Annotated in this window: 110 protein-coding genes and 1 tRNA gene (2 of these 111 running past the window's edge); 90 read left to right on the top strand and 21 right to left on the bottom strand. The window is 27.8% G+C overall.

Going from position 1 to position 115,343, the window contains the following annotated elements:
• The 16 genes from ACZJV1_RS12730 to ACZJV1_RS12655 all read left to right on the top strand — a co-directional run.
• Window positions 1-118: the 3' end of a YgeY family selenium metabolism-linked hydrolase gene (locus ACZJV1_RS12730; RefSeq protein WP_411168271.1), read on the top strand. It extends 1,199 nt beyond the left edge of the window; the window shows 118 of its 1,317 coding nt (coding positions 1,200-1,317); the start codon falls outside the window, past its left edge; its stop codon occupies window positions 116-118.
• A gap of 66 nt (window positions 119-184) precedes the next feature.
• Complete coding sequence (gene ygeW / locus ACZJV1_RS12725) at window positions 185-1,378, top strand: knotted carbamoyltransferase YgeW (protein WP_411168270.1); 1,194 nt, start codon at window positions 185-187, stop codon at window positions 1,376-1,378.
• Window positions 1,379-1,501: 123 nt separating this feature from the next.
• Complete coding sequence (arcC, locus tag ACZJV1_RS12720) at window positions 1,502-2,434, top strand: carbamate kinase (protein ID WP_463650363.1); 933 nt, start codon at window positions 1,502-1,504, stop codon at window positions 2,432-2,434.
• A gap of 15 nt (window positions 2,435-2,449) precedes the next feature.
• The gene (gene dpaL, locus ACZJV1_RS12715) at window positions 2,450-3,664 is read left to right on the top strand and encodes a diaminopropionate ammonia-lyase (RefSeq protein WP_463650362.1); all 1,215 of its coding nucleotides are present in this window, start codon (window positions 2,450-2,452) and stop codon (window positions 3,662-3,664) included.
• A gap of 270 nt (window positions 3,665-3,934) precedes the next feature.
• Window positions 3,935-6,280 carry an ABC transporter ATP-binding protein/permease gene (locus ACZJV1_RS12710; protein WP_463650361.1) on the top strand — a complete coding sequence of 782 codons (2,346 nt, stop codon included), beginning with the start codon at window positions 3,935-3,937 and terminating at the stop codon, window positions 6,278-6,280.
• Between the two features lie 98 nt (window positions 6,281-6,378).
• The gene (locus ACZJV1_RS12705) at window positions 6,379-7,053 is read left to right on the top strand and encodes a response regulator transcription factor (RefSeq protein ID WP_463650360.1); all 675 of its coding nucleotides are present in this window, start codon (window positions 6,379-6,381) and stop codon (window positions 7,051-7,053) included.
• Entirely contained in the window at window positions 7,050-8,111 is a 1,062-nt protein-coding gene (locus ACZJV1_RS12700; protein ID WP_463650359.1) for a HAMP domain-containing sensor histidine kinase, read from the top strand. Before ACZJV1_RS12705 ends, ACZJV1_RS12700 begins: the two co-directional genes overlap by 4 nt.
• A gap of 129 nt (window positions 8,112-8,240) precedes the next feature.
• Window positions 8,241-9,086, top strand: a complete 846-nt coding sequence (locus ACZJV1_RS12695) for a MurR/RpiR family transcriptional regulator (protein WP_463650358.1) — start codon at window positions 8,241-8,243, stop codon at window positions 9,084-9,086.
• A 305-nt stretch (window positions 9,087-9,391) separates the two neighbouring features.
• Window positions 9,392-10,846 (top strand): hypothetical protein, encoded by a 1,455-nt coding sequence (locus tag ACZJV1_RS12690; RefSeq protein ID WP_463650357.1) that lies wholly within the window; start codon window positions 9,392-9,394, stop codon window positions 10,844-10,846.
• A 22-nt stretch (window positions 10,847-10,868) separates the two neighbouring features.
• Window positions 10,869-12,800 (top strand): leucine-rich repeat domain-containing protein, encoded by a 1,932-nt coding sequence (locus ACZJV1_RS12685; protein ID WP_463650356.1) that lies wholly within the window; start codon window positions 10,869-10,871, stop codon window positions 12,798-12,800.
• Window positions 12,801-12,957: 157 nt separating this feature from the next.
• The gene (locus tag ACZJV1_RS12680) at window positions 12,958-13,674 is read left to right on the top strand and encodes a hypothetical protein (protein WP_463650355.1); all 717 of its coding nucleotides are present in this window, start codon (window positions 12,958-12,960) and stop codon (window positions 13,672-13,674) included.
• Window positions 13,664-15,214 (top strand): DUF4127 family protein, encoded by a 1,551-nt coding sequence (locus tag ACZJV1_RS12675; protein ID WP_463650354.1) that lies wholly within the window; start codon window positions 13,664-13,666, stop codon window positions 15,212-15,214. Before ACZJV1_RS12680 ends, ACZJV1_RS12675 begins: the two co-directional genes overlap by 11 nt.
• 1 nt (window position 15,215) lies before the next feature.
• Window positions 15,216-16,574 carry an FAD-dependent oxidoreductase gene (locus ACZJV1_RS12670; protein WP_463650353.1) on the top strand — a complete coding sequence of 453 codons (1,359 nt, stop codon included), beginning with the start codon at window positions 15,216-15,218 and terminating at the stop codon, window positions 16,572-16,574.
• 157 nt (window positions 16,575-16,731) lie between these two features.
• A complete protein-coding gene (locus ACZJV1_RS12665; RefSeq protein WP_463650352.1) occupies window positions 16,732-18,033 on the top strand; it encodes a transporter in 1,302 nt (433 codons plus the stop codon).
• Window positions 18,034-18,119: 86 nt separating this feature from the next.
• Window positions 18,120-20,270, top strand: a complete 2,151-nt coding sequence (locus tag ACZJV1_RS12660; protein WP_463650351.1) for a hydantoinase/oxoprolinase family protein — start codon at window positions 18,120-18,122, stop codon at window positions 20,268-20,270.
• 11 nt (window positions 20,271-20,281) lie between these two features.
• On the top strand, window positions 20,282-20,926 hold the full coding sequence (locus ACZJV1_RS12655) for a hypothetical protein (RefSeq protein ID WP_463650350.1): 645 nt from the start codon (window positions 20,282-20,284) through the stop codon (window positions 20,924-20,926).
• Between the two features lie 232 nt (window positions 20,927-21,158).
• Here ACZJV1_RS12655 and ltaE read toward each other — a convergent pair whose 3' ends face one another.
• Window positions 21,159-22,199 (bottom strand): low-specificity L-threonine aldolase, encoded by a 1,041-nt coding sequence (gene ltaE, locus ACZJV1_RS12650; protein ID WP_463650349.1) that lies wholly within the window; start codon window positions 22,197-22,199, stop codon window positions 21,159-21,161.
• Window positions 22,200-22,328: 129 nt separating this feature from the next.
• Here ltaE and ACZJV1_RS12645 point away from each other — a divergent pair, with 129 nt between their 5' ends.
• The 5 genes from ACZJV1_RS12645 to ACZJV1_RS12625 all read left to right on the top strand — a co-directional run bounded on the left by ACZJV1_RS12645 (window position 22,329) and on the right by ACZJV1_RS12625 (window position 25,753).
• Entirely contained in the window at window positions 22,329-23,228 is a 900-nt protein-coding gene (locus ACZJV1_RS12645) for a hypothetical protein (protein WP_463650348.1), read from the top strand.
• A 205-nt stretch (window positions 23,229-23,433) separates the two neighbouring features.
• The gene (locus tag ACZJV1_RS12640; RefSeq protein WP_463650347.1) at window positions 23,434-24,207 is read left to right on the top strand and encodes a histidinol-phosphatase; all 774 of its coding nucleotides are present in this window, start codon (window positions 23,434-23,436) and stop codon (window positions 24,205-24,207) included.
• Window positions 24,208-24,302: 95 nt separating this feature from the next.
• Window positions 24,303-24,938, top strand: coding sequence for a hypothetical protein (locus ACZJV1_RS12635; protein WP_411168252.1), 636 nt, complete (start codon window positions 24,303-24,305; stop codon window positions 24,936-24,938).
• A gap of 12 nt (window positions 24,939-24,950) precedes the next feature.
• On the top strand, window positions 24,951-25,502 hold the full coding sequence (locus ACZJV1_RS12630; RefSeq protein WP_463650346.1) for a hemerythrin domain-containing protein: 552 nt from the start codon (window positions 24,951-24,953) through the stop codon (window positions 25,500-25,502).
• A 68-nt stretch (window positions 25,503-25,570) separates the two neighbouring features.
• On the top strand, window positions 25,571-25,753 hold the full coding sequence (locus tag ACZJV1_RS12625) for a DUF1858 domain-containing protein (RefSeq protein WP_322412590.1): 183 nt from the start codon (window positions 25,571-25,573) through the stop codon (window positions 25,751-25,753).
• Window positions 25,754-25,825: 72 nt separating this feature from the next.
• On the opposite strand, the gene ACZJV1_RS12620 is transcribed toward ACZJV1_RS12625, so the two are convergent.
• Window positions 25,826-26,416, bottom strand: coding sequence for a DNA-3-methyladenine glycosylase I (locus tag ACZJV1_RS12620; RefSeq protein WP_463650345.1), 591 nt, complete (start codon window positions 26,414-26,416; stop codon window positions 25,826-25,828).
• Between the two features lie 264 nt (window positions 26,417-26,680).
• Between ACZJV1_RS12620 and ACZJV1_RS12615 the strand changes: the two genes are divergently transcribed.
• Window positions 26,681-28,360 (top strand): 2-oxoacid:acceptor oxidoreductase subunit alpha, encoded by a 1,680-nt coding sequence (locus ACZJV1_RS12615; protein ID WP_460289345.1) that lies wholly within the window; start codon window positions 26,681-26,683, stop codon window positions 28,358-28,360.
• The gene (locus ACZJV1_RS12610) at window positions 28,360-29,229 is read left to right on the top strand and encodes a 2-oxoacid:ferredoxin oxidoreductase subunit beta (RefSeq protein ID WP_460289344.1); all 870 of its coding nucleotides are present in this window, start codon (window positions 28,360-28,362) and stop codon (window positions 29,227-29,229) included. Before ACZJV1_RS12615 ends, ACZJV1_RS12610 begins: the two co-directional genes overlap by 1 nt.
• Window positions 29,230-29,303: 74 nt before the next feature.
• Here the strand turns inward: ACZJV1_RS12610 and mnmH are convergent, their stop codons facing one another.
• On the bottom strand, window positions 29,304-30,410 hold the full coding sequence (gene mnmH, locus ACZJV1_RS12605; RefSeq protein WP_463650344.1) for a tRNA 2-selenouridine(34) synthase MnmH: 1,107 nt from the start codon (window positions 30,408-30,410) through the stop codon (window positions 29,304-29,306).
• Window positions 30,411-30,630: 220 nt separating this feature from the next.
• Here mnmH and ACZJV1_RS12600 point away from each other — a divergent pair, with 220 nt between their 5' ends.
• The 4 genes from ACZJV1_RS12600 to pepT all read left to right on the top strand — a co-directional run bounded on the left by ACZJV1_RS12600 (window position 30,631) and on the right by pepT (window position 33,841).
• Window positions 30,631-31,557: a DUF5692 family protein gene (locus tag ACZJV1_RS12600; protein WP_463650343.1), complete on the top strand. Its 927-nt coding sequence runs from the start codon at window positions 30,631-30,633 to the stop codon at window positions 31,555-31,557.
• A gap of 228 nt (window positions 31,558-31,785) precedes the next feature.
• Window positions 31,786-32,106, top strand: a complete 321-nt coding sequence (locus tag ACZJV1_RS12595; protein ID WP_411168246.1) for a rhodanese-like domain-containing protein — start codon at window positions 31,786-31,788, stop codon at window positions 32,104-32,106.
• 40 nt (window positions 32,107-32,146) lie between these two features.
• Window positions 32,147-32,299: a hypothetical protein gene (locus ACZJV1_RS12590; protein ID WP_463652179.1), complete on the top strand. Its 153-nt coding sequence runs from the start codon at window positions 32,147-32,149 to the stop codon at window positions 32,297-32,299.
• A gap of 309 nt (window positions 32,300-32,608) precedes the next feature.
• On the top strand, window positions 32,609-33,841 hold the full coding sequence (pepT, locus tag ACZJV1_RS12585) for a peptidase T (protein ID WP_463650342.1): 1,233 nt from the start codon (window positions 32,609-32,611) through the stop codon (window positions 33,839-33,841).
• A 63-nt stretch (window positions 33,842-33,904) separates the two neighbouring features.
• On the opposite strand, the gene ACZJV1_RS12580 is transcribed toward pepT, so the two are convergent.
• Window positions 33,905-35,371, bottom strand: coding sequence for a flotillin family protein (locus ACZJV1_RS12580; protein WP_463650341.1), 1,467 nt, complete (start codon window positions 35,369-35,371; stop codon window positions 33,905-33,907).
• Window positions 35,372-35,764: 393 nt separating this feature from the next.
• Between ACZJV1_RS12580 and ACZJV1_RS12575 the strand changes: the two genes are divergently transcribed.
• From ACZJV1_RS12575 to ACZJV1_RS12520, 12 genes are all read left to right on the top strand, one after another.
• Complete coding sequence (locus ACZJV1_RS12575; protein ID WP_463650340.1) at window positions 35,765-35,941, top strand: hypothetical protein; 177 nt, start codon at window positions 35,765-35,767, stop codon at window positions 35,939-35,941.
• A gap of 33 nt (window positions 35,942-35,974) precedes the next feature.
• A complete protein-coding gene (locus ACZJV1_RS12570; RefSeq protein ID WP_463650339.1) occupies window positions 35,975-37,060 on the top strand; it encodes a sensor histidine kinase in 1,086 nt (361 codons plus the stop codon).
• A gap of 19 nt (window positions 37,061-37,079) precedes the next feature.
• Complete coding sequence (locus tag ACZJV1_RS12565) at window positions 37,080-37,715, top strand: response regulator transcription factor (RefSeq protein WP_463650338.1); 636 nt, start codon at window positions 37,080-37,082, stop codon at window positions 37,713-37,715.
• Window positions 37,716-38,056: 341 nt separating this feature from the next.
• Window positions 38,057-38,992 carry an ABC transporter ATP-binding protein gene (locus tag ACZJV1_RS12560; protein WP_463650337.1) on the top strand — a complete coding sequence of 312 codons (936 nt, stop codon included), beginning with the start codon at window positions 38,057-38,059 and terminating at the stop codon, window positions 38,990-38,992.
• 11 nt (window positions 38,993-39,003) lie between these two features.
• Window positions 39,004-40,167, top strand: a complete 1,164-nt coding sequence (locus ACZJV1_RS12555; RefSeq protein WP_463650336.1) for an ABC transporter permease — start codon at window positions 39,004-39,006, stop codon at window positions 40,165-40,167.
• On the top strand, window positions 40,142-41,287 hold the full coding sequence (locus ACZJV1_RS12550) for an ABC transporter permease (RefSeq protein ID WP_463650335.1): 1,146 nt from the start codon (window positions 40,142-40,144) through the stop codon (window positions 41,285-41,287). The genes ACZJV1_RS12555 and ACZJV1_RS12550 overlap by 26 nt, the downstream gene beginning before the upstream one ends.
• Before the next feature lie 171 nt (window positions 41,288-41,458).
• Window positions 41,459-41,737: a hypothetical protein gene (locus ACZJV1_RS12545; protein WP_411168237.1), complete on the top strand. Its 279-nt coding sequence runs from the start codon at window positions 41,459-41,461 to the stop codon at window positions 41,735-41,737.
• A 31-nt stretch (window positions 41,738-41,768) separates the two neighbouring features.
• Window positions 41,769-41,942, top strand: a complete 174-nt coding sequence (locus ACZJV1_RS12540; protein ID WP_411168236.1) for a hypothetical protein — start codon at window positions 41,769-41,771, stop codon at window positions 41,940-41,942.
• A 16-nt stretch (window positions 41,943-41,958) separates the two neighbouring features.
• Window positions 41,959-42,477: a GNAT family N-acetyltransferase gene (locus ACZJV1_RS12535; protein ID WP_463650334.1), complete on the top strand. Its 519-nt coding sequence runs from the start codon at window positions 41,959-41,961 to the stop codon at window positions 42,475-42,477.
• Window positions 42,478-42,548: 71 nt separating this feature from the next.
• The gene (gene lepB / locus ACZJV1_RS12530) at window positions 42,549-43,145 is read left to right on the top strand and encodes a signal peptidase I (RefSeq protein ID WP_463650333.1); all 597 of its coding nucleotides are present in this window, start codon (window positions 42,549-42,551) and stop codon (window positions 43,143-43,145) included.
• 222 nt (window positions 43,146-43,367) lie between these two features.
• Window positions 43,368-44,159 carry a lipid II flippase Amj family protein gene (locus tag ACZJV1_RS12525; RefSeq protein ID WP_463650332.1) on the top strand — a complete coding sequence of 264 codons (792 nt, stop codon included), beginning with the start codon at window positions 43,368-43,370 and terminating at the stop codon, window positions 44,157-44,159.
• A gap of 16 nt (window positions 44,160-44,175) precedes the next feature.
• On the top strand, window positions 44,176-44,376 hold the full coding sequence (locus tag ACZJV1_RS12520) for a hypothetical protein (protein WP_411168232.1): 201 nt from the start codon (window positions 44,176-44,178) through the stop codon (window positions 44,374-44,376).
• Window positions 44,377-44,555: 179 nt separating this feature from the next.
• On the opposite strand, the gene ACZJV1_RS12515 is transcribed toward ACZJV1_RS12520, so the two are convergent.
• A complete protein-coding gene (locus tag ACZJV1_RS12515; RefSeq protein WP_463650331.1) occupies window positions 44,556-45,488 on the bottom strand; it encodes a TraB/GumN family protein in 933 nt (310 codons plus the stop codon).
• A 495-nt stretch (window positions 45,489-45,983) separates the two neighbouring features.
• Between ACZJV1_RS12515 and ACZJV1_RS12510 the strand changes: the two genes are divergently transcribed.
• The 7 genes from ACZJV1_RS12510 to ACZJV1_RS12480 all read left to right on the top strand — a co-directional run bounded on the left by ACZJV1_RS12510 (window position 45,984) and on the right by ACZJV1_RS12480 (window position 53,805).
• Window positions 45,984-46,361, top strand: coding sequence for a VOC family protein (locus ACZJV1_RS12510; protein ID WP_411168230.1), 378 nt, complete (start codon window positions 45,984-45,986; stop codon window positions 46,359-46,361).
• A 144-nt stretch (window positions 46,362-46,505) separates the two neighbouring features.
• Window positions 46,506-46,991 (top strand): cupin domain-containing protein, encoded by a 486-nt coding sequence (locus ACZJV1_RS12505; protein ID WP_411168229.1) that lies wholly within the window; start codon window positions 46,506-46,508, stop codon window positions 46,989-46,991.
• Window positions 46,992-47,223: 232 nt separating this feature from the next.
• Complete coding sequence (locus ACZJV1_RS12500) at window positions 47,224-47,724, top strand: hypothetical protein (RefSeq protein WP_411168228.1); 501 nt, start codon at window positions 47,224-47,226, stop codon at window positions 47,722-47,724.
• Between the two features lie 116 nt (window positions 47,725-47,840).
• On the top strand, window positions 47,841-48,758 hold the full coding sequence (locus tag ACZJV1_RS12495) for a M15 family metallopeptidase (RefSeq protein WP_463650330.1): 918 nt from the start codon (window positions 47,841-47,843) through the stop codon (window positions 48,756-48,758).
• Between the two features lie 222 nt (window positions 48,759-48,980).
• Window positions 48,981-51,101, top strand: coding sequence for an anaerobic ribonucleoside-triphosphate reductase (gene nrdD, locus ACZJV1_RS12490; RefSeq protein ID WP_463650329.1), 2,121 nt, complete (start codon window positions 48,981-48,983; stop codon window positions 51,099-51,101).
• A 101-nt stretch (window positions 51,102-51,202) separates the two neighbouring features.
• A complete protein-coding gene (gene nrdG, locus ACZJV1_RS12485) occupies window positions 51,203-51,703 on the top strand; it encodes an anaerobic ribonucleoside-triphosphate reductase activating protein (RefSeq protein WP_463650328.1) in 501 nt (166 codons plus the stop codon).
• Between the two features lie 374 nt (window positions 51,704-52,077).
• On the top strand, window positions 52,078-53,805 hold the full coding sequence (locus ACZJV1_RS12480) for a methyl-accepting chemotaxis protein (protein WP_460289322.1): 1,728 nt from the start codon (window positions 52,078-52,080) through the stop codon (window positions 53,803-53,805).
• 53 nt (window positions 53,806-53,858) lie between these two features.
• Here ACZJV1_RS12480 and ACZJV1_RS12475 read toward each other — a convergent pair whose 3' ends face one another.
• From ACZJV1_RS12475 to speD, 3 genes are all read right to left on the bottom strand, one after another.
• Window positions 53,859-55,001 (bottom strand): DUF4139 domain-containing protein, encoded by a 1,143-nt coding sequence (locus ACZJV1_RS12475; RefSeq protein WP_411168223.1) that lies wholly within the window; start codon window positions 54,999-55,001, stop codon window positions 53,859-53,861.
• Between the two features lie 133 nt (window positions 55,002-55,134).
• Complete coding sequence (speE, locus tag ACZJV1_RS12470) at window positions 55,135-55,980, bottom strand: polyamine aminopropyltransferase (RefSeq protein WP_411170709.1); 846 nt, start codon at window positions 55,978-55,980, stop codon at window positions 55,135-55,137.
• Window positions 55,981-55,989: 9 nt separating this feature from the next.
• Window positions 55,990-56,409 carry an adenosylmethionine decarboxylase gene (gene speD / locus ACZJV1_RS12465; protein WP_411168222.1) on the bottom strand — a complete coding sequence of 140 codons (420 nt, stop codon included), beginning with the start codon at window positions 56,407-56,409 and terminating at the stop codon, window positions 55,990-55,992.
• 427 nt (window positions 56,410-56,836) lie between these two features.
• Between speD and ACZJV1_RS12460 the strand changes: the two genes are divergently transcribed.
• Both ACZJV1_RS12460 and ACZJV1_RS12455 read left to right on the top strand, forming a co-directional pair.
• On the top strand, window positions 56,837-63,556 hold the full coding sequence (locus ACZJV1_RS12460; protein WP_463650327.1) for an alpha-amylase family glycosyl hydrolase: 6,720 nt from the start codon (window positions 56,837-56,839) through the stop codon (window positions 63,554-63,556).
• Window positions 63,557-64,185: 629 nt separating this feature from the next.
• Window positions 64,186-69,285 (top strand): Ig-like domain-containing protein, encoded by a 5,100-nt coding sequence (locus tag ACZJV1_RS12455; protein ID WP_463650326.1) that lies wholly within the window; start codon window positions 64,186-64,188, stop codon window positions 69,283-69,285.
• 36 nt (window positions 69,286-69,321) lie between these two features.
• On the opposite strand, the gene ytaF is transcribed toward ACZJV1_RS12455, so the two are convergent.
• Entirely contained in the window at window positions 69,322-69,945 is a 624-nt protein-coding gene (gene ytaF, locus ACZJV1_RS12450; RefSeq protein ID WP_463650325.1) for a sporulation membrane protein YtaF, read from the bottom strand.
• Between the two features lie 177 nt (window positions 69,946-70,122).
• On the opposite strand from ytaF, the gene ACZJV1_RS12445 reads away from it, so the two are divergent.
• Window positions 70,123-70,395 (top strand): DUF1292 domain-containing protein, encoded by a 273-nt coding sequence (locus ACZJV1_RS12445; RefSeq protein WP_411168218.1) that lies wholly within the window; start codon window positions 70,123-70,125, stop codon window positions 70,393-70,395.
• Window positions 70,396-70,411: 16 nt separating this feature from the next.
• Window positions 70,412-70,810 carry a hypothetical protein gene (locus ACZJV1_RS12440; RefSeq protein WP_411168217.1) on the top strand — a complete coding sequence of 133 codons (399 nt, stop codon included), beginning with the start codon at window positions 70,412-70,414 and terminating at the stop codon, window positions 70,808-70,810.
• Between the two features lie 431 nt (window positions 70,811-71,241).
• Here the strand turns inward: ACZJV1_RS12440 and ACZJV1_RS12435 are convergent, their stop codons facing one another.
• Window positions 71,242-71,442, bottom strand: a complete 201-nt coding sequence (locus tag ACZJV1_RS12435; RefSeq protein WP_411168216.1) for a hypothetical protein — start codon at window positions 71,440-71,442, stop codon at window positions 71,242-71,244.
• Window positions 71,443-71,742: 300 nt separating this feature from the next.
• On the opposite strand from ACZJV1_RS12435, the gene ACZJV1_RS12430 reads away from it, so the two are divergent.
• The 6 genes from ACZJV1_RS12430 to ACZJV1_RS12405 all read left to right on the top strand — a co-directional run bounded on the left by ACZJV1_RS12430 (window position 71,743) and on the right by ACZJV1_RS12405 (window position 77,516).
• Complete coding sequence (locus ACZJV1_RS12430) at window positions 71,743-71,934, top strand: DUF896 domain-containing protein (RefSeq protein ID WP_291651300.1); 192 nt, start codon at window positions 71,743-71,745, stop codon at window positions 71,932-71,934.
• Between the two features lie 16 nt (window positions 71,935-71,950).
• The gene (gene hprK / locus ACZJV1_RS12425) at window positions 71,951-72,859 is read left to right on the top strand and encodes an HPr(Ser) kinase/phosphatase (protein WP_460289368.1); all 909 of its coding nucleotides are present in this window, start codon (window positions 71,951-71,953) and stop codon (window positions 72,857-72,859) included.
• 58 nt (window positions 72,860-72,917) lie between these two features.
• A complete protein-coding gene (locus ACZJV1_RS12420; RefSeq protein WP_460289317.1) occupies window positions 72,918-74,309 on the top strand; it encodes an aminopeptidase in 1,392 nt (463 codons plus the stop codon).
• Window positions 74,310-74,536: 227 nt separating this feature from the next.
• Window positions 74,537-74,776 carry a phage holin gene (locus ACZJV1_RS12415; RefSeq protein ID WP_463650324.1) on the top strand — a complete coding sequence of 80 codons (240 nt, stop codon included), beginning with the start codon at window positions 74,537-74,539 and terminating at the stop codon, window positions 74,774-74,776.
• Between the two features lie 152 nt (window positions 74,777-74,928).
• Window positions 74,929-76,146, top strand: a complete 1,218-nt coding sequence (locus ACZJV1_RS12410) for a MerR family transcriptional regulator (RefSeq protein ID WP_460289315.1) — start codon at window positions 74,929-74,931, stop codon at window positions 76,144-76,146.
• A 101-nt stretch (window positions 76,147-76,247) separates the two neighbouring features.
• The gene (locus tag ACZJV1_RS12405; RefSeq protein WP_460289314.1) at window positions 76,248-77,516 is read left to right on the top strand and encodes an MFS transporter; all 1,269 of its coding nucleotides are present in this window, start codon (window positions 76,248-76,250) and stop codon (window positions 77,514-77,516) included.
• Here the strand turns inward: ACZJV1_RS12405 and ACZJV1_RS12400 are convergent.
• Window positions 77,513-78,349, bottom strand: coding sequence for a PHP domain-containing protein (locus tag ACZJV1_RS12400; protein WP_460289313.1), 837 nt, complete (start codon window positions 78,347-78,349; stop codon window positions 77,513-77,515). The two genes, ACZJV1_RS12405 and ACZJV1_RS12400, sit on opposite strands and share 4 nt — an antisense overlap.
• A 132-nt stretch (window positions 78,350-78,481) precedes the next feature.
• On the opposite strand from ACZJV1_RS12400, the gene ACZJV1_RS12395 reads away from it, so the two are divergent.
• The 7 genes from ACZJV1_RS12395 to folK all read left to right on the top strand — a co-directional run bounded on the left by ACZJV1_RS12395 (window position 78,482) and on the right by folK (window position 84,023).
• A complete protein-coding gene (locus ACZJV1_RS12395) occupies window positions 78,482-79,069 on the top strand; it encodes an anthranilate synthase component II (protein WP_460289312.1) in 588 nt (195 codons plus the stop codon).
• Window positions 79,066-80,415, top strand: coding sequence for an aminodeoxychorismate synthase component I (pabB, locus tag ACZJV1_RS12390; protein WP_463650323.1), 1,350 nt, complete (start codon window positions 79,066-79,068; stop codon window positions 80,413-80,415). The genes ACZJV1_RS12395 and pabB overlap by 4 nt, the downstream gene beginning before the upstream one ends.
• Window positions 80,415-81,158 (top strand): aminotransferase class IV, encoded by a 744-nt coding sequence (locus tag ACZJV1_RS12385; RefSeq protein ID WP_460289310.1) that lies wholly within the window; start codon window positions 80,415-80,417, stop codon window positions 81,156-81,158. The genes pabB and ACZJV1_RS12385 overlap by 1 nt, the downstream gene beginning before the upstream one ends.
• A gap of 11 nt (window positions 81,159-81,169) precedes the next feature.
• Window positions 81,170-81,724 (top strand): GTP cyclohydrolase I FolE, encoded by a 555-nt coding sequence (folE, locus tag ACZJV1_RS12380; protein WP_463650322.1) that lies wholly within the window; start codon window positions 81,170-81,172, stop codon window positions 81,722-81,724.
• Between the two features lie 11 nt (window positions 81,725-81,735).
• Entirely contained in the window at window positions 81,736-82,209 is a 474-nt protein-coding gene (locus ACZJV1_RS12375) for an HD domain-containing protein (protein ID WP_463650321.1), read from the top strand.
• Window positions 82,210-82,388: 179 nt separating this feature from the next.
• Window positions 82,389-83,198, top strand: coding sequence for a dihydropteroate synthase (gene folP / locus ACZJV1_RS12370; protein ID WP_463650320.1), 810 nt, complete (start codon window positions 82,389-82,391; stop codon window positions 83,196-83,198).
• Window positions 83,199-83,207: 9 nt separating this feature from the next.
• Window positions 83,208-84,023 (top strand): 2-amino-4-hydroxy-6-hydroxymethyldihydropteridine diphosphokinase, encoded by an 816-nt coding sequence (gene folK / locus ACZJV1_RS12365; RefSeq protein ID WP_460289306.1) that lies wholly within the window; start codon window positions 83,208-83,210, stop codon window positions 84,021-84,023.
• A 64-nt stretch (window positions 84,024-84,087) separates the two neighbouring features.
• Here folK and ACZJV1_RS12360 read toward each other — a convergent pair whose 3' ends face one another.
• Window positions 84,088-84,576, bottom strand: coding sequence for a DUF4883 family protein (locus ACZJV1_RS12360; protein ID WP_460289305.1), 489 nt, complete (start codon window positions 84,574-84,576; stop codon window positions 84,088-84,090).
• A gap of 117 nt (window positions 84,577-84,693) precedes the next feature.
• On the opposite strand from ACZJV1_RS12360, the gene ACZJV1_RS12355 reads away from it, so the two are divergent.
• The 3 genes from ACZJV1_RS12355 (at window position 84,694) to ACZJV1_RS12345 (ending at window position 87,465) form a co-directional block, all read left to right on the top strand.
• Complete coding sequence (locus tag ACZJV1_RS12355; RefSeq protein ID WP_463650319.1) at window positions 84,694-85,131, top strand: hypothetical protein; 438 nt, start codon at window positions 84,694-84,696, stop codon at window positions 85,129-85,131.
• Window positions 85,132-85,288: 157 nt separating this feature from the next.
• Window positions 85,289-86,302: a pyruvate kinase gene (locus ACZJV1_RS12350; protein ID WP_463650318.1), complete on the top strand. Its 1,014-nt coding sequence runs from the start codon at window positions 85,289-85,291 to the stop codon at window positions 86,300-86,302.
• Between the two features lie 389 nt (window positions 86,303-86,691).
• Entirely contained in the window at window positions 86,692-87,465 is a 774-nt protein-coding gene (locus ACZJV1_RS12345) for a response regulator (RefSeq protein WP_411168200.1), read from the top strand.
• Between the two features lie 162 nt (window positions 87,466-87,627).
• On the opposite strand, the gene ACZJV1_RS12340 is transcribed toward ACZJV1_RS12345, so the two are convergent.
• Together ACZJV1_RS12340 and ACZJV1_RS12335 are read right to left on the bottom strand one after the other, a co-directional pair.
• On the bottom strand, window positions 87,628-87,948 hold the full coding sequence (locus ACZJV1_RS12340) for a DUF1540 domain-containing protein (protein ID WP_463650317.1): 321 nt from the start codon (window positions 87,946-87,948) through the stop codon (window positions 87,628-87,630).
• A gap of 25 nt (window positions 87,949-87,973) precedes the next feature.
• Window positions 87,974-88,516 carry an NADH peroxidase gene (locus tag ACZJV1_RS12335; RefSeq protein ID WP_463650316.1) on the bottom strand — a complete coding sequence of 181 codons (543 nt, stop codon included), beginning with the start codon at window positions 88,514-88,516 and terminating at the stop codon, window positions 87,974-87,976.
• Window positions 88,517-88,806: 290 nt separating this feature from the next.
• On the opposite strand from ACZJV1_RS12335, the gene ACZJV1_RS12330 reads away from it, so the two are divergent.
• Window positions 88,807-89,481 carry a hypothetical protein gene (locus ACZJV1_RS12330; RefSeq protein ID WP_463650315.1) on the top strand — a complete coding sequence of 225 codons (675 nt, stop codon included), beginning with the start codon at window positions 88,807-88,809 and terminating at the stop codon, window positions 89,479-89,481.
• A 192-nt stretch (window positions 89,482-89,673) separates the two neighbouring features.
• The gene (locus ACZJV1_RS12325; RefSeq protein WP_463650314.1) at window positions 89,674-90,438 is read left to right on the top strand and encodes a polysaccharide deacetylase family protein; all 765 of its coding nucleotides are present in this window, start codon (window positions 89,674-89,676) and stop codon (window positions 90,436-90,438) included.
• A gap of 60 nt (window positions 90,439-90,498) precedes the next feature.
• Here the strand turns inward: ACZJV1_RS12325 and ACZJV1_RS12320 are convergent.
• Window positions 90,499-91,850, bottom strand: a protein-coding gene (locus tag ACZJV1_RS12320) for an IS3 family transposase (RefSeq protein WP_463650313.1) whose coding sequence is annotated in 2 segments (ribosomal slippage) — window positions 90,499-91,469 and window positions 91,469-91,850 — 1,353 coding nt in all. Because the reading frame shifts where the segments join, the coding sequence is not laid out codon by codon here.
• Between the two features lie 339 nt (window positions 91,851-92,189).
• Between ACZJV1_RS12320 and ACZJV1_RS12315 the strand changes: the two genes are divergently transcribed.
• Window positions 92,190-92,378 carry a hypothetical protein gene (locus tag ACZJV1_RS12315; protein ID WP_460289451.1) on the top strand — a complete coding sequence of 63 codons (189 nt, stop codon included), beginning with the start codon at window positions 92,190-92,192 and terminating at the stop codon, window positions 92,376-92,378.
• Window positions 92,379-92,571: 193 nt separating this feature from the next.
• Here ACZJV1_RS12315 and ACZJV1_RS12310 read toward each other — a convergent pair whose 3' ends face one another.
• Together ACZJV1_RS12310 and ACZJV1_RS12305 are read right to left on the bottom strand one after the other, a co-directional pair.
• Entirely contained in the window at window positions 92,572-92,820 is a 249-nt protein-coding gene (locus ACZJV1_RS12310; RefSeq protein ID WP_411168195.1) for a spore coat protein, read from the bottom strand.
• Between the two features lie 12 nt (window positions 92,821-92,832).
• Complete coding sequence (locus tag ACZJV1_RS12305) at window positions 92,833-93,018, bottom strand: hypothetical protein (RefSeq protein WP_411168194.1); 186 nt, start codon at window positions 93,016-93,018, stop codon at window positions 92,833-92,835.
• 399 nt (window positions 93,019-93,417) lie between these two features.
• Here ACZJV1_RS12305 and ACZJV1_RS12300 point away from each other — a divergent pair, with 399 nt between their 5' ends.
• From ACZJV1_RS12300 to ACZJV1_RS12270, 7 genes are all read left to right on the top strand, one after another.
• A complete protein-coding gene (locus tag ACZJV1_RS12300; RefSeq protein WP_463650312.1) occupies window positions 93,418-93,714 on the top strand; it encodes a hypothetical protein in 297 nt (98 codons plus the stop codon).
• A gap of 585 nt (window positions 93,715-94,299) precedes the next feature.
• The gene (locus ACZJV1_RS12295; RefSeq protein ID WP_463650311.1) at window positions 94,300-95,103 is read left to right on the top strand and encodes a hypothetical protein; all 804 of its coding nucleotides are present in this window, start codon (window positions 94,300-94,302) and stop codon (window positions 95,101-95,103) included.
• Between the two features lie 110 nt (window positions 95,104-95,213).
• Entirely contained in the window at window positions 95,214-95,705 is a 492-nt protein-coding gene (locus ACZJV1_RS12290) for a Csac_0668 family 2Fe-2S cluster-binding (seleno)protein (RefSeq protein ID WP_463650310.1), read from the top strand.
• 52 nt (window positions 95,706-95,757) lie between these two features.
• Window positions 95,758-96,165, top strand: a complete 408-nt coding sequence (locus ACZJV1_RS12285; RefSeq protein ID WP_463650309.1) for a VOC family protein — start codon at window positions 95,758-95,760, stop codon at window positions 96,163-96,165.
• Between the two features lie 74 nt (window positions 96,166-96,239).
• Window positions 96,240-96,662 (top strand): VOC family protein, encoded by a 423-nt coding sequence (locus ACZJV1_RS12280; protein WP_463650308.1) that lies wholly within the window; start codon window positions 96,240-96,242, stop codon window positions 96,660-96,662.
• 743 nt (window positions 96,663-97,405) lie between these two features.
• Window positions 97,406-97,597 carry a hypothetical protein gene (locus ACZJV1_RS12275; RefSeq protein WP_463650307.1) on the top strand — a complete coding sequence of 64 codons (192 nt, stop codon included), beginning with the start codon at window positions 97,406-97,408 and terminating at the stop codon, window positions 97,595-97,597.
• Window positions 97,598-98,309: 712 nt separating this feature from the next.
• Window positions 98,310-98,810: a hypothetical protein gene (locus ACZJV1_RS12270; RefSeq protein ID WP_463650306.1), complete on the top strand. Its 501-nt coding sequence runs from the start codon at window positions 98,310-98,312 to the stop codon at window positions 98,808-98,810.
• Window positions 98,811-98,916: 106 nt separating this feature from the next.
• Here ACZJV1_RS12270 and ACZJV1_RS12265 read toward each other — a convergent pair.
• Window positions 98,917-100,268 (bottom strand): IS3 family transposase gene (locus ACZJV1_RS12265; RefSeq protein ID WP_463650305.1). Its coding sequence is split into 2 segments (ribosomal slippage): window positions 98,917-99,887 and window positions 99,887-100,268, totalling 1,353 coding nucleotides; the frame shifts between segments, so codons are not numbered across the junction.
• A gap of 271 nt (window positions 100,269-100,539) precedes the next feature.
• On the opposite strand from ACZJV1_RS12265, the gene ACZJV1_RS12260 reads away from it, so the two are divergent.
• From ACZJV1_RS12260 to ACZJV1_RS12250, 3 genes are all read left to right on the top strand, one after another.
• Window positions 100,540-100,929, top strand: a complete 390-nt coding sequence (locus ACZJV1_RS12260; protein ID WP_463650304.1) for a hypothetical protein — start codon at window positions 100,540-100,542, stop codon at window positions 100,927-100,929.
• Complete coding sequence (locus tag ACZJV1_RS12255) at window positions 100,901-101,272, top strand: RNA polymerase subunit sigma (protein ID WP_463650303.1); 372 nt, start codon at window positions 100,901-100,903, stop codon at window positions 101,270-101,272. The genes ACZJV1_RS12260 and ACZJV1_RS12255 overlap by 29 nt, the downstream gene beginning before the upstream one ends.
• Before the next feature lie 161 nt (window positions 101,273-101,433).
• Complete coding sequence (locus ACZJV1_RS12250; protein ID WP_463650302.1) at window positions 101,434-101,727, top strand: hypothetical protein; 294 nt, start codon at window positions 101,434-101,436, stop codon at window positions 101,725-101,727.
• 449 nt (window positions 101,728-102,176) lie between these two features.
• On the opposite strand, the gene ACZJV1_RS12245 is transcribed toward ACZJV1_RS12250, so the two are convergent.
• Both ACZJV1_RS12245 and ACZJV1_RS12240 read right to left on the bottom strand, forming a co-directional pair.
• Window positions 102,177-102,491, bottom strand: coding sequence for a hypothetical protein (locus ACZJV1_RS12245; RefSeq protein ID WP_322397199.1), 315 nt, complete (start codon window positions 102,489-102,491; stop codon window positions 102,177-102,179).
• Window positions 102,492-103,411: 920 nt separating this feature from the next.
• A complete protein-coding gene (locus ACZJV1_RS12240) occupies window positions 103,412-103,729 on the bottom strand; it encodes a hypothetical protein (protein ID WP_411168184.1) in 318 nt (105 codons plus the stop codon).
• A gap of 392 nt (window positions 103,730-104,121) precedes the next feature.
• On the opposite strand from ACZJV1_RS12240, the gene ACZJV1_RS12235 reads away from it, so the two are divergent.
• Entirely contained in the window at window positions 104,122-104,292 is a 171-nt protein-coding gene (locus ACZJV1_RS12235; RefSeq protein ID WP_463650301.1) for a hypothetical protein, read from the top strand.
• Between the two features lie 165 nt (window positions 104,293-104,457).
• On the opposite strand, the gene ACZJV1_RS12230 is transcribed toward ACZJV1_RS12235, so the two are convergent.
• Window positions 104,458-104,540: transfer RNA gene (locus ACZJV1_RS12230), tRNA-Leu, on the bottom strand.
• 245 nt (window positions 104,541-104,785) lie between these two features.
• Between ACZJV1_RS12230 and ACZJV1_RS12225 the strand changes: the two genes are divergently transcribed.
• From ACZJV1_RS12225 to ACZJV1_RS12180, 10 genes are all read left to right on the top strand, one after another.
• Window positions 104,786-105,478, top strand: coding sequence for an iron-sulfur cluster assembly scaffold protein (locus ACZJV1_RS12225; RefSeq protein ID WP_411168182.1), 693 nt, complete (start codon window positions 104,786-104,788; stop codon window positions 105,476-105,478).
• Between the two features lie 20 nt (window positions 105,479-105,498).
• Window positions 105,499-106,497, top strand: a complete 999-nt coding sequence (locus tag ACZJV1_RS12220; protein ID WP_463650300.1) for a GGGtGRT protein — start codon at window positions 105,499-105,501, stop codon at window positions 106,495-106,497.
• 393 nt (window positions 106,498-106,890) lie between these two features.
• On the top strand, window positions 106,891-108,234 hold the full coding sequence (locus tag ACZJV1_RS12215) for an RICIN domain-containing protein (RefSeq protein WP_463650299.1): 1,344 nt from the start codon (window positions 106,891-106,893) through the stop codon (window positions 108,232-108,234).
• Window positions 108,235-108,779: 545 nt separating this feature from the next.
• A complete protein-coding gene (gene tsaA / locus ACZJV1_RS12210) occupies window positions 108,780-109,268 on the top strand; it encodes a tRNA (N6-threonylcarbamoyladenosine(37)-N6)-methyltransferase TrmO (protein ID WP_463650298.1) in 489 nt (162 codons plus the stop codon).
• A 305-nt stretch (window positions 109,269-109,573) separates the two neighbouring features.
• Entirely contained in the window at window positions 109,574-110,890 is a 1,317-nt protein-coding gene (locus ACZJV1_RS12205) for an NCS2 family permease (protein ID WP_463650297.1), read from the top strand.
• A gap of 289 nt (window positions 110,891-111,179) precedes the next feature.
• Window positions 111,180-112,610: an amino acid permease gene (locus ACZJV1_RS12200; RefSeq protein WP_463650296.1), complete on the top strand. Its 1,431-nt coding sequence runs from the start codon at window positions 111,180-111,182 to the stop codon at window positions 112,608-112,610.
• Window positions 112,611-112,742: 132 nt separating this feature from the next.
• Window positions 112,743-113,033: a hypothetical protein gene (locus ACZJV1_RS12195; RefSeq protein ID WP_460287651.1), complete on the top strand. Its 291-nt coding sequence runs from the start codon at window positions 112,743-112,745 to the stop codon at window positions 113,031-113,033.
• A 64-nt stretch (window positions 113,034-113,097) separates the two neighbouring features.
• Window positions 113,098-114,003 (top strand): LysR family transcriptional regulator, encoded by a 906-nt coding sequence (locus tag ACZJV1_RS12190; RefSeq protein WP_460287648.1) that lies wholly within the window; start codon window positions 113,098-113,100, stop codon window positions 114,001-114,003.
• A gap of 93 nt (window positions 114,004-114,096) precedes the next feature.
• The gene (locus ACZJV1_RS12185; RefSeq protein WP_463652162.1) at window positions 114,097-115,137 is read left to right on the top strand and encodes a YeiH family protein; all 1,041 of its coding nucleotides are present in this window, start codon (window positions 114,097-114,099) and stop codon (window positions 115,135-115,137) included.
• 172 nt (window positions 115,138-115,309) lie between these two features.
• On the top strand, window positions 115,310-115,343 hold the beginning of the coding sequence (locus tag ACZJV1_RS12180) for an NADP-dependent isocitrate dehydrogenase (RefSeq protein WP_463650295.1). 1,184 nt of this gene lie beyond the right edge of the window; 34 of the gene's 1,218 nt are visible here — the first part of the coding sequence; it begins with the start codon at window positions 115,310-115,312; its stop codon lies beyond the right edge, outside the window.

The raw sequence follows: 115,343 nt of genomic DNA, 5'->3' as shown, positions 1-115,343 counted from the left end.
TGGTGCAGAAGCGGAGGCACATGCGCCAAACGAAAAAACTTGGAAAGAGGATTTAGTTAAATGTGCTGCTGTATATGCTGCATTACCAACAATTTACTGTGATAATAAAGAAAAATAATAAAATAGTTTAATTTGTAAATTGAAATAAATAAAAATTAATATAATGAAGGGTAGGAATTTTAAAATGGCTTTAATGAACAAATATATTAATGAACTTAATCAATTAGATTTCTCAAAAATGCATAATGATGATTTTATGGAAACTTGGAAAAAAAGCGATGATGAATTAAAGGCTGTTTTCACAGTTGCAGAAGCTTTAAGAGAATTAAGAAAAAATAATATTTCAACAAAAATATTTGATAGTGGTCTTGGAATTTCTTTATTTAGAGATAATTCAACTCGTACAAGATTTAGCTTTGCATCAGCTTGTAATCTTTTAGGATTAGAAGTACAAGACTTAGATGAAGGAAAATCTCAAGTAGCGCATGGAGAAACTGTTAGAGAAACTGCTAATATGGTTTCATTTATGGCTGATGTTATAGGTATCAGAGATGATATGTATATAGGTAAAGGAAATACTTATATGAGGGAAGTATCAAAGGCTGTAAGAGAAGGATACGAAGAAGGAACTTTAGAACAAATTCCAACTTTAGTTGACTTACAATGTGATATTGACCATCCAACACAAGCTATGGCAGATGCTCTTCATTTAGTTAATGAATTTGGTGGAATAGAAAACTTAAAGGGTAAAAAAGTAGCTATGACTTGGGCATATTCACCATCTTATGGAAAACCATTATCAGTACCTCAAGGTATTATTGGATTATTAACAAGATTCGGTATGGATGTTGTTTTAGCTCATCCAGAAGGATATGAAGTAATGCCAGAAGTTGAAGAAATTGCTAAAGAAAATGCTAAACTTTCAGGTGGATCATTCACAAAGACTAATTCAATGGAAGATGCATTTAAAGATGCTGATATTGTATATCCAAAGAGTTGGGCTCCATTTGTTGCTATGGAAAAGAGAACAGATTTATATGGAAATGGAGACTTTGATGGAATAAAGGAATTAGAAAAAGAATTACTAGCTCATAATGCTGAACATAAAGATTGGCAATGTACTGAAGAGTTAATGAAGACAACTAAAGATGGAAAGGCATTATATTTACATTGCCTACCAGCAGATATTACTGGAGTTAGTTGTGAAACTGGAGAAGTTGATGCTTCAGTATTTGACAGATATAGAAAACCTCTTTATAAAGAAGCTAGCTACAAGCCATATGTTATAGCGGCTATGATTTTCTTAAGTAAAGTTAAGAATCCACAAGAAATTTTAGAAAAATTAGAAGAAACTCATAAGGATCGTCAACTTAAATAAGCTTAACACTATAAATAGGCTTTTATCCTAGAATACTAAATGATGGGTAAAAGCCTCTAAAATATTTAGAAAAAATAAAATTATAAATCATAAATTCTAAGGGAGTATTGAGGGAGAGAAATTATGAAAAAGAAAATTGTAATAGCATTAGGTGGGAATGCATTAGGAAATAATTTAGAGGAACAAATGGGTGCAGTTAAATCAACTGCAAAGGCTATTGTAGATTTAATTGAAGAAGGACATGATGTTGTTATATCTCATGGAAATGGACCACAAGTAGGTATGATAAATCTTGCTATGGATGCTTTGACTAAGTCAAATCATAAATATTCATCAATTCCAATGTCCGTATGTGTTGCAATGAGTCAAGGTTATGTAGGATATGACTTGCAAAATGCACTTAGAGAAGAACTATTAAGTAGAAATATAGATAAGTCAGTAGCAACAATTATTACTCAGGTTGAAGTAGATAAAAATGATAAAGCGTTTGATAATCCAACTAAACCAATTGGAAGCTTTATGACTAAAGAAGAAGCAGATGTTTTAATTTTTAAAGGAGAAAATGTAGTTGAAGATGCTGGAAGAGGATATAGAAGAGTTGTTGCATCTCCAAGGCCAAAAAGTATTATAGAGATTGATACAATTAGAAGTTTAGTAGATTCTGGACAAGTTGTTATAGCATGCGGTGGTGGTGGAATTCCAGTAATGAAAGAAGGAAACCACTTAAAGGGTGCTAGTGCAGTTATAGACAAAGATTTTGCTAGTGCTACATTAGCTAAAGAATTAGATGCTGATTTTCTAATTATATTAACAGCTGTAGAAAAGGCTGCTATAAACTATGGTAAGGAAAATGAAAAGTGGTTAGATAATGTTACAGTAGAAGAAATGAAGAGATATGTTGAAGAAGGACATTTTGCTCCAGGCTCAATGAAACCAAAGGTAGAGGCAGGAATAGAATTTGCACAATCAAAAGAAGGAAGACATGCCCTTATAACATTATTAGAAAAAGCTAAAGAGGGAATTCAAGGAAAGACTGGAACAAGAATTATTAGATAGTTAGGAGGCTTAATAATGGGAGAAAAGATACTGTGGAAAGAAAACACCATGCCAAAAAGTAAAAAAGATGGTGATTTAGATTTTTTAAGTATGGATGAAATAAATAAAGCTAGGAACTTTCATAAGAGTTTTCCAGAATATAGTGTTACACCATTAGTAAATTTAGAAAATTTAAGTGAAAAACTAGGATTAGGTGGAATTTATCTAAAAGATGAATCATATAGATTTGGATTAAATGCTTTTAAAGTTTTAGGTGGATCTTATTCAATGGGTAAATATTTAGCACAAAGGTTGAATATGGATATAGCAGAATTACCATATGAAAAATTAACTTCAGATGAAGTGAGAGAAAAGCTTGGAGATATCACTTTTGTTACAGCAACTGATGGAAATCATGGAAGAGGCGTTGCTTGGACTGCTAATAGATTAAAACAAAAATCAGTAGTTTATATGCCAAAAGGATCTTCATTAATAAGACTTGAGAATATTAGAAAAGAAGGAGCAGATGCTTCAATTACAGATATGAATTATGATGATGCTGTAAGACTTGCAGCTAAATATGCAGAAGAGCATAATGGAGTAGTAGTTCAAGATACAGCTTGGGAAGGTTATGAAGAAATTCCAGCATGGATAATGCAAGGATATGGAACTATGGGACTTGAAGCATTAGAGCAATTAAGAGATACTTATAAAGTAGAAAGACCTACCCATATATTCTTACAAGCGGGGGTGGGATCACTTGCAGGTGGAATACAAGGATTTTTTGCTTCAGTATTCGGAGAAGACTGTCCAACTACTGTTGTAGTTGAGGCTAAGGAAGCTGCATGTTATTATGACTCAGCAATAGCTAATGATGGAAACCCAAGAGCTGTTGGTGGTGATATGCCAACAATAATGGCAGGACTTGCATGTGGTGAAGTTAATATAACAGGCTTTGAAGTTTTAAAGAATTATTCAAAAGCTTTCGTTTCAGCTCCAAATTATGTTGCAGCAAATGGAATGAGAGTTCTTGGTAATCCATTAAATGGAGATGATAAAGTAATATCCGGAGAATCAGGAGCAGTAACATTAGGATTAGTTTATGAATTAATGACAAATCCAGAATATAAAGACTTAAAAGAAAGCATTAGATTAGATGAAAATTCAAAAGTTTTAGTGTTTAGTACTGAGGGAGATACAGACCCAGATAAATATAGAGAAATTGTTTGGGAAGGAAGCTATAATAGATAATTTACAATGGGTAATTTAGGAGGTAATTCAGAAGCTGAATTACCTCTTTTTCTAATTTCCAAATTTTCATTATTTAATCTTTCTGTATGTTCTCCAAGTTGGCTATAATGTTAAGTGAGAAGAAATATTAAAATCTATAAAAGAAATTTGAAATGTTTATGAGCAATGATTTTAGTTACAATAATTTCAAATTGCTAAGTTCATATTCAGTTCATAAAACTAAAATATCATGTAATCTATGGTAGTAAAATCTATTATAGGAGGGAAAGTATGTTATCGCTAAAAAATATAAAGAAGTCATATGTAACAGGTGAGTTTAAACAAATTGCTTTAGGTGGAGTAAGTTTAAATTTTAGAGAAAATGAATTTGTAGCTATACTAGGACCAAGTGGCTCAGGAAAAACTACTTGTTTGAATATTATTGGAGGATTAGATAAGTATGATAGTGGAGATTTAATCATTAATGGAGAATCCACTAGAGAATTTAAAGATTCCCATTGGGATGCTTATCGTAATAACAGCATAGGATTTGTTTTTCAAAGCTATAATTTAATAAGTCATTTAAGTATTTTAGATAATGTGGAAATGGGAATGACTTTGAGTGGAGTTTCAGCATCTGAAAAACATAAAAAAGCAGTAGAAGCTTTAGAAAGAGTTGGATTAAAGGATCATATACATAAAAGACCTAATCAGCTTTCAGGTGGACAAATGCAAAGAGTTGCTATAGCAAGAGCACTAGCAAATGATCCAGATATAATATTGGCTGATGAACCTACAGGGGCTTTAGATACTAAAACTAGTATTCAAATTATGGATCTTATAAAAGATATCGCAAAGGATAAACTTGTTATAATGGTGACACATAATCCAGAGCTTGCTAAAGAATATGCTGATAGAACAGTAGAATTTAGAGATGGAAATGTTATTTCTGATTCTAATCCATTAGAGGAAGAAAAAAGTAACAGTTCATATATTCTTAAAAAGACGAGCATGAGCTTTTTAACAGCTTTGAAACTGTCAGGAATGAATATTAGAACTAAAAAATGGAGAACATTTTTAACAGCTTTTGCATCTAGTATAGGAATTATAGGAATAGCTTTAATTTTATCACTTTCAAATGGATTTGATAAACAAATAGATATTTTTGAATCTGATACATTATCAGGATTTCCTATTATGATAAGTCAAAAAGCTGCTGAAGTAGATATAAATAGTATGATGGAACATAGTAAAGAAATGAAAAAAGAAATGTCTGGAGAGAAGGATTCAGAAGGCAAGTATCCAGATTCAAATGTAATTTATCCATATAATACTAAGGAAAATACTTTTATTCATAATAATAAGCTTACAGAAGAGTATGTAAATTATGTAGAAAAAATAGATAATAATCTATTGTCAGGAGTTTCATATACTCGCTTAGTAAATATGAATCTTTTAAAAAGTGATGGAAATGTTGCAACACCTGTAAGTGTTTCAGATTTAAATTTATCATCATATCCAATTAATTTAGATAAAAATACACCTGGATATTTAGAAACTTCATACAACTTACTTGCAGGTAAATATCCAGAAGGAATGTCAGATTTAGTTTTAGTTGTAGATGAATACAATAAGATAGATACAGCAATTTTAGATGCATTTGGAATAAATAGTGATAAAGAAGAAATGAGTTTTGATGATATTATAGGTCATGAACTTAAGGCTATATTAAATGATGATTATTATAAAAAGTTGGGTAATTATTTTACCCTATCTGGCAATCCTAAAGATATGAGTGAGTTATATAATAGTGATAGAGCAATTCCTCTTAAAATAACAGGAATATTAAGATTAAAGAAAGATGTAACTATACCTGTTTTACCATCAGGGATTGCGTATTCAGATGAGTTAAGTAAATATTTTATAGAAGATGCTAAAAATTCAGAGGTAGCAAAAGCTCAAGAAGTGTCAGATTATAATGTATTTACAGGAGAAAGTTTTGATATAAAAAGTAGCAGACCAGATTCAAATAACACTAAGGAAAATGCACTTGCATCAATAGGAGCAGTTGGTACTCCATATATGATAACTTTATATCCAAAGGATTTCACAACAAAGGAATCAGTAACTAACTATTTAGATAAATGGAATGAAGGAAAAGAAAAAGAGGATATGGTAATTTACAATGATATGGCTAGTACTTTTGTAAGTCTATCAGGAGGAATAATGGATGCTATAACAATGGTATTAATAGCATTTGCAGCAATATCTTTAGTAGTTTCATTAATAATGGTTGGAATTATAACATATATTTCAGTTCTTGAAAGAACAAAGGAAATAGGGGTTTTAAGGGCACTTGGAGCAAGAAAGAAAGATATAACTCGTGTATTTAACGCAGAAACTTTTATAGTTGGAAGTTGTTCTGGAATTTTGGGAATATTAGTTGCTTGGCTTTTAACTTTCCCTACTAATAGTATATTATATAAAATAACTGATTTAAAAGGAGTTGCAGTTCTTAACCCAGTGCATGCAATTATTTTAATAGTTATAAGTGTATGCTTAACTATGCTAGGTGGGTCTATACCTGCTAAAATGGCATCAAAAAAGGATCCAGTTGAAGCATTAAGAACAGAGTAATATAATTAAAGTATAGGCAAATACTATTATGGTATTTGCCTATAATTTTAACTATATTATAATATTTAAAGTATAGGAATTTTATTAGGGAGATTATAATGATTAATATATTAATAGTTGAGGATGATAAAAATTTAAGACGATTAATGGAAGTCTTTTTAAAACAAAATGGGTATGAGGTATTTTTAGCACAAGATGGAGAAAAAGCAATAGAAATTTTTGAAGATAAGCATATTAATTTAATTGTTTGTGATATTATGATGCCAAAGGTTAATGGATACCAATTAGTAAAAGATTTACGTAACTCTAATTATGATTTACCAATTTTAATGGTTACAGCTAAAGAAACTATAGAAGATAAAAGAAAGGGATTTTTAGTTGGGGTAGATGATTATATGGTAAAACCAATAGATTTAGATGAAATGATTTTAAGGGTAAAAGCATTACTACGAAGAGCAAAAATATCTAATGAACATAAATTAATAATTGGAGATGTAATTTTAGATAATAGCTCACTAACTGTAACAAGAAATAATAAAGTAATAGAGTTAGCTAAAAAGGAATTTTACTTATTATTTAAGTTATTAAGTTATCCAAAACAAATATTTACAAGAAATCAACTTATGGAAGAAATATGGGGAGTAGATATAGAAAGTGATGAAAGAACCGTTGATGTCCATATTAAGCGAATAAGAGAAAAACTAAGCGACTTTGATGAGTTTAAAATTGTAACAGTTAGAGGTTTGGGTTATAAAGCGGAGAAGAATATATGAGAAAGATATACAATTATTTTAGAAACACACTTCAAGGAAAAATAATAATATATTTTTTTACAACAATACTATTAAGTAATATCGTTACTTTCTTTATAGTTTCGCCAATAATAAATAAAAAGATTTCTGAAAATGGTCAGTGTTTAATTCCTGAAATTAATAAGTTTCATGGAGTTAAATTCTTAATATTAGGAATAAGCTTTATAATTTGTGTAACATCTTTATGCTTTATATCAACCATAGTTGTTAAGCAAATAAAGAAATTGACTAAGGCAACAAATGAAGTAGCAGAAGGAAACTTTGATATTTATTTAAAAACAAAAGAAAAAGATGAGATAGCGCAACTAATCTTTCATTTTAATGAAATGACAAAGAAGCTGAAAAATACGGCGTATATACAAAAAGACTTTGTAAATAACATTTCACATGAATTAAAAACTCCAATTGCGTCAATACAAGGTTTCGCTAAAATACTTAAGAATAATAATTTAAGTAATGAAGAAAGGGAAGAGTATTTAAATATCATAATTGAGGAGTCTAAAAGGCTTGAAAAGCTATCAAGTAATGTTCTTAGGATATCTAAGCTTGAAAACCAGGATATATTAGACAATCAAAATAAATTTTATTTAGATGAAAATATAAGGAAAGCAATTCTTTTATTACAAAATAAATGGATAGAAAAAAATATTGATTTTAATTTAGATTTGCCTGTTACTTATTATTATGGAGACGAAGAATTATTTTTACAGGTTTGGACCAATATAATAGAAAATGCAATTAAGTTTTCAAAAGATAGTTATACTATAAATATTTGGATAGAAAAAAGTATTGATTCTATAAAGGTATATATAAAAGACGAAGGGATTGGAATGAGTAAAGATGTAGTAAACTGCATATTTGATAAGTTTTATCAAGAAGATAATTCAAGAAGTGAATCAGGATATGGGCTTGGGCTCGCAATTGCTAAAAGAATAGTAGAACTTTCAAAAGGAAACATTCTTGTAGAAAGTGAATTAAATAAAGGAAGCACTTTTATTATAAGTTTAAGCAGAACCTAAGAAAATATTTTAGTTCATAAATATATGAGTTTTATTTATAAAAGCTATAACCTTAAAATGTAGTTATTTCTTTTGTTTTATAATATAATTACATTATAAAATTAAAATGATAAAGTAAGAGGGATATTAATGAAATCTTCACTAGTAAAAGATAGAAATGAGTTAACTAAAGCAGAAAATAAGATTTGTGATTATATAGAAGAATATATGAACAGTAGCATATACATGACAGTTACAGAAATAGCAAATAATTGTGGAGTGGGTGAAGCTACAGTTACTAGATTTTGTAGAAAGTTAGGATTTAGAAGCTTTTTAGAATTTAAAATGACTATGGCACAAGAATTTAAAAATAACGGATATAGTGATGAAGATATTGATGAAGAAGCATTATCTGAAAATGATTCTTTAAGTGCATTTATAAAGAAATTTTATGATACTAATATAAATTCTTTGGAAGAGACTCTAAAAAAAATAGATTATACAAAGATTGAAGAAGTATCAGATATATTAGTTAACGCAAAGAGGGTATTCTTTACGGGAGTTGGTCATTCTGGTGTAATTGCAGAAGATGCATATTATAAATTTATGAAAATAGGATTATCTTGCAATTGTTATAGAGATAGTCATACATTAGTGATGATGGCATCATTAATGCAAGAAGATGACGTTTTATTTATTATATCAAATAGTGGAAATACAGATGAAATAAATATAGCAGCAGAAGTTGCAAGAGAAAGTAATGTAAAAGTTATTTCAATTACTGAAAATTTATTATCTAAATTAGCAAGAGTAAGTGATTATGTTTTAAACTATACATATCAAGAAATGAAATTGGATATGGAATCCTTAGGAACTAAAGTATCACAAACTTTTTTAGTAGATTTAATATGTACTAACGTTATAAGAAAAAATAAGGAAGTAGCATTAGAATCTAAAAATAAAACTGATAAAGCTATTGAAAGATTAAACAAATAAAAAACGATGAGGAATTTAATTCTTCATCGTTTTTTATTGTAAAAATTCTTCAAACTGCTGAATGTTATTTTCAAAAAAATAGAAAAAAGTTTTCAAAAAGTATTGATGAAAAGGTTCAACGGTGATAATATTAAATAAATAATCTAGAAAAATTAAACATTTAAGTAAAAAATGAGAAGTTTAAATTTTAGTTCTGCAGACTAATATTATAAATTTTATAAAGTAGACATAATATGAAATCTTCATAATACAAAAGAAGCTATTTTGAAGCTATGATTAAAATAATATTAAAAGGGGAGAGATATATGAAAAAGTCTACAAAAAAAATAATATGCTTTTTAATTGGAATAGTAGTTGTATTAGGAGTATTTTCTGGAAATGTATATGCTAATTCAGTTGCAAAGTATAAGGGGAGTAGTGTTGCAGACAGTATAAATTGTAATATACCAGAAGAACTTAAAGAGGAAAATACACCTGATTTAGATTTGATGTATATGATTTATTTAGAGAACAAAGATGGTGGAAGAATTTATCAAGAATTTCCTGATGGGACAACAAGAAGTATGGGAAATGTAATAAGAGCTGGAAAATACCCAACGAATTCTTCAGCAGGATTTTGGGCATCACATTATGATGCTGCTAATGATGGGACTCATTCATGTATTACAGCTTCGGCATCAAACAATGTACATGTTAGAGTAGGTCCAAATGAAAGTTATGATCCCATAAAAGCTGCGGAAATAACCAAAGAGTCAGTTCCAAGCCTTTCACCTGCAGATATAGAAGCAGCAGGTGTTTGGATGCCTAAACAATTTACTATAGGAACGGAAGATGATTATGTTTATTCAGAAATAAATAATCCATCAAAGTTTACAGATAGCATAATATATACAGACATACTTGGAGGAAATGAGATATTTGGAGGAGAAAGTGGTGCCTTTGTAGGAAACCCTGTACAATTCTTAGATAATGACGGTGAATGGAAATCTTTAGATTACTACTATAATGGAAGTTATGATAAACCTATTCCAGAAGATCTAAGAATAGTAGTAAGTAAACCTTCAATATCTATTGGATCACCTGTTAGTATTGAATTTGAAAATTGGGCAGCTGGTGATACTGTAAATGGTGAATATAAAGAAGCAAATGGAAGAGTATTATTAAATTATGAAGATGGAACTAGTAAACATATAGCAGATATAATTCAAAGAGTAAGAGGAACTGGGCGATTTGGTGGAAGTGAATATTCACATGTAGGAACTTTTAGGGCAAGTCATCCAGGAGTTATATGCTTATCTACATCTCCAAAGGTAGGGAAAACAAATTGGGGTAAGTATATTGATTATTCTGGGGGAATTCAATTAGTGCCAGCAAACCATGCTAAATTCTTATGTTATAATGTGGATCAAAAATCATTTGTAGATGGAGCCTATTCACAGCAACCTCATTATGGAATAATAGCAAGTATTGGATCCACTAAGGAAGAACTGTATAACCCAGAATATGCTCCTAATGGGGAAGTTACATTTGATCCTATTTTAGAGGCAGTAGCTCCACTTTATTCTCAGTATTTAAAACCTAAATATATAGACGGAGATAAAGAAAATAGTACTATGTTTGTCGTATCAGAAGACTTTGGAGAAAGCTGGCAGGAATGTCCTACAATAATGGGATTGACTGGATTTAAAAATCATTCATCATCATTTGAAGAATCACCAGTTGCAAATTGGACAAATATAAAGATAAATTTAAAATATTAATTATGTAGATGGGGTGAGGAATATGGAGAATAAATTAAGGGGTAAGATATTAGTAGGATCAGCTTTATTACTATCAAGCATGGTATTTGCATCTTTTTCACAAAATAAATTAGCTTATGCAGATGAGGTAAGTATTAAAGAAAATATAGATATTAAAAATAATGAAAATATACAAATTAATGAAGAGGATTTAGATAAAGAGTTAAGTGACAGTGAATTAAAAATAATGTTTCCAGATGAAAATTTAAGAGAAGTAATAGTTAGAACAGCTACTTATACTATTTATAGTAATCCTCAAGATATACCAGATATAAAGTCTAATAAAATTACTTTAAGAAAGTTACAGTCTATAAAGTATTTGTTAGCTACAGAAGAAGGAATAGAATCTATACAAGGTATATCCTATTTACCTAGTTTATTAGAAGTAAATTTAGATGGAAACTATATAAGTGATATACCAGAAGAAATAATTAAATTAGAGAGCTTAGATAAACTTATTCTTTCAAGAAATAAATTAAATGAGATACCAACATATATAGGTAATATTAAAAAACTTCGTTGGCTTGATATTTCTAAGAATTCATTAACATCAATACCAGGCGAAATTGGAAATATTGTGACATTAGATAGACTAGATATTTCTCAAAATAATATTACTAATATACCATCAGAAGTAAATAATTTAAAAAATCTTATAAGATTACTTGCGTACGATAATGAACTAACAAGTTTCCCGAAAGATATAGTAGGATTGCCAGCTTTAAGAGAATTAAATATATTTAATAATAATATTACAGAGCTATATGATAATATAGGATCTTTCCCATCTCTTATGTATTTAAGAGTAGGTAACAATAAATTAACATGCTTACCAGAAAGCATAGGGAATTTAAAAAATTTATTTACATTAGGAGCAAATAATAATCAGTTAACTTATATTCCTAACAATATAGAGAGCTTAAGTAAATTAACAGAAATAAATGTATCAAATAATAAATTAGATGTATTACCAGAAAATATAGGTAATCTAAAATCTTTAAAGGAATTGAATGTAAGCCACAATAATTTAAGTAAATTACCAAGCTTAGCTAATGCAACTAATTTAAAAACTATATATATATCAAAAAATAATATAACTAATATTGATGCAAATCTATTACCAGCATCATTACAATATATAGACCTATCAGGGAATCTATTAAGAGAAATCCCTATACTAGCCAGTATTAAACATTTGGATTTAGCTTTTAATGAAATTGAAGAAATTCCAGAAGAAATAAATAAAATGACCTCAGCTTCATATTTAGGGTTAAATGGAAATAGGATAAAGGTTTTACCTAGTACTATAGGAGATATGGTGACTTTGACAGGAATAAATCTAAGTAATAATAATTTAGAGAATCTGCCAACGGAATTTGGAAATTTAGTGAATTTACAAGGATTATATCTTAATAATAATTTATTATTGGAGCTTCCAAAAACATTAGGAGGTATTAAAGCTCTTAGATTTCTTGAAGTGGAAAATAATAGATTAACAGTAATACCTAAAGAAATATCATCTATTGAAAAACTGAAAAAGGTTAATATAATTAATAATTATATTTCTAAATTAGAGTTTAATGATAAAGTAAGTGTTTTATCAAAAGGAAATTTCATTGATAATATGGAAGATCAATTAAGCTTAGAGAAAAAATCAAATAAAAAGATTGATTTTAAAATAGGAGAGGAAATAAATTTATTAGATTATATAGAAGTTAAAGGTGGAGATAGAAATTTACCTATAGAAATAATGGAAATTGAAGATATATCTAATAAAAATTTCTTTAAACAAGGAAGTAATTCTACTAGTATAATTGGAGAAAAGAAGGAAAATGGTAAAGTTATAATAAGGATTAAAAATTCACTTGGAGAAATCTCTAAAGAAACCTTGGAAGTAAGGATAAAAAATAAATAAAAGTAATAAAGGAACCTAACTAAAATTTAGGTTCCTTTATTTATAGAAAAATATTTTCAAAATAAATGAAAAAATATTTCAAAAAAGTGTTGATAATATAATTTTACGATGCTAAAATTATATTAGAGGAAAAAATAACCAAAGGGGAGGGTTAAATATGGATTTAATTAAGTCATTAAATAAAAAGGAAATATCACTTATAGTAAGTCTTCCGAAAAATGACGTAGAATTAGCAAAATCAGCATTATTAGCTGGGGCAGATGTGTTAAAGGTTCATATAAATGTTGAGCATAGGGCTAGTAAAACAAAATTCGGATCTTTAAATGAGGAATTAGATATAATTAGAAAAATAGTTTCTCTTTGTAGAGAATATGATAAGCCTATAGGAATTGTAGCTGGAGGAAATGATAAAATTCCAATGACAGAAATACAAGGAATATTAAATGAAGGTTTTAATTTTATATCATTATATGATAAGCATATGAATCCTTTGATATTAAATAAAGACATATATAAAATGGTGGCGATAGATGATAATTACAAATTAGAATATGTAAAAGAATATGATAATTTACCTATAGATATATTAGAATGTTCAATAATGGATCCCAAAACCTATGGAGATGAACTTACAGTAAGAGAAATATTACAATATCAATCAATTCGAAGTACAACTTCAAAACCTATAGTTATACCTACACAAAGAAATATAACACCAGAACAATCTTTAATATTACAAGAAATGGGTATTAATGCAATAATGATTGGAGCAATAGTAACAGGTAATACTAAAGATTCTATTCATGAAGCAACATTAAAATTTAGAGAAACAATAGATAATTTTAATAATGTGAGGAATTGTAATGAAAAATAATAAAATACTGTATGTTCCATTAGATGATAGACCAGTTAATTTAATGATAGTTAAGCAATTAGCTAATTTAGCAGAATTAGAAATTAAAACACCTATTAAAGAAGATTTAGGATGCTTTTTAAAAGAAGGAAATGTGAATTCAATAAAGAAATGGATTAATACAGAAAAGTGTGACTCTTTAATAATATCATTAGACATGTTGTTATATGGAGGATTGATAGCATCTAGAACAGATAAAAGGTCTGTTGAAGAAGCGATGGATATATTAAAATTTCTAAAAGCTTATAAAAAGGAAAATAGAGATACAAAAATATATGCATTTTCAAATATTATGAGGTTATCAATATCTGTTTCAAGTAATGAGAGTCAAATATGGTGGGATAAAATAAATAAATATAATGAATTAAGATATAGGGTTGAGTCATTAAAAGAAACAAATCTAGAGACTGACTTAAATAAAATTAAATCAGAAATACCAAAAGAAATTTTAAATACTTATTTAAGAACAAGGGAAAGAAATCATAATATTAACATGGAGGCTATAGAACTTGTAAATGATGGAATAATTGATTTTTTGATACTTTCACAAGAAGATTGTTCTAAGTATGGATTGCATTTAATAGAACATGAAAGGCTTCATGATAAAATAAATAAACACAAATTAAGAGATAAAATATATGTTTATCCTGGAGCAGATGAAATTGGACAAATTCTTATTAGCAAATATGTAAACGATATAAATGAATTTAGCCCTAAAGTTTATGTAGATTTTGATAATAAGGAAGATGAAGATATAATTCCAAAATTTGAAGATAGGTCTCTTAAAGTAAATATTATTGAGCATTTAAAAAGTACTAATGTAAGAATTGTAGATGATTATAAAAATTGTGATTATATACTTGCTGTAACAACTCCTAATATACCATATATAGATATGGCTTCAGATAATTTAAATTATTATAATAAAAAATCTATAATTGATGATTTCATAACTAGAATTAAAAAATATATAAGTTTAGGAAAAAAAGTATCAATTGCAGATTTATCTTTTTCAAATGGTGGAGATGAATATCTTATAAAAAGGTTAAAGGAAGAGGATTTATTATTAAAAGTAGTTTCATATGGAGCATGGAATACAGCTGGTAACGCAATGGGAACTTCTATAGCTCATGGAAATATTATTTCTAATATAAGTTCAAAGGGGTATTTAAACTTTAAAAAATCCTTTGAGAGTCTTAAGTTTTTAATAGAGAGATATTGTGATGATTTTATGTATCAAAGCATTATAAGAAGTAAAGCAAATAAAGAGGTATTAAAAGAAGGTTTAAGTATTTTCAATATGAATAGTCGAGTTGAAAAAATAGATAACTTTGTTGAAGGTTCATTAAATAAAATGCTTGAGTTATATTTTAATAAAAATATAGTTAACTACTTAGAAGTAAAGGGATATATTGAAGATTTAAAAATAGATGCAAAGTTACCTTGGAATAGAACTTTTGAAGTTGAATGTGAAGTTACTATTAAATTTAAGGAGGAATGATATGAATATTCAGGGATATAAAAGTTGTGATATTTTAATTATCGGTGGTGGTCCTTCAGGAATTATTGCAGCAAAGGCAGCTGCGTCAGATGGAAATAAAGTAACTTTAATTGAAAGAGGGGGATATTTAGGTGGATGTGCCACTAAATCCTTGGTTATTCCTTTAATGACTTTTCATGCAGGAAAAAAGCAAATAGTAATGGGATATGCAAATGAGCTTATTGAAAGAATAAAACAAAATGGAGGTACAATAGGTCATATAGAAGACACACTTGGAGTAGCAGCTACAGTTACACCTATAGAAACAGAAATTTATAAATATGTGGCTCAGGAGTACTTATTGGAATCAGGAGTAGAAATTTTATATCATACTGAAGCATTAGATGTGAAAGTTGAAGAAGGAAATATAAAATCAGTACTTACAAAAACAAGATCTGGGGTATACGAAATAGAAGCTAAATATTATATAGATGCTACTGGAGATGGAGAAATAGCATATCTTTCTGGAAATGAAATGAAAATAGGTAGAGAAAAAGATGGCAAATGTCAGCCTATGACCATGATGTTTAAGGTTAGTAATGTAGATATTGAAGAAGTAATTAAATATGTTGAAGAAAATAAAAATGAATTTGTAATAGGAGAAAATATAAAAAGTTTTAAAGAATCAAAAAGAATTGCAATCTCAGGATTTTTTTCTAAAGTAGCAGAAGCTTCAAAAAATGGAGATTTTACTATAAATAGAGATCGAGTTCTATTCTTTGAATTGAATAGAAGGGGAGAAGTTGCAGTGAACATGAGCAGAGTTATAAATAAGATATCAGTTAGAGATTTTGATTTATCTGAGGCTACTATAGAAGGTAGAAGACAGGTAACTGAAATATACAACTTTTTAAAAAAGTATATACCTGGATTTAAGAACTCTATATTAGTTCAATCTGGGGATGAAATAGGGGTTAGGGAGTCTAGAAGATTAGTTGGTCAATATGAATTAACAGAAAAAGATATTATTTCAAGAAAAATATTTAAAGATACAATAGCTCTTGGAAGTTGGCCAATAGATATTCACGATCCAGATGGTAAGGAATTAGATTTAATGGAAATGAAAATAGGTGATTATTATGGAATACCATATAGATCATTAATACCTACAAAAATAAATAATTTAATTGTCACAGGAAGAGCAATAAGTACAAATCATGAGGCATTAGCATCAATGAGAGTTTCGCCAATATGCATGGCTTTAGGACAAGCAGCTGGAATAGCAGCTAAAATATGCTTAAAATATAAGAAAACCTTTAGTGAGTTAAATTATAAGGACTTAAAAACAGAACTATTAAATAGTGGTCAAGTTATAGAATAAAATACTTTATTGAATACAATTAGGTAGATTATAAAGTATAAAGGGTGTGATATATGAGAGAATCAGATAAATTTATATAATAAAAATGACGTAATGAGATTTGACCTTGCTTTTATTAAATGCAATTATAAAAAATAATTTAAAAGGGGAATGAAATATGGGGAATTTTTTTAATATTCAAGTTATTCTTATAATATTAGTTTTTGCTGTATGCACGGGTCTTATGGTAGCTAAAAAGTTACCGACACTTATAGCACTGCCACTATTAGGAGTTATAATAGCGGTAATTGCAGGAGTTCCATTTATGACTCCAGCAGAAGAGGGTGGACAAACTCTGATGGGCCATGTAATAGGAGCTGGATCAGTTAGACTAGCAGGGACTATGATGGCAGTTATTTTTGGAGCTATGTTTGCAAAAGTTATTCAGAAACAAGGGGTATCTAATACTATAATTAGAAAAGCAGCAGAGCTTGCTGGTGATAAGCCTTTAGCTATAGCATTTGTTTTAACGGCAGCTTGCGCAATAGTATTTTCAGCTTTAGGTGGAGCAGGAGCAGTAATAATGGTTGCAACAATAGTAATTCCGCTTATGTTATCAGCTGGAATAAAGCCAAAGGTTGCAGCAGGATCGTTTCTTATGGGGTTAGGTCTTGGAGGATTATTTAATGTTGCTAATTATAAATTTTATGTTGATGCAATAGGAATGGATATGGAGCTTGTAAAGTCTACATCATTAGTATTAGGATTGATTTCTACTGTAGTTACAATTGCATATATATTGATTAATGTTAAAAATAAGAGTGTAAGAAGTACATGGGCAATGCCAAGTAGCAGCTTTGAAACAAAGACACATGAGGATGTAAATATATTTGCATTAATATCACCATTACTTCCAATAGTATTAGTATTTTTCTTTAAATTTAGTACAGAATTTTCATTGATAATTTCTGTTATATATACAATTTTAGTAACTAAGCCATCACAAATAATTCAAATTATAACTAGTTCACTTGTGGAAGGAATTCAGGATGTAGCAGGAGTTATAGGATTGATGATGGGAATTGGTATATTATTAAATGGGGTATCTGCAACTGCAACAATAGCATTAATGCAACCTCTTATAGGAGCTATATTACCTACCTCACCAATATCATATGTAATAATATTTACTATAGCATCACCACTTGCATTATATAGAGGACCTCTTAATTTATATGGTTTAGGATCAGGTATAGGAAATGTTATGCTAGCAGCTGGAACATTAAGTCCTGCAGCAATAGGAATGGCTTTAAGATCAACAGGGGTTGTACAAGGAGTATCAGACCCAACAAATACTCACAATGTAATTGTTGCAGATTTTGCAAAAGTAGATGTTAATGCAGTATTAAAGTCTACACTTCCATATACTGTTATAATAACATGTTTATCATTAATTTATACGGCGATAGTGATATTTTAACAAATAAATATTAGATTAATTTAAGGAAATAAAAAGGTGCGTTAAATTCGCACCTTTATTATAAAATTCATCAGGAGGGAAATATAATGGGCAAAAAGGTGAGAATTGGAATAGATGTTGGTGGAACATTTACAGATGCTGTAGTAATTGATAACAATAGTTATGAAGTAATAGGAAAAGCAAAAATACCTACAACTCATCATGAAAAAGAAGGAGTTGCAAAAGGAGTAATACAAGTTATAAATAAAGTTTTAGAAGAAAATAATATTTCTCCTGATGATGTAGTTTTTATAGCTCATGGAACAACTCAAGCAACTAACGCTTTATTAGAAGGTGATGTTGCAAAGGTTGGTATAATTGGAATGGGAAAAGGGATAGAAGGTGAAAGAGCTAAGAATGAAACTAGGGTTGGTAATATAGAATTATCTATAGGAAAATATTTATACACAGAACATAGATATATGGATTCAGGGAACATAACATCGGATTATGTAAGAAATTATGTAAATCAGCTTAAAGAAAATGGAGCAGAAGTAATTGTTGCATCAGAAAGCTATTCTGTTGATAATCCGGAAAATGAAAAATTTGTAATAGAAGAAGCTATAAAAGATGGAGCATATGCAACTGGAGGATATGAAATATCACAATTATATGGACTAAGAGCTAGAACTAGAACTGCAGTAGTAAATGGAGCATTAATTCCTAAAATGATGGAAACTGCAAATATGACAGAGACTTCAGTAAAAAATGCAAATATAAAAAAGCCTCTTATGATAATGAGATGTGATGGCGGGGTAATGACAATTGATGAAGTAAGAAAAAGACCAATACTTACTATGCTATCAGGATTAGCAGCTGGCGTTGCAGGGGCATTGATGTATGAGAAGGTTTCAGACGGAATATTCTTTGAAGTTGGAGGAACATCTACAGATATCTCTGTTATAAAAGATGGTAAAGTGATGATTAAAAATTCACAGGTTGGGGGACATAAACTTTATTTGAGATCTTTAGATGTTAGAACTTTAGGGATTGCTGGTGGAAGCATGATTGTAATTGAAAATAATAAAATAGTAGATGTAGGACCAAGAAGTGCGCATATAGCAGAAAAGGAATATGAGATATTTGCAAGTAAAAATGAGATATCTAATCCAAAACTTATTTATATATCTCCAAGGCCAGAAGATAAATGTAATTATGTAGCTATTAATTGTGATAATGGAAAAAGCTTTGCTTTAACTTTAGCAGGTGCAGCAAATATTTTAGGATATGTACCAGATAATGATTATGCAAAAGGAAATATAATAGAAGGAAGAAAAGCTTGGGAGGTTATAGCTAAAGAAGTAAATATGTCTGTAGAGGAAGCTGCAACAAAAGTTATGGATATAGCTATAGGGAAAGTGAAAAAAATAGTTGATGAATTAATTGCAGAATATAAATTAAATAAATCTATAATAAAGCTTGTTGGAGGTGGTGGATCAGCATCTATAATTACTCCATATCTTTCAGAAGTCATGGGTGTAAAGTTTAATATAGCAAAAAATGCTCCATATATCTCTACAATAGGAGTAGCTTTAGCTTTAGTTAGAGAGCAAATAGAAAGAAGTGTTATAAACCCAACAGAAGAAGATATAAGAAAAATTAGAATGGATATATTTGAAGCAGTTGTAAAATCTGGAGCAAATCCAGATACTGTAGAAATCACTGTAGATGTAGATGCTAAAAAAAATATTTTAAGGGCATCTGCAACAGGAGCAACAGAACTTAGAACTAAAGAGATTGGTGCAGAGAAAAAATCAAAGGATGAGCTTATAAATGTTGTATGCGATTCAACTGGAATATCAAAGGAGAACATTAATTTAATTGGTGAGACAGGAAGATGGAGCATATTTAAATGTATTGAAACTACTAAAAAGCTATTTGGATTAATATCAAGTAAAAAAGAAAAAATAAGAGTTATTGATGAAGACGGGGTAATAAGATTGCAGAAGGATAAAGGAAAGTTATTGTTTTGTACAAAGAATGAAATCTATAAAAATTATAGCACCTTTATAGATGAAAATACTTTATTCACAGATGCAGGAGCTCAACTGCCAAAGGTGTATATACTATTTAAACAAAAGCTTATAGATTTATCAGGCATTATTGATAAAGATCAATTATTATCATTAACTAATTTAGAAATAGAGCTTTTAGATGAGGATACCAAAATAGGAGTATTAGCAACTCAAGAAATTTAGAGGATTATTATATGAAAAATTTATATTTTTTAACTGATGAAATATTATCCTTATTGGAACTTAAAGAAGATAGACTATTCCGTAAGATACCCAAAGAAAAATTAAATTATTATATTTATGAAGCTAATAAAATAGGAAGGGATATTGCAAGTAAATATAAAAATGAGGATATAGACTCACTTTTAAAAAATAATGGAGTAGTTGTATTAGTAAAGGATAATTGTGAGTCTAAAAATCTAGATATTAGAGGGGAAATAATATTTGATGAAAAAGAAAGACAAATAATAATTTATAAAAATTCTATGGAGCAAATAGTAGAAATATTAAAAATATATGGATTTAATATTTCTAAAAAAGAAGTATATAAAATTCATTTAGCACATGAATTTTATCATTTCCTAGAATATATAAATGACCAAAATACTAATAATTTATTAGACAAAATAGATATAACTTTACTAGGAGTTATTAAAAGAAAAGCAACAATACTAAAAGTTAGAGAAATAGCAGCTCATGCATTTTGTAAAGAGTTATTAAATTTAAATTTTCATCCTAAAATATTAGATTATATATATTTAATAGAAAATAAAAAAATTAACCTAAAAGAATTTAGAGTTTATATAAAAGAATTAGAGCTAAAATATCTAAAAGAATAAAATTAAAATATATAGATATTAATAAATCACTTATATATATCAAATTTTAAGTTAAGTATAATTTATGACTAGTATTTCTATAATATCAACAGTGATTTTATAGAAAATATTAAAAGTAATTTTATTTAAAAGTTAAAAATATAAGAAAAACATAGGAAGAAATTTAGAATTATTTCCTATGTTTTCTTATATGAAGTTTATATTTATTTTTAGTATAAAAGAAATATATTAATTATAATTTATTTAAGAATGATTTTAATGTGGTAACTATTTTAGATATATCTTCTTTAGTAATCCAATAATGAGTTACAAATCTCATTTGTCCATTCTCTATATCGTTTATTTTAATATTATTTTCTAAGAAGTAATTAACTAAAGCTGGAGTATTAATAGTAGAATCTTTAAAGCTAAAGAATACCATATTTATTTTAACATTATCTAAGTTAACATTAAGCTCAGGAATTTTATTTAGTTCATTTGCAAGTAACTTTGCATTTTCATGATCATCTTTTAGCCTTTTAGACATATCATTAAGTGCAACTATTCCAGCTGCTGCAAGGAAGCCAGCTTGTCTTAATCCCCCACCCATAAGCTTTCTGTTTTTTCTTGCTTTATTTATAAAATCTTTCTTTCCAGCAAGAATTGATCCAACTGGTGCGCATAATCCTTTAGATAAACAGAACATAACTGAGTCACAATATTTAGTAATTTCCTTTACATCAACTCCAAGATATGTAGATGCATTAAAAACTCTTGCACCATCTAAATGAACTGGTAAGTTATACTTTTTTGATAGCTCATAAACTTCTTTCATATTTTCAAGAGATAATACATTACCACTAGAATGAGCATTTTCAATACAAATTAGTGATGTAGAAGGGAAATGAATATCATCATCCTCAAAACGAATTCTTTTTTCTATTTCTTCTGCTTTTATAACACCATTTTGTGAATCAATAGTTCTTAATTGGACACCAGCAATTACAGAGCTTGCACCAACTTCATGGGCAACGATATGATTAGAATCTGATAAAATAACTTCACTACCTCTTTTGCAGTGTGTTAATAATGCAAGCTGATTACCAAATGTTCCACTTGGAACAAAAAGAGCAGCTTCTTTTCCAATAACTTTAGCAGCTAAATCTTCAAGTGCATGAATAGTTGGATCATCCCCATAGACATCATCACCAACTTCAGCATTAAACATAGCTTCTTTCATAAAGCTTGGTTGTTTAGTTACAGTATCACTTCTTAAATCTATAAAATTTTTCAATTGAAGCACCTCATTTACATAAATTTATAACAATAATTAAAACTATTATAATATAATAGAAGTAGCTAATAAAAGTAATTTTTAAATAATATAGGAATTGTTATTTTTAAGTAATAAGGAGTGATTGTTATGGGATCAGAAAAAAGAAGACTAGAAGGTATAATGTTATTTGGAATCATAGGGTTACTTTTTGGATTAGTAGGCAATATATCTTATTATCTTAAGTTAACAGGAATTTATATTGAGTTTTTTTATAATATAGATATAGAATCTGCAAGTATAATGATGATAATTCCAACTATCGGATTAGGAATTGCTGCTATAGCAAATTATAAGCTAAATGTAGATGAGGAAATTTTAGAAGAACTTAAAAATAAAACTTTATTTTTTAAGTTAATTTGTATTTTATTTGCTTTTTATATGCTATTTACTATTGTAGTAATGAAAAACTTAGTTTTATTTAGAACAGCAATTTTAATGGAAATACTATTAATTTTAATGTATATTATTGCAAGGAAAGCAAAAGCGTTAGAACTTACGGATAGACAATTGAAATGGAAAAGAGATTATGATTATCCTGGAACGTATAATAAAGAAAGCAACTTCTTTTGGAGAATGAAATTTAAATTTTCACCACATGTAAAGGTTAAATGGAAAGATAGAGTTAATAGAATAAAATGGATGAAGCTATTATTTATGATTTTTTTTATGTTAGGAGATTTTGATAGAGAAGTTTATATTATTCTAATAATATTTATTCCAGACCTAATATATTTCTTTGAAGTTATATTTGGGTTATATACAAAAACAAGTGGTATATGTACAGGGGTAGTAGAGGTTGGAGAGTCTGAAAATAGTAGTGTAATCATATATAAAGCATATATAACAGATTATCAAAATGAAGAAGAAATAACTTTTAAAGTAAGAGATTATTGTTATATTTCTGAAAGAGATGAAGTAGTTGTAGTTCATAGTATGATAACTAAAAGAATTATAGAAGTTCAAGGAATAAGAATGGATTTTATATAAAATAATAAAAAGGGCTATCATAAATAATTATTGAAAAATTTATTAATAATTATTTATGATAGCCTTTTCATATAGTCCTCTAAAATAGAAGTTATATTATAGATATGATATTATATAAAGTATGAAATAAATCTACTCTTTACATTAAAGGATGTTTTATTAAAAAGTTGATTTAACGATATAGATAAAAGGATAGGTGAAGAAAATGAAAACTAATTATCATACACATAATTATAGATGTAACCATGCGATAGGAACTATAGAAGATTATGTAGAGGAAGCAATAAAAGAAGGTTATGATGAAATAGGTATATCAGACCATCTACCTCATCCAGGAAAAAATATAGATAATTACAATAGAATGACATATGAGGATTTTGATACTTATTTTAAGGAAATAGATGAAGCTAAAGAGAAGTATGGAGATAAAATAAAAATAAAAAAAGCAATAGAATGTGAATACTTTGAAGACTATCATTGGCTTTATGATGAGTTAAAAGAAAAGCATAAGGTAGATTATTTAATTCTTGGAGTGCATTTTTTCCCTTATAAAGGAGAATGGTTATATGTTGGCGGAGTTAAGCTAACACCTGAAGCTTTAGAAAGATACATAGACTATGTAATAAAATCTATGGAAAGTGGATATTTTAAATACATAGCTCACCCAGATTTGTTTGGAATTTCTTATAGAAACTGGGATGAGCACTCAATTAAAGCAGCAAGAAGAATACTAGAAAAGGCAGAAGAATTAAAAATGCCAATAGAAATTAACATAAATGGTATTAGAAGAGGGAAAGTTAAATATAACTTAGGAGAAAGATACTTTTATCCTATGGAAAGCTTTTGGGAGTTATCAAAAGAATATAATGTAGATAGAATAATAGGTGTAGATGCACATAATCCAATAGATTTAAGGGATTTCAATAAAGGTGAAGAGTTTGTGAAATCTTTAAATTTAAAGGTAATAGATAAAATATAAATTTACTTAAAGGGTAACAAATGTTACCGAAAAAGCTGTAACCCTATGTTACACTATCATTAGAAAATTAATGATAGATATTGGAGGAAGAAAAGATGAGTTTATATTTAGGAAAGATTCATTATTGGCTATTTAATAAAATAGTTTGGTTTGAAGGACTTGAAGAGGAAATAATAAATTTAGCAAAAAATGAAGGTTTAGACATAGAAAGCTTATCAAAAGAAATAAATAATAAATACGGAGAAAAGTTACCTAATCTTCCATTAGAAGAAATGATAGATAAATCAAATATTCACGGTTGGCTACAAGAAAAAATACACTCAGCAGAAAAGAGACTTGCAACATGGACTGTTAAACTTTTAGAAAAAGAAAATACAAAGAATAAATTAGAAACTTTATATGTAAATCAAGGGATAAAAGCTGCTAAAGAAGCAAAAGAAGAAGGAAAGTTTTTAGGAAATGCTATAGATATATTTAATGCAGTAAACGACTATATATTAGATGGAATGCCTTGTGATAGAGTAAATGAAGTTTTATCACAGGAAGAAAATAAGGTTTTTTGGAAAAGAAGAATTTGTGTTCATAAAGATATTTGGGATTCTATAGGTGGAGATGTAAATTACTTTTATACTCTAAGGAATTTATGGATAAAAGCTTTTGTTAATGAAGCAAACAAAGAGTTCAATTATATTCAATATGAAAATGATGAGATGTCAATAGAAAGAGTATAGGAGGATAAGAAAATGAATGCAATAGAATTAATGATGGAAGAACACAAAAATATTAAAGAAATGCTTAAGGTAGTTAGAAAAGCTTGTTTTAAAGTTTTAGAAGGAGAAGAGGTTAACTACGATGATTTTTATAAGATGATACATTTTATAAGAAACTATGCAGATTCTCATCATCATAAAAAAGAAGAAATAATGCTTTTTAATAGAATGGTAGATGAAATAGGAGAAACAGCAGAAAAAGTAGTTAAGTATGGAATGCTTGTAGAACATGATCTTGGAAGATTGTATGTAACAAACTTAAGAGAAGCATTAGAAGCCTTAAAAGGTGGAAATGCTGAAGCTAAATTAGATATAATTGCAAATGCAGTTTCTTATACAAATCTTTTAGAAAGACATATCCATAAAGAGGATAATGTAATATACAAATTTGCAGAAAGAGAATTAAAAGAAGAAACTATAGAAGAAATTAATGAAGAATGTGTAAGCTTTGAAGATGAAAATATAAATGTAAAAGATGAAAATTTAGCTATACTAGAAGAATTAAAGGTGAAATATTGCATTTAATATAGGATTTAAATTACAATAAATATGGGAAATATAATTAGAAATAAGTATAAGGATAGGTGATTAAGATGATAACTAAGGACATGACAATAGGAGAAGTTATAAAGGCAAAAGATAATGCACCAGAAATTTTAATGGGCTTTGGAATGGGATGTGTAGGATGTCCATCAGCTCAAGCAGAAACAATAGCAGATGCTGCAATGGTACACGGATTAAATTTAGAAGCTTTATTAGAAGCTTTAAATAACTAAAATTGTTTGAGTAAAGTTTTAAATAAGCAATTATAAGGCTAAGTGATTTTAAGATTGCTTGGTCTTTCTATTTTATGACGGATTAACTTTATTATTGTTATCATACAAAAAGCAGCAGGTAAGGTGGTCATTCACCATGCCTATAGATTGCATAAAAGCGTAAATGATAGTGCTTCCAACGAATTTAAAGCCAATTTTCTTTAAATCCTTACTGATCATGTCAGACAATTCTGTTCTTGCAGGAACCTGAGAGATTTCCGTCCAGTGATTTTGAATAGGTTCATAATTAACATATCTCCAAAAGAAATCATGTAAGCTACCATATTGGTTTAACACCTTATAATATGCTTTTGCATTTTCAACAACAGCTTTTACTTTTAGTTTATTTCTTATAATACCTTTGTTTTGTAGAAGTTCTTCTATTTTACAATCATCATATTGAATGATGACTGCAGGATCAAAGCCATCAAATGCTTGACGTAATGTTTCTCTTTTAGATAGTATTGTGGACCAGCTTAATCCAGCTTGTTTTCCTTCTAAGATAAGCATCTCAAATAGCTTTTTGTCATCATAGACAGGATTTCCCCATTCTTTGTCGTGATATATTTTTTCAAGGGGATTGTGATTTGCCCAATCACAACGAATACAATCATGTTCTTTCATTAAATTATACCTCCAATACCGAAAGCAATCAAAAAATCACTTTTATAATTATACCATAAAATAGGAAGGTATAATTTTAAAAATACATTATTTGGAGAATAAATATTTATAAGGAAATTAGGTAAATAAAAATATTAACAAATATTAGATATTTTATATGATCATTTTGTTGTGTATGCATAGTATAAAAGTATTAAGATAGCCTTTAAAGGAAAATATTTATTAGTAGTTAAGATATATATAAATTATAAAAGAGGTGTATAAATGGAATACAATATATTAATTGGTGGAAGTGCAGGACAAGGACTTGATACCCTAAGTGATTTTTTAGAAAAAACAATAAAGAAATCTGGATTGTATCTTTTTTCAAATAAAGATTATATGTCAAGAGTTAGAGGAGGACATAACTTTATACAAATCAGATTTGGAGAAAATAAAATATATTCACATAAGAATGAATTAGATTTAATACTTGCTTTAGATGAAGATACTATTTTATATCATATGGATAGATTAAAGCATGATGGAGTTGTAATAGCGGATAAAGGTATAAAGCTAGAATATGAAAAAATTTTAAAACTACCACTAGTAGCTACAGCAAAAGGATTAAGTTTATCTAAGGCTTTTACTTCAGTAGCAGCGGGAGCAGTATTAAAATACTTTTCTATAGATATAGTAGGTATAGATAAATATTTTAGTAATAAGTTGTCTGATGATATAAGAAATAAAAATATAGAAGCAGTTAAATTAGGATATGATTTAATTGATTCTAAGTATTCAATGGAAGAGACAGACTTATCAAAGCATATATTAATAAATGGAAATAATGCTATTGCATTAGGTGCTATTGCAGGTGGATTAGATTTTTATTCAGCTTATCCAATGACACCAGCAACGAGTATAATGACTTACTTAGCTGAAAAGCAAGTAGAAACAGGAATAGTTGTTGATCAAGCTGAAGATGAAATTGCAGCTATAAACTTTGCTATTGGAGCATCATATGCAGGGGCTAGGGCAATGACAGGAAGCTCTGGTGGTGGAGTTTCACTTATGGTAGAGGCATTTGGTCTTGCAGGTATAACAGAAACACCAATAGTTATAGTAGATTCCCAAAGACCGGGTCCGGCTACAGGCTTACCAACACGAACAGAGCAAAGTGATTTAAGTTTTTTATTAACAGCATCTCAAGGAGAATTCCCAAGAGCTATAATAAGTGTTAGGAATGCAGAAGATGCTTTTTATAAAACTGTGAAAGCCTTAAATTTAGCTGATAAATATCAAACTGTTGTAATTTTATTAACAGATCAATATTTAGCAGATGCCAATATAACTATTCCTAAATATGATTTAAACAAAGTAAAAATAGAAAATTATATATCAGAGGGAGAAGAGTTAAAAGAAGTAGAGGAATATAAGAGATATAAAATAACGGAAAGTGGAATATCTCCAAGGATGATTCCTGGTAACTCTAAGCATCAAGTGGTTTTAGTAGATAGTGATGAGCATACTGAAGAGTCACATATAACAGAAACATCAGAAATGAGAGTTGCTCAAATGAAAAAGAGAATGAGAAAGCTATTATTAATTAAAGAAGATATGGAAGAACCAGAATTTATAGGAGACGAGAATGCAGAAACTTTATTATTAGGTTTTGGATCAACTTACGGAGCATTAAAAGATGCTGTTAAAGAATTAAATAAGCAGGGGAAAAAAGTTGGAGCATTAAGTTTTGGAGATATATATCCATTACCACAAGAAAATTTGATAAAATATTCAAAACAAGTTAAAGAAATAATAAATGTTGAACAAAATTTTACAGGGCAATTAGGTAAGTTAATAACTCAAGAAACAGGGATATTAATGACTTCCAGCATATTAAAATATGATGGAAGACAAATAACAGGAAGCGATATAGTAAAGAAAATTGGAAAGGAGGAGTTCTAATGTTAGAGTTAAATTTGTATAAAAGTAATGATGAAATTGCTTGGTGTCCAGGGTGTGGAAATTTTGGTATATTAGCAGCGATAAAAGAAGCATTATCTGAACTAGAGGTAAAGCCAGAAGATGTCGTTATGGTATCAGGTATTGGACAAGCAGCTAAAACTCCTCACTATTTAAAAGTAAATGGATTTAATGGTCTTCATGGTAGAGCATTACCGCCAGCACAGGCTATAAAAATGGTAAATAAAAATCTTAAGGTAATTATAACTAGTGGTGATGGAGATTCTTATGGTGAAGGTGGAAATCATTTTATTCATAATATAAGAAGAAATGTAGATATGGTACATCTTGTTCATAACAATCAAATCTATGGCTTGACCAAAGGACAAGGATCTCCAACAACGGCAAAAGGACAAGTTACTTCAATGCAATTTGAAGGAGTATATGTTAATCCAATAAATCCATTAGCAGTAGCCATTAGTGCAGGAGCAACTTTCGTAGCAAGGAGCTTTTCAGCAGATAAGGAGCATTTAAAATCTATAATAAAAGCAGCAATGAATCATAATGGATATTCACTAATAGATATAATGCAACCTTGTGTAGTATTTAATAAAATAAATACTTTTAAATGGTACAAGGATAGAATATATAAGTTAGATGATAGCTATGATTCAACTAATAAAGTAGAAGCACTTAAAAAAGCAGAAGAATTCGGTGATGAAGGAATTCCAGTAGGAATAATATATAGAGATAATACTAAAGAAAGCTATCATCAAGCTCATCCAGTATTAAAGACAGGTGCAAATTTGATAGATAGAAAATGGCAACCTAAAGATACTGAAAAGCTTGTTGATGAGTTTTTATATAATTAGAAAGTCTAAGATGAAAAATAGATTTATATTAAAAATAGTAAGTAATTTTTTAAATTACTTACTATTTTTAATAATTAATCAAGAGTATTTAAAAAACTTAGAACTTCATGAGAGTTCCCTCTAAAAATAACTTTTTCCTTTTTCTTTTCTAAAGAGTATTTATAAAGGGGATCATAGTAATCTTTAAGAAAGATTTCTATCCAATTTTTATGTTTTTCTAATCTGCCAGTTGATAATTGATTTTTAAAAGCAAGCTCAAGTTCATCTAGTACTATTTTGAATCTATCCCCACCTAATTTTTTCTTTAATCGGTCCATACTAGAATATATGTAATTAAACCATTCATTTAAACCTAACTCTTCACCAAATTTATTTTTATATTCTTTTTGTGAATCGATAACATATTCTTTTAAGGTATTTTCAATACGCTCTTCTAGGGAAACATCTAAAAGAACTACATTTCCACTATGAAAATAATTAAATAAGTCTAGTGGAATAAAGTTCCTTCCTACATTTTTTCCTTCATCTTCTAAAATAATATGTTTAAAGGCTTTTTCTTTATGTTTGATTAAAGAATAAGCTAAATTATTTTCAAAGTTTATTTGTGTTGGTTGAGGAGTAGTATGAGCACCAAAAGAGGAGCCTCTATGATTAGCTAGTCCTTCTAAATCTATTGAATTCTCTAATTTATTTAAAATTATAGTCTTTCCAGAACCAGTGAATCCTGTGAGAATTATAGGAGTATAATTTTGATTTTCTAAAGCTAATGAATCTATAAGATAATTACGAAAGGCCTTATATCCGCCTTCTATCCTATAAATTTCCTTTTTAAGCTCGTTTGTAATCCACTCTTGAGAAATTCTTGATCTTGAACCACCTCTAAAGCAATATAATATAGCATTAGGATTAGATTCTATAAATGATATCCAAGAGTTTACTCTATCATCTTTAGTTTTACCTGAAACTAATTTATATCCAAGCTTTGTAGCTTCCTCATTCCCTTTTTCTTTATAGCAAATTCCAATAATATGACGTTCCTCATTATTTAAAATAGGAATGTTAAAAGAATTTAAAAATGCTCCTTTTTCATATTCAATAGGAGCTCTTACATCTATAAGTGGTATTTCTTCTAAAACAATTTTTTTGAAATCATTAGTTAATGGATATTTAGTATTGATCATAATCAGTCCTTTTTAATTTAATATACTTATTAATTATTACTATTATTATAAGCTTTATTAAATATTATAAGAGTTTATTTAATAATAATAAAGGGAAATCTTAAAACTAATGAAATTTAATGTAAGAAATTGTATATAAAAATATTGAAAATGATTACATAAAATGTTAATATATGTATGGGATAAATATATTAATTAAATTATTTAGGGGGTCTTAATAATGTTTTTATTTGAAGCAATCCCATGGTATTCATTTGCTATGTGGATTGTAGTATTAATTGGACTTATTCTTATCAATGAAATTGCTCGTTCAAACAAATGGTTTTCACTAGCAATATTTTTAATTCTACCAATAGTTCTTACTTTTGCAGTATGGCCTAAAACTGCAGGGAAGGGTTCTAGTGTTGGAACTTGGTTCCATTGGGCAAAGGTTTATTCAGCACTGGCAGGATGTTTAGGGTTTATGGCTTTAAGATTTATTAAAGAAGCTAATACTAAAAAATATCTTTTAATTTTTCCACCATTAATATTATCTATAAATATTTTAGAAGCCGTTATTCGTGATTTTCAGTGTTATAGCTTAAATGGATTAGTAGATGGTGTTTTTATGGTTGGAGGACCATGGAATATTATGAATGGAATTGCAGGAATATTAAATATAATAACAATTTCGGGTTGGATGGGAATTGTTATAGGAAAAGATAAGTATAAAGATATGTTATGGCCAGATCAATTATGGTTTTGGATAATTGCTTATGATTTATGGAATTTTGCTTATGTTTATAACTGTGTTTCAGATCATTCTTTCTATGCTGGACTAGCTCTTTTATTATCTTGTACAATTCCAGCATTTTTTATAAAGAAAGGTGCATGGTTGCAACATAGGGCACAAACTTTAGGAATATGGATGATGTTTGTTATGTGTTTCCCATCATTTGTTGATACATCAATGTTTGCAGTTAAATCATCACATAACGAATTAGCTTTATGGATAGTAAGTGGATTAGCCTTAGCATCAAATGTAGCAGTATTTATTTATCATTTCTATAAGATAGTAAAATATAAACGCAATCCTTTAAAAGTTGAAATCCATAATGATTTAGAAGCATATAATGAAATTTTAGCAAAGGGAAATATTACTCTATAATAAACGAAAAGCGTATGAACTGTAAAAGTTTCTACGCTTTTTATTTATATTTTAAGATTTTTAATGTATAAGCTTAAATATTTTTAATAGTTCTTAGTTGATAACTAAGATGAGCAGTAGGAAAATACAATAATTAAAGTTATGTGACATAGTTACATAAAAAACTCTTTTAATGATGTAAAATATCCACATAAGAAAAAAATAATAAATTTTAGGAGTGAAAATAGTATGTTTGGTTTATTTAATAAAAATTCAGGAAAAGTTATGAATGTAAATGATATTGATAATTTAATTGGAAAGATAGATTTAATTGATATAAGAGAACCATATGAATATAAAACAGGAAGTATAAAAAGTGCAAAAAATATTCCAATGGGAGATCTTTTATCAAATCCAGAAAAGTATTTAAAGAAAGATAAAGAGTATCACATATTATGTCAATCAGGGGGAAGGAGCTCATCAGCTTGTGGTAAGTTAACAAAGCTTGGCTTTAATGTAGTTAATGTAGCTGGTGGCGTTGGCTCATATGCAGGAAGTAAAAGAAAGTAGTATAAATATATATTAATAAAACCTTTGAGAGGGTTAAGGTATGAAAAAAAGAATATTAATAATTGGTGGTGTTGATAGAGGAGCTTCAGCAGTAGCAAGACTTAGAAGATTAAGCGAAGAAGATGAAATAATAATGTTTGAAAGGGATCCTCATGTATCATTTTACGAATACTTTAATGATAAAACTACATAAAGAGAAAGTATAGTAACAAAATATAATTTTAAATAACAAAAAGGCTTCAAGAAAATTATCTTGAAGCCTTTTTAGGAGTAGTTTAATAAAGAGAAAGAGATAAAATACATAAATAGTTTATGTATTTTAAATGAATTTATACAAATTAATTAACAAATATAAAATTTATATAATTTTTAAAGGAATATAGAGTTAAGATATATATGTGTTAAAATATAGAGTGTTAGATAAAATATGTAAAAGTTAATTATAAAGATAATTTCTTTTATAAGTATATTTTATTTAAATGAGTAAAAAAACAATATAAGAATGGAGAGTGAAGTTATGAAAAGAGTAGAAGAAAGATTTTTAGAATATGTAAAAATAAATACTAAATCAGATGAAACAACTAGAAAGACTCCAAGTACAAAGGGGCAATTAATTTTAGCAGAAAAACTATGCAATGAGCTTAAAGAAATAGGATTAAAGGATGCAAAAATAAGTGAACATGGATATGTTTATGCTACACTAGAGAAAAACTGTAACAGAGATTTACCAGTTGTAGGTTTTATAGCTCATATGGATACAGCTCCAGATTATAGTGGAGAAAATGTAAATCCTAAAATTATAGAGAATTATGATGGAGGAGATATTAAGTTAAATGATTCAGTAGTACTATCTCCTAAATTTTCACCTGAATTAAAAGAGTATATAGGAAAAACATTAATTACTACAGATGGAAATACACTTTTAGGTGCAGATGATAAAGCAGGACTTGCAGAAATTATGACTGCAATAGAGTATTTAGTTAATCATCCAGAAATTGAGCATGGAACTATCAAAGTAGGATTCACACCTGATGAAGAAATTGGAGAAGGTGCAGATCATTTTGATGTTGAAGAGTTTGGAGCAGATTTTGCTTACACTATGGATGGTGGGAGACTTGGAGAGCTTGAGTATGAAAACTTCAATGCTGCTGGAGTAAAAGTTCAAATAAAAGGAGTTAATGTTCATCCAGGTTATGCAAAGAATAAGATGTTAAATTCAATAATGGTTGCTAATGAATTTATAAATAGTCTTCCATTAGATGAAGTTCCAGAAAAAACTGATAAGTATGAAGGCTTCTCACATCTTACAGATATAGAAGGAACTGTTGAAAATACATCACTAAATTATATTGTAAGAGATTTCTTTACAGATTCTTTTGAAGCAAGAAAAGAAAAGTTTAAAGCTATAGAAAAAGAATTGAATGAGAAGTATGGAGAAGGAACTGTAGTGGTAAGTATAAAAGATCAATATAGAAATATGAAAGAAAAAATTGAACCTGTTATGCATATAGTAGAAAATGCAAAAGAAGCTATGATAGATGTAGGTGTTACTCCAAATATAAGACCTATAAGAGGGGGAACCGATGGAGCAAGACTTTCATTTATGGGCTTACCAACTCCAAATATATTTGCAGGTGGAGAAAACTTCCATGGAAAGTACGAATATGTTCCAATAGAATCAATGGAAAAAGCTGTTGATGTAATAGTTAATATAGTTAAGAAATATAGTAAATAGTTATACTTTTTAATAAAAAAATTACTACAAGTTTATTAATTCTTGTAGTAATTTTTTGCGAATTTATTCTATTATGTTTGATGCCTTTTCCTCAGTATCTTTTGGAGCAATATTATTAGAAGTAGGAATTACATTAGTATCTTTATTGACGAAATTATTTAATACATTTGCTAAATCTACACCTGTTAAACTTTTTAACACTTCAAAGCCATTAGCAGCAACGTCAGTTACAATTTTAGAAACTTTTGATGCTCCTTGGCTACCACCATTATCTATTACTGTTAATTTATCTATTTGCTCTAATGGGCTTGCTACTTCTTTCATTACATCTGGCAATTTATTTACTATCATTTCAACTATTGCAGCTTCACCATATTTAGCCATTGCCTCAGCTAATCTGTCTTTTGCTTCAGCTTCGGCAATTCCTCTAGCCTTAATAGCCTCAGCCTCAGCTAAACCTTTAGCTCTTATTGCTTCAGCATCAGCTTGAGCTTGTATTTTTTTAGCATCAGCTTCAGCTATTGCTCTTACTCTTATTGCTTCAGCATCAGCTTCTGCTTGTCTAATTGCTTGTATTTTATGTGCTTCTGCAGCAACTTCAACTTCATACTTTTTAGCATCAGCAGGCTTCTTTACTTCTGCTATTAATTTTTTTTCTACAACTAAAGCTTCTTTTTCAGCAAGTTCAGCTTGTTGTTCAGCTAAAATTGAATTATTCTCAACTTCTTGCAATTTATAGGCAACGTCTGCATTTGCTTTTGCCTTGTCCTGTTCAGCTCTAAAGGATTCTAGTTTGATTTTTTTGTCTCTTTCACTTTGAGCAATTTGAGTTTCAGCTTCTAGTTTTGCTTTTTGACCTTCTCTTGTTGCACTTGCAGTTTTAATTTCCGTATCTCTTTTTCTTTCAGCTTCTGCTATGTCTGCTTCAGATTTTGCTGCTGCTATTTGAGGCTTGGCTCTATTTTCTAAGTAGCCTCCTTGAGTACTTATCTTTAAGATAGTATAAGATATCAGAACTAATCCCATTGATCCTAATTCATTTCTTATATCATCTTCAATTCTTTGTTCAAATGAAGCTCTATCTTCATTTATTTGTTCAACAGTTAAAGTAGATATAATACCTCTTAACTTACCTTCTAATATTTGCTCTACTATAGTTCTTATTACGGTTACTGTATTTTTTTCTCCACCATTACAGAATTGTTCTACTGCTTTTAATACGCTTTCATTATCACTTTTAACTTTTACAACTGCTGTACCAACTATATTTACAAATATACCTTGCTTCGCAGGTGCTTCATTTACATCTGTTGTCATTGAAATATTTTCTAGTGAAATAGTAGAAGATGTTTCTAATACGGGAATCATCAATCCCCCTCTTCCAACTAAAACTCTTTTTCTAAGTCCTGTGATTACCATTGCTTTATCAGCAGGTACTCTTCTCCAAAAAGATAGAAAGACTATTAATACTACAATTACAATAATTATTATTGGAAGTGCATTTAATAATTTTTCAAGTAAAATATTCATTATTATTTCCCCCTTGTATAAATTTAGATTAATTCTACACTTATATTTTATCATAAATTTTTCATTATTATGAAATATTTACAAAGATTTTTTGCTACATAAACCTAAAACAATTTATATATATATTGGTAAAATATGTTTTTAAATGTAGGTATATATTGTATAATAAATATAAAAAAGTCGCCAAGGCGAGTTTGTTGAGCCATTGACTTTTTTAGCGCATGTGCATTTCTGAAGCTTGTCTGAGGAAAATCTTGCACGCGCACTATATTCATATTTTTACTATTTAGGAGATAACTTTAATAACTAAATATCTTACAATAGTTATTTATAATAAACATAAAAATATAATTTCCTAAAGAGTAAAAAATTAAGTATATTAGGAGAATATTTATGATAGGAGCAATTTTAATATTAATACTTTTATTAACTATTTATAATGTTATTTTTTATATTCCTAATAAGCTAAAAGCTCAGGATGAAAAAATATCATTACACTTTAAAGAATTATATATTCGATTAAATAGACTTGAAAAGATGATTAAAGACAATTCAAATGAAGTGGAGTGATAGAAAATTAAAAATAATGACTTATGCATAATATTGAAGATAGTTTTATGTTTATATATTAGCTGGACAAGTGTAGAGCTTAATAAATTAAGTTTAGCAGTTGTAGTTATTATATTAATTTATATAATAACTACATTTATTAGAAGGGTTTTATATAATAAATACAGATTTTCATCTGAGATGTTAACTATATTAGAGGTTTTACTTTCACTTTTATTTACCTTGAGATATATTGAATTTGGAGTTTTAATGATAAGCTTAAGTATGGCTGAGTATTTTATAAGTGAAAAGAAAAGAGTTGTATTAGGGATAATTTTAGCTAGTACTCCTTTATTTTTAGTACTTAAGTATCAGGAATTCAGTGATATAATTATGATTTTAGTTATTATATTAATAGCAATAATAAAGGATAACAGTCAATGTAGTAAACTTAAAAGAGTTGAGGATATAGAAGAAAAACAACGAAAGTCTATAAATAAACTTCAAGACAAATTAGCTAAAGAAAGATATATACAAGATCAAATTCTTCATACAGCAAGACTTGAAGAAAGAAATAAAATATCTACAAGACTTCATGATAAGATAGGCCATACTATTTCAGGAACCCTACTTCAGCTAGAAGCTATTAAACTTATAATAGATACAGATAAAGAAAATGCATACGTTATGTTAGATTCATGCACCGAAAATTTAAGAGCTGGAATGGAAGAGATAAGAATGGCTCTGAGAAATATTAAGCCTGCAGAGGAAGAACTAGGTATTAATAGAATTAAAAAAATACTAGATGAGAAAATAAAAGGGACAAGCATTAAGGGAAAAGTAAATTACATAGGAGATTTAGATAAGATATCTTCAAGAATATGGTTATTGTTTATACAAGCTATAACTGAACTTACAACTAATTCAATTAAATATTCTAGAGGAGATTTTATAACAATTAATATAGAGGTCTTAAAGAAATTTATAAAGTTAGAGGTAAAAGATAATGGAGAGGGCTGTAAGACGCTTAAAAAGGGAATAGGTCTTAGTAGTATAGAAGATAAAGTAAATAATATTGATGGAAAGTTTATTGTAAATTACCATAAAGAATTTGGGGTTATAATTTTAATTCCTTATTAACTAATAAGGGGGAACTAAAATGAGTATAAAGCTAGTACTAGCAGATGATGATGCTTTAATTAGAGAAAGTTTAAAGATCATTTTATCATCTCATAGTGAAATTGAAGTAGTAGGAGCATTTGAAAATGGAAAAGATGCAATTGAATTTTTATTAAATAATCATGTTGATATAGCATTGCTAGATGTTAGAATGCCTTTAATTAATGGAGTGATAGCAACTGGCGAAATATCTAGAAAAACAAATACGAAAGTAATTATTTTAACTACCTTTGATGAAGATGAATATATAAGGGACGGAATAAGAAATGGCGCTAAAGGTTATTTATTAAAAAATACTCATCCTAATAAAATAATAGAAACTATAAAAATGGTTAGTGAAGGAAATTGTGTTATTCAAGATGAAATTTTAATTAAGCTTAGCAGCAATTTAAATAAAGAAGAGATAAAAGAAAATAAATTAGATAAAAGTATATTTACTGAAAGAGAATTAGAAGTTATGAAAGCTATTTCAGAAGGATTAAATAATAAGGAAATTTCAAAATCTTTATATATATCAGAGGGGACAGTTAAAAATTATATAACCTCTATATTCCAAAAAACTGGACTAACACATAGAACTCAAATTGCAATTCATTATATAAAAGGAGAACAGTAGTCTATGTAAATTTATTTATTCCGCCGCTACGCTCCAAGTCAACATAAACTTACATAGACTACTTAAAAACTGAAGGAAATATATGACTTTTGTCATAGTTAAAAGATGACCTTTGCTAGATTCTCTAGAAGGGTCTTTTTTATATAATATTAGTAAAGATATATTAGGCATCTGAAAATAAATAACAAGTCAAAGATGAGAAGTATATTTTGAGTTAGACAAGGAAACAGGTTCCGTAGATAGTAGCACTATCTAAGGGTTCTGTTGACGCAGTATAACTCAAAATAGACGAGCATTCTGACTTATTTATTTTTTGAAGATGCCTTAAGGAGGAGAATATTATGGAAGTTATAGAAATAAAAGATTTAGTAAAAAAATATGAGGATAATATAGCAGTTGATAATATTAATTTAAAGATAGAAGAAGGAGAAATTTACGGAGTTTTAGGACCGAATGGAGCAGGTAAAAGTACAACTATAAGCATAATTTGTTCGCTTTTACACCCTACATCTGGTGAGATTAAGGTTTTAGGAGAGGATATAAGAAAAAACTCTTTAAAGGTAAGAAGATGTTTAGGACTAGTTCCACAAAATATTGCTATATATAGTGATTTTACAGCTTATGAAAATGTTAAATTCTTTGGAGAACTTTATGGGCTAAGAGGTAGCGAACTTAAGGAAGGTATAGAAAATTCATTGGAATTTACAGGACTTTTGGAGTTTAAAAATAAAAAAGCAAAGGATTTTTCAGGTGGTATGCTGAGAAGATTAAATATAGCTTGTGCGATAATTCATAAGCCTAAGATATTAATTATGGATGAGCCAACAGTAGGGATAGATCCTCAATCTAGAAATCATATAATGCAGTCTGTTAAAGAACTAAATAAAAAAGGTGTAACTATAGTTTATACAACTCACTATATGGAAGAAGCGGAGGCTTTATGTTCTAAAATTGCTATTATAGATCAAGGGAAAATAATAGTTGAGGGAACTAAAGAAGAGTTAAAGGATATGGTAAGTGACAAAAGAACTCTAAATATAGGGCTTGAGGATATTTATAAGATAAATATTGAATCTCTAAGAAATGTTGAAGGAGTTTTAGATATATCTATAAATGAAAATAACCTTATTATAGCTTCATCAAAAGAGGTAAACAATCTAGATAAGATAATAAAAGTAGTATCAGATCAAGAATTAAAAATAACGGATTTAGGTTTTAAAGAAATAACATTAGAAACAGTATTTTTATCTTTAACTGGGAAAAAGTTAAGGGATTAGGAGGAAAAATTATGATTCCTATAATAAAAGCAACAATTTTGCATTGTATAAGAGATAAAAAGAATCATTTATTTATGATATTTTTTCCGTTATTTTTAATACTATTGATTGGAAGTACATTATCATCATACTTTAATAAAGTGAACAACAAAGCTGTTTTGAATGAAACAATTATATGCTATTTAGATGAAGGTTCTGATAAAACTAAAGAAGTTTTAAATGCATTTAAGAATGCAAAATTAGATGATGAAGAGGATTTATCAATTACTTTCAAAGAGATAAGTGATATAGAGGAAGGAAAAAAAGAAGTAAGAATTAATAGAGCTGTATTGTTACATTTAAAGGGGGATACTATAGAGTTTTATTCTAATAGTCAATCTTTAATAAAGGCATCCTTTGTATATGGAGTATTAAATGGAATTTCTAATAAGTTTAATGCTATAATGGAGGTTTATAGTATAAATCCTAGTAAGGTTAATGAGATAGTTAAGATTGAAAACACTAAGAATTATATAGAAGAAGAAAATATTACTTTAAATGAAAAGCCAAGTTCAATGGATTATTATGGTGTGGCAGAAATAGGTCTTATGATATTTTATTTTGTAACATTACCTCTATATAATATTAAAAATGATAGAAGAAATAGTATAAAAGATAGAATAAGTTTATCAGGGGTATCTACGAGTAAATATTATCTATCATCATTTATTGGATTTTTCTTATATTCTTTTGGAACATTAATGGTAACTTATTTATTAAGTAATATTATTTTTGATATAAATTATGGTAAAAATTTATTAATAGTACCTTTGGCAATGTTACCATTTTTAACTATAGTAATTGGAGTAGGTATTGTAATACCAATGATTTTTAAAGAAGAAGAAATTTCAGGAACACTAATACAAAATATTATCATACCAGTTTTAGTATTCTTAGGTGGAGGATATATAGCATTAGATGACAACTTAGGTAGAGTATTAAATTTTATAACTAATATTTCTCCGTTGAGATGGTTCAATATAAGTATATTTAGATATATTTATTCAGGAGATTCATCAACTTTAATTAGATGGTTAGAAATTGGATTGATTAGTTTAATAATTACAATATTATTAATCTATATTGTAGGGAGAAGGAGTGATAGAATAAATGAAAAATATAATAGTATTAATTAAAAACAATTTAAAGATAGCTATAATAAAAAAGCCAATAGGGTTTATTATGTCTATTATTGCTCCTATTTTAATACTTTTGCTTATGTTAAATGTAATTAATATGAATTCAGGCTGTATAACAGTTGGCATTATCGATAATGATAGTTCAAAAACTAGCAAGGATATTCTAGATTCAATTAAGAATTATGAGGGATTTAATGTAAGGGAAATCCAACAAAATGAGAAGAAAGATTTATTTTCAGAAAATGCTATAAATGCAGTTATAGAAGTAACTAGTGGATTCGAAGATAGTCTATTGAAAGGTGACACAAACCAAATAAAGATTACTTCTGTAGAAAATGATGATGTTGGAATGATAATAAGAAACTTAGTAAATGAGCAAATGAGCAATATAAATAGTATTGCAATAGCAGCAGAAGGAAATAAAGAGGTATATTATAAATCTTTAGATAATTATAGTAATAATTCATATATAAAGCTAGAAAGAGAAAGTTTAAATGATTTACATGAAGAGTATTCTTTTAGTCAAACGTTTATTGGTTTTATAATAATGTTTATGCTTATAAGAGGAATGAGTACTTCATATAGAGTATTTAAGGAAAAGGAAGAAAATGTATATAATAGAATATTTATGGCTCCTATAAAGACATATGAATATTATGTTGCTGATGCAATAAGTGGATATATATCAATATTACTTCAAGTTAGTCTAAGTATTCTTGGTATAAAATTTCTTAAAGTACAAGTTGGAGTTAGCACTTTAGAATTATTTGCAATATTAAGCCTTGTAGGCCTTGTTTCAATTAGTCTTGCAATATGTTGTAGATCTTTTGCTAAAAATATAACTGAGGCTTCTAATATATTTAATTTTGCTAATATAATAATGGTAATGATAGGAGGAGCTTTTGTACCAATAGAAATAATGCCGCCTATAATAGAAAAAATATCATATTTTACTCCTGTTAGATGGGCTATTCAATCAATAATAGATATACAGCAAGGGGCAAGCTTTAATGAGATATATAAATATTTAATTATAATAGTATTATTTGCAGTAGCATTTTTTGTTATTGGAATCTATAAAACTTCTAAAGAAGAAAGAAAGCTTAGTATAAATTAATAATTTTGAGATATATAAAGTAGGAAGCTACACTAATGTGTAGCTTTTTTGTTAAAAGTTTACAGTTGGTAAAGTTTTATGGTAAAATACCTATAAAAGAGTTTAACTACTATCTTTGCATTTATCATTTAAATAATTAAATGATAAATGTATAAGGGAAAGGAAATTCTGATGAAAAAGGTAGTATTATATATAATTTTAAGTATTTTAATAGCAGTTAATATTTGGATAGTTATGTTATTGTTTAATGAATCTAATTTACTATCTAAGTTAAATTTCTATTTAGTTTGGATAGTATCTATTTTAATTGGGGTAATAACATTTATAGTATCTAGAAAATATAAAATTAATAAAAATATTGATATGATTATATTAGTAGTAACTATTGCTTCAATATTATTATTAACAATTATAGGAGGCACATTAATTATAACATCGGCTATTTATTAAGAAAAATAATAAAGTTTATAGGAGGAGAACTATGGAAATCTTTTTTTTGCTTCTATATATTACAATACCTATTTTAGCTCTATATTTTATAATAAGACTTGCAGTTAGTCATGCCATAAAGGATAATTTAGAAAATATTGAATCGGTTATGAAAAGAGCTATAAAGACGAGTATTAACGAAAAAGAGTGGAGAGAAAATAACTAATAAGAGGGGAGAAAATATGGAAATTAACTTGAGACTATTAAATAAATTAGATGTAAATGAATACTGGGAGGTAGGATTTGAAAATCCAGACCAAGAAATGTTTTATTATACTGGAACAACAAACTACCCTACAAAAGAAGAAATAGAATTATTTATTGAGAAATCTATAAATAATGGGGAGAGAAGACATTTACTAATATGTGATAATCATCAAATTCTTGGAGAAGTAGTACTTATGGATATAGATGATGAGTATAAATCATGTAGTTTTAGAATAGCTATATTCGATAAGGATAACTTTAGTAAGGGTATTGGATTAAAAGCAACTAAGAAAGCTTTAGAGATCGCATTTACAGAACTAAATTTAAATAGAGTTGAATTAGAAGTTTTTGATTATAATCCTCGTGCTAGAGCTATGTATGAAAAGGCAGGATTTAAATTTGAGGGAACAAAAAGAGAAGCTCTTTTTATAAATAATGAATTTCATGATGTGCATATGATGGCAATATTAAGTAAAGAATTTAAACATAATTAGAATTAATAAAATCAAATATAAAAAAATTATAGACAGCTTAATTATAAATATGGAGATAAGGAGACATTATCTTGAAATATAAAAATGCTATAAAAGAAATTAGAGGGATTTTTTTAACTATAATAGGGAGCAGCATAATAGTAACCGTAGTAAATACAAAGGCTTTAGCTAGTGCTAAGGTTCAGCAGGAATCTATGGAAAATACACTATATAATAACGAAAAACTTATAGTTGATAAATTAAGTTACAATTTTACAGAGCCTAAAAGAGGAGATATTATAATATTTTTTGATAACGGAGAAAAAGGTAACATATTTGAAGAAAGCTATGAATACTTAAAAGAAGTAGCTTCAGTTTCATATAATACTGATACAAGAACAAGACTTGTTAAAAGAGTAATTGGAATACCTGGAGATGAAATAGATATAAAAGATGGATATGTATATTTAAATGGTGAAAAGTTAGAAGAAACATACGCTAAGGGTACGACCTATAGTAAAGATACTGTACTTTCAGTTAAGGTAAAAGAGGGAACTTTATTTGTATTAGGAGATAATAGAGAGGTAAGTAAAGATAGTAGAGAGTTTGGACTTATTAATATTAATCAAGTTGAAGGAAAAGCAGTATTTAGATTATCACCATTAAATAGATTTGGATTTCTAGAATAAAAAGTGGATTTTTCCACTTTTTTATTATGTTTTATTTTAATTATTGCAAATGTATTAAGATTATAAAATTATGTTTAAGTTACAGATTTATTTATATATAATTAAAATTACTATAATTTTCAAGGAAATTAATATTACGAAGGATATTGTGAGAAAAGAAGTTAGAAATAATGAAGAAATACCTTATGTATTCAAAAATAATATTCAAGGATGTGATATGGGTTGGATACTCAAATTATAATTGTTTTAATATTAAACTTTATAATTTCATTAATTGGAACATTAGCCTATTCAGTTAGGTTAGTAGGTGTTAGAACTGGTAAGATAGCTGTTACCTTTGCAGTTTTTAATGTATTGATGCTTGTTTCTAGAACAGCATTAACGTTTCAAACTCCTTTATTAACAAAATTTGTAGAAAGTAATCCTAGTAGTGGAGATTTAATGACTATATTTAATTTAATAATTATAGTTTCAGGAATTGCAAGTATAGCTGGAGCTTTTTTAATACCAACTTTTCAACAAATGTTTAGTAAGGCAGTAAATCATTTTTCAGTAGAAAGATCTATCCCTAAACTTATTATCCATAGTGTTTCAAAAAATGGTATAAAGTATATGAAAGATAGTATAGCAATTCCAGTAAAAGAAAGTTTAACAAGTATAGATTACAGAAGACTTCCTAAGAAGATCTTATTTTATAATTTTATTTCTGTAGCTATTATTACGGCAGGAGCCTTTGCACCAATATATGCAGCAAGTATAGCTCCAGAGCTTAGAATGACTTGTTTATCTTTATCACCAATAATTAATGGAACAGCAACAATACTTACATCAATTTTTATTGATCCACATTTATCTATTATGACTGATGATGTTGTAGATGGTAAATGTAGTGTAGAAGATTTTAGGGCTTGTGTTATAGCTATGGTAGGAAGTAAAGTTGTAGGTACCTTCGTAGCGTTGGTATTATTTGTACCAGCATCATATTTAATTGCTTTTGTAGCTAATTTTATATAAGGTGAGTGAAGAGGAAATGGAGAATAATGAAACTTTTAAAGTTAGTAATATATTGCTTTTGATTTTAGGACTTTTTTGTGCAAAATTATGGGCATATCTATTAAGAGATATAAATATTCCTGAATTTTTTAAGTGGCTTACAGGTATTATAGTAATATTAACTATAATTTTTTCTATAAATAAAATCTATATAGTTATAAATCAAAAGAAAAAATAACTTTAATAGTTTATGTATTCTTATTTAATAAAAATTAAGAATATATTCAAAATTAAGAAGTGGGAAGAAGTTTAAAAATAAGCATGAAATTAAGAACATGAAATTAAGAATAGGTAATAAATATCTTTATATAATAAAAATATTTATTACCTATTAATTTTTATAGAAGTTAAAGTATATTAATTTATTCGTGTTATTGTGTAGCCTTTTTCTTCTAATAATTTTAATATGTTATCATCACCGATAAAATGGCCAGAACCAACTGCGACGGTATGTTTTTTATCATCTCTAATTAATTCATCTATTTTATTTGCCATATCAATGTTTCTATCAGTAATCATTATTTTATAAACTTCTGGGTTATCACTTTTAATCTTATTATTTGATTCTTCAATAAATTCAATATCACCATTTTTATAGGCATTAAGAGAATTTATTGCATAATCAACTTCCTTATCTATATTAGAATCAGAGTAATTATTTATATACTCTTTTATATAATTCCAAGTAAAAGTTTTATTTCCAGCAATAATTTGTGAATCAACTCCCTCCAGTTCATTTATAACTATAGTATCTCTGGCAGCGTTATGTTGCTTCATTTCATTAATCATTAATAAATCTAATCCATTTCCAAGTATACCAGCTTTAGCACAACATAGTTTAGTTAATAAGCTACACAAAGATGGGGGATTTAAATATTTAATACTATCTATATTTAAATTGGGACTTAAAGATTTAAATATAGAAGATAATTTTTCAGTTTCACTTTCAGTTAAATAATTATCTATAGTTTCACCGTTTTTTAAATATCCAGATGATTGAGCTTTTTCGATAGTTTCTTTTTCAGATAAATCGAGTTCTACAGATAATACATCAGTTTCATCAATTATTTTTTTAATATCATCATTTAAAAAATTAATTTTATTGTCACCAATATGCATAGTTCCAACTAAAGTTACACTATTAGTTCCATTAGTAGCCTCCCAAATATACCCCCTAGCAGTTTCTTTTTCAATAGCTTTATTATTATTATCACATGCAACTGATATAGATATGAAGAAAGTAATAAGAAAGAAACAAAGAAAATTTTTCAGTTTTAAAATACTTCTCATATATTTTACCTCCTTAAAGTAATTTATTTTATGTTAAACTATATTTTACCATAAATGGTTTTATATTCATAGGAGACTTTATATAATATAACTTACTATATAAGTACTTATAAATTTTTTTAGTAAATTACTATTAAGAGTTTATATTATAGTTTATTATGTTAAAATTAGAAAAAATAAGCTAGTCAAATTGTATTATTAATATTTATGTAAATAATATAGAAATAGGAGAATATTATTATGAAGAGAAAAGTTGTATTATATATTGCAGTAAGCTTAGATGGATATATGTCAAGAAAAAATGGTGATGTAGATTTGCTATAAGATGATGGAGTATCTTTATTTAAATAAAATAGTCTAGAAATAAAATTTAAATTATTAGAAAGTAAAATTTTTAATAGAGTAGTAAAAAAACACTACATAAAAAAGATAATATCTAGCTAAAGATCGATATTTTAGGTTATAATTAAAATATAAATTTTAGGAGGGATACTTATGATAAATAAAATAGGTAAAATAACTATATACGTTAATGATCAAGAAAAGGCAAAAGAATTTTGGACTAAAAAATTAAATTTTGTAGTTAAATTTGAGCAAGCTATGGGGCCAAATATGAAATGGATAGAAGTAGGTCCAAGTGAAGATGAATTCACAACTTTTGTTTTATATAATAAAGAGTTAATGAAAGCTCAAAATCCACAAGCAAATGTAGAACATCCATCAATAATACTAAGCACTAGTAATATTGAAGAAACATATAACAAAATTAAAGGAAATGAAGTTAAAGTTGGAGAACTTATGAAAATGCCATACGGTTCTATGTTTTCTTTCTTTGATGAAGATGGAAATCAATATTTAGTAAGAGAAGATTAGAGGTTTATAAATAAGGCTTATTATAATTAAATATGATAAGCCTTATTTAATTTTACTTTCAAAATATATTATGTATAGTTTTTAAATTTATTATATAATATTAATAGGTAAAATATAGTATAGATATTAAATGGAGGTATAAAAATGAAAAATGCAGAATATTACATAGAAAGTTTAAACATGACTTCACATGTAGAAGGTGGATATTTTAAAGAATCATTTTTATCAAATGATGAAGTAAGAAAAGATAAAAAACTATGGAGTAGTATATATTTTCTTTTAAAGACAGGTGAAGTATCAAACTTTCATAGATTAAAATCTGATGAATTATGGTATTATCATGATGGTGAAGCACTTACTATTTATATGATAAGCCCGGAAGGAGAACTTATAGCAAAACAGCTTGGTATTAATATAGAAAATGGAGAAGTTCCACAGGTATTAGTTCCAAAAGGATATATATTTGGATCTGCAATGAACAATGATGGGTTTGCTTTAGTTGGATGCATGGTTGCACCAGCATTTGAATTTGATGACTTTGAATTGTTTGAAAGAAAAGAGCTTTTAAACTTATATCCAGAGCATGAAGAAACAATATTGAAGCTTACTAGAGAAACAAATAATAATTAATATTTTAACGTTTAAAAGTTATTATAAAGAGAAAGAAAATTATAATAATATTAAAACTAAATGTAAGTCAGTAACTCCAATTATTAATTATATAAAGAATTATCTAAAAAGTGATAAATTTATCTTATTATGAGGTAAGTTTATTACTTTTTTTCTTATAATATATACATAAACTGTAATTATATGGTATAATATGCCTCGGAGTTTATTGAAAATTGGAGAAGTGAAAGAGATGAAGTCTAAAAAACTTATTTATATTATTATTGCAATAGTTATAGTATCGGGAGGAATTATAACAATAAATAGATTTATTGATAGGTTTTATATAGGAAATAATAGAAAAAGTATTTATACAGATAATTCAAAAATAGTAGCATTAAATGATAATTACTCTTATTTATATAAGAGAGGAATAAATGAAAAAGGATATACTAATATGTCCTTTAAGTTTTCAGGGATGGAGACTATTTGGGAAATTAGTTCTAAAAATGATTCAACAATAGATATAGAATTTGATTCTAAAATAGAATCTGGAAAATTTAAAGTAGTATTAATAGATCCAAATGATAATGTTATAAAAGTTTTAGAGCAATCTCAAGAAGGTAGGAGCAAATTTGATATAAAAAAAGGGAATAGTAGAATTAAAATAATAGGAAGTGATTGTAAAGGTAAACTAAAAATAAATATAACTACAAATGAGGAAGAAGATGTAGATATAGTAGATGGTTACTAACGGGAGTAGTTATCTTTACTTTTCCTTTACTTGAAGAAAAATCTATTGAATTATTAGAGTAGCATTAATCTATTTAAGGAATAATAAAAATATAATTTTTATAAGTAGGTGATGTTATGAAAAAATTAATAGGTATGGTTCTAATAATAGTTTCATTTCTGAATTTAGCATTGTGTAAGACATACAGTTTAACTTTAGATGATAATGAATATAAAAACAATATTAAAAGAGATTTATTAGTGTTAATGGTAGCTTATGAAGATGAAATAGAAGATATAGAGGTGTCACAGGATTCTTTTGTTTATTTAATACTTAAGAATGGAAAAAAAGTACTATATGATGATAAAAAGGAAAAAGGAAAAGAAGAGAAGATTTCAAATGCAGATATTCAAGATACTTTAGAAATAATATACCCTTTAAATAGTATTGATTCAGTTTTAGATAATATAGATCCAGGAAGAGGAAGATCCTATTCTTTTCTTAATGCTATCTATGGAAGCAATAGAAACGAAATAGAAAAAAACCTATCTAATTTCTCAACAGGATGTGGAAATATAATGTTTAATAAAAACGCTAAAGCAGGTGAATCTCTTAAAAAATCTTTAAATGGAGCTAAGGAGTTAATATCTAGAGATGGATATGTAAGTAGTTATGTATTTCCCATAAACGGTACATATAATTATAGAGTTATTCAAGATACAGGAAGACTTAGTCCACATGCTTATGGAATTGCAATAGACTTAAATAGAAACAATGCAGATTATTGGAAATGGGTAGACAAGGCTAAAGGTAGTAAAAGAATAGAAGGATATCCTAAAGAGTTAGTAAAGATATTTGAGGACAATGGATTTGTTTGGGGTGGTAAATGGTCACACTTTGATATATTACATTTTGAATATAGGCCAGAAGTAATATTAAAGAGTAAGTATTTTGGGGATTTATCAAAACTAAATGAAGGGAAATGGTATGAAGGCGTCCCTATAGATGAAAAAATCGAAAGAATTATAAAAATTATAGATTGCAAAATAATCTGATGTCATGCAAAGCATGACATTTTTTTTGAAATAAATTATATTAACCATAGCCATAAAACAAGAATAAATTAAGATACATGTAATTTAATGATGATTGTTTAAAAAAATGAGAACTTATAAAAATGCAATTAAAAATATTTTATTGTATAATTAAAAAATGAGCGATTAAGAAAAGATAAAATATTGAGTTTTTAGAACTTTTAAGGGGAGTAGATTTGTTAAATGAAAGTTATTAAAAGAGATGGAAGTATAGTTGAGTTCGACAAGGGGAAAATAAGGGATGCTATTTCTAAAGCAATGAAGAATGGAAGTGGTATTTACTTAGCTGATATAGCAAAGCTTATAGCTAGTGATGCTGAAAAATATTTTAGCAAGCAAGGAGATACCCCAACTATACATAAAATAGAGTCTTATGTTTATGATAGATTAGTTCATTATGGACAAATCGTAACGGCTAAGTCATACGAAGGATATAGAGCAGTACAAGAATTTAAAAGAAATACAAATACAACAGATGAAAGTATATTAAGTCTTTTAAATAAAACAAATGAAGATGTTATAAAGGAAAACTCAAATAAAAATTCAGTTATAGCAGCGACGCAAAGAGATTTAATTGCAGGTGAAGTTTCAAAAGATATATCAAGAAGAAGACTTATACCAACTCATATTGTTCAAGCGCATGATGAAGGAATAATACACTGGCATGATATGGACTATACTCTTTCTAATATTTTTAATTGTTGTTTAATTAATTTAGAAGATATGTTAAATAACGGTACAGTTATAAATGATAAATTAGTAGAAACACCAAAATCTTTTAGCACAGCATGTACTGTTACTACTCAAATAATGGCTCAAGTTGCGAGTAATCAATTTGGGGGTCAAAGTATAACAATAAAGCATCTTGCTAAATTTTTAAGAGTTACCGAAGAAAAAACATATAAAATGTATTTAGAAAAATATAACAATGAAGAGCTTGCAAGAGATTTAGCTAAAGATATGAAGCTTAAAGAGTTAAGAGATGGTGTTCAAACCATAAGATATCAATTATCTACCTTACAAACAACAAATGGACAGGCTCCTTTTAGTACAATTTATCTAGAGATTGAAGAAGGTAATGAATACGAAGAAGAAATGGCTTTAATTTGTGAAGAAATGATAAAGCAAAGATTAGAAGGAATGAAGAATTATAAAGGTCAAGAAATAGGAGAAGCCTTCCCAAAGCTTGTTTATTTACTTGATGAACATAATTGCCTAGAAGGTGGAAAATACGATTATATAACTAAATTAGCTGCAAAATGTACAGCAAGAAGACTTGTTCCAGACTATCAATCAGCTAAAATTATGAGAATGAATTATGAAGGAAATACTTTTCCACCAATGGGATGTAGATCACATTTAAGCCCATGGAAAGATGAAGAAGGTAATTATAAGTGGTATGGTAGATTTAACCAAGGCGTAATTAGTTTAAACTTACCTCAAATTGGAATAATAGCAGATGGAGATATGGAATTATTTTGGGATATGCTAAATCAAAGATTAGAGCTTTGTAAAGAAGCACTTTTAACTAGACATAATATGCTTCTTGGAACTTCCTCAGATGTATCTCCAATTCATTGGCAACATGGTGCAATAGCAAGGTTAGAAAAAGAAGAGAATATTGATAAATTACTTAAAGATGGATATTCTACATTATCATTAGGTTATGTAGGTATATATGAAATGGCGCAAGCTATGCTTGGAGAAAGTCATACAACCAAAGAAGGAGAAAAGTTTGCATTAGATGTAATGAATCATATGAATAATGCTTGCCAAAAGTGGAAAAAAGAAACTGGCTTAGGGTTTAGTTTATATGGAACACCAGCAGAAAATTTAATATATAGATTTTGCAGATTAGATAGAAGTAAATTTGGTATGATTCCAAATGTAACAGATAAGTTATATTATACTAATTCTTATCATGTTCACGTATGTGAAGAAATTGATGCATTTAGTAAATTAAAATTTGAATCTCAATTCCATAATATAAGTTTAGGTGGGTGTATTTCTTATATTGAAGTTCCTGATATGAGTAAAAACTTAGATGCTATAGAACAGATAATTAACTTTATATATCATAATATTCAATATGCAGAAATAAATACGAAGCCTGATGTATGTTATAAGTGCGGATACACAGGTGAAATAAAACTAGATGATAATTTAAAGTGGCATTGTCCATCTTGTGGAAATAAAGATGAAGCTGAAATGCAAGTAATGAGAAGAACTTGTGGATATATAGGAACTAATTTCTGGAATAAGGGCAGAACTGCTGAGATTGGAGACAGAGTTCTTCATTTATAATTAATAATGATCCCCCTAAAGTAAAAAAGCATATTTATAAATATGTTATTTATTTTAGGGGGAAAAATTAAACTAGTTTTTAGGTTTAAGGGGATGCTAGAATGAATTATGCTAAAATAAGAAAATTTGATGTTAGCAATGGACCTAACATAAGAACAACTTTGTTTGTAAGCGGATGTACTAATAATTGCGAGGGTTGTTTTAATAAAGAATTACAGAATTTTAATTACGGTAATAAGTGGACAAAAGAAGTAGAAAATGAGTTTATAGAATATATAAAAGATCCTAATGTAAAAGGGGTAAATATATTAGGTGGAGAACCTATGGATCAAATCCATGATAGAGATTTAATTAATTTACTAAAGAGAATAAAAGAAGAAACTGGGAAGAGTATTTGGCTATGGTCAGGATATTTATACGAAGATATAATAAAAGATAATAATAGAAGAGAAATTTTATCTCTAGTTGATATTATAGTAGATGGTAGATTTGAAATAGATAAAAGGGATATATCTTTAAGATATAGAGGATCAAGTAACCAAAGAGTAATAGATGTTTTGCAGAGTATTAAGAATAATAAAGTAATAGAAATAGAACTTTAAATTTATTATTAAATAATAAAGGGCATTTAGTTTGATAAAGATAATTTTGCTAAATGTCTATTTTTTTATTTTAGGAAAGTATAAGAGTTTAAAGTTTTGAAGATATGATTAATAAGACTTTTAGTAATTCAATGTGAAAAAGTAGATTTGTTTTATACTTTCCTTACCTTCAGTTTGTAAGTGGACATATGTAAGTTTGCGTTGACTTGGAGCGAAGCGACGGAATAAGTAAATTTACATATGTCCACTTTTTTATATAATATATTGATAATTATTATAAAATTTTGACAATATATAAAGAATATTTTGACTAAAAACACGCTATAATGGATAATTAAATTGTATTAAATTTACAATATGGGTGAGGTGGAGCTATGGTTAAAAATTTAAAAGTTAGAGTTAAAATATTTATATTAACAACAACTCTAACTATTATGATGCTTATTATAGGTGGGATTGGAATATTCCAAATTAATAAGGCAGATGAAAGAATGCAAAAGATGTATAATGAAAATTTTTCTTCAGTAATAAGCCTAAGTAATAGCATAAATGAAGAGAGAAGTATCGAATCAAGTATATACAAAATAATTTTAAATACTGACAATAAAGCTTTTCAACAAGAAGAGTATGATGAAATTATAAAAAGTCAAGAAAACTTTGATAAAAACTTTAGCAATTATAAAAATATAGATATTGATGAATATTCAAGTAAAGCAATAATAGGATTAGAAGATAAAATAAAACCATATAGAGAAGAGCAAAAAAAGATTATTGATTTAGCTATGTCAGGTAATGGTTCTGAAGCCAAGAAGAAGTTTGAGGAAATAGAATTAAATTTTGGAGAAGGCTTTAGATATCAGTTAAACAAATTAGCAAACTATAGTAATACCTTAGCGGAAAGTATAAAAACTGAAAATCAAGAAGCTGTACAAAAACTTATAGTATTATTAATTATAAGTATAATATCAGTACTTTTAATAGGAATAATAGCAGCGGCTATTATAACAAGAAATATAGTTAAACCTCTTAAAATAGCTGTAAATGAAATGGAAATAATTTCAAAAGGTGATTTTTCAAGGAAAATAGATAATAAAATTTTAAATAGGAAAGATGAGCTTGGTGTTATATTAAAGTATATAAGTACAATTCAGGAATCCTTAAGTAATTTAATAAGTAGTGTAAAACTAGAATCTAAAAATACAGAAGTTTCAATTGTAAACATAAACAATAATATATATGATTTAAATACAGGATTAGAAAATATGGCTGCTACTTCAGAAGAAATAACAGCAGTAATGGAAGAAACGTCAGCTTCAACTCAAGAAGTAGGACATTCTATACAAAATATAGAGAAGTCAGCAGAGTTAATTGCAAATAAAGCAAATGATGGTTCTAAAATAGCGAGTGAAATAAGTAAAAGAGCTTTAGATAATAAGAGTTTTGTTAGCTTAGGACTTGAAAACACAAACAATATTTTAGGTGAATCTAAAGATATATTAAGAAAAGCAATTGAGCAAACAAAAGTAATTAATAAGATATACCAGTTGTCAGAGATTATTATAGAAATAACTGAACAAACAAATCTTTTAGCTTTAAATGCATCAATAGAAGCAGCTAGAGCAGGGGAAGCCGGGAGAGGATTTGCAGTTGTAGCAGAAGAAATAAGAAAGCTAGCAGAAGCATCAAAGGATTCTGTAATAAAAATAAAAGAAACAGGCATGGATATTTCAAATGCGGTAAATACTCTTATAGATAGTTCAAATAACTTAATTAATTTTATGGATGAAGATTTACAAAAAGAATTTTCTAATATGATAGCAGTTACAGAAACATATGGAAAAGATGGAGTGTTAATAGATAATATTGTAAAGGAATTCAATAAAATTTCAAGCGACTTATTGTTATCTATTAAGGAGATTTCAGATATAATGAATGGAGTTTCTAAAGCTACAATAGAGGGAAGTAAAGGAATAACTAGTATTAGTAATAAAATTGTAGAAGCTAGTAACAAGTCAGATAAAACCATGATAAATTCAAATACAGCAAAAGAAAGCTCTGAAAATTTGAAAAAATCTATAGATATATTTAAGATAAGAGAATAGTATTAAAAAGGATAATATGAAAAATAAATTTATTTTCATATTATCCTTTTTAATTACGTTGGATTAATATCATATTTGTAGCTAAATAATATTTCCTTTTTTGAGTTAGGTTGCATTACCGTTTGGAAACAAGGGTTGCCATTCTTATCTTTATCATAATTATCAGTAGAAAAATCCATTTGCCAAGGAGAAAAAATTGGTTCACATATTTTTATATTAATAGCTTCTTGTTTTGTATTAGTAAGTATATATTGTACTTCTTTAAAGATATAATCTTTATATTTTTGATAGTTTATTACATTTCTTTGAGAAGTAACATCAAAGGCATTTCCAATAATAAAGGAAACCTCCCTATCCTTAGCAATATCTTTTATAGAGCTTCCACCTAAAAATTCAAAATTACCGTCATAACCAGTATAAGTGTTTATACTACCAGAAGGCAGAGGAAAGCCTAAATTATTATCAGTTGTATTTTGAAATTTAATTATAATATTAGCATTTACATTATTGTATCCGAAATCATAAAGTTTATTGTACTTTACATTTTCACTAGAAAAATTTTTTATTCTTTTTAGTGTATTATTGGTAAGTTTATATTTATTAGGAACTGTGTAAATATAATAATCAGACATTTCTTCAATTGGAGTAGTGTAGCTTTGCAATTCTGTAGATTTAATAGATTTATCATGAAGAACTAAACTTTTATAATCTAAGTTAACATCTCCTGCAACAAATTTTAAAGTTACATTGTCATAGTCTATACCAGATTTATTTATTAAGTTAAACCATGAGTGGATTGATAATACTTCTTCCTCTAGGATTATTACATAGCTACTATACCACTTAATGTTATCAGTTAAATAATATGTGGTTATTTCTCTTGACTTAATACCATCACCTTGAATCAAAATTGAATTAGGTATTAAATTTTCACAACTATTGCAAGGCAATATATCAAGATTTTTTTTACTGTTACAACAAAGATAGTTAAAGTTCATTAAAATATCATTCATACCTATAACAACAACAGATGTCTCGTTTATAAATTTACTTATATCAAAATACTCAATAGTAACATAAGAAGAAGGATCTATTTTACTTTTAAGAACTTCTCTTGTTTCATTTATAAGTGCTACATTATTATAAACTGTTATTGAAAGATTTTTATTTTGTAAGTTTGTAGACTTTATATACATTAAAACCCCTTATAATAATTGATTATATTAGTATATTAGTATAATGAATATTATAAGGTGAATATATTTAGTATATAAATAGACATAACTAAAATAATCCATAAGGTTTATATTACCTTATGGATTATTTTGGTTATTTATTTAATAATTCTTTTACATAGTTAGGAAGCATAAAAGCACCTACATGTAAATCAGTATTATAATATTTAGTTGATAACCCTAAAGCACTCCAACTATTAGCATCAAAGTCTTTTATAGGATGTAATTCTTTAGATGCAAAGCAGAACATCCAATGACCAGAAGCATATGTAGGCATGTGATATTGATATGCTTCACAAATATTAAAGATTCCTTTTAATTTACTAAAGGATCTTTTCATTTCTCTTGCATTATGTGGATAATAAGGGCTTTCACATTGATTTATTAAGATTCCTTTTGATGTTAAAGCATTAAAGCAATCTTTATAAAATTCTGTAGTAAATAAACCTTCTCCAGGTCCAATTGGATCAGTTGAATCTACTATAATTAAATCATATAAATTTTCTTTTCCCTTTACAAATTTTATTCCATCTTCAAAAAATAAATTAACTCTTTTATCATCTAATTTATTTGAAGTAAATGGTAAGTGTTCTTTTGAAGCTATAACTACAGCTTCATCTATTTCAACCATATCTATATTTTCAATAGTTTCATATCTAGTTAATTCTCTAACAGTGCCACCATCACCAGCACCTATAACTAATACATTTTTTATATTTTTATTAGTAGCCATAGCTACATGAGTTATCATTTCATGGTAGATAAATTCATCTTTTTCTGTAACCATTGTCCAGTTGTCAATTACAAGTACTCTTCCAAATTCATAAGTATCTAAAACGTCTATTTTTTGAAATGGACTTTGATGTGAGTACAAGTGATTTTTAACTTTCATAGAAAAATTTACATTTTGGGTTTGATTTTCTGTGTACCATAATTCCATATCCATATCCTACACCTCCATTTTATGTTTTACTTGAATATTATCGTATGCACCATTAGAAAAAGTTTTAACTTTGTCGACTAAACCTCTTGCAACTTCAGTAGATTCACTTCTATCAGCTTTTAATGCATCTTCAAGATATTTAAAAGCAAGCCAAGGGTTAACAGTATCACCACAAGTAAATAGATCTACAGATGCATAACCATATTCAGGCCATGTATGAATTGTAAGATGAGATTCCTGGATTATAACAGCACCGCTTACTCCCCAGGGATTAAATTTGTGGAAACAGCTAGTAACTATTGTTGCATTAGAAACAATAGCAGCTTCTTTCATATGCTCCTCAATAATAGAATGATCTTTTAAGATATCCTTATCACAGTTATAGTATTCCACTAAAATATGTCTTCCTAGTTGTTCAATTTTCATAAAAATCCCTCCATAAATTTAAAATTTGATTCTATCCAACAGATAAGTATTTAACTAACAAAAATGCTTCACTCATGAAACCTCCTAAAATCGCACAAAAGTTTAGTAATAGTAAACTTGAAGTTAAACTATACTAACTATATTATTCTAGCAGTGAGGAGAAATGTTGTCAATAAGTATTTTTTGTATAAAGAAACACTAAGTATAATATAACTTCGTATTATATTAGCCTTAAATATATAGTTTATATTTTATTATTTTGTATTAATATCCAAAAAAAATAAAATGTATAGAAAAAATTCTAGTAATCATTTACAATTGGGTTAAGAAGTGTTTCTTATTAAATTTTGTTAAGTTAAATATAGAGTTTTATGGAAACGTTTCCGTTAATGAAATCTTTGATAATTAAATAAAAGGGAGGATTTTTATGAGGGTAAATAATATTCTTAAACACAAAGCTAAACTAAGTATCTTTACAGTTATACTATTTTTTCTAACATTAATACCTATTCCTAATAAAGTAGTTAAAGCAGGAACTACCGAAAGTCAAAAGGTAAAAGTTAGATTTTTAAAAGAAGATGGAGATTATAATGGATGGAATATTTGGTCTTGGTGGCCTCAAAAGAATGGGCATTCAGTTGAATTTACACATAAGGATGATAAAGGTGTATATGCAGTAATTGATGTACCAAAATCAGGTGAACTTGGACTTGTTGTAAAAAAAGGTGAATGGGAAGCTAAAGCTAATGAAGATATAAAATATGATTTAGCTAAAGGTGAAACTGAAATCATAATTACAGCTGGAACTATAGATAAGGAAAATCCTAAAGAAAAAAGTGTTGAGTACTCAGATTTATATAAGGATTTTTCAAAAATCAATATTAAAGTAAACTATAATAGACCTGACGGAAATTACGATAAATGGAATCTATGGAATTGGGTAGATGGAGGAATAGATGGATCTGAAGATAAAGTAGGCTTATTTACAGATTCTAATGATTTTGGTAAATCATCAAATTTATCATTTACTAATATAACTAAATCAAATAAAAATGTAGGAATCATAATTAGAACAGCTGGATGGGTATCTAAGGATGGAGATGATAAATTAATAGATTTAGCATACTTAGATTGTAATGGTAATTTAGAAGTTTATTATAAGGCTTCTGATGATACAACATATTATGTTAAACCAACATTAAATGAAGAGAATCCAGGAAATGGAGAAATAACTCCAGATGAACTCATTAATCAACCAGGTGGAAAAAATAAATGGTATGTAGCAGGATCATTCCAAGGATGGTCAAATAATAATCCAGATACTGAATTAAAACATTTAGTTGATGGTTTTTATGAGTACTCAACAGTATTACCAGCTGGTGAGCATCAATTTAAAATTGTAAAAAATGGAACTTGGGATGGATTTAGTAATAATGGAGACAATTTTACTATAAATTTATCTGAAAAAACTAAAGTTAATTTTTATATTAATGAAGAATTAAATCAGGCTAGAATAAATATTTCAGGAGTTAATGGATTGGAACAATATGCTCCAAAATTAAGTAATGATAAATGGCCAAGGTTAGTTGGAGATATTCAAAAAGTTTTTGGGGAAGGTGAATGGGCTCCAGATAAGGCTAAACAGATGTTTGTTGATTACTATTTTGATGGTAGTATATATAAGTTACAAAGAAATTTACCAGCAGGAAAATTTGAAGCTAAAGTAGTTTTTGGGTCTGATTGGAGTAGTGAAAACTATGGAGCTGATGAAAAAGGAAGTAATTTAGTAGTAAATACTTTAGATCCAGTAGATGTTGTATTTACAATTAATCATAAGGGTGATAAAAAATTAACTCATAATTATAAAGCAACAGAAGGTAATTTTGATGGTCTTATAAATAAATCAGCAATTAAATTTGATTCAAGAAGTATTACCTATAAAAAACCATTTGGTGCAATAAAAGAAGAAAGTGAAGATTTAACATTAAGAATTGGAGTTGCTAAAGATGATGTTCAAGTTGCAAAGATTGAACTTATAGATGGTAGTGGAGTAGCAAAAAGCTATGATATGAGAAAAGCAACTACAATAGGAGAAACGGATTATTATGAATCAATAATTTCAAAAACAGAGTTTAATGGGATTGGAATATGGGGTTATAAGTTTATATTAGTAGATGGAAAAACTAAGCTTGAATATGGAGATGATAGCTTAAGTGGAGGGCAAGGAGCTGTTGTAGAAGAGGGTGCATTACCATATAACTTAACAGTTTACGATAAAGATTATAAAACTCCAGATTGGATGAAGGATTCAGTTGTATATCAAATATTCCCAGATAGATTTTTTGATGGGAATAAAGATAATAATAGAGCAAAATTATTAGACGGATATCGTGGATATATTGGAACTGATGGAACGCTTAAAAGATATGAAATTCAATATTATGATGGAGGAGTAGAAAATGATCCAGCTTCATCACAAGTATGGGGTAGCTGGAGAGATTATCCTGAAAATCCTAGACATGCAACACCTGAAAATAAACCGTATTATCCAAATTCAAAAACAGATAATATATGGACAAATGAATTTTATGGTGGAGATATTCAAGGAATAGAAGATAAACTTGATTACTTAAAATCTATAGGTATAACAGCAATTTATCTAAATCCTGTAGCTTGGGCAGCATCTAATCATAAATATGATGCTACTGATTATAAATCTCTAGATCCTATGTTTGGACAACCTGTATATAATAAAGATGGAGATCCTAATTCAGGGTTAAATTATGAAGCAACAAGAGCAGCTTCAGATAGAGTATATCAAGCTTTTGCAAAGGCAGCTGAAGAAAATGGGATTAAGCTGATAGCTGATGGAGTGTTTAATCACGTTGGTGATGACTCTATATATTTTGATAGGTACGAAAAATATCCTGAAATTGGTGCATATGAGTATTGGAAAAAGGTATGGGATAAAGTAAATACAGGTAAATCTCAAGATAAAGCAGAAAAGGAAGTTATAAAAGAATATGAAAGTATTAAGAACCCCTTAACAGGAAAGAACTATTCTTACCCAGAAGACTTTGGTTTTACAACTTGGTTTAAGATTGAAAATCAATGGCTAATAAGAGATAAAGATGGTAATATGTTAGATAAAAAAGATCAACATTATAATTATGAGGGATGGTGGGGATTCGATTCATTACCAGTAATGGATGCTAAAGCTCCACAAAATGGGGATAGCTTAGCTATTCCAGGAAATCATGAATGGAATAATGTAGATTACAGAGATAATGTTATTGGCCATGATTTAACTGGTTTAAGTGATAAAGAGGCTGAGGAGAAAATGAAGTTTGCAGCATCTCAAAGATGGATGTGGATGGGAGCAGGAGGTTGGAGATTAGACGTTGCTCCAGATGTATCGACAAGTACATGGCAAAAATTTAGAGAAGCTGTTAAGTCGACAAAAGGAAGATTAGATGTTAATGGAAATGTAATAGATGATCCAATTATCTTAGGAGAAGAATGGGGAGTTGCAACCCACTACTTATTAGGAGATCAATTTGACTCAGTAATGAATTATCAGTTTAGAGCAGCACTTCAAAATTATATACTAAGTGGTAACTCAGTAAATTTCAACAATGCATTAGAAGTAATTAGAGAGAATTATCCAAAAGAGGCATGGCAAGCAATGATAAATTTAGTTGATTCTCATGATACAATTAGAAATATTACAAAAATGGATAATCCAACATGGGAAGAAGAAAATACAAAAATTGCACCAGAGGCTTCAGACAATGCCTTAAAATTACAAGCATTAACTGCAATATTCCAAATGGGATATGCAGGGGCGCCTACTATTTATTATGGAGATGAAGTTGGGGTAACAGGAACTAAGGATCCAGATTCAAGAAGAACTTTCCCATGGGAAAGAGTTTTAGAATCAAATGGTGATTTCTCAGGTGTAGGTAGATATGCAGAGTTATTTGATGTTTATAAAAATGCAGCAAGAGTAAGAAATGAAAATCTTGATTTATTTGCAACAGGTGAAATTCAAACAGCATATGCAAATGATAACGTAATTGCATATGCAAGAAAGAATTCAGAAAAGGGTGCATTGCTAGTAATAAATCAGTCAACTGAAGTTAAGACTATAGAAGCTGATGTAACTGGGTTTTTACCAGATAACTTAATATTGAAAGATGAACTATATGGAAATATATCATCAACAGTGAAAAACGGAAAGGTTCAAATTATAATTCCAGCACAAACAGGACTTATGATGGTATCCACAAACAATATAGTAAGTGTTGAGAAAGTACAAGACCTTAAGGCTATTCCAGAACAAGGAAAGGTAACTTTAACTTGGAGGAAAGTATCGGGAGCAAGTAAGTATAATGTGTATAGAACTAATCTTGAAGGACAAAAAGCTGAAAAAGTTGGAGAAGGGGTTAATAATACATTTATTGATAAAAATGTAGTTGATGGAATAAGATATTATTATTATGTTACAGCAGTTAAAGATGGTGGCGAAAGTGAATTTAGTGATGCGGTAACAGCACTACCATCCTTTAATATTAAGTCAATTAGTTTACCAAGTATAGTAAAAGATTTAATTATTGGAATAGGAAACAAAACTGAAGAAATAACCGTAAATATAGATATTCCAGGATTAACAGATAAAGAAGAATATAAAGGAAAAGATATTCCAAATTTTGAAGCTAAATTAATGTATTATAAAGATGGAACTTTAAGAGAAAATTCAAATACCACTAAATTGAGATATAAATCAGATTTAGAAGATGGATCAAAATTTTATTATGCAACTTTTGAACCAGCAGAAGCAGGAGTATATAACTATTTTGCAAAAGCTACAACAAATGCAGGAGATACTTATACAGAGTCAAGTGAAGTATCAATGAAAGCTATTATGAATCCTGAAGATAACACTGCACCAAAAGCTCCAGTATTAAATGATATAATTGTAGAATCTAATAGATCAAAGCTTGAATGGGCATCAGATGGAGTAGATGTAGAAGGATTCGATATATATCGTAAGGAAGATAATGGAGAGTTTATAAAAATTGCAGTAGTAGATAAGAGTTCAAAAGAATTTGCAGATTTCACAGTAAGTAATGATAAAAATTATACTTATAAAGTAGCAGCTTATGATAAGTTCTACAATAGAGCATATTCAGAAGAAAAGAGCGTTACACCAACATTGGTTATGGTAGATGTAACATTAAGACTTCATATTCCAAATTATACACCAGCAACTGATGATATTTTTATAGCTGGTGATTTAAATGGATGGAATGCTGCAGGTGGAAGACTTACTGTACCTAGTGGAGCAACATCTAGAGATATAGTAGAATATAAATTTAAGATGATGGCAGGTAAGAGTATTCAATATAAATATACTAGGGGATCATGGGGCACAGAAGCCTTTACAAGCCACACGCGTCTTGCAAATGATACAGATGATTATGGAAATTGGGCATATAGTTCGACAGATACCAATATGAAGTTAACTGTTAAGAACCAAGGTGGAAATGCAATGGTTGTTGATGATTATGTACTTCGTTGGGGTGATATGCCAATGATGGTTTCTATGCCAAGAATTTCTTATGGAGATAATATTGAATATGAAACTAATGAAAAGGAATTTACTTTAAAGGCTCAAGTTCCATATGGGGTTGCATTTACAATAAATGATAAGGATATAAATACATTATATCCAAATGCCATGGACCAATATGGCAATGTATATGTAGAAGGCATTAAATTAAAATATGGAATTAATGAATTCAAACTTCATATAGAGCCTACACAGGAAACTATTGATTTACCTTGGTACACTGATGATGGAAGAGCTGGACAAGCAACTAAGACTATTACAATGAAAATTAATTGTACAGCAAATCCAGATGAAGAAAAACCAGAAGATGTAAAAGTGACAGGAGTAAGCTTAGATAAAACTTCAGCAGAATTAAAGATAAATGAAAGTTTAGAATTAAAAGCAACAATTTCACCAGCAGATGCAACAAATAAAGATGTTACTTGGACAACAAGTGATGAAAAAGTAGCGAGAGTTGATGAAAATGGAAAGGTAGTAGCAGTTGCACCAGGAAAAGCTACAATAACAGTTACAACTAAAGATGGAAACTTTAAAGCAGTAGCTGAAATAATTGTAAAAGACAAAGAAGTACCTGTAGTAAAAGTGACAGGAGTAAGCTTAGATAAAACTTCAGCAGAATTAAATATAAATGAAAATTTAGAATTAAAGGCAACAATTTCACCAGCAGATGCAACTAATAAAGATGTTACATGGAAAACAAGCGATGAAAAAGTAGCAAAGGTTGATGAAAATGGAAAGATAACAGCAGTAGGAGCAGGAAAAGCAATAATAACTGTTACAGCTAGAGAAGAAAACTTTAAGGCTATATGTGAAATCACTGTAAATAGTGATAAGGAGAATAGTGGAAATACTAATCCTATAGAAAATGTAGTTGAAAAAGTAGAAAATCCTAATGGCAAAAATGAAATAGTTATAAAGAATCCATCAAATGAATTAAAACTTGAAGTAAAGGATATAGGAGCTATTAAAACTGGAAATGGATCTTTAGAAATTAAGAATAGTGAGCATATTATATTATTACCATTTAGTATAATAGATAAAGATTTATTAAAAGAAGGTTCAAGTATTATTTTTGAAATGAATATTAAAGAAGATTCATCTATTACTTCAAGGATAAAGGGAGTTAAAAAAGTATTTGAATTTAACTTATATGTTAAGACAGGTAATGAAATAGTTAAGATTCACAACTTTAAAGATGGAGTTGCAACTATAACATTAAAATTAACAGATGAGGACTTAAAAGGATTAAATAAAGATAACTTAGCTGTATTCTATTATAATGAAGAAACTAAGACATTTGGACAATTAGAAACAACTATAAATGGAAATGAAGTAACATTTAAAACATCACATTTTAGTAAGTTTATAATTGCAGAAAAATCTACTAATGGAAAAGGAATAACTTTACCAGCTACAGGAGGAAATAATCCTATAAATGCTTTAATATTTGGATTAATATTATTATGCGCAGGAGTGTATTTCATATTTAACAAAAAATCAAAGCTTGTAAAGTAAAAATATAAATAGTAATTAATAAAAGCAAATGGATTATGTTTTAAATAAAGCATAATCCATTTTTTAAATTTATTTAATATTTTTACATAAGACTTTACTTAAAATAATGTGACTAATTTAATTAACATAATGTTAAAAATTTAATATATAGTATCATTAAATAAAAAAATATAAGAAATTGTTATTTAAAATATGGAAAATTAAGTTAATTAAATTTATTTTGCTGAAATATGGAATAAAAAAAATATTTAATAACAATCTATTCGACTAAAAAAACGTTTACTAAGTGATAAAATTAAATAAGTGAAAGACAAGGGGGGATTCTATAGAAAGGTATAGAAAAAACTTTATTTAAAATCCGCATTTTGAGTTTGACCTAATTAACAGAAGACATAATAAAAAACTTATACTAAGTGCTTACTTAAAATTATTTAAAGTGAGATGAAGCGCTTCTAAATTCTAGTATAAGATAATTAATTAGGTAGCATAATATCATCTCAAATTTAAATAAGAATAGATTAGGGAGCATAAACTGAGGAGGGATGTAATTAGGAAAACTAAGTACAATCAATATCAGAAACGAAGTTTGGGAAAATGTATTAAAAACAATAAAAAGGGGAGATAATAAAGTGAAATATAAAAAGAAACTTAGATTGCTGAGTTTTGTGTTAACCTTTACAATGGTTGTATCCAATTTCTTTACTAATTTTACAACATTAGTAGCTAAGGCTGAAGAGTTAAATAAAAATGTAGTCATTGAAAATTTTGAGAAGCTTAAAAAAGGAAATTATACGGAAGCAGATGTCGAATTAGAAACTGGTTCTTGGAAGTTTAGTAATGCAATGGAAGGAAAGCAAGAGGCTGACAAGAGAATAGATTCTATAGCTGCAAGGGTAAGATCAGAAGGTTTCATAGCTATGAATTTTGATGTTACTAATGTAAAAGAGATAATTTTATCACATGCATATTATGGGAATGATTCTGGAGCTACTTTAAAAATTCAAAAATCTATTGATTCTGGAGTAAGTTGGGTAGATGTTGGATCATCAAATTCTATAACAAAAGATTTAAAAGAAGAAAAGTTTGCCATTAATGAAGCAGGTAATGTTAGATTTAAAATTAATGTTATTGGCACAAAAGATAAAAGAATTAACATAGATAATTTTACTATAGTACACAACGATGGTACTGTAGAACAAATTGCATTAACTGGATTAAGCATTGATGAAAGTATATCTTTGGAAGTTGGGGGAAATAAAGGATTAACAATTGCGTATATCCCTGAAAATACAACAGAAAAGGCTGTAGAATATACAAGCCTAAATCCAGAAATAGCAGCAGTAGACTCTAATGGAAAGGTTACAGCTGTTAAAGAGGGACAAACAACTGTAGAAGTTAAATCAACAGTAAGACCTAATATAAAAGCAACATGTAAAGTTACTGTAACTAAGGGTGTTGACAAAGTAGGACCAACGGTTAGTAATTTAAAACCTGCAAGTGGACAAAATATAGGTGATTTAAGAAGACCAGAGATTAGTGCTACTTTCCAAGATGAAACAGGCGTAGATATGACTTCAGTTAAATTATCAATTGATGGTCAAATTGTAAGCGGTAACATAGTTAAGGAAGGAAATACTATAAAATATTTAGTTGATAAGGATTTATCTGATGGTGCTCATACTGTTTTAGTTCAAGTTAAGGATACATTAGGCAATTTAACTGAACAAGAGTGGAAATTTACAATTGGAGAGCAAAAGAAGAATTTATATTTTGGACAACTTCACTCTCATACAAACATTTCAGATGGTACTGGAACTATAGATGAAGCATATAAATATGCTGAAAATAATGCAAAAGTAGACTTTTTAGCTGTAACAGATCACTCAAACTGGTTTGATAATGATAAATTAGCTAATATAAGTGATGGATCAAAGAGTGAAGCTTGGAAAAAAGGATTAAGTGCAGCAGACAAATATAATAAAGATGGAAATTTTGTAGCTATTTATGGGTATGAAATGACTTGGTCTGGATCAACTGGTGGATATGGGCATATGAATACATTTAATACACCGGGATTTGAAACAAGAACAAATAGCAAAATGGATTTGAAAAATTACTACAATACTTTAAAGACACAAAAACAATCATTATCTCAATTAAATCATCCAGGTAAAACTTTCGGAGACTTTAGTGATTTTGCATATTATGATGCAGAAATTGATAAACAAGTTACATTAATAGAAGTTGGAAATGGTGAAGGTGCTATCAGAAGCTCAGGTTATTTCCCTTCATATGAATATTATACTAGAGCATTAGATAAGGGGTGGCATGTTGCTCCAACAAACAACCAAGATAACCATAAAGGTAGATGGGGTAATGCAAATACTGCTAGAACAGTTATAGAGGCTCCAAATCTTTCAAGAGATGCTGTTTATGAAGCAATAAGAGAAAGAAGAGTTTATGCAACTGAAGATGAAAATTTAAAAATATCTTATGAAATTAATGGAAATACAATGGGATCTATATTAGGAAAGACAGATTCATTAGATTTTAAAGTAAATGTTGAGGATATGGATTCAGGAGATACCATTAAGAAAATATCCATAATTGGAGATGGAGGTAAAGTTGTTAAGTCTATTGATAACGTAAACTCTACAACTAAAGAATGGTCATTTACTTTAGATAAATCAGTTAGTTCATATTACTATGTAAGAGTAGACCAGTCTGATAGAGATATAGCTGTAACTTCAGCAATTTGGGCTGGAGATAGGGAAAATGTTGGAATTTCTACAGTAGATTCTGATACAGAAGTAATAGTTGCTGGAGAAGAATTTAATATAGGAACTACTATATATAACAATGAAGCAGTTGCTATAAATAATGTTAAAGTAGAATACTATTTAAATAATGGAACTGAAGCAATAAAGACAGAGATTATTGAATCTATAGCTTCTGGATCAACAGCTGTAGCAAAGTTACCATATAAATTTGATAAAGCAGGAGATTATTCTTTCCAAGTAAAAGTTACTGCTACTGTAAATGGAGTTGAAAGAGAGTTTAAGGGAGCTAAGGAGGTTTCAGTTTTAGGAGCAAATGAAGTTTCTAAGGTTGTAATAGATGGTGCACATCAAAATCAATATGTTTCTGGAGACTACTCAGGAAAGATTACAACTTTAACAGCTTTAATGGCACAAAACAATGTTAAAGCGGTTATAAATAAAGAGCCTATAACAGATGAAGTTTTAAAAGGTGCATCTTTATTAATACTATCAGACCCTCAAAGTAAAGCAGTTACTTCTAGTGGATTATCACCTCAAAAATATACCTCTGATGAATTAGCTGCAATAGCTAGATTTATTGAAAAAGGTGGAAATATAGCAATAACTTCTAAGGCTGATTACGGTGATGCAACAGGTGAATATGGGAATGCAGAACAAGGTAATTCAGTTCTTAAAGCGATAGGTGCAAAAATAAGATTTAATGATGACCAAGCTACTGATGATGTAGAAAATGGTGGTCAAAACTTTAGATTATACTTTAACGACTATAATACAGAAAGCAGTTGGCTAAATGGAATTGATACAACTAAGAAATATAGTTTCTATAGTGGATCAACTCTTGTTATGCCAAAAGATGCTTCCAATATAGACGTTTTAGTAAAAGGTCATAGTACTACTTATGGAAATGATGCTGACAAACAAGGAGATAATACAGCTGTAAATAAAGGTGAGGTTGTTGGTTTAGCTGTTGAAACATTAAGTAGTGGAGCTAAAGTAGTAGTTTCAGGAGCGACATTCTTCTCAAATTTTGAAATGGATGGTTTAGATTATTCAAATTATCAAATAACTGAGAAAGTTATCAAGGAATTGGCAGCAGCTCCAGAAATTCCTGTAAGCAAGATATCAAGTGTTAGAATAGATGAAAATAAAGATAATACTCCAGATAGATTTGGAGAAACTGTAGTTGTTGAAGGATATGTAACAGCAGCTTCAAATGTTGCAGCACCAGGAAATTCATTCTTTGATGTTATTTATGTTCAAGATGATACTGCTGGATTAACTGTATTTGGAGTTTCAACTACATCAGTAAAATTAGGTCAAAAAGTAAGAATTAAAGGAAAAGTTTCATCATATTTGGGAGATGCACAAGTTGCTCTTAAAAATGAAAGCTTAGGATTACAAATTATTGATGAAAATATTAACTTAGTAGAGCCTACTAAACTTTCAACTAAAGATAGTATGTTGGAAGAAAAAGAGGGACTTTTAGTAAAAGTAGAAGGAAAAGTAACTAGAATTGATGGACAAAATATATTTGTAAATGATGGAACTGGAGAATCAAGAGTATATGTTGAAGGATACATTGGAAGTAGTAAAAATCCTGGAGTAGCTGATGAATGGAAAACTAGAATCAATGTAGGAGATAAAGTATCAGCTATAGGACTTGCTTCAGAAGATCCTGAAGGACACAGATTAAGAGTTAGAGATTCAGCTGAAATTGAAAATCTATCTAGCAATAAAGTAACAGGAGTAAGTTTAGATAAAACTTCAGCAGAACTTGAAGTAAATGAAACATTAGAATTAAAGGCTACAATTACACCAGAAGATGCAACAAATAAAGAAGTTACTTGGGCATCAAGCGATGAAAAGGTAGCAAAGGTTGATGAAAATGGAAAAGTAACAGCAATAGGAGAAGGAAAAGCTACAATAACTGTTACAACTAGAGATGGTAACTTTAAAGCTACATCTGAAATAACTGTAAAAGCAAAAGAAGTGCCAGTGGTAAAAGTAACAGGAGTAAGTTTAGATAAAACTTCAGCAGAACTTAAAGTAAATGAAACATTAGAATTAAAGGCTACAATTACACCATTAGATGCAACAAATAAAGAAGTTACTTGGGCATCAAGTGATGGAAAGGTTGCAAAGGTTGATGAAAATGGAAAAGTAACAGCAATAGGAGAAGGAAAAGCTACAATAACTGTTACAACTAGAGATGGTAACTTTAAAGCTACATCTGAAATAACTGTAAAAGCAAAAGAAATACCAGTAGTAAAAGTAACAGGAGTAAGCCTAGACAAAACTTCAGCAGAACTTAAAGTAAATGAAACATTAGAATTAAAAGCTACAATTACACCAGCAGATGCAACAAATAAAGAAGTTACTTGGACATCAAGTGATGAAAAGGTTGCAAAGGTTGATGAAAATGGAAAGGTAGTAGCTGTAGGAGCAGGAAAAGCTACAATAACTGTTACAACTAAAGATGGTAATTTTAAAGCTACAGCTGAAATAACTGTAAAAGAAAGTGAATTGCCAGTAATAAAAGTAACAGGAGTAAGCCTAGACAAAACTTCAGCAGAACTTAAAGTAAATGAAACATTAGAATTAAAGGCTACAATTACACCAGCAGATGCAACAAATAAAGAAGTTACTTGGTCATCAAGCGATGAAAGAGTAGCAAAGGTTGATGCAAATGGAAAAGTAACAGCAATAGGAAAAGGAAAAGCTATAATAACAGTTACAACTAAGGATGGTAACTTTAAAGCTACTGTTGAAATAACTGTAAAAGCTGAAGATTCAGCAAATGGAGGAAACACTTCAGGAAAGGGAGGAATTACATTACCAAGCACAGGCGGAAACAATCCTATGTACGGTTTAATAGTTGCCTTAATTATAGTAGGTGCAGGTGCATTTATGGTATTAAGGAAAAAGAAAAAAGAAGTAAAAGAAAAATAAATTTTAAAAGAGCTGCTAGGATATTTCTAGCAGCTTTTAAAATACTCTTAAAAAAGCAAAAATAATAAGCATTGTACCTGATAGCCATGAAAGGTTTAGATTTGTACTTTCAACAAATTTTCTTCCCATAAATGATCCGAGGAGTATTGCTATAATTCCTATGAAAAGAGCAACAATAAAAACTTGAATATAATTAATATAAATAAGGCTACTACCAAATCCAACTGCTAGACTATCTAAAGAAAGAGCAAAAGCCAGATAAAAAGCTTCTTTAGAAGTAAGTATTTTGGATTTATCAAAATCTGCTTTTGTTTCATCAGCATATACTTGAAGAACAAAATTGAAATCAAATAATTTGAAGGTTAAAGGAGAAGGTTTGTTTGAATTTTTTTTTATATATGATTTAAGTAGACTTTCAAAAAGTCTATATATGCCTAAAGCAAAAAGTATAAGGAAACTTGCTATTTTTGCAACATTAATAGAAATATAATTTTGTATAAATCCCCCAATTACAAGAGAAACCCCTAACATACTTGCTGATATTATATCTATTATAAGAGCAGATGTTAGAGGAATTTTTATTTTATTAGTTCCATATGCAATACTTGCCAGGAATGAATCTATAGATACAGATAAAACTAATAGTATTGTTTCTAACATAAATTTATCCTCTGAAATTATTATTAATTCATAATATGAAAAAAATAATCATATAGTTACAAAATATGACTAAGACAAATAAGAAGATAAAAATAAAAAAATATAAAAAAATAGTGGTAAAAAAGATTTTTTGAATATAAAATATTAGAGAATAACTTAATTCAAAGGAGAATAAAAATGGATAAAAAAGATTTAAACATAAATGAGGAAGAGAAGCAAATAATGACATTCCTAGATGAAGAGGGAAATAAAGTTGAATTTGAAGCAATAGCTAAGATTTATTTAGAGGAAACAGAATATTTACTTTTAGCTCCAATAGATGATGTTAATTCTGAAGATGTATATGTATTTAGAGTAGATGAAGTAGATGGAAAAGAGGAATTAAATTTAGTAGAAGATGATAAGGAATTTTTAGCTGTAAAAAAAGAATATAGAAAATTATTATATTAATCTCAGGAGGTAAATTATGAAAATTGATAAAATTATAAGTATGTTAGATGAAAACTTATTGTCAGACATTGAAGAGCTAAAAAATGAAGAGGAAATGTTTTTAGTAAAATTTCTGTTTGAGTTTGATGAAGATGTTTTAAATGCTGCTAGAAGCTACTCAAATGAGGAAAGTGATTATGAAGAAGAAAGCAGTGAATGGTACACTGAATACTTTCTTCCATATCTTTATGAATATGGAAATGATGAAGTGGTAGACATTATAGAAGAGATAGTAGAAGAGTTAGAAATATCAGGAGAGGTGATGGCTTTTCAAATGGATCCATCAAATTTTGAAGGACTTAAATTCATGGCATTATTCACAGAAGAAGATAGTGACATATCTATAGAAGATGTAGCAAAAGAATTTGTTTGCTAAGATATATATCTATGTGTAAAAATTTCTATTGAATATGATATAATTTATGCTATAATTAAATCATAATAAATCCTGAGATGTACGCTAAGCTTAAAATATTCAACCTACATTGAATATACGGGATTTACAACATCCTTGACGATGTCAGGCTTCAGTAATTCACTTTAAGTGGCAGGAGAAGGCAGAGGATTGGTGAGTTTAACCCACCTGCGAGAAGCAGGTATGAATATTTAAGTGAATGGCATGTTGGGACATATTTGATATTAATACCTCAGTAATGAGGTGTTTTTTGTTTAAAAATATAAAAACTTTTTAAAATAAATTTAAAAAGTTTTTATATTTTTTATTTTTATAAGAAATTAGTATTTGAATAATTTATAAAATAAAATAAAGTAGTTATTACAATACATATTAAATATTTAGTAAAATATTTAAGCAACCTTTTTTAAAGTGTTGCTACCAAAATATTTTCTAATATACTTTTTATATATATTTTTTTGTGATTTACTGATAAGCTTGTCCAAGTCTTGTGAAAGATAAATTATCAGTCTATTACTTGGAGAAAGATATCTTAGTAAGAAGTTAAGTATAGCTTTCTTAATTAGTATTTGTCTTCTACATTTCTTTATCATTTAGTAGCACCTCCATCTATTTACAAATTACATCTCGTTATAACAATATTATACCAAAAAGTATAATAATGTAAAATGAATTCATAAAACAAATAACAACAAATTTATATATAATTTTACTGAAAAATCTTATATTATATGACGTATTAAGTAATAAATTACAAAAAATAGAGAAGTAAATATTTTCATAAAAAATGTAAATATTATCATTTGTCGAAATTATATAAGTTGATATTGACTAAAATAGAGGTTAAAATATAATAAAGACTTAAATTTAAATAATGAAAAGGAGAACTAAAGATGGACTATCAAAACATGAAAATGGATGATGTAATTAAAAGAATTAATGAGCTTTATAAGAAAAGCAAAGAAGAAGGATTAAATGACTCAGAAAAAGAAGAACAACAAATTTTAAGAAGAAGATATATAGATAGTGTAAAAAGTAACTTTAGAGCTCAATTAGAAACAGTAGAACCGAAAAAAAGAAATTAATTGAAGGGTGATAAAATTGTCAGTTACAGTTGAAAAATTAATAAAAGATTTTGATATGGAAGTATTGGTAGAAGGTGAAAAAAATGTAGAGATCTTTGTTAATGATATAAATAGGCCAGGTTTGCAGCTATCGGGATTTTACAACTATTTTGCCCCAGAGAGAATACAGGTAATAGGTAAAGCAGAATGGAGCTTTCTAGAAGCTATGGGGATTGAATTACGTAAAAAAAGAATAGATAAATATTTTAGTTTTAATTTAAAATGCTTAATGATAACAAGAGATTTAGAGCCACAAGAAGAACTACTTAAATCAGCTCAAAAAAATAAGGTCTGGTTGATAAGAACTAAATTAGTAACAACTAAATTTATGAGTAAATTAACTATATACCTTGCGGGAGAATTAGCTCCAGAAACTAGACTTCATGGAGTGTTAGTAGATGTGTATGGTATAGGTATTTTAATAACAGGTGAAAGCGGTATAGGAAAGAGTGAAACTGCTCTTGAACTTATAAAAAGAGGACATAGATTAGTAACTGATGATGCAGTAGATATAAAGGAAATAGATGGAGAGCTTATAGGTACGTCTCCGAGAATAACTATAGGTATGCTTGAAGTTAGGGGGATTGGAATAATAGATGTAGCATCATTATACGGTTTAAGCTCTGTACTTCAAGAAAAAGATATAAAATTACTAATGCACTTTGAACATTGGAAGGATGATGGAGATTACGATAGATTGGGGTTAAATGATGAACGTCAAGATATTTTAGGGGTTAAAGTAAAAAGACTTAGAGTACCAGTAAGACCAGGAAGAAATATTGCAGTAATAATAGAAGCTGCAGCTGTAAATTATAGACACTCACTTATGTCAGATGTAACACCTGTAGACATAATAGAAAGTAGAATGGATAAAATAGTAGAGTAATAATTTACATAATTAAATCTATAATATTTTATGATAAATAAATTTAGGAGGGCTAATTATGGGCAAAAAAGAAGATAAAAAAAATCCTTGGTTAAAGTATATGGAGGATAAAAAAGAAGAGTTATTTGATTTCTGTAATGGGTATATAGATTATATGTCTATATGTAAAACAGAAAGAGAGTGTGTTTTAACAAGTATAGATATGGCAATAGCTCTTGGATATAGAGATTTAGAAGAAGTTATAGAAAATGGAGAAAGCTTAAATCCTGGTGATAAGGTTTTTATAAATAATAAAGATAAAGCTTTAGCATTATTTCTTATAGGGCAAGAGCCTATAGAAAAAGGAATGAGGATAATAGGATCTCATGTTGATTCCCCAAGATTAGACTTAAAACAAAATCCATTATATGAAGATTCAGATCTTGCTATGATGGAAACTCATTATTATGGTGGAGTTAAAAAGTATCAATGGGTTACTTTGCCTCTAGCTTTACATGGAGTAGTTGTTAAAAAAGATGGAACAAAAATAGACGTAGTTATAGGTGAAGATAATAATGATCCAGTTGTAGGAATATCTGATCTTTTAATACACTTATCAGGAGATCAAATGCAAAAGAAAGCCAATGTAGTTATTGAAGGTGAAGATTTAAACCTTTTAGTAGGAAATATGCCGCTAGAAGGAGAAGAAAAAGATGCTGTTAAAGCAAATATACTTAAACTTTTAAAAGAAAAGTATGATTTTGAAGAAGAAGATTTCTTATCAGCAGAAATTGAAGTTGTTCCAGCAGGAAGAGCAAGAGACTATGGATTAGATAGAAGTATGGTTATGGCTTATGGCCAAGATGATAGAGTTTGTGCATATACTTCATTAATGGCACTTTTAGACTTAGATCAAACTAAATACACATCAGTTGTTTTGTTAGTAGATAAAGAAGAAGTGGGAAGTAATGGTGCAACTGGGATGCACTCAAAATTCTTTGAAAATGTAGTAGCAGAGGTTATGGATAGGCTAGGAGAGTATTCAGGATTAAAATTAAGAAGAGCTTTAGCTAATTCTAAAATGCTATCAGCTGACGTAACAGCTGCATATGACCCTAATTATCCATCTGTTATGGAAAAGAAAAATTCAGCATACTTTGGAAAAGGTTTTGTATTTAGTAAATATACAGGAGCGAGGGGTAAATCAGGATGTAATGATGCAAATCCAGAATTTATGGCATGGCTTAGAAATGTTATGGATAAGAGCGATGTTTCTTTCCAAACAGCTGAACTTGGTAAAGTAGACCAAGGTGGCGGTGGAACAATCGCTTATATATTAGCAGAGTATAATATGGAAGTTATAGATTGTGGAGTAGCTCTTCAAAATATGCATGCTCCATGGGAAATAGCTAGTAAAGTAGATATTTATGAAACTATGAGAGGCTATAAAGCCTTTTTAGAAGAAGTATAAAAGTTTAAAGCTTTGAAAATATGAATATTTAAGACTTTTAGCGATTGTATTTAAAAAATAGATTTATTTTATACTTTCCTTACCTTCAGTTTGGAAGTGGACATATATAAGTTTGCGTTGATTTGTAGCAGAGCGACGGAATAAGTAAACTTATATATGTCCACTTTTTTTATTCACATAACTACACTTTTGTGAATAAAATATATAGTATACAGGAGGTATTTATCATGAACTTCGATTGGTCAAGATTTAAAAATTATGGTCTATGGGTTTCTATAATTGCGTTAATACCCATGATTTTAAGTGCATTTGGAGTTAAAGTAGTACCAGAAGGGTATCAAGCAATAGCTAATACTGTGTTATCTATATTAGTTGCATTAGGTATATTAAATAATCCTACTACTGAATGCAAATGGTTTAGAGATGATAAGGTTAATAAAGATGAATTAAAAGATAAAAACAAATAATTAATTAAGTTATAGAGATATTATATTTTAAGTAAAGGGTATATTATCTCTATTTTATTTATTAAAAATATTTGCAAATAGATACCATTTAAAGATAAAATTAAATAGACATAATTTAAAATTTAATAAAATATTATAAAGTGAGAATTGGTATGAAAATTGGGGAATTTAGCAAGATAAATAATATAAGTATAGAAACAACAAGACATTATATGGATTTAGGGCTTATTGTACCATATAAAAAAGGAGCTCAATATGAATTTAATAGGAAATGTCAAGATGACTTAACTAATATATTAGAATTAAAATCATTAGGTTTTACATTAAATGAAATAAAGTCTATATTTATTTATGAAACACTAGGAAAACTTAGTAATGAAGAACAAAATGGATTCTTACAAGATATATTTAAACTAAAGAATGAAGAAATAAGTAAAAGAATAGATGAGTTAAAAATAATAGAAACCAAATTAATTGATAAGCTAAGTGAAATTAATAAAAGAAAAATAAAAAGTAATTTTAATATTGGAGTTGATATAAAAAAATTAGATTTATTACAGTGTATTGATTGTGGAGGGAAGCTAGATTTAGAAGAAGCAAATATAAAAAACAATCAAATATTAGATGGAAGCTTAAGATGCTTATGTGGAAAAAGATATAAAATAAATTCTGGAATATTAATTGTACAAGAGAATTTAATAAATAAAGATAGTGAAAAATGTAAAAATGTTATCGAAAATTATATAAAAGAAACAGATGAAAATCATATTTTAAATATTAGAAAAGACTTGAATTGGACATATAACAAGTTATGTGATATTGATTTCAAAGATAAAGTAATTTTAGAAATAGGTAGTGGACTAGGATTTCTTTTAAGAAACTTATATGATAATTTAGATAGTAGCAGTTTATATATAGCTATAGATAATGATATTCAAAAACACATTTATTTAAAAAACTTAATTGAAAAAAGCAATGTAAAAAAGAATATAATGTTTATTTGTACAGATTTTAAATTTATTCCAATAAAAAGAGAATCTGTTGATTTGCTTTTAGATTGTGCAGGTAGTAGCAACTACTGGTTTGATAAAAATGATTTTTCTATTAAAGACATATTAAAATATTTAAAAGAAGATTCCTATGTTTTCTTATCATATATTTTATTTAAAAAGTTCTCTTTAACTAATTCTATTAAAGAAGAAAATAGAAAGAATTTTAATATTAATTACATTAAAAGCAAATTAAAAGAAAATAACTTTAATATGATATCAGATATAAAATCAAATTATTTGAATAAGCCTAGTGTATATGAAGACTATTTTTCAGATAATGAAGAAGTATATAGCTATTTATTCTTTGGCAAAAGGTAGGGTTAACCCTACCTTTTTTATTATATTCATGAAAAAAAGACTTTATTTAGTATTGATGTTTTGTAGAGACTATATTATAGAATTTAGTTAGAGGTGATTAAATGATTTATTTAAAAAATAAGGAGTATAAAAATATAATTTTATTCTATATAGGACGATTTATATCAATATTCGGGACATCTATATATACTTTTGCAATGAGTTTATATGTATTAAAGATAACTGGATCTAGTCTTAGTTTTTCGACTACATTGATTTTAAGTATATTACCTGTAATTATATTAAATCCAATTGCAGGAGTAATTGCTGATAAATATGATAGGAAAAAGTTAGTTGTTATAGCTGATTTATTAAATGGATTGTTTCTATTTAGTATATATTTAATTAGTATTTTAAAGGGGTTAAGTATAGGGGTAATTTATTTAAGTACTTTTGTTATAACAAGTATAAATATAATATTTGATATCAGTATAGGAGCATCTATACCTAATATTGTATCTAGAGAAAAAATAGTTAATATTAATTCTGGAAGTAGAATAATAGACTCAACATCATCTATACTAGGCCCTATTATAGGTGGAATAATTTTCTCCGCCTTTAATATAAAAAGCTTTATATTATTCAATTCAATATCATTTATATTTTCAGCATTTCTAGAAGTATTTATTGATTTTAAATATTCTAAAAACCAAGAGAAAGATATATTTATTGATAAGAATAAAATAAATTATATAAAAGATATAAAAGAGGGATTTAAGTATTTAATAACTCAAAAGTATATTATCAATATGCTGATAATATTTATAATATTTAACTTCTTTATATCTTTCTCAGTTACTATTCCTATGCCAATTATATTAAATAATATATTAGAGTTATCATCAAAAGGTTTTGGGATAATTCAAGGTTCAATTCCTGTAGGAATGATAGTAGGAGCATTTGTGGTTAAAAATGTAATATCAAGATATAAGATAAATAGTATATTTTCTATAGTGGGAATATTAATGTCTATAAATATAATATTGTTATCAATACCTTTATTATTTGAAGACAACATAAATAATACAAATATATATATTATTTATTATTCAATTGTAATGATTTTTATGGGAGTATGTATATCTTTAGTTGATATTCCATTTTCATATAATATGCAAACTAAGATTGATGAGGAGTATAGAGCTAGATCTATGAGTATTACAATAAGTATAGTGAAAATAGTTGTTCCTTTTTCTTATTTGATTTCTGGGGTTTTACTTCAAAACATTGAGGCTTATATAATAATTATTTTAGGTGGCATATCAGTTCTTTTAATAAGCATTGTGTTTTATTACTACACTAATAAAAAAAATGAAACTACAGGCAATTAAGCCTGTAGTTTTAACCAATCTAACATTGAAAGTATCCAATCTTCTTGAGGGATATGCACATCTCCAACATTTCCATGACTTTTATCATTAGGAATACCATGACAATCAGAACCACATGAAATAAATAAATTCTTTTCTTTAGCTAATTTTAAAAATCTTTTTGTATGGGCTTTAGTGTTTCTAAAATAAATAGCTTCTAAGCCATCAAACCCAAGCTTTAATAAATCTTCAATTGGCGTTTTTCTAACATGTAGTGGATGAGCTAAAAAAGTTAAAGCATTATATTTTTTTAACAACTCAATACCTTCCTTTGTAGAAAGTTTTGTAGATGGAATATAAGCAGGACAATTATTTCCTATAAAGTTATTAAAAATATATTCATGATCATAAGGATATCCAGCATCTATTATAGCTTTAGCTATGTGAGGTCTAGCTATAGTATCTTTTCCATTAGATAAAACTTTATCTATATCAATTTCAATATTATGATATTTTTTAAGATTATCTACAATTTTATAAGCTCTACTAATTCTTTTTTCTTTAAATTCATTTAATATATTATTTAATTCAGGATTGTTATAAGTACTTTTATTAAAAAAACCTAAAACATGAATTGATTCTCCATTGTGTTCTGTTGATAGCTCAATACCTGGGATAAAATTAATACCAAGTTTATTAGCTTCATTTAAAGCTTCCTCTATTCCAGTTAATGTATCGTGATCCGTTAATGAAACATAGTCTAAATTCTTATCTTTTGCCATCTTTACTATATCTCTCGGAGTAAATCTACCATCAGAGCAAATAGAGTGAATATGTAAATCACATTTAAACATATAGTGCTCCTTTCAATAAATATAATATAGAAGTTTAAATTTCAAACTTTTATATTATTATGATATAATTTATTCATTAAAAATATTTTAACACAATGACATGACTTTTAACACAAAACATGGAGGAGATTTATGCTTTTAATGATAGATAATTATGATTCTTTTGTGTTTAATTTAGTTAGATATATAGAAGAGCTAGGTGAAGAGGTTTTAATATATAGAAATGATAAAATGACAATAGAAGAAATAAAGTCCTTAGATATAGATGGAATAATAATATCTCCAGGCCCTAAAGCTCCAAAAGATGCAGGAATATCATTAGATATTATACATAGCTTTAAAGGAGTTAAGCCTATTCTTGGAATATGTTTAGGACATCAATGTATAGGACACTACTTTTCAAGTTCAGTAATTAAAGGGAAAGAACCAGTTCATGGAAAAATAAGCTATATTAAACATTCAAATAAAGATATATTTAAAGATGTAAAAAATCCATTAAGAGTTACAAGATATCATTCATTAATAATAGATGATAGAGATATTAGTAAGGATTTAGAAGTAACTTGCTATACAGAAGATAGAGTAATAATGGGAGTAAAGCATAAAGAATATCCTATATACGGCGTACAATTTCATCCTGAGGCAGAAATGACAGAGGAAGGTCATAAAATAATAAAAAATTTTATAGATATAGCAAGAGCTTTAAGGGGGTATAGATGATTAAAGTAAGAGAAGTAAAAATAAGTTTTAATCCTCTTGAGGTATATAATATTTTCAAAGATGAGGTTAATACAGTATTATTAGATTCATCTAAAGAAGATAAAGTTTTATCTAAATTTTCATTTATAGGTATAAATCCATTTCTAATTTTTGAATCCAAAGGAAAAGAAACTTTTATAAATAAAAAGTTGTTTAGTGGAGACCCATTTAATGTTTTAGATGAGCTTTTAGATAAGTATAAATGTAATTCTAAGAATTATGATAATATTCCATTTATATCAGGTGCAATAGGATATATTTCATATGACACAGGAAGAATTATAGAAAATCTTCCTAATACGAGTAGTGAAGATTTTAATATAAGCGATATGAAGTTTATATTTTATAAAAATATAATAATTTTTGATTTAGATAAAAATAAACAATATATAACATCAATTAGTGATAATAACTGGGATAAAGAAATTGATTTAATAGAAGAAAAGATAAAGTTTGCCCGGGAAATAATAGAAGAAACCTTTGAGGAAAGCAATAAAATTTTTATATCTAACTTTGAAAAAGAGGAATATAAAAAAGCTATTACTAAATTAAAAAATTATATTATAAGTGGTGATGTGTATATAGCTAATTTAACTCAGAGATTTTACACAGAAAACAAAGAGGGTTCTTTTGAAATATATAAGAAGCTAAGAACTATAAACAAGGCTCCTTTTGCAGCTTATATGAATTTTGAAGATTTTCAAGTAATAAGCTCTTCCCCAGAGAGATTTATGGAAATAAATAAAGGGAAGGTAGTTACAAGACCAATAAAAGGTACAAGACCTAGAGGAAGTAATAAAGAAGAGGATCTTAGAAATAGTTTAGAGCTTATGAATAGTGAAAAAGATAAAGCAGAGCTATTAATGGTGGTAGATCTTGAAAGAAATGATTTAAGTAAGGTTTGTAAGCCACATTCAGTAAAGGTAACAGAATTATTTAAGCTTGAAACATATGCAACTGTATTTCATTTAGTTTCTACTGTAGAGGGAGAATTAAAAGATAATGTATCAGCAGTAAAGTGCATAAAAGAATGTTTTCCAGGAGGTTCTATAACAGGAACTCCTAAAATTAGAGCTATGGAAATAATTGAAGAGTTAGAAAAGGTTAAAAGAAATTTTTATACAGGTTCTATAGGATATTTTGATTTTAGAGGTAATGCAGATTTTAATATAGCCATAAGAACTATTATAAAAAAAGATAATAAAGCTTACTTTGGAGTAGGAGGAGGAATAACCTACGATTCCATAGAGGAAGATGAGTATAATGAGACACTAGATAAAGCAAAAGCATTAATGAGGGTATTATAATGAGAAATTTAATTTATAAAAATGATAAAGCTTATATAGATAGTGGGTTCTTTTTTGGAAGAGGAGTTTTTGAGACTATACTTATAAAAAAGACCCCTATATTTTTAAAAGAGCATATAAATAGGTTAAATAATGGTATTAAGATTTTAAAAATAGGAGAACCTTTAGAAGAAAATTATATAATGAGCATAATAAAAGAAATAAATATACAAAATTGTGCATTAAAAATAGTTGTAACTGAAAAAAATATAATATTAGAGCCTAGAGAAGTGTTATATAAAAGTGGGGACTATATAAGAGGCTTTTCATTAAAAACTTCAAATATTATTAGAAATTCTACATCTAAAATAACTTATATAAAATCTATAAATTATTTAGATAATATTTTAGAGAGAGAATCTGCTTTAAAAGAGGGATATGATGAGGTTCTATTTTTAAACGAAAAAGGATATATTTCTGAAGGAAGTACTTCTAATATTTTTATAGTAAAAGACAATATAGTGTACACACCTAACGTAAGGAGTGGACTTTTACCAGGAATAGTTAGAGATTTCATAATTAACAATTATGAGGTATATGAAAAAGAAATAACTTTAGATGAAGTTATGGAATCGGATGAAATATTTATAACAAATAGCTTACTAGGCATAATGGGAATAAGTAAAATTAATAATAAAATTTTAAAGGAAAATAAAGTTACAATAAAGATTAGAGAAAAATACGAATTGAAAATAGAAAATTAGGAGGGGCATTAATGATAGATAAAGAAAAGATATTACAAGGAGTAAAACTGATATTAGAGGGAATAGGAGAAGACACAGAGAGAGAGGGGCTTTTAGATACTCCTGATAGAATAGCTAGAATGTATGAAGAAATATTTTCAGGTATAGGCAAGGAGGTAAAAGAAGAATTATCCAAAGCTTTTACTGTTGAAGGTAATGACTTAGTATTAGAAAAAGATATTACTTTTTATTCAATGTGTGAGCATCATCTTGTTCCTTTCTATGGAAAAGCTCATATTGCTTATATTCCAAAGGGAAAAGTTGCAGGCCTTTCAAAACTTGCAAGATGTGTTGAAGTTTATGCAAAGAAACCACAATTACAAGAAAAATTAACTACTGAGGTTGCTGATGCTATAATGAAATATTTAGATGCAGAAGGAGTTATGGTTGTAATTGAAGCTGAGCACATGTGTATGACTATGAGAGGAGTAAAAAAGCCAGGAACAAAAACTGTTACTACTACATATAGGGGCTCCTTTAAAGAAGATTATGAGTTAAGAAGAGAAGTATTAAGTTTACTAAAGTAGGAGGTAGAATTTTGGAAAATGTCAATAAAATTCTAAATCATACAAAGTATAAAGAATTATTAGATGAGCTTAATGAATTAGAAAAAGAAAGAGAATTTTGTAATCATACTCTCGAGCATTTTTTAGATGTAGCGAGAATTGCCTATATAGATGTATTAGAAAAAGGGTTAAATTATAATAAAGAGGTAATATATTCAATAGCATTATTACATGATATAGGAAGAGTACTTCAATATAATGAAGGGATAGACCATCATGAAGGAAGTGCTATAATAGCACTAGAAATATTAAAAGACACAACTTTTAGTCAAGCTGATAAAGAATTAATAATTAAGTGTATAAAAGAACATAGAAAAGAAAGCCAAGATGAGCTTTCAAAAATTATATACATAAGTGATAAACTCTCTAGAAATTGCTTTAAATGCAAGGCATATAAAGAGTGCTATTGGAGTGAGGATAAAAAAAATAAAACTATAAAATATTAATCTTAGGCATATGAAAATAAATAACAAGTCAAAGATGGGAAGTATATTTTGAGTTAGACAAGGAAACAGGTTCCGCAGATAGTAGAACTATCTAAGGGGTCTGTTGACGCAGTATAACACAAAATAGACGAGCATTCTGACTTATTTATTTTTTGAAGATGCCTTAAGGGGAGAGAAGCATGAAGATAGGAAATAAAGTTATTAATTTAGATGAAAGAACATATTTAATGGGAATTCTAAATGCAACACCTGATTCTTTTTCTGATGGAGGCAAATATAACGAAGTTGAAGAAGCTGTTAAAAGAGCAAAGGAAATGGTAGAAGAAGGTGTTGATATAATAGATATAGGAGGGGAATCAACAAGGCCAGAAGCAGAATATGTATCTGAAGAGGAAGAAATAAAAAGAGTAGTTCCAATAATAAAGGCTATAAAAAAAGAACTAGATGTTATAATATCAATAGATACTTATAAAAGCAAAACTGCTGAAGAAGCAATAAAAGCTGGTGCAGATATAATAAATGATATATGGGGTTTTAAGAAGGATAGTAATATGGCTAGAGTAGCTGCTGAATATAATATTCCATGTATATTAATGCATAACAGAGGAGAAAAACCATATACAAATCTAATGAAGGATGTTTTAGAGGATTTAATAGAAAGTATAAATATAGCCTTAGATGCAGGAGTAAAAAGAGAAAATATAATATTAGATCCAGGAATAGGTTTTGCTAAAAGCTATGAAGAGAACTTAATTGTTATGAATAACTTAGAAAAGATTGTTAAAATGGGATATCCAGTATTGCTTGCAACTTCAAGGAAATCTATGATAGGTTTTGCATTAGATCTTCCAGTTACTAAAAGATTAGAAGGAACTATAGCAACAACAGTTATGGGAATAATGAAAGGCTGCAATATTATTAGAGTACATGATATTGTTGAAAATAAAAGAGCTTGTATAATGACAGATAAAATACTAAAAATGAAATAGGGGGGAACTATGGATAAATTATATTTAAAAGATGTAGAGATATTTGCAAATCATGGTGTTTTTAATGAAGAAAAGTCCTTAGGTCAAAAATTCATATTATCTTTAGAGCTCCATGTTGATTTAAGTGAAGCATCTAAGAATGGTGATTTAACAAAGTCAGTTCATTATGGAGAGCTTTGCCATAATATAGAGAAGGAGTTTCAAAAGGAAAGCTATGATTTAATAGAAACAGCAGCAGAAAAAATAGCAGAGTATGTATTATATAATTATGATTTAGTTAAAGGAATAAAAGTATTATTAAAAAAGCCATGGGCTCCAATAGGTAGGCATTTAGATACAGCAGCAATAGAAATAAATAGAAGCTGGCATAAGGCTTACATTGCATTAGGTAGTAACATTGGAGAAAAAGAAGAAAATATAAAAAAGGCAATAGAAAAAATTAAAGATAATAAAGAAATAGAAGTATCAAAGATATCAACTATAATAGAAACTGAACCTTGGGGATATGAAAATCAAGATAGTTTTAAAAATGCTGTTATAGAAATAAAAACTATATTAAATCCAAAAGAGCTTATGACTTTATTATTAAATATAGAAAAAGATATGAAGAGAGAAAGAATAATAAGATGGGGTCCAAGAGTAATAGATTTAGATATTATTTTCTATGATGATTTAATAACTAGCGATGATTTTGTGACAATACCACATCCTAGAATGGAAGAAAGAGAGTTTGTGCTAGCTCCATTAAATGAAATAGCTCCTAATATGATACATCCTTTAAATAAAAAAAGAGTTTTTAGAATGCTAGAAGAAATTAAAAATTAAAAATTAAAATATTAGAGACAGTATATAGATTTTGATTTTACACAAGATCTATATACTGTCTTTTTTAACCTTCAAATCCATTTGACACCTTTTTTATATACTCACAAAATTTATATAAATTATAATAATCTGAAACTTCCTCCATTGAAATGACATCTTCTTCATAAATTCCATCCCAAGGGTACAAGGAAACTAACTTATCATTATATGCATTTATAATATATTTTGCATCTGAAAATTCTATTATTAACTTATATTGAGGAACAAGTCCTTTTTCTACCTCAGCATCATAATTTTTTTCGTTTAAAGAATCTATAAATTCAGGTAAAATGCTATGTTCTTCCTGACTAACATTATAATACTTATATATATCTAAATCAAAAATTTTAATATTATAAGGTTCTTTGTTGTTAAGTCTTTCATGTATTTCATTTGTATAGTAATTAATATTAGGTTTGGTATTTGGCCTTATGTATTGAGCTGTATTAATATTGCAACCAGGTAGAAAGACTATCAGCATTATAAGGATACAAGTAATAAAATGTTTCTTCACGATATGCCTCCTAAAATAATAAGTTATATATAAACTTATTCTGTAAAGAAAGAGTTTAGAACATTTTTACTTAAAAGAGAATAGTATAGATTAATAATAATTTTCCTTGGAGGAAGGGTGAAATACGGAATAGATATAAATAATACTAAAGTTCTAAATGCTATTTCACAGGAATTAAAAAAAAGTGGCAATTTCATTGTAAACTTATCACAAGAGGAAAATAAAAATCAAGGACAAGCATTATTAAAAAAAGTAGTAATAGCAAATATAACTAATATAGATTTTTATATTGGAATAGAATTCAATAGAGATATTTCAAAATGCGAGATATTTTATGATAACAACGAAAAGTCTAAAAAATGTAGTGAAATGGTAAAAAATATTATTCGTAAAAATTTTCAAAATATAACTTGTGAAATAGGTGAGCATCTTTATTTACTTAAGAACACAAATGCACCAGCTTTATATATTAAAGTACCTTTAGAATATGAATGTACAATAGAAAAATTATATATAGAAGAGATAGTTAATGTATTAATTAATTTGGAAATATGAATTGGAGAAATAATGTTTATGAGAGATTTAAATATGACATAAAATTGCTAAAGATAGTTTTATGTCATATTTTTATGAAATTATATAATTTTATATTTGTAATAAAATTAATGATTCCGTAGTAGAAATAATTAATAACAATAATAGGGAGAGTATTATGCACATAATAGCAACAATAGGACCAAAATCTACAGATAAATGGGTTATTAAAGAACTTATAGAAAATGGAGCAGACATATTAAGATTAAATTGTTCTCATTTTAATAAAGAGGAATTTGAGCAGGTAGTAAAGGTAGCAAGAGAAATAAAAGGAGATTTACATATACTGGTTGATTTGTGTGGAAAAAAAATAAGAGTATCTAAAGAGTTAGATTATATATATAAAATTTATAGTGGAGAAGAAGTATATTTTTGTGGAGAGGATTTTTATAAAATTATTGAGATTTCAAAACTTAAGGAAATGAAGCTTATTCCTCTAACAATAGAGACAGAAGAAATAATAAAAAGTGATATAAAGGCCATTTCAATGAAGGATAACTCAATGAACTTTGAAATTATTGAAGTAGATAAAGGGCTAATAAAGGCTAAGGTTCTTAGAGGAGGAATTATAAGAGGTGGAAAAGGATGCAATTTATCTAATATATATAATAACAAAAATTGCTTAAGTAAAAGTGATAAAGAAAGCATACTATGGGCTTTAAATAACGATATAGATATTATATGTCAATCATTTGTTGAAAGTGAAGATGATATAAATCTAGTAAGAGATTTAATTTCTAAGGAAGTTAAGAAGAATAGTTGCGATTTATGGGCTAAGGTGGAAACACCAAGAGGAATAAATAACCTTGAGAAAATATTAAAAGTAGCTAATTCAATAGTTATAGGAAGAGGAGATTTAGTTCCAGAAGCAGGAATTCTAAATGCTGTAGATCTTCAAGAAAAAGCTATTAATATAATAAAAAGAAATAATAAAAAGGTGATAATAGCAACACATTTATTAAATAGTATGAAAAATGGACATCCAGCTACTTTATCAGAAATTGAAAGTATTCGTAAGTTTGTAAAAATGGGTGTTGATGGATTTTTATTAGCAGGAGAAACATCTATAGGAAAAGTACCTATTCAAACAGTTAAATTTCTAAAAAGTGCAATAAATCATTATGATGAATAGGAGTTTTGTATGGATAAAAAAATAGAAACAATTATTAATTCAGTATTGTGGGTGATTTTAGGCGTAGTAATGATTTTATTGTTTTTATATGTATATAAATGGGTGGGATAACCACTCTTTTTTATTCTTTAGGAAATTATAAAAAGTTTATTATGTGGATAACTTTTTATAATTTCCTTCCTTCAGTTTTTAAGTGGACATACGTAAGTTTGTGTTGACTTGGAGCGAAGCGACGGAATAAGCAAACTTACGTGTGTCCACTTTTTTATTATAAAGTAAATAATAAATCAATAAGTTAATAAATTAATAAATTATATTAAAAAAATAAAGAAAAATATTTGATTTTACTGTATAATAAAATTAAAATAATGGCAAAAGGGGTAGATAAGATGTGTAATATAGTACATATTGAGCAAAGTGGCTTCTTTTCTAAATTAGTTGAGAGAATAGTTTTAGAAAAGGGTTATAGATACATTAATGTTAAAGATTTTTGTGAAGCAAAAGAAATCTTAGATTCACAAAATGTTAGTCTTATAATAACATCACTATATTCTAAATGTGGAAGTATCGAAGACTTTATAAAAGAGATAGATAAAAAATTTGATATACCTATATTTGTAGTAACTAGTGATGATATGGGAGATACTAGAAAAGACCTAATTAATCTTGGAATAAGTGAGTACATATTAAAAAAAGACTTAGAGGAAGAAATAAAAAAATATTTAGATACTGTTTTTAGAGAAGATGAGTATATTAAGGATCTTCAAGAAGTAGCTATAGCTATAGTAGAAGATAATGATTTTTTTATAGATTTAGAAAAAGAAATATTAAAATCTAGAGGAATAACTAATGTAGACTATTATAAAGACGGGAAATCTTTAACAGAAAGCGGAAAAAAATATGATATATATCTAATCGATATTATATTGAAGAATGAATTTGGAAAAGACCTTATTAGAAAAATAAGAAGGAATAATATAGATGCATCAATAATAGCCGTAACTGCATTAGATAGTAATAAAGCTTTATCTAAAATACTAGATAGTGGAGCAGATGATTTTATAACTAAACCAATAGATGAGGAATTGTTTATAGCTAAGTTAAAATCAAATATAAGAATCTATAATCTTCAAAAAAAATTAGACAAGCTTAATAAAAATTAAATTTCTTAAGAAAAAAGAAATACTTTCTTATGTCTTTTGTAACAATATTGACATAAAGATATAGTAATATATTTATATAGTTGTTAGCGCAGTTTAGCAATTAATAATTTATCCCCTTAATAAAAAAATGATATCCAATTTTGGATATCATTTTTTTATATATTATTCTTTAGAAAAGCTTTCACAATTAGTTTCACTATATAACTTAACATCACTACCAGAAACATTTATAGAATTTAATGAACATAATTCATTTTCGTTATATCTACAAGTGTTAACTTTACAAACCAAACAACTACAAGGCTCACCCTCATCATAAGTATTATTAGTTAAATTTCCGTAAATAGCTCTATCTAAGAATGATGCACAACATGTATCACATTCTTTATCTGAATTTTTTCCAACAACATTTGTACGATTGGAAAAACAAATATTTTCTTTATTATGAGAACAATTATTTGCACTACAATAAATTTTTTGCATAAAAATCTCTCCTTTTTAACAATTATTAATTAAAATATCTATCTAGCAAGCCTTTAAATGCACAACCATGCCTAGCTTCATCTTTACACATTTCATGAACAGTATCATGAATTGCATCGAGATTATTTTGTTTAGCTAAATCAGCAAGCTTTTTCTTACCATCACAAGCACCATATTCAGCTTCAACTCTAGCTTGTAAATTTGCTTTTGTATCGGCAACAACAACTTCACCTAATATTTCAGCAAACTTAGAAGCGTGTTCAGCTTCTTCGTAGGCTATTCTTTTATAAGCTTCAGATACTTCAGGGTATCCTTCTCTATCAGCTTGACGAGACATGGCTAAATACATACCAACTTCAGTACATTCACCTATGAAGTTAGCTCTTAATCCTTCTAAAATATCAGAATCAATATCTGCTAAAGTTCCAATTTTATGTTGGTCTGCCCATTTCATTTCATCAGTAATTTCTTGGAATTTTTCAGGTCCTACTTTACAAACAGGACAAAATTCAGGTGGATTATCTCCTTGATGGATATAACCACAAACGGTACAAACAAATTTTTTCATTTAGAATCCTCCTTAAAATAAATTTAGATAATGATCTAAAATGTAATAGTAGTATTTGCTAAAAATCATAAAAAATACATAATGTTATAAAAATATTGAAAAAGTTGTATTTTTAAATGAAAAATTTCTTTAGTTGTATATTTTATCTAATATTAAAATTGAATAAGGAAGTAACAAGCTAAATGTTATATATTTATTTGTATTTAATACTATATTTTGTTAAAATATAAGGGTAAAAGTGGAAAAATGTAGAGATGCAGATTGTAAAGACATTGAGCGGAGGATGAATTATGAGGTTTATAAGAAGTTTACTTAAAGTGATAAATGAAAACTTAAAAATTAAAATAGGATTATGTGTTTCTTTAGTAATAATTTTAATGTCCGTAATTATAGGAGGGATGATTTATTCTAACAACATAAATAAGAAAAATCTATCTCTAAAAGTAACCACAAAAAAAGTAAGTGCTCTTGAAAAAGAAGATAAAGCGAAAACTCTAGAAAATGAAAAAGTTGAAAAGATAAACTCCATAAAATCTAAGATAAAAGAGTTGGATGCTAATATAGATTTAACAAAGACTGAAAATGATATAGATAAAGATTTATTATTTTATGAAAATTTGTATAAGGATTTATTAGCAAAGAAGGAAGAGGAAGAAAAAGCAAAGAAAGAAGAAGGACAAAAAAATGAAGAAGACAACAATAGATTGATAGAAGATAATAGTAGTAATATCTCTACAGGAAATAGTAATTCAAATAATATTTTAGAAGAAGTAATAAAGCCACAGCCAGAAGTGAAACCGGATCCAAAGCCAGAAGTAAAACCGGATCCACAACCAACACCAGATCCACAACCAACACCAGATCCAGTACCAGAAGTAAAGCCAGATCCGGAACCAGAAGTGAAGCCAGATCCACAGCCGGAAGTAAAACCAGATCCAGTGCAAGGAATAAAACCGGAATTGTAGAAAGAAGTAAAGTAAATAAAAATTTATTCAATAATAGAATGATTTAAAAAGGGTAGGAAGACAATCTTTCTACCCTTTCAATTTCATATTGTTTAAAATTACCATAAATAAAAAAAGCAAAAAGGTAAATCATAAGATGTAATGAATTTTTTAATTAATACAAAAACATCAAGTTACAAGGAGGAAAATAAATTGGAGCATAAATTGAAGAAATTTTTATTTCTTTCTGTAAGTATATTTCTTATTGCTTTTATATACGCACAAAATATGGAAAGTATATCTGTAGAATCTATGATAGAAAATAATGAAGAATTTGATGTAAACCAGAATGGAAGTTATGATAATAAAAAAGTGATATATTTAACTTTTGATGATGGACCAAGTTATAAAGTAACAAATAAGATTTTAGATATACTAAAAGAAAAAGAAGTAAAAGCAACATTTTTTGTAATTGGTAATCAAATTGAAGATAGAGAAGATACATTAAAAAGAATTAATAATGAAGGTCATAGTATAGGATTACATACATTTAGTCATAAATATAACTGCGTTTATTGTAGTGAAGATATATTTATAAAAGAAATGGTTGATTGTCGTAATGAAATAAACAGAGTAACAGGAACTTCACCAAATATAATTAGATTTCCTGGAGGGAGTTATAAGCATTTAAATAAGAAATATTTAAAAAGACTACATGATAATGATTTTAAGATATATGACTGGAATGCAGATTCTACAGATGGCTTAAATCCAAAACTAGCACCTAGTAAAATATATAGAAAAGCAACAAAGGGAAGTGAAGATTTACAAACTATAAATTTACTTATGCATTGTACAGATATGCATAAGAATACCTGTGAGGCACTTCCAAAGATAATAGACTACTATAAAGAAAAAGGATATGAGTTTAAAATTATTGAAGAAGATACGCCAGAGATGTATTTTAGAGTATCATAAGATATAATTAATAAACAAAATACCGTATTATTCAATAAAATGTACCCCTTGTAAAGGACATTATGAAAAAGACCGTGCTAAGTTAAGAAGATGATTTCTGTATTGAACAGGAGTCATCTTCTTTAAGTTCCATTGATATCTATATTCATTATAATAAGTCATATATCGGTCTATCTCATTTATAAGATCTTCTAAAGTTTGACACGGCGTTATGTTGACCTCATCTTTAAAATGTCCGAAGAACGATTCCTGCGGCGCGTTGTCCCAACAGTTACCGCGCCTAGACATAGATTGACCCAAGCTGCAATCTTTTACTAGCTTTTGAAATTTGGGACTTGTGTAATGTGCACCTTGATCTGAGTGAATAAAAGCTTCATTATGAATTTTTACACGTTCTGATTTTTTTAGATTAGTAAGAGTATCTATAACTATATCTAAAGTAAGGCTTTCAAATACGTTGTAGGCTAATATTTCATTAGTAGATGCATCTTTAATGGTCGACAAATAAGCCTTTTTACTCCTATCTTTATAGAATAAATAAGTGATATCAGTAAGTAGTACTTTACCCGGAATATTTTGTTTGAAATTTCTATTAAGTAGATTGGGTAAGACTTTATGTTCTCTGGTTGCTTTTACCATTCTCCTATATGGATTTGCTTTTCTATGAGGACAAACAATATTATATTTTTTCATAATTCTACGAATACGTTTTAGATTATATACAATTCCATATTGGCCTTCCAATGTCATTTTTATTTGCCTGGCACCTTTTTTACGATTTTTAAAATTAAATGCAGCTAAAACTACATTTTTAATCTCTAGGTCCTTATCGTTGTGCTTGCTACGCAAGCATTCGGATTTTGATGAAAAATAATTATAATACCCCGAACGTGACACACCAACTAATGCACATAAATAACTAGTCATATTTTTTAGTTTATATCTTTTAATTACTGATTTAATAAGAATAAATTTTTCTTTTGCTAATAAAACTATTTCTTTTTTCTCATCCTCCTTTCCATCATATCGAGCTTTTTTAGTAATTCATTCTCAGCCTTAAGTAGATTGTTTTGCGCTTTAAGACGTTCATATTTTTCTTCTATAGAAAATTCTTTATCAATAATTTTTCCTGGCTTACCTTTTCTTGAATCATCTAATCCATGTATACCATTTTTCTTATATGCAGCACGCCATCTCTTACTTATTGACTCAACTCGTCCAATTCCTAATATGCTTATTACAAAACCATATTCTTCAAATATCTTTCGTGGGAATTTTCCTTTTTCGTATTCTGATATAAAAATACGTCTAAATTCATTCGTGTAAGTAATTGATCTTTCACTGACACTCTTTACATATTTATTATTAGCTAATAATTCTATTTCTTCCTTCGTAAATAACTTGCTACTCATCTAATCCACTCCTATCGTTATGTTTTATTATACATAAAAAAACCTATAAAATAGACATTTTTTAGTTGTCTATCTTATAGGGTACATTTTACAAAACTTAATATACGGTATTTTTTATTTTATAGTTATAAGATATTGAAGATAAATAATAAATTAATGTTTTTAAAAATAAATAATTAGTTATGTGAAAGGATAAATATTTATAAATTAAAATACTATAATATAAAGCAAATTTTATATTAAAGAACAACGATGTAATGCTAAGAATATATTAAAGTATACAAAAGTGAGAAAGTTTTTAATTAATAAGTCTAATATTTGATAGGGGGAATGAAATTAATGAAAAAATATGGAGTTTATGTCCCAATGGCAGGATATATTTATAAGGAAATTGAAGCGAATGATAAAGAGGAGGCTTTAAATAAAATAGTAGAAGAAGGATATGACTATGAAGATATAACTGGATTAGTAATGTATAATGATATAGTTAAAGAAGTAATTGATGAATGGATTAAAGAAATAGATTAGTAGCTATAATTAGAGTAAGAAAGCAATATAATATATAATTTAGTGTAAATAAAAAGAAGTGACTTTGGTTGTTACTCCTTTTTATTTTATGTTAGATGATAGGGATATTAAATTAGTGTGTTAAATAGATAAATAAAAGGTACATTATTAATAATATACCTTTTATTTATAATATAGGTGCAAATTTAGTTTATCATTCCATAGTTGATTCAGTTTTTATTGTATTAATATCAGCTTGAGAAGCTGGCTGAGCAGGTTTATAGTATCCTTTTTCCTTTGCTTTTTGATAAATTGTATATTGACGTATTTCATCTTGATTTCTCATTTGTTGTACTGTTTGGCGCAATTCTTGATTGTCTGTTTGAGCTATTATACTAGCATATCCGGTTAAACTACTATTAATCATACTTAAATAATCATTCATTATATCTTTTTCTTTCATTTTAAATACCTCCTATTTTAAGAATGAAATTAATTTTTCTTTACTAGTTCTCGCTTCTTGAGCATCTCTTTGAAGCATTTGAGTTATTTGAGGATCGGTACATTGTTTTGCATATTCATCAAGCTTATTTGCAATTGTTCCATGGGCACCTATAAGATGTCTTAAATTTTGTAGTTCTAATTGATTTAAATTACACATAAGATCACTCCTTATTTAATAGTTCTATACTATTATGGCAATTAGCAATTTTAATTATTCTTATTATAAACAAAATAACTAACTAGTAAATTATGAAAGAATTTATCAAAATTTTTAATAGACTTACTTCATTTATAAAAGAGCTTAAAATTGAAAATATAAAAGGGGGGAATAAAAATTATAAAATAAGTTAATGTAAATAATCATAAAATAAATGTATTTACAAAAGGAGAAGGGAATGTAACTGTAGTTTTTACTGGAGGACTAAATGAGTCAAGCGCTTATGCAGATTTTTATCCTCTTTATAATGTAATTTCAAAACATGCTAAAGTAGCTGTTTATGATAAGCCAGGACAAAATAATCAAAAATTATTACCCGATGATTTGAAAGAGTTATATATGTCAATGACTCTTAAAACTATGTATAATAGAAATATTATAGATGAAAGTAAGATGGCAAGTAATAATGCAAAAATAATTTTAGACAACGGGAAATTAGGAGATATTCCCCTTAGAATATTTACTGCTGAAAGTAATACTTTAGCAATTCCTGAATGGGAAAGTAGTCAGATAGACTTGAAGGAGTGGTCTACTGATAGTACTCAAATGGTTGTTAAGGGCTCAAGACACTCTATACATCAATTTGAGCCTGATATCATAAATGATGAGATAATAAAATTAATAAAAGAGTATTAGTATCTAAAGTACAAAATAACTAATAAAAATACCGTATTATTGAAAAAAGAATATGCAGTATATTTTATTATTCTGCAATTATAAAATATTAAAAAAGAAATTGAAGAGTTTTATGCGAAGTTAAGTGGAATACTAGAAGTATTTGAGCTTAGAGGTGATATAAATGTTAATAGGTATAGGACTATGGTTAATAGGTGTGGCTTTAATACTAATGTTTATTAGAGGAGCCACAAGAAAAGGTGGATAAAAGAAAATATGTTCTTTGAAATTTGAAAAATATGGTATAAAAAATATGTAATATAATATATAATTTTTATATAACTTAATAGATTGTTTTATGTAGAGGGGGAGGTTACAGGTGGAAGTTGTGAGTGGTCTCCAGAAAAAGGATTTGTAGATAGAAGATAGTATATATCCAATGTTATGTTATTTTAATAAGATTAAAATATTAGAGATATTATCAAAAGAAGTAAATATAAAAAAATACAAGAAAAGAATCTAAAATAGGTAAATATTATAGAGCTTATTTAGATATAGAGTAGGTACTAAGAAACGTATTGAAGTAACTACAAGGAAGTGATATAAATGTATTGTGTAATACAAGAAGTAGAACTTAAAAAAGAAAATGCTTATGGAGAATATAAGGAATTAAAATCTACAGTTAATGATTTTGTTATTTCGGGAGAGAGAAAAATATCATATAGTCATACTTATTCAGATGAAAGGTTTAGAAGACCTATAAAGAAGGCTTATAGAATAAGTATTCATAAGAGCTATAGAGCGGATGGCAAGGTTAAAAAGAAACAATGGGTACTTGGTACTATGGATTATTATTATATAGCAACATTTGATGGATATATAGGAGGCTTCTGTGATTTAGAGGAGAGAGCAGAAACAATAGGTATTACAGTAGATGAATTATTTGATATTGTATCAGTTAAGCTAGAGCCATTAAGGGAGAGAATAGAAAAAGAATATAAAGAAACAGAAGAATATAAAACTTATAAAAAACACAGAGAAATACTAACAAAATATTTAGAAGATAAAGCGAAATTTGAGAAAGTATATGGTTCAAATAGTTACGATTATTGCTATGATGTATTTGGAACTCTTAGAAATAAAGAAATACTAGAGAATATAAAAAGTCAATATGAAGCAGCTAAAGAGCAGCAGCGTAAAGAATCTGAAAACTTTAAAAATAATTACAATAATTATAATTCATATGGTAGTTATCAGAGCAATAAACATAGTAACTACAATGAGGAAGATAAAAGTAAATATAAGAAACTATATAAGACTTTAGCAAAAGCATATCATCCAGATATATTAAAAGATAATGGTGAAATGATGAAGATAGTTAATAAGCTAAAAGAAGAATGGGGTATATAGTAGTTATCAAATAAAGTTATGTAGTAACTACACTTAAAGCTTTGAAATCTTTTGTATTAGAGCTTATATGAAATATATATTATTAATTTAAAAGTAGGTGAATATAAGTAGTGGGAGAAGAAATTTTGAATAAATGTTGTTGTGAAAATACAAGGAAATCTTCTTGTAATATTGAAAAAAACAATTTATGTCCTGTGTGCAAAAAACAGGGTAATCCTGTAAAAAAAATAACAGTAAAACATATGGTAGTTGAGGAACTAACTGAACAAGTTAGAGATGATGAGTATTCCTTATGTATGAGTGAGGAATGTGATATTACTTACTATAATAGAGAATCTAATATTAAATTTAATAAACAGCAGATAAGAGTACCAATATGGTTTAAAAAAGATGCAGATCCTAAATATGTCTGTTATTGTAGTAAAGTTACAGAAGAAGAAATAATAAATGCTGTAGTGAAAGATGGAGCTACTAATATGGCAGAGGTTTTAAAAATTACTGGAGCAATGAGTAATTCACAATGTCAGAATAAAAATCCATTAGGCAAGTGCTGTCATCAAATAATTCAAGATGCGATAGATAAAGGACTATCAATGAAATAAAATGTACCTTCTGTGAAGGAAGGTTTAAAAAATTAATTTAGGGAGAAGACATATGAGCATAAAAATGATACACCATATATGCATTCAAACAGAAAAATACGAAGAATCACTAGACTTCTACACAAGAATATTAGGATTTGAAATGGTTAATGAGACACCAAATTTTCATGGAAGAGATTTTAATACGTGGGTAAAATTAGATAACTTTATGATAGAACTTCAAACACCTAAAGAAGGTGATAAATTTAATAAATGGAGTTCTTTAAATGCTGGACCAGTTCATATGGCGTTTATGGTTGACAATTTAGAACAGGAATATGAGAGAATTAAATCTTTAGGACATAATGATTTCAAACTAAAAAATGGTCAAGTTGTTTATAAAGTACTTGGAGAAAGCCTATTTAAAATAAAGGCTCCAGAGGGAACTGAAATAGAAATTAGAGATACTGAGATTAAATAAACTTTCTACATTGTAGTAATGTTATTTAATAATCAGTACTTAAATAGTATTAAGAAGTGTTAGGAGTTAAGAAAATGATACAATCAGTTGTCCATATAGCTCTAGTTGTTAAAGACTATGATGAAGCTATAGAATTTTATACGGAGAAACTTCACTTTACATTAATTGAAGATACATATCAACCTGAACAAGATAAACGTTGGGTAGTTGTGTCACCACCTGGTTCTTCTGGAACTGCGATATTACTTGCAAGAGCATCTAATTCTAAGCAAGAGGAATTTATAGGTAATCAAGCAGGGGGTAGAGTCTTTCTATTTTTAGGTACTGATGATTTTTGGAGAGACTATTCGGAAATGCTTTCAAAAGGTATAGAATTTGTAAGAGAGCCTAAAGATCAAACATATGGTACCGTTGCGGTATTTAAAGATTTATATGGGAATCTATGGGATCTGGTTCAGTTTAAAGAAAATCATCCTATTGCAAAACGAGTAAAATAAACAATTAAATATACAAGGCAATAGTATGTTTTGTTCAGTAAAGAAGGATAAGGAGAATAATAAATATAAATTTTATATATGTAATAGATATAGTGATAAAAAAACAGGAAAAGTAAAAAGTAGTAATAAATATAATTAGTACCCCACTTGAGAACATAGAAGGCTTGTAAGACCATGGTAATTATATCAGTTTAGACTGAATAATATTCTGTGGCCTTTTTATTTTTAATAAATATAAGAAATTTTATTGATTTAAACAATAAAATATGTTCTTTGAAAATTGAATAATGAGGTATTAAAAGTAATTACAGTAATAAAGTCGAAATATTAATATAATTCTATATTTAGGAACAATTATGTAATACTATGAATATACTAAAGTATACAAAAGAAGAAGGTGATTAATGTGGGCTTTGGATTTGGCGGATTCGGATTTGGCGGATTCGGATTCAATAGATGTTGTTGCTGTTGTTGTTGTAGAAGACGTAGAAGACGTAGAAGACGTAGTTAAATTATACCATTAATTAATTGACTATAGCTAAATTAATAAATTAAGATACCGTATTATTCAAAAATGAATATGCGGTATTTTTATATTTAAATAATAAATTATTGGACTACATAAGTAATCCAATCTATATAAAATATGTTCTTTGAAAATTGAATAGTACGGTATTTAGTAGAATATGCTATAATAAATTAATAGTTGTAAAATATTGTTTATTTAAAAGGGAGATAGAAGTATGAGTTCATTATTAAAATTTATAGCTGGGATAGGTGAAATTACTATGTTTATTACACCATTTACATTAGTAATAGGAATTATCAATGCTATAAAGAAACCTAAAGGAGAATCAAAGGGATATACAATAATGGCAGTAATAAGTGCGTATTTAATTATTGTTCCTTTAATCTGGAATTCTTCAACCTTATAAAGGCATAATTAAATACTTATAGTGATACCGTATTATTTAAAAAGAATATGCGGTATTTTTTTATTATTAAGGAGGGATAGAATGGATAAAGAACTATTTAGAAAGACAGAAGGAAAGTTATATGGATATTATAATAAGATAAGTAAATAAATTTATTAATAATTATAATTAATATGGTAGTTATCAGAGCAATACACATGGTAACTATAATGAGGAAAATAAAAGTAAATATAAGAAAGCATATAAAACTTTAGCAAAGGCATATCGGATATAGCAAAAGATGATGGGTAAATGATGAAAATAGTTAATCAGCTAAAAGAAGATTCAGGTATATAGTAGTTATTAAATAAATTTATGTAGTAACTACACCTAGATCATTGATATAACTAGCCTGTAAAGATGTTTTATGCTAAAACAAACATAAACATAATAATTAAATAGAATTAGTACCACACTATTTTAGTGGATGGTTTTATATAGGAGGCTGTAGGAGGTATATCAGTTTAGGCTGAAGAATATTCTGCTGTCTTTTTATTTTTAATATAAGCAGTTTTTATTAATCTAAATAATAAAATATGCTCTTTGAAAATTGAATAATACGGTATATAAAATCATTTATCTAGCTATAAGTATATGGTATAATTTGTATATTAATAATCCGTGATTGTAAAATATTGTGATGATTTTATAATAATTTAAGAGGTAAATAGAAATGAAAAAAGTATATAACTTATTATTTGTTTTACATGTATTTGTGGGTTTAGGAGCCATAGGTGGAGGGAGTATGGCTATTCTCAATCCACAGGGGCCAGGGGGAATATCCACCGAGGTTTTAAAAAATTCACCTTTTAGTAATTTTCTTATACCCGGAATTATCTTATGTACAGTAATCGGACTTGGAAATGTATTTAGTGCTGTATCAATTATTTTTAAATCAAAATACCAAGGATATATAAGTAGTATTGTTAGTTGGGCTTTAGTAGTCTGGATTATTGTTCAATGCATAATGCTTGAAATGATTATTTATCTACATGTTATATTTTTTATAATAGGTTTAGTCCAAGCCTTTTTATCAATTATTATATTGTTTAAACAGCATTTATTTCCTACAAGCATTATTCTAAATATTATAACAAAATTAGAAAATAAATTTCCTGAAAGTATTATTCTGAAGATTATAGCTAAATTAGAAAAGAAGTTTTATGGAATGTAAGTTGAGTTATTTCGAGATTTTCTTATAATAAGTAACAACTATATAAACAAATAATTTTTTGAAAAATATCGTATTATTCAGTAAAATGTACCCCTTGTAAAGGACATTATGAAAAAGACCGTGCTAAGTTAAGGAGATGATTTCTGTATTGAACAGGAGTCATCTTCTTTAAGTTCCATTGATATCTATATTCATTATAATAAGTCATATATTGGTCTATCTCATTTCTAAGATCTTCTAAAGTTTGACAAGGCTTTATGTTGACCTCATCTTTAAAATGTCCGAAGAACGATTCCTGCGGCGCGTTGTCCCAACAGTTACCGCGCCTAGACATAGATTGACCCAAGCTGCAATCTTTTACTAGCTTTTGAAATTTGGGACTTGTGTAATGTGCACCTTGATCTGAGTGAATAAAAGCTTCATTATGAAATTTTACACGTTCTGATTTTTTTAGATTAGTAAGAGTATCTATAACTATATCTAAAGTAAGGCTTTCAGATACGTTGTAGGCTAATATTTCATTAGTAGATGCATCTTTAATGGTCGACAAATAAGCCTTTTTACTCCTATCTTTATAGAATAAATAAGTGATATCAGTAAGTAGTACTTTACCCGGAATATTTTGTTTGAAATTTCTATTAAGTAGATTGGGTAAGACTTTATGTTCTCTGGTTGCTTTTACCATTCTCCTATATGGATTTGCTTTTCTATGAGGACAAACAATATTATATTTTTTCATAATTCTACGAATACGTTTTAGATTATATACAATTCCATATTGGCCTTCCAATGTCATTTTTATTTGTCTAGCACCTTTTTTACGATTTTTAAAATTAAATGCAGCTAAAACTACATTTTTAATCTCTAGGTCCTTATCGTTGCGCTTACTACGCAAGCATTCGGATTTTGATGAAAAATAATTATAATACCCCGAACGTGACACACCAACTAATGCACATAAATAACTAGTCATATTTTTTAGTTTATATCTTTTAATTACTGATTTAATAAGAATAAATTTTTCTTTTGCTAATAAACCTATTTCTTTTTTCTCATCCTCCTTTCCATCATATCGAGCTTTTTTAGTAATTCATTCTCAGCCTTAAGTAGATTGTTTTGCGCTTTAAGACGTTCATATTTTTCTTCTATAGAAAATTCTTTATCAATAATTTTTCCTGACTTACCTTTTCCTGAATCATCTAATCCATGTACACCATTTTTCTTATATGCAGCACGCCATCTCTTACTTATTGACTCAACTCGTCCAATTCCTAATATGCTTATTACAAAACCATATTCTTCAAATATCTTTCGTGGGAATTTTCCTTTTTCGTATTCTGATATAAAAATACGTCTAAATTCGTTCGTGTAAGTAATTGATCTTTCACTGACACTCTTTACATATTTATTATTAGCTAATAATTCTATTTCTTCCTTCGTAAATAACTTGCTACTCATCTAATCCACTCCTATCGTTATGTTTTATTATACATAAAAAAACCTATAAAATAGACATTTTTTAGTTGTCTATCTTATAGGGTACATTTTACAGTAATGGATTTTACGGTATTTTTATTTCTCAATTCTAATAAATGAGTGGACTACATAAGTAATACACTCTATATAAAATATGTTCTTTGAAAATTGAATAATCCGGTATTTAAATATGGTATAATTTACTTAAAATAGAAATGTAAATTTGTTCAGATTTCTAATGGAGGTAAAAATAATGGGTATAATTGCGGTGCACTTTTATCCGATAAAAGAAAGAGATAGTATTTATTATGAAATGAATCTTGAGAAAGAATTAAACCTTGGAGAAAATGAGGAAATAGAAGAAAAATTAATAGATGTTATTGGAAATGAAATTTCTTTAGATTGTATAGATTATCTATATGATTTAGAGCAACATTATGTTATTTACATGAAATCAATAAATGTACTATCCTCTGTTAAAAAAATTTATAAATTATTGGATAAATTACTTCCACAAAATAGTGAAATTATTATAGAGATAAGTATATGTAATTCAGGAAATTATACTGTGCAAGAACCAATTTATAGTATACAGAGAAATTTAGGAGATAAAAATGGATGCAATAGAAATACTCAATGCTAATTATAATGGAACTCAAGAAAGTTTTATATATTTTCTTCATGAAGAATCAAAATTTCATAAAGAAAGTTTTTGGGATTATTATATTTGTCTTGTGGAACTAAGTAGGCAATCTATTTCTAATGGGATCGATAATGAAATTTCATACAAAATTATTTTTACTTATGGATATATATTAGAAAGTATTGCGCATCACTTTGACCCAAATGATTTGTATAAGATTAAATATTTTCCTAGGAAAAAATATAATTTATATCTTGAAAGACTTAGATTTGCAATGGATGGATATTTTTTAGGAAGGATTTATGAAGAAGATATTTTTGAATTAAATAATCCAAATTTATAAAGTGTGGATTTTATGATGAATTCTGGTCATATTAGAACATTATCAAGTTGAAATTGTTCTAATATGGGCACAAAGAGAGTATGTTTAAATCACAATTGTAGAAGAAAGAGAAGTCTAAATTAAAATAAAAAAATATTAAGAGAAATGTGGAGGAAAAAACAATGGAAATTAAACCGCAGACAATAATTAAAATGAAAATAATCAAAAAGAATGGATATTGCCCTATATTTAATGAAGGAGATGAAATAACTATAAAAAAACATTGTTTTGATATCTCCGAAAACAAATTACAGAAATATTGTTATGCAACGCTAACTGATATTTATCCGAAATATTCAAAACTCAGAAAAATGCCAATTGGAAGTAAAGATATTTTTAAGTGTAGAGATAATGGAATTATTGAAATTGAACTTGAAAGATATGAAGATGAGTTATATGATTTTGAAAGAAAATAATAAATAGAAATATAGTGTTAAATCTCAAGGTATATGGTGGTTTTGTAAAACTCAATTTTAAACGGTGTAGAACTTTTAGCACATTAATTAATAAACCTAAAATTTGTAATATCAGCTTTTATAAATATATATTATATTCAAGAAAGGTTTTTGAAATGAGAAGCCTTACTTGAAGGTAATTCAGAAGCTTATTTATATAATTGATAATGAATCAATTCCATCCTTTAAAGAAAATATCAGAGAAAGTCACAATTATTTTGACAGCACTTTTTAATTCGCATACTTCTATAAAGGTACAATAGCTATAAAATCAAATAATTTCTTAAAATACCGTATTATTCAAAAATGAATATACGGTATTTTTATATTTGAATAATAAATGAGTGGACTACATAAGTAATCCACTCTATATAGTAGAGGTAAAACTAAGAAAAATAAAAAATAAGCTTTTAAGAAATAAACACGTTACCATTACCAACTATTACAAGTCTATAGTCTGGCTTTAAAGGAATTAAATTATATTTATCAGAAGTAGGGGATAGATGAATTGATTGCAATAAATTTTGATTTTCATCAAAAACCTGAATAAAAACACCACTATTTTGAGATATATTTTGAACAATATATTTATTTTCTGGTGAAAAATTGAAATCAGCTGCTTTATAAACGCCTTCATTAAAGATATTTACAGCATATGCAGATTGAGTAAAAATACCAAATGATAAAGATAAAGAAATTAAAAGCATAGCAATGAGTTTTTTCATTAGCAAAACCACCTTTCAAGGTTATTTTGGCTAGATAGATAATTAAATATACATAATAGATTAAGTAGAGATAGAATGGATAAAGAACTATTTAAAAAGACAGAAGAAAAGTTATATAGATATTATAATAAGATAAGTAAATAAATTTATTAATAATTATAATTAATATGGTAGTTATCAGAGAGATAAACATAGTAACCACAATGAGGAAGATAAAGACAAGTATAAGAAGATATATAAAACCTTAGCAAAGGCATATCACCCCGATATAGTAAAAGATGATGGAGAAATGATGAAAATAGTTAATCAACTAGAAGAGGAGTGGGGTATATAGTAGTTACCTAATAAATTCATGTAGTAACTACGCTTAAACCATTGATATAACTAGCTTTTAAAGAGGTTTTATGCTAAAACAAACATAAACATAATAATTAAATAGAATTAGTACCACACTATTTTAGTGAATGGTTTTATATAAGAAACTGTAGGAGGTATATCAGTTTAGGTTGAAGAATATCATGTGGTCTTTTTATTTTTAATATAAGCAATTTTTATTAATCTAAATAATAAAATATGTTCTTTGAAAATTGAATAATACGGTATCATTGTTAGATATATATATATTCCAAATTATACATTTAATATAATATATTGTATAATTTATATAAATTTGTGAGGTGAAACAGATGGATATAGAAAAGAGTAAGGAGCAAAAAAATTATTTTAAGATTATAATTAGTGCATTAGTTGGTACTATATTAGGGATAATAGCTTATTCAAATAATTGGTTGGGTTAATAATGTCGAAAATAAGTATATATTTTAAATTACAATAATTTGCTTCCATAACTTAATTTGATAATCTATAAAAAATAGAGGAATGGACCACATAAGTAATCCACTCTATATAAAATGGTTTAATTAAGAAACAAATAGCTTTCCATTACCAATAATTGAAACTCTATAATTAGGTGATAAGGGGAGTAGATTATATTTTTTAGATGAAGGATCTAAACGGATGGTTTGCATAGTAATTAAATTTTCATTAAAAACCTGGACATAAACCTGATCATTATTAGATATATTTTGGATAATGTATTCATGTCCAGATGGAAAATTAAAATCAGATACTTTATATACTCCTTCAGTATATACATTAGAAGCAGGATTAGGCTGAGCTTTAACAATATTAAAATTTAAAAATAAAGAAACTAAAATAACAGAAATAAATTTTTTCATTATAATAACCACCTTTCAAGGTTATTTTGGCTAGATAAGTATTTAAATATACAGAAATGTATAGATTAAGGAGAGATAGAATGGATAAAGAACTATTTAGAAAGACAGAAGGAAAGTTATATAGATAATATTATAAAAGAAAAAGCAAAATACATGAGATTAAAGAAAAAATAGCTTGTCTAGAAAATAAAAGAGAAACATAGAATATGATATTAGATATTCAAATGTAGTTATAGATTAGTATCAAAATGGAATAGGAATAAATAAATTAGTCTACCCTTTTTTTTACTGTCCTTGGCAAAGGATACAGTTTAAAATTAAATGGTAGATGCTTTTAATATATTCTTTTTTAGTATATTATTATATTAATAGTAACATATGGAGGGGTATGTATGAAGGATATAGAAAGATATGTAGCATTATTATTATGTGTTTTAGGGATCCTTTTTGGGGTGTATTATCTTTATTTAGGTAGTTATATAAAAGCTCTACTATTCTTAATACTTGGTATTGGTTGGGGTTATATTGTATTTTTAGGAAATCGTAAAAGATCTCGCAGATGAACTATATAGAAAACATTAAAATAAAGAATATACTTAGTTAGTATTTTAATTAAGCACTTACTTATGTAGGTGCTTTTATTATCATTGTAACAAAAGTGGGAAAAAGAAAAATGACCTTATCAAAAGGTGTTTAAACCTACTGATAAGATCATTTCTTTTAAATATTGGTGCCGGCAGTGGGAATCGAACCCACACGGTTTCCCGCATGATTTTGAGTCATGTGCGTCTGCCAGTTCCGCCATGCCGACTGACTGCAAAAATTATTATATCAGATGTGGATTAAAATAGCAAGAAGTAAAATTTTATACCATAAAAGACATTTTTTTATAAGATTATATTGTTAGAGTTATATTCATCTGTTATTATAGATATAGGATAAATTTATCCCAGTGGGTATAGATTTGTCCCGATTACTTGTAGTCTACATATATTAAAAAGGTGTTCATAAACCTAATAAGACTATAGCAATCTATAATTAGGGAGGAGATATAATATGATGTATTCAAGAGAAGTTGAAGAAATGTGCGTTGTTGCTAAGGGACCAAATCATGGGTCTGCGCCAATTCCTGTTGAAGGAAGATGGGTACAAGCTAAAGAGGTTAAAGACATTTCAGGATTAACTCACGGTGTGGGTTGGTGTGCACCTCAACAAGGAGCTTGTAAATTAACTTTAAATGTTAAAGATGGGGTAATCGAAGAAGCATTAGTTGAAACTATCGGATGTTCAGGTATGACTCACTCAGCTGCTATGGCGTCAGAAATCTTACCAGGAAAAACTATATTAGAAGCATTAAATACAGACTTAGTTTGTGATGCTATAAACACAGCTATGAGAGAATTGTTCCTTCAAATAGTTTATGGAAGAAGCCAAACTGCTTTCTCAGAAGGTGGACTACCTATAGGAGCTGGACTTGAAGACTTAGGAAAAGGTCTTAGATCACAAGTTGGTACTATGTACGGAACAGTTGCAAAGGGATCAAGATATCTAGAAATGGCAGAAGGTTATGTAACTAAAATCGCTTTAGATGAGAACAATGAAATTATTGGATATAGATTCGTTCACTTAGGAAAGATGATGGAAATGGTTGCTAAGGGAATGGATGCTAACGAAGCTATGGAAAAGGCAACAGGCCAATACGGCAGATTTGACGAAGCAGTTAGAACTATTGATCCAAGACACGAATAGTTTGAAGGGGGAAAAGTATTATGCCATTATTTGAAAGTTATGAAAGAAGAATTAATCAAATCACTCCAGTATTAGAAAAATACGGAATGACTAAAATAGAAGATGCAAAAGCTGTTTGCGATGAAAAGGGTATAGATGTTTACGATATCGTAAAATCAACTCAACCAATCGCTTTTGAAAATGCTATGTGGGCTTACACTTTAGGAGCTGCAATAGCTATAAAGAAAGGTTGCACAAAGGCCGCTGAAGCTGCTGAGGCTATTGGAGAAGGCTTACAAGCTTTCTGTATCCCAGGATCAGTTGCAGATGATAGAAAAGTTGGTTTAGGCCATGGTAACTTAGGAGCTATGCTTTTAAGAGAAGAAACTAAATGTTTTGCTTTCTTAGCAGGACACGAAAGCTTTGCTGCAGCAGAAGGTGCTATAAAGATAGCAGAAAAAGCTAACAAAGTAAGACAAGAACCATTAAGAGTTATATTAAATGGTTTAGGTAAAGATGCTGCATACATCATATCAAGAATAAATGGATTTACTTATGTTGAAACTAACTTTGATTTCTACACAGGTAAATTAGAAATAGTTAGAGAAGTTCCATACTCAAAGGGACCAAGAGCTAAGGTTAAATGCTATGGAGCAAATGACGTTAGAGAAGGTGTTGCTATAATGCATCACGAAGGAGTTGACGTATCAATTACTGGTAACTCAACTAACCCAACTAGATTCCAACATCCAGTTGCAGGAACATACAAAAAAGAATGTGTTGAAATGGGCAAGAAATACTTCTCAGTAGCATCAGGTGGTGGTACAGGAAGAACTCTTCACCCAGATAACATGGCTGCAGGTCCAGCTTCATACGGTATGACAGATACTATGGGAAGAATGCACTCAGATGCACAATTCGCAGGATCTTCATCAGTTCCAGCTCACGTTGAAATGATGGGTCTTATCGGAATGGGTAACAACCCAATGGTTGGAGCTACTGTTGCTGTAGCAGTTGCTATAGAAGAATCAATGAAATAGTAAGTAAGACTTTAAAAATATAGTACACGTTATGTTAAATTTGACATAACGTGTACTTTTTTTATGCCTAGAAAGGAGTATTAATGAAAAAAAGATTAACTATTAGAAGAAATAATTTTAATACTTTTGAAGATGGGTTCGAAGAATTTATAGCTGGTTTTGTAAAGAGAGTGATCTAAAGATTTAAAAGAATATGAAGCGGGAGAATTAGTAAGTTAGGTGGGGTATATTTCTAAATATAAAGCAGTAATATAATAGTATAGTTTACATAAATATCATAATATTATTTTAAAATTATAAGATAGACTCATAATTATATTGTTTTTTAGTATACATTTAAGGAGTGAGGTTTTCTTGTAAAAACTAAATAAATAATTAATTGGAGGTTTAGATATGAATAAACTTATGCAAATTTTAGTGTTCTTAATAATAACGGTATTCTTAATTTTTAATCCCATTTCTTTAACGGGTATAAATAACAATCTAGTAAAGGCTGAAACTATTACTGATGCTCCAATAGCAAATTTTATGGTAGTTTCTGATATTCATGGTTACTTAGATAATTTAAAAAATGCCATTACCGATGCAAAAAATAATAATTGCAGTGCAATAGTATTTAATGGGGATTTAACAGAGTCAGGAAGCGATTCTCAATACAATTCATTAATATCTACTGTAAATACAAATATAGCAAATAGTACACTTTCACCATATTATGTAACTGGTAATCATGATCTTAGATGGTTATCAGGAGGATATAATGAGGGGAAAAATAGATTTTTATCAAAAACAAATATGCCAGGTATGTATTATGATCAATGGATTAATGGGTATCATTTTATCTTTTTAGCTTCAGATCAAGATCTTAAAGATCAGGCAACACTTTCAGATACTCAATTAAACTGGTTGGATACAAAGCTTAGTGAGGATGCTAGTTCAGATAAACCAATTTTTATTTTTATACATCAAGCTTTGGTTAAAACAGTATCTGATACCTATCCAGAACAAGGATATAATAAGTCATATCCTGATGGAGTTGTACAAGATCAGCAACTTAGAAGTATTTTAAGTAAATATCCTCAAAGTATTCTTGTTACTGGTCATACTCATGCTCCTGTAACATCAAGTATGAATTTTTTCCCATCGTCATCATTTAAAATGATTAATGATGGTACTATAAAACAAAGTCAAGGTCTTCTTTTTAATATTTACAATGATAAGGTAGTTATTCAAGGAAGAGACTTCTCAAATAAAAGCACAGTATCAAGTTGGACTATTAAATATGGTGCGCCAGAAACACCTTTTGATAGTAATGCCTATTATACTATAAAAAATATTTTTAGTGAGAAAGTAATGGACGTAAGAGGTGAATCATATGCAGATGGTACAGATATAATTCAATATTCACCTAATAATAAATTAAATCAACAATGGAAATTTGTTAGTACAGAAGATGGTTATTACAAAATTGTAAGTAGATTAACTGGGAAGGTTGTATGTGTTACTAATGATTCTCTAGATAATAATGCAAAACTATCTCAATGTACAGATACTGGTGCTGACAATCAACTTTGGAAAATTGAAGATATGGACGGCGGAGTATATAAGTTTGTAAATAAGAAAAGTAGCAAAATAATTGATGTTCCTGGAAGTTCAACTTCAAATAGCACTATCTTAATTCAATATTCAGATAACAATACAGCTAATCAATTTTGGAATATTAAGAGAGTTGAATAAAAATGAAATTTAATTATTATCATTTTGTTAATTAGTTATGACTAAGGTTGAAATGATGTTCTTATAAAGTTTTAAAAGTATAAGTCTCATGCATGATTTTTATAAGATGTGCATGAGATTTTTTATTCTTTGGGAAATTATAAAAAGTTTACCCTGTGAATAACTTTTTATAATTTCCTTCCTTAAGCTTTGAAGTTCACCTATGTAATTTTGCGATGACTTGGAGCGAAGTGACGGAATAAGCAAAACTTACATAGGTGAACTTTTTTATTAAAGTAGTTAGTATATTATATCAGAATTCTAAAAGTATGAATTATTAGTAGAGTAATAGTTATTAAAACTTTGTTGGTGGTATAAATAATATAGTATGTCTATTTATTAGAGAAAATAACGATGCTATTATAAAAAATAGTGACAAGTACTAAAGTTGAAAAGAAAAAGAGGAAAATGTACAAGAAAATGATGAACTATAGAAATAATAGTACTAAATAATTATGTTATAATAATTAAAATGGTATAAAAAATGTTTAACGGAGGTATTTATTTTGGGAGAGGATATTATTTTAAAACCTATAGGAATTATTCACAGTGAATTTAAGGATATAAAAAGCATACCTATTCAACCTACTGGTGATAATGCTGATAAGGGTAGAATAGAAGTAGACTCTAAGTATTTAGAAGGGCTAAAAGATTTAGATGGATTTTCACATATAATAATTATTTATAATTTTCATAAAGCAGAACAAGTTAAACTTACTGTAAAGCCATTCTTAGATGATAATACTCATGGAGTTTTTGCAACTAGAACTCCAGTTAGGCCGAATCATATTGGAATTTCCATTGTTGAAATTGATAAAATTAATGAAAATAATATTTTTGTGAAGAATATTGATGTATTAGACGGTACACCTGTAATTGATATAAAGCCTTTTGTTCCAGGATTTGATGTACCTAAGTCAGACATTAGAATAGGATGGTTAGAAAAAAGTATACAAAATGTTGCAACAAGGCTTTCAGATGATAGATTTAAATAAAGTTTATATTAGCCTTGTGCTTAGAAAATAATCTAGGCACAAGGCTTTTTAGCATATTAAATTATCTTTCGATGTTTAAATATCATTGTATGAATATCAAGTTTCTATTATCTAAATCATTAATATTCGATTGTAAATTTCCCGAATTATAAGTCTACAATTACTCGAAAAATAAAGTTATGTAAATATTATCACAAAAAATAATTTAAAAAAATAAAAAAATATTCGCATATATACTTGGCATTTATAGAAAAATGTTGTATTATAGTTCAGGGAATTATAAAATAATACGAAAGAGGGATAAGATGAAGGAAACATCAAAAACAAATAAATTATTAGATAATTATTTTGGATTAACTGAAAAAGGAACAAATGTTAGAACAGAGCTTTTAGCAGGTGTTACTACGTTTATGACAATGGCTTATATATTAATAGTTAACCCCTCAATACTTTCTGCTGCAGGAATGGATAGTGGAGCGGTATTTACAGCAACAGCAGTCTCAGCAGTTATTGCTACATTAATAACAGGGTTATATGCTAACCTTCCTTTTGCTCAAGCACCTGGAATGGGTTTAAATGCTTTTTTTGCTTTTACAATAGTAGTACAGATGGGATATTCATTTCAATTTGCATTAACAGCAGTTTTTTTAGAAGGTATAATATTTATTCTACTAACTTTATTTAATGTTCGTGAAGCAATTGTGGATTCAATTCCTGACAATATAAAGAAGGCAATTTCAGTAGGTATAGGTCTATTTATTGCTCTTATTGGTTTAGAGGGAGCAGGAGTTGTGGTTAAAGGAGAAGGGGTTTTAATTTCTCTTGGTGATATAACACATGGACCAGCATTACTTGCTATTATAGGAATAGTTATAACAGGTATATTAATGGCTAGAAAAATAAAGGGTGCTTTATTTATAGGGATGATAGTAACAGCGATAATAGGTATTCCTATGGGAATAACACATCTTCCAGAAGCTGTTTTAAGTGCTCCACCATCAATAAGTTCTGTATTTATGAAATTTGAATGGCATAATATATTTTCAGTAGATATGGCAATAGTATTATTTACATTATTATTTATGGATATGTTTGATACTATAGGAACTTTAGTTGGAGTTACTACAAAGGCTAAAATGTTAGATAGTGAAGGTAAGGTTCCAAACATTAAGAAAGCTTTATTTGCAGATGCAATAGGAACAACAATTGGAGCTTGTCTTGGAACTAGTACTGTAAGTACTTTTGTTGAAAGTGCATCAGGAGTTGCAGAAGGTGGTAGAACAGGTTTAACTGCAGTATCAACAGCTATTATGTTTGCCTTTGCTTTATTCTTTGCTCCTTTATTTGGAGTAATAACTCCAGCTGTAACATGTTCTGCTTTAGTTTTAGTAGGTTTATTTATGTTAGAACCTATAAAGGAAATAGATTTAGAGGATTGGACAGAAGCTCTTCCAGCTTTCTTAACCATAATAATGATGCCATTAGCTTATAGTATTTCTGATGGAATAGTATTCGGAGTTGTTTCATACATATTAATTAAATTATTTACAGGTAAATATAAAGATATAACTATACCAACAGTGATAGTTGGAGTAGTATTTGTTTTAAAGTTTATAATATAAATCTGTAAAGCATAAAAGCTTAGGAATAATTTATTAAATATTCTTAAGCTTTTTAATATTATAAATAAAAATGAGGGAATTTGTAATATCATAAGAATTTTTGTTATATTATAAGAATATAATATAAATAATCATTATAAAATGAAATATTATCAATAAAGTGTTAAAAAAATATCAAAATAATAAATTTATATTTAGTATAAAAATTTTAATATTGTGAGAAGATATTGAGATTGATAAAATTATTAGGAATTAATTTTTTATAATTTAACAATTGAGGAGGCACGTTATGGGAGAAGACGCTAAAAAAATTAGGTGGTATAACCTTGCGTTAATGGCCTTTGTATCTGTTTGGGGATTTGGTAACGTAGTTAACAATTTTGCAACACAAGGCTTAACCGTAGTTGTATCATGGGTATTAATAATCGCTTTATATTTTGTACCTTATGCTTTAATGGTAGGAGAGTTAGGCTCAACCTTTAAAGATGGAAAAGGTGGAGTAAGTACATGGATTAAACAAACTATGGGACCAACTCTTGCATATTTTGCAGGTTGGACTTATTGGGTTGTGCATGTGCCTTATTTAGCTCAAAAACCTCAGTCTGTTTTAATAGCTCTTGGTTGGGCTGTAAAACAAGATGGAACTCTTATAAAAGGAATGAATACACTTGTAGCACAAGGCTTAACATTAGCAGTATTCTTAGTATTCCTATGGATAGCTTCTAGAGGAGTTACATCACTAAAGAAAATTGGAACAATTGCAGGTACTTCAGTTTTCGTAATGTCTATGTTGTATATATTACTAATGGTAGCAGCACCTGCAATAAGAGGTATAGAACCTGCTACTACTAATATAACTATTAAATCAATGATGCCACAATTTAATTTTGCATATTTTACAACATTATCAATGTTAGTATTTGCAGTTGGTGGAGCAGAAAAAATCTCTCCATATGTAAATAACATGAAAAATCCAAGCAAGGAATTCCCAAAAGGAATGATTGTATTAGCTGGTATGGTTGCAGTTTCAGCTTTACTTGGATCAATAGCTATGTCAATGATGTTTGATGCAAATAATATTCCAAAAGACTTAATGATGAATGGACAATACTATGCATTTCAAAAGTTAGGGGAATATTACGGTGTAGGTAATTTCTTATTAATAATATATGCTATTGCAAATATGTTAGCTCAAATTTCAGCGTTAGTATTTTCAATAGATGCTCCGCTTAAAGTTTTAATTGCAGATGCTGATGAAAATTATATACCAAGAAAATTAACTAAAACTAATAAATATGGGGCTCCAATTAATGGATATATAATGACAGCTGTATTAGTTGGTATATTAATAATAGTTCCAGCTTTAGGAATTGGAGATATGAATTCATTATTTGATTGGTTACTAAAGCTTAATTCAGTAGTTATGCCATTAAGATACTTATGGGTATTCTTAGCATTTATTATGCTTAAGAAGTATTCAGATAAGTTTAAGTCAGACTATAAATTTGTAAAGAATAATAAAATTGCACTAGGCTTTGGTATATGGTGCTTCTTCTTTACAGCTTTTGCTTGTATAATGGGTATGTTCCCAACTGGAGTAGAACTATACTCAAAGGATTGGTGGTTTAGAATATCACTTAATGTAATAACACCATTTGTATTATTAGGATTAGGGTTAATACTACCCAAAATTGCAAGAAAAGATAAAACTACATCTTAATAACATTAAGAGTTATAATAAACCTTTTAAAGAAATAAATTTTATCTCTTGTTGAAAATAATTTTTTGCTATGGTATAATAGTTTTAATGTAGTGAAAAATAACAATATTAAATAAAAGAGGTAGATTTATTATGAGTAATGGATTGAAGACAGGATTATACATAGTTAGTACAGTTTTAGTAGTAGGAGTAATAACAGTTTTAGCTGTGCAACTTTTAGTTTGGGTGCTACCTATTATATTAGGTTTATATATTTTCTTTAAAATAAAAGGATATATCAATAATAAAAAAGGTAAAAGCTCATCAAGTACTAGTTACAATTCAGGAGCTCAAACAAATTTTAGTAATGACTATTCAACTAAAGTTGACGATTCTGTTGGAGAAGTAATTGATGTAGAATATGAAGATGTAAATAATAAATAATAAATAATATTGTAGAACTCAGCATTTGCTGAGTTCTTCTATTATATAATAAGGGGAGGATATTGTGAATTTTAGGAAGCTTAAGATATTTTATGAAACTGCTATATACTTAAATATGACAAGGGTTGCAAAGGAAATGTATATAAGCCAGCCTTCTATAAGTCAGAGCATAAACGAATTAGAAGCAGAGCTGGGTGTAAAGCTGTTTGATAGAATAGGAAAGAAATTATTTTTAACACATGAAGGAGAAGTATTTCTAAATTATACTAGAAGAATACTTAATTTATATGATGAAAGTGTAAAAAGTATTAGAGATTTTGCAGATAATAAAAAAGGAAAAATAATAATTGGAGCAAGTACAACTATAGGAATTTATATATTACCAGATATAATTAAAGATTTTTCAAGCAAATTTAAAGATATAGAAATATCACTTATAATTGAAAATACAAAAAATATTGAAAAGCTAATACTTGAGAATAAAATAGATTTTGCCTATGTAGAGGGAGAAGTCCACTCTGATGAAATACATAAGGAAGTTGCTTGGAAGGATGAATTAGTATTTATTTGTGGTGATGAAAATAAACTTAAAGATTTTAATGTTGTTTCAGCTAAAACCTTAGAAAGGGAAAAACTTATAATGAGAGAAGAGGGGAGCGGAACAAGAGAGCATACAGAGATGTTTTTAAAAAAGAATAAAATAAACTTTAATACCTTTTTAGAGCTAGGAAATACAGAAGCAATAAAAAGAACTGTTGAAGCTAACTTAGGTGTAGGGTGCATATCTTATAGGGCAATAGAAGATAATTTAAACCTTGGAAAATTATTTTACTTCAGATTAGAGGAAGGAAAAATTGAGAGAGATTTATATTTTATAATGCATAAGGATAAATTTATTTCAAATAATATGAGAATATTTATAGATTATGCTAAGAAGAAATATTCATATATAAGTAATTACTTATCATAATAATAAAATAATAATAGTTTAACTTTTAATTAATAATATTTATAATTAGTCTAGAAAACAAATGATTTAATTTATATATTTAGGAGTGAACATATAGTGAAAAAAGTAAAAGGTATATTGCCAGGATTAATAATTTGTCTAGTTATAGGTATTATTTCTCAGGCGTTAGGTAAAAAATTTTCTACAGTAGGAGCTGCAACTTTTGCCATATTTATTGGAATATTAGTTGGAAATACTATATTTAAAGGAAATAAATATGATAGTGGAACTAAGTTTGCAGAAAAAGATCTTTTAAACTATTCTATAGTACTTATGGGGGCCAATTTAAACTTAAGTGAAATATTAAAGCTTGGATTTAATGGACTTATATTTATAATAATACAAATGACATTAACAATTACAGCAGCATATTGGATAGGGAGAAAACTTAAATTTAATAGAAAGTATTGTTTACTTATGGCATCAGGAAATGCTGTTTGTGGATCATCAGCTATAGGTGCAACAGCTCCTGTTATTGATGCAGATGAGTCTGATAAGGTAATAGCAATAACTATAGTAAATGTAATAGGAACTATAATGATGATTTCATTGCCTTTTTTAACAGCTTTTTTATATAACAATGAAGCACTGCACACATCAGCTTTAATAGGAGGAATTCTGCAATCGGTTGGACAAGTAATAGGTTCTGCAAAATTTATTTCAGATGATGTTGTAAAATTAGCAACTGTTTTTAAAATAATAAGAATAATATTATTAGTTGCAGTGGTTTTAGTTTATGAAAAAATAGATTTTTCTAAAGAAAATAATAATCAAGAAAATAATGATAAAATAAGTGAGAATGAAGAAAGAATTGAAAATAAATCAAATAAAAAGAGAAGAATAAATATTCCATGGTTTATTAATGGATTCTTTATAATTTGTATATTATATACTATAGGGCTAGTACCTGAATTTATATCCGTTAGCTTTAAATGGATTAGTAGTAACTTTGAAATAATAGCCCTTGCAGGTATAGGGATGAGAGTGAAAATAAATGATTTAGTAAAAGAAGGACCAAAGGCAATGCTTTATGGAGGTACTGTAGGGGTTTGCCAAGTGATTTTCGCTGTAACTCTTATTTCATTCTTATTCTAAAACTATATATAAATACTATTAAGTAGAAAATAAGATTATAAAGGTATAGCAATTTTTGCTATACCTCTATTGCATTATGAATTATATTAGTTTTATATATTTAAATATAATTGTAAAATAGAAGGTTATAATGTATAATTATTTTTAAAATTATACACTTGGGGGGCTAAAAATGAATAAAATAAAGATGAAAACACCATTAGTTG

The organism is Clostridium sp. LS3 (genome assembly GCF_055330225.1).
This window is presented reverse-complemented; position numbering and strand designations above follow the sequence as displayed.

Bases quoted from the DNA above. Each gene is read 5' to 3' on its own strand.
- nrdD (WP_463650329.1), top strand. From the start codon at position 48,981: ATGAAAGTTATTAAAAGAGATGGAAGTATAGTTGAGTTCGACAAGGGG.
- ACZJV1_RS12675 (WP_463650354.1), top strand. From the start codon at position 13,664: ATGAAAAATAATAAAATACTGTATGTTCCATTAGATGATAGACCAGTT.
- ACZJV1_RS12580 (WP_463650341.1), bottom strand. From the start codon at position 35,371: ATGAATATTTTACTTGAAAAATTATTAAATGCACTTCCAATAATAATT.
- ACZJV1_RS12575 (WP_463650340.1), top strand. From the start codon at position 35,765: ATGATAGGAGCAATTTTAATATTAATACTTTTATTAACTATTTATAAT.
- ACZJV1_RS12220 (WP_463650300.1), top strand. From the start codon at position 105,499: ATGCCATTATTTGAAAGTTATGAAAGAAGAATTAATCAAATCACTCCA.
- ACZJV1_RS12335 (WP_463650316.1), bottom strand. From the start codon at position 88,516: ATGAAAAAATTTGTTTGTACCGTTTGTGGTTATATCCATCAAGGAGAT.
- ACZJV1_RS12315 (WP_460289451.1), top strand. From the start codon at position 92,190: ATGAAAAAATATGGAGTTTATGTCCCAATGGCAGGATATATTTATAAG.
- ACZJV1_RS12280 (WP_463650308.1), top strand. From the start codon at position 96,240: ATGATACAATCAGTTGTCCATATAGCTCTAGTTGTTAAAGACTATGAT.
- ACZJV1_RS12300 (WP_463650312.1), top strand. From the start codon at position 93,418: ATGTCAATGACTCTTAAAACTATGTATAATAGAAATATTATAGATGAA.
- ACZJV1_RS12600 (WP_463650343.1), top strand. From the start codon at position 30,631: ATGTTTTTATTTGAAGCAATCCCATGGTATTCATTTGCTATGTGGATT.
- ACZJV1_RS12665 (WP_463650352.1), top strand. From the start codon at position 16,732: ATGGGGAATTTTTTTAATATTCAAGTTATTCTTATAATATTAGTTTTT.
- ACZJV1_RS12635 (WP_411168252.1), top strand. From the start codon at position 24,303: ATGAGTTTATATTTAGGAAAGATTCATTATTGGCTATTTAATAAAATA.
- ACZJV1_RS12195 (WP_460287651.1), top strand. From the start codon at position 112,743: ATGAGTAATGGATTGAAGACAGGATTATACATAGTTAGTACAGTTTTA.
- speD (WP_411168222.1), bottom strand. From the start codon at position 56,409: ATGAAAATTGAACAACTAGGAAGACATATTTTAGTGGAATACTATAAC.
- ACZJV1_RS12410 (WP_460289315.1), top strand. From the start codon at position 74,929: ATGAAAATTGGGGAATTTAGCAAGATAAATAATATAAGTATAGAAACA.
- ACZJV1_RS12630 (WP_463650346.1), top strand. From the start codon at position 24,951: ATGAATGCAATAGAATTAATGATGGAAGAACACAAAAATATTAAAGAA.
- ACZJV1_RS12620 (WP_463650345.1), bottom strand. From the start codon at position 26,416: ATGAAAGAACATGATTGTATTCGTTGTGATTGGGCAAATCACAATCCC.
- ACZJV1_RS12435 (WP_411168216.1), bottom strand. From the start codon at position 71,442: ATGATAAAGAAATGTAGAAGACAAATACTAATTAAGAAAGCTATACTT.
- pabB (WP_463650323.1), top strand. From the start codon at position 79,066: ATGATTAAAGTAAGAGAAGTAAAAATAAGTTTTAATCCTCTTGAGGTA.
- ACZJV1_RS12565 (WP_463650338.1), top strand. From the start codon at position 37,080: ATGAGTATAAAGCTAGTACTAGCAGATGATGATGCTTTAATTAGAGAA.
- ACZJV1_RS12685 (WP_463650356.1), top strand. From the start codon at position 10,869: ATGGAGAATAAATTAAGGGGTAAGATATTAGTAGGATCAGCTTTATTA.
- ACZJV1_RS12270 (WP_463650306.1), top strand. From the start codon at position 98,310: ATGAAAAAAGTATATAACTTATTATTTGTTTTACATGTATTTGTGGGT.
- ACZJV1_RS12550 (WP_463650335.1), top strand. From the start codon at position 40,142: ATGAAAAATATAATAGTATTAATTAAAAACAATTTAAAGATAGCTATA.
- ACZJV1_RS12345 (WP_411168200.1), top strand. From the start codon at position 86,692: ATGTGTAATATAGTACATATTGAGCAAAGTGGCTTCTTTTCTAAATTA.
- nrdG (WP_463650328.1), top strand. From the start codon at position 51,203: ATGAATTATGCTAAAATAAGAAAATTTGATGTTAGCAATGGACCTAAC.
- ACZJV1_RS12205 (WP_463650297.1), top strand. From the start codon at position 109,574: ATGAAGGAAACATCAAAAACAAATAAATTATTAGATAATTATTTTGGA.
- arcC (WP_463650363.1), top strand. From the start codon at position 1,502: ATGAAAAAGAAAATTGTAATAGCATTAGGTGGGAATGCATTAGGAAAT.
- ACZJV1_RS12245 (WP_322397199.1), bottom strand. From the start codon at position 102,491: ATGAAAAAACTCATTGCTATGCTTTTAATTTCTTTATCTTTATCATTT.
- ACZJV1_RS12625 (WP_322412590.1), top strand. From the start codon at position 25,571: ATGATAACTAAGGACATGACAATAGGAGAAGTTATAAAGGCAAAAGAT.
- ACZJV1_RS12310 (WP_411168195.1), bottom strand. From the start codon at position 92,820: ATGAAAGAAAAAGATATAATGAATGATTATTTAAGTATGATTAATAGT.
- ACZJV1_RS12440 (WP_411168217.1), top strand. From the start codon at position 70,412: ATGAAAATTGATAAAATTATAAGTATGTTAGATGAAAACTTATTGTCA.
- ACZJV1_RS12215 (WP_463650299.1), top strand. From the start codon at position 106,891: ATGAATAAACTTATGCAAATTTTAGTGTTCTTAATAATAACGGTATTC.
- ACZJV1_RS12250 (WP_463650302.1), top strand. From the start codon at position 101,434: ATGGAAATTAAACCGCAGACAATAATTAAAATGAAAATAATCAAAAAG.
- ACZJV1_RS12710 (WP_463650361.1), top strand. From the start codon at position 3,935: ATGTTATCGCTAAAAAATATAAAGAAGTCATATGTAACAGGTGAGTTT.
- ytaF (WP_463650325.1), bottom strand. From the start codon at position 69,945: ATGTTAGAAACAATACTATTAGTTTTATCTGTATCTATAGATTCATTC.
- ACZJV1_RS12520 (WP_411168232.1), top strand. From the start codon at position 44,176: ATGGAGAATAATGAAACTTTTAAAGTTAGTAATATATTGCTTTTGATT.
- ACZJV1_RS12420 (WP_460289317.1), top strand. From the start codon at position 72,918: ATGGGCAAAAAAGAAGATAAAAAAAATCCTTGGTTAAAGTATATGGAG.
- ACZJV1_RS12330 (WP_463650315.1), top strand. From the start codon at position 88,807: ATGAGGTTTATAAGAAGTTTACTTAAAGTGATAAATGAAAACTTAAAA.
- ACZJV1_RS12680 (WP_463650355.1), top strand. From the start codon at position 12,958: ATGGATTTAATTAAGTCATTAAATAAAAAGGAAATATCACTTATAGTA.
- ACZJV1_RS12430 (WP_291651300.1), top strand. From the start codon at position 71,743: ATGGACTATCAAAACATGAAAATGGATGATGTAATTAAAAGAATTAAT.
- ACZJV1_RS12340 (WP_463650317.1), bottom strand. From the start codon at position 87,948: ATGCAAAAAATTTATTGTAGTGCAAATAATTGTTCTCATAATAAAGAA.
- ACZJV1_RS12200 (WP_463650296.1), top strand. From the start codon at position 111,180: ATGGGAGAAGACGCTAAAAAAATTAGGTGGTATAACCTTGCGTTAATG.
- ACZJV1_RS12505 (WP_411168229.1), top strand. From the start codon at position 46,506: ATGAAAAATGCAGAATATTACATAGAAAGTTTAAACATGACTTCACAT.
- dpaL (WP_463650362.1), top strand. From the start codon at position 2,450: ATGGGAGAAAAGATACTGTGGAAAGAAAACACCATGCCAAAAAGTAAA.
- ACZJV1_RS12535 (WP_463650334.1), top strand. From the start codon at position 41,959: ATGGAAATTAACTTGAGACTATTAAATAAATTAGATGTAAATGAATAC.
- ACZJV1_RS12395 (WP_460289312.1), top strand. From the start codon at position 78,482: ATGCTTTTAATGATAGATAATTATGATTCTTTTGTGTTTAATTTAGTT.
- mnmH (WP_463650344.1), bottom strand. From the start codon at position 30,410: ATGATCAATACTAAATATCCATTAACTAATGATTTCAAAAAAATTGTT.
- ACZJV1_RS12615 (WP_460289345.1), top strand. From the start codon at position 26,681: ATGGAATACAATATATTAATTGGTGGAAGTGCAGGACAAGGACTTGAT.
- ACZJV1_RS12295 (WP_463650311.1), top strand. From the start codon at position 94,300: ATGTATTGTGTAATACAAGAAGTAGAACTTAAAAAAGAAAATGCTTAT.
- ACZJV1_RS12515 (WP_463650331.1), bottom strand. From the start codon at position 45,488: ATGAGAAGTATTTTAAAACTGAAAAATTTTCTTTGTTTCTTTCTTATT.
- ACZJV1_RS12545 (WP_411168237.1), top strand. From the start codon at position 41,459: ATGAAAAAGGTAGTATTATATATAATTTTAAGTATTTTAATAGCAGTT.
- pepT (WP_463650342.1), top strand. From the start codon at position 32,609: ATGGAGAGTGAAGTTATGAAAAGAGTAGAAGAAAGATTTTTAGAATAT.
- folP (WP_463650320.1), top strand. From the start codon at position 82,389: ATGAAGATAGGAAATAAAGTTATTAATTTAGATGAAAGAACATATTTA.
- ACZJV1_RS12560 (WP_463650337.1), top strand. From the start codon at position 38,057: ATGGAAGTTATAGAAATAAAAGATTTAGTAAAAAAATATGAGGATAAT.
- ACZJV1_RS12655 (WP_463650350.1), top strand. From the start codon at position 20,282: ATGAAAAATTTATATTTTTTAACTGATGAAATATTATCCTTATTGGAA.
- ACZJV1_RS12700 (WP_463650359.1), top strand. From the start codon at position 7,050: ATGAGAAAGATATACAATTATTTTAGAAACACACTTCAAGGAAAAATA.
- ACZJV1_RS12240 (WP_411168184.1), bottom strand. From the start codon at position 103,729: ATGAAAAAATTTATTTCTGTTATTTTAGTTTCTTTATTTTTAAATTTT.
- ACZJV1_RS12480 (WP_460289322.1), top strand. From the start codon at position 52,078: ATGGTTAAAAATTTAAAAGTTAGAGTTAAAATATTTATATTAACAACA.
- ACZJV1_RS12285 (WP_463650309.1), top strand. From the start codon at position 95,758: ATGAGCATAAAAATGATACACCATATATGCATTCAAACAGAAAAATAC.
- ACZJV1_RS12305 (WP_411168194.1), bottom strand. From the start codon at position 93,018: ATGTGTAATTTAAATCAATTAGAACTACAAAATTTAAGACATCTTATA.
- ACZJV1_RS12350 (WP_463650318.1), top strand. From the start codon at position 85,289: ATGCACATAATAGCAACAATAGGACCAAAATCTACAGATAAATGGGTT.
- ACZJV1_RS12275 (WP_463650307.1), top strand. From the start codon at position 97,406: ATGAGTTCATTATTAAAATTTATAGCTGGGATAGGTGAAATTACTATG.
- ACZJV1_RS12540 (WP_411168236.1), top strand. From the start codon at position 41,769: ATGGAAATCTTTTTTTTGCTTCTATATATTACAATACCTATTTTAGCT.
- ACZJV1_RS12460 (WP_463650327.1), top strand. From the start codon at position 56,837: ATGAGGGTAAATAATATTCTTAAACACAAAGCTAAACTAAGTATCTTT.
- ACZJV1_RS12225 (WP_411168182.1), top strand. From the start codon at position 104,786: ATGATGTATTCAAGAGAAGTTGAAGAAATGTGCGTTGTTGCTAAGGGA.
- ACZJV1_RS12445 (WP_411168218.1), top strand. From the start codon at position 70,123: ATGGATAAAAAAGATTTAAACATAAATGAGGAAGAGAAGCAAATAATG.
- ACZJV1_RS12695 (WP_463650358.1), top strand. From the start codon at position 8,241: ATGAAATCTTCACTAGTAAAAGATAGAAATGAGTTAACTAAAGCAGAA.
- ACZJV1_RS12400 (WP_460289313.1), bottom strand. From the start codon at position 78,349: ATGTTTAAATGTGATTTACATATTCACTCTATTTGCTCTGATGGTAGA.
- ACZJV1_RS12260 (WP_463650304.1), top strand. From the start codon at position 100,540: ATGGGTATAATTGCGGTGCACTTTTATCCGATAAAAGAAAGAGATAGT.
- ACZJV1_RS12405 (WP_460289314.1), top strand. From the start codon at position 76,248: ATGATTTATTTAAAAAATAAGGAGTATAAAAATATAATTTTATTCTAT.
- ACZJV1_RS12640 (WP_463650347.1), top strand. From the start codon at position 23,434: ATGAAAACTAATTATCATACACATAATTATAGATGTAACCATGCGATA.
- ACZJV1_RS12415 (WP_463650324.1), top strand. From the start codon at position 74,537: ATGAACTTCGATTGGTCAAGATTTAAAAATTATGGTCTATGGGTTTCT.
- ACZJV1_RS12555 (WP_463650336.1), top strand. From the start codon at position 39,004: ATGATTCCTATAATAAAAGCAACAATTTTGCATTGTATAAGAGATAAA.
- folE (WP_463650322.1), top strand. From the start codon at position 81,170: ATGATAGATAAAGAAAAGATATTACAAGGAGTAAAACTGATATTAGAG.
- ACZJV1_RS12705 (WP_463650360.1), top strand. From the start codon at position 6,379: ATGATTAATATATTAATAGTTGAGGATGATAAAAATTTAAGACGATTA.
- ACZJV1_RS12475 (WP_411168223.1), bottom strand. From the start codon at position 55,001: ATGTATATAAAGTCTACAAACTTACAAAATAAAAATCTTTCAATAACA.
- ACZJV1_RS12670 (WP_463650353.1), top strand. From the start codon at position 15,216: ATGAATATTCAGGGATATAAAAGTTGTGATATTTTAATTATCGGTGGT.
- ACZJV1_RS12645 (WP_463650348.1), top strand. From the start codon at position 22,329: ATGGGATCAGAAAAAAGAAGACTAGAAGGTATAATGTTATTTGGAATC.
- ygeW (WP_411168270.1), top strand. From the start codon at position 185: ATGGCTTTAATGAACAAATATATTAATGAACTTAATCAATTAGATTTC.
- ACZJV1_RS12500 (WP_411168228.1), top strand. From the start codon at position 47,224: ATGAAGTCTAAAAAACTTATTTATATTATTATTGCAATAGTTATAGTA.
- folK (WP_460289306.1), top strand. From the start codon at position 83,208: ATGGATAAATTATATTTAAAAGATGTAGAGATATTTGCAAATCATGGT.
- ACZJV1_RS12610 (WP_460289344.1), top strand. From the start codon at position 28,360: ATGTTAGAGTTAAATTTGTATAAAAGTAATGATGAAATTGCTTGGTGT.
- ACZJV1_RS12660 (WP_463650351.1), top strand. From the start codon at position 18,120: ATGGGCAAAAAGGTGAGAATTGGAATAGATGTTGGTGGAACATTTACA.
- ACZJV1_RS12255 (WP_463650303.1), top strand. From the start codon at position 100,901: ATGGATGCAATAGAAATACTCAATGCTAATTATAATGGAACTCAAGAA.
- ACZJV1_RS12590 (WP_463652179.1), top strand. From the start codon at position 32,147: ATGAAAAAAAGAATATTAATAATTGGTGGTGTTGATAGAGGAGCTTCA.
- ACZJV1_RS12385 (WP_460289310.1), top strand. From the start codon at position 80,415: ATGAGAAATTTAATTTATAAAAATGATAAAGCTTATATAGATAGTGGG.
- ACZJV1_RS12595 (WP_411168246.1), top strand. From the start codon at position 31,786: ATGTTTGGTTTATTTAATAAAAATTCAGGAAAAGTTATGAATGTAAAT.
- speE (WP_411170709.1), bottom strand. From the start codon at position 55,980: ATGGAATTATGGTACACAGAAAATCAAACCCAAAATGTAAATTTTTCT.
- ACZJV1_RS12235 (WP_463650301.1), top strand. From the start codon at position 104,122: ATGAAGGATATAGAAAGATATGTAGCATTATTATTATGTGTTTTAGGG.
- ACZJV1_RS12690 (WP_463650357.1), top strand. From the start codon at position 9,392: ATGAAAAAGTCTACAAAAAAAATAATATGCTTTTTAATTGGAATAGTA.
- ACZJV1_RS12495 (WP_463650330.1), top strand. From the start codon at position 47,841: ATGAAAAAATTAATAGGTATGGTTCTAATAATAGTTTCATTTCTGAAT.
- ACZJV1_RS12510 (WP_411168230.1), top strand. From the start codon at position 45,984: ATGATAAATAAAATAGGTAAAATAACTATATACGTTAATGATCAAGAA.